91 protein-coding genes and 2 tRNA genes are annotated in these 107,920 nt (G+C 41.7%); 44 read left to right on the top strand and 49 right to left on the bottom strand.

Annotation, left to right across the window (positions count from 1 at the left end):
• The 3 genes from CRJ00_RS02140 to CRJ00_RS02150 form a co-directional block, all read left to right on the top strand.
• The coding region (locus tag CRJ00_RS02140) for a transposase (protein WP_144038068.1) at positions 1-265 on the top strand (265 nt) is incomplete at its 5' end.
• Positions 266-543: 278 nt separating this feature from the next.
• Positions 544-617, top strand: a tRNA-Asn gene (locus CRJ00_RS02145).
• Between the two features lie 61 nt (positions 618-678).
• Positions 679-1,599, top strand: a complete 921-nt coding sequence (locus tag CRJ00_RS02150; RefSeq protein ID WP_099365263.1) for a PfkB family carbohydrate kinase — start codon at positions 679-681, stop codon at positions 1,597-1,599.
• A 267-nt stretch (positions 1,600-1,866) separates the two neighbouring features.
• Here CRJ00_RS02150 and CRJ00_RS02155 read toward each other — a convergent pair whose 3' ends face one another.
• The 3 genes from CRJ00_RS02155 to murB all read right to left on the bottom strand — a co-directional run bounded on the left by CRJ00_RS02155 (position 1,867) and on the right by murB (position 5,268).
• The gene (locus tag CRJ00_RS02155; RefSeq protein WP_099365264.1) at positions 1,867-3,315 is read right to left on the bottom strand and encodes an IS1182 family transposase; all 1,449 of its coding nucleotides are present in this window, start codon (positions 3,313-3,315) and stop codon (positions 1,867-1,869) included.
• A 154-nt stretch (positions 3,316-3,469) separates the two neighbouring features.
• Entirely contained in the window at positions 3,470-3,985 is a 516-nt protein-coding gene (locus CRJ00_RS02160; RefSeq protein ID WP_099365265.1) for an RNA polymerase sigma factor, read from the bottom strand.
• A 266-nt stretch (positions 3,986-4,251) separates the two neighbouring features.
• A complete protein-coding gene (murB, locus tag CRJ00_RS02165) occupies positions 4,252-5,268 on the bottom strand; it encodes a UDP-N-acetylmuramate dehydrogenase (protein ID WP_099365266.1) in 1,017 nt (338 codons plus the stop codon).
• 100 nt (positions 5,269-5,368) lie between these two features.
• Here murB and CRJ00_RS02170 point away from each other — a divergent pair, with 100 nt between their 5' ends.
• The gene (locus CRJ00_RS02170; RefSeq protein ID WP_099365267.1) at positions 5,369-5,983 is read left to right on the top strand and encodes a TetR/AcrR family transcriptional regulator; all 615 of its coding nucleotides are present in this window, start codon (positions 5,369-5,371) and stop codon (positions 5,981-5,983) included.
• Here CRJ00_RS02170 and CRJ00_RS02175 read toward each other — a convergent pair.
• Positions 5,961-6,932 carry a YpdA family putative bacillithiol disulfide reductase gene (locus tag CRJ00_RS02175; protein ID WP_099365268.1) on the bottom strand — a complete coding sequence of 324 codons (972 nt, stop codon included), beginning with the start codon at positions 6,930-6,932 and terminating at the stop codon, positions 5,961-5,963. The two genes, CRJ00_RS02170 and CRJ00_RS02175, sit on opposite strands and share 23 nt — an antisense overlap.
• On the bottom strand, positions 6,925-9,114 hold the full coding sequence (locus CRJ00_RS02180) for an FUSC family protein (protein WP_099365269.1): 2,190 nt from the start codon (positions 9,112-9,114) through the stop codon (positions 6,925-6,927). The genes CRJ00_RS02175 and CRJ00_RS02180 overlap by 8 nt, the downstream gene beginning before the upstream one ends.
• Before the next feature lie 235 nt (positions 9,115-9,349).
• Here CRJ00_RS02180 and CRJ00_RS02185 point away from each other — a divergent pair, with 235 nt between their 5' ends.
• The 5 genes from CRJ00_RS02185 to CRJ00_RS02205 all read left to right on the top strand — a co-directional run bounded on the left by CRJ00_RS02185 (position 9,350) and on the right by CRJ00_RS02205 (position 14,764).
• On the top strand, positions 9,350-11,926 hold the full coding sequence (locus tag CRJ00_RS02185) for a phosphoenolpyruvate carboxylase (protein ID WP_099365270.1): 2,577 nt from the start codon (positions 9,350-9,352) through the stop codon (positions 11,924-11,926).
• A gap of 186 nt (positions 11,927-12,112) precedes the next feature.
• The gene (locus CRJ00_RS02190) at positions 12,113-12,634 is read left to right on the top strand and encodes a hypothetical protein (protein ID WP_257213665.1); all 522 of its coding nucleotides are present in this window, start codon (positions 12,113-12,115) and stop codon (positions 12,632-12,634) included.
• Positions 12,635-12,649: 15 nt separating this feature from the next.
• Positions 12,650-13,672 carry a Gfo/Idh/MocA family oxidoreductase gene (locus CRJ00_RS02195; protein ID WP_099365272.1) on the top strand — a complete coding sequence of 341 codons (1,023 nt, stop codon included), beginning with the start codon at positions 12,650-12,652 and terminating at the stop codon, positions 13,670-13,672.
• A 75-nt stretch (positions 13,673-13,747) separates the two neighbouring features.
• Positions 13,748-14,629 (top strand): Ppx/GppA phosphatase family protein, encoded by an 882-nt coding sequence (locus CRJ00_RS02200; protein ID WP_099365273.1) that lies wholly within the window; start codon positions 13,748-13,750, stop codon positions 14,627-14,629.
• A 51-nt stretch (positions 14,630-14,680) separates the two neighbouring features.
• Positions 14,681-14,764, top strand: a tRNA-Leu gene (locus tag CRJ00_RS02205).
• A gap of 26 nt (positions 14,765-14,790) precedes the next feature.
• Here CRJ00_RS02205 and CRJ00_RS02210 read toward each other — a convergent pair.
• From CRJ00_RS02210 to CRJ00_RS02245, 8 genes are all read right to left on the bottom strand, one after another.
• Positions 14,791-15,585, bottom strand: a complete 795-nt coding sequence (locus CRJ00_RS02210; protein WP_099365274.1) for a (Fe-S)-binding protein — start codon at positions 15,583-15,585, stop codon at positions 14,791-14,793.
• Between the two features lie 12 nt (positions 15,586-15,597).
• On the bottom strand, positions 15,598-16,890 hold the full coding sequence (locus tag CRJ00_RS02215; protein ID WP_099365275.1) for a (Fe-S)-binding protein: 1,293 nt from the start codon (positions 16,888-16,890) through the stop codon (positions 15,598-15,600).
• 156 nt (positions 16,891-17,046) lie between these two features.
• Positions 17,047-17,601 carry an OmpH family outer membrane protein gene (locus CRJ00_RS02220; RefSeq protein ID WP_099365276.1) on the bottom strand — a complete coding sequence of 185 codons (555 nt, stop codon included), beginning with the start codon at positions 17,599-17,601 and terminating at the stop codon, positions 17,047-17,049.
• A 90-nt stretch (positions 17,602-17,691) separates the two neighbouring features.
• Positions 17,692-18,225: an OmpH family outer membrane protein gene (locus tag CRJ00_RS02225; protein WP_099365344.1), complete on the bottom strand. Its 534-nt coding sequence runs from the start codon at positions 18,223-18,225 to the stop codon at positions 17,692-17,694.
• 64 nt (positions 18,226-18,289) lie between these two features.
• Positions 18,290-20,863 (bottom strand): outer membrane protein assembly factor BamA, encoded by a 2,574-nt coding sequence (gene bamA, locus CRJ00_RS02230; RefSeq protein WP_099365277.1) that lies wholly within the window; start codon positions 20,861-20,863, stop codon positions 18,290-18,292.
• Positions 20,864-20,983: 120 nt separating this feature from the next.
• Positions 20,984-21,721 (bottom strand): isoprenyl transferase, encoded by a 738-nt coding sequence (locus CRJ00_RS02235; RefSeq protein ID WP_099365278.1) that lies wholly within the window; start codon positions 21,719-21,721, stop codon positions 20,984-20,986.
• Between the two features lie 82 nt (positions 21,722-21,803).
• Positions 21,804-22,697, bottom strand: coding sequence for an NAD kinase (locus CRJ00_RS02240; RefSeq protein WP_306473094.1), 894 nt, complete (start codon positions 22,695-22,697; stop codon positions 21,804-21,806).
• Positions 22,698-22,740: 43 nt separating this feature from the next.
• Positions 22,741-23,403 (bottom strand): CBS domain-containing protein, encoded by a 663-nt coding sequence (locus tag CRJ00_RS02245; RefSeq protein WP_099365279.1) that lies wholly within the window; start codon positions 23,401-23,403, stop codon positions 22,741-22,743.
• A 175-nt stretch (positions 23,404-23,578) separates the two neighbouring features.
• On the opposite strand from CRJ00_RS02245, the gene CRJ00_RS02250 reads away from it, so the two are divergent.
• The 6 genes from CRJ00_RS02250 (at position 23,579) to CRJ00_RS02275 (ending at position 33,389) form a co-directional block, all read left to right on the top strand.
• On the top strand, positions 23,579-24,409 hold the full coding sequence (locus CRJ00_RS02250) for a 1-acyl-sn-glycerol-3-phosphate acyltransferase (RefSeq protein ID WP_099365280.1): 831 nt from the start codon (positions 23,579-23,581) through the stop codon (positions 24,407-24,409).
• A gap of 6 nt (positions 24,410-24,415) precedes the next feature.
• Positions 24,416-25,381, top strand: a complete 966-nt coding sequence (locus CRJ00_RS02255) for a GNAT family N-acetyltransferase (protein ID WP_099365281.1) — start codon at positions 24,416-24,418, stop codon at positions 25,379-25,381.
• A gap of 528 nt (positions 25,382-25,909) precedes the next feature.
• The gene (locus tag CRJ00_RS02260; protein ID WP_099365282.1) at positions 25,910-27,055 is read left to right on the top strand and encodes an Sb-PDE family phosphodiesterase; all 1,146 of its coding nucleotides are present in this window, start codon (positions 25,910-25,912) and stop codon (positions 27,053-27,055) included.
• A gap of 25 nt (positions 27,056-27,080) precedes the next feature.
• Positions 27,081-30,323 carry a SusC/RagA family TonB-linked outer membrane protein gene (locus CRJ00_RS02265; protein ID WP_099365283.1) on the top strand — a complete coding sequence of 1,081 codons (3,243 nt, stop codon included), beginning with the start codon at positions 27,081-27,083 and terminating at the stop codon, positions 30,321-30,323.
• Between the two features lie 10 nt (positions 30,324-30,333).
• Positions 30,334-31,854: a SusD/RagB family nutrient-binding outer membrane lipoprotein gene (locus tag CRJ00_RS02270; RefSeq protein WP_099365284.1), complete on the top strand. Its 1,521-nt coding sequence runs from the start codon at positions 30,334-30,336 to the stop codon at positions 31,852-31,854.
• Between the two features lie 2 nt (positions 31,855-31,856).
• On the top strand, positions 31,857-33,389 hold the full coding sequence (locus CRJ00_RS02275) for a DUF5689 domain-containing protein (RefSeq protein ID WP_257213666.1): 1,533 nt from the start codon (positions 31,857-31,859) through the stop codon (positions 33,387-33,389).
• Positions 33,390-33,460: 71 nt separating this feature from the next.
• Here CRJ00_RS02275 and CRJ00_RS02280 read toward each other — a convergent pair whose 3' ends face one another.
• Genes CRJ00_RS02280 through ubiE form a run of 4 tightly spaced genes read right to left on the bottom strand, consistent with a single transcriptional unit; the run spans position 33,461 to position 35,908 of the window.
• Positions 33,461-33,919 (bottom strand): GNAT family N-acetyltransferase, encoded by a 459-nt coding sequence (locus CRJ00_RS02280; protein ID WP_099365285.1) that lies wholly within the window; start codon positions 33,917-33,919, stop codon positions 33,461-33,463.
• Entirely contained in the window at positions 33,919-34,368 is a 450-nt protein-coding gene (locus CRJ00_RS02285) for a GatB/YqeY domain-containing protein (protein WP_099365286.1), read from the bottom strand. Before CRJ00_RS02285 ends, CRJ00_RS02280 begins: the two co-directional genes overlap by 1 nt.
• Positions 34,369-34,398: 30 nt before the next feature.
• Positions 34,399-35,163 carry an SDR family NAD(P)-dependent oxidoreductase gene (locus CRJ00_RS02290; protein ID WP_099365287.1) on the bottom strand — a complete coding sequence of 255 codons (765 nt, stop codon included), beginning with the start codon at positions 35,161-35,163 and terminating at the stop codon, positions 34,399-34,401.
• Between the two features lie 7 nt (positions 35,164-35,170).
• The gene (gene ubiE / locus CRJ00_RS02295) at positions 35,171-35,908 is read right to left on the bottom strand and encodes a bifunctional demethylmenaquinone methyltransferase/2-methoxy-6-polyprenyl-1,4-benzoquinol methylase UbiE (RefSeq protein WP_099365288.1); all 738 of its coding nucleotides are present in this window, start codon (positions 35,906-35,908) and stop codon (positions 35,171-35,173) included.
• A gap of 401 nt (positions 35,909-36,309) precedes the next feature.
• On the opposite strand from ubiE, the gene dnaB reads away from it, so the two are divergent.
• Positions 36,310-37,908 carry a replicative DNA helicase gene (dnaB, locus tag CRJ00_RS02300; RefSeq protein ID WP_099365289.1) on the top strand — a complete coding sequence of 533 codons (1,599 nt, stop codon included), beginning with the start codon at positions 36,310-36,312 and terminating at the stop codon, positions 37,906-37,908.
• Between the two features lie 342 nt (positions 37,909-38,250).
• Here the strand turns inward: dnaB and CRJ00_RS02305 are convergent, their stop codons facing one another.
• The 4 genes from CRJ00_RS02305 to CRJ00_RS02320 all read right to left on the bottom strand — a co-directional run bounded on the left by CRJ00_RS02305 (position 38,251) and on the right by CRJ00_RS02320 (position 41,644).
• Positions 38,251-38,934 carry an OmpA family protein gene (locus CRJ00_RS02305; protein WP_180268397.1) on the bottom strand — a complete coding sequence of 228 codons (684 nt, stop codon included), beginning with the start codon at positions 38,932-38,934 and terminating at the stop codon, positions 38,251-38,253.
• 123 nt (positions 38,935-39,057) lie between these two features.
• Positions 39,058-39,612 (bottom strand): hypothetical protein, encoded by a 555-nt coding sequence (locus CRJ00_RS02310; RefSeq protein WP_099365291.1) that lies wholly within the window; start codon positions 39,610-39,612, stop codon positions 39,058-39,060.
• Between the two features lie 188 nt (positions 39,613-39,800).
• On the bottom strand, positions 39,801-40,685 hold the full coding sequence (locus tag CRJ00_RS02315) for an Rpn family recombination-promoting nuclease/putative transposase (RefSeq protein ID WP_099365292.1): 885 nt from the start codon (positions 40,683-40,685) through the stop codon (positions 39,801-39,803).
• 233 nt (positions 40,686-40,918) lie between these two features.
• The gene (locus tag CRJ00_RS02320; RefSeq protein ID WP_099365293.1) at positions 40,919-41,644 is read right to left on the bottom strand and encodes a M15 family metallopeptidase; all 726 of its coding nucleotides are present in this window, start codon (positions 41,642-41,644) and stop codon (positions 40,919-40,921) included.
• Positions 41,645-42,020: 376 nt separating this feature from the next.
• On the opposite strand from CRJ00_RS02320, the gene CRJ00_RS02325 reads away from it, so the two are divergent.
• From CRJ00_RS02325 to CRJ00_RS19090, 6 genes are all read left to right on the top strand, one after another.
• Complete coding sequence (locus tag CRJ00_RS02325) at positions 42,021-44,297, top strand: ATP-dependent helicase (RefSeq protein WP_099365294.1); 2,277 nt, start codon at positions 42,021-42,023, stop codon at positions 44,295-44,297.
• Positions 44,298-44,342: 45 nt separating this feature from the next.
• Positions 44,343-45,083 carry a DUF4290 domain-containing protein gene (locus CRJ00_RS02330; protein WP_099365295.1) on the top strand — a complete coding sequence of 247 codons (741 nt, stop codon included), beginning with the start codon at positions 44,343-44,345 and terminating at the stop codon, positions 45,081-45,083.
• Positions 45,084-45,107: 24 nt separating this feature from the next.
• Entirely contained in the window at positions 45,108-46,433 is a 1,326-nt protein-coding gene (gene murA / locus CRJ00_RS02335) for a UDP-N-acetylglucosamine 1-carboxyvinyltransferase (protein ID WP_099365296.1), read from the top strand.
• A 125-nt stretch (positions 46,434-46,558) separates the two neighbouring features.
• Complete coding sequence (locus CRJ00_RS02340; RefSeq protein ID WP_099365297.1) at positions 46,559-47,194, top strand: YceI family protein; 636 nt, start codon at positions 46,559-46,561, stop codon at positions 47,192-47,194.
• A gap of 247 nt (positions 47,195-47,441) precedes the next feature.
• Entirely contained in the window at positions 47,442-47,915 is a 474-nt protein-coding gene (rlmH, locus tag CRJ00_RS02345; protein WP_099365298.1) for a 23S rRNA (pseudouridine(1915)-N(3))-methyltransferase RlmH, read from the top strand.
• 174 nt (positions 47,916-48,089) lie between these two features.
• A complete protein-coding gene (locus CRJ00_RS19090) occupies positions 48,090-48,221 on the top strand; it encodes a hypothetical protein (protein ID WP_257213667.1) in 132 nt (43 codons plus the stop codon).
• 497 nt (positions 48,222-48,718) lie between these two features.
• On the opposite strand, the gene CRJ00_RS02350 is transcribed toward CRJ00_RS19090, so the two are convergent.
• Both CRJ00_RS02350 and CRJ00_RS02355 read right to left on the bottom strand, forming a co-directional pair.
• Entirely contained in the window at positions 48,719-49,180 is a 462-nt protein-coding gene (locus tag CRJ00_RS02350; RefSeq protein WP_099365299.1) for an NUDIX domain-containing protein, read from the bottom strand.
• A gap of 24 nt (positions 49,181-49,204) precedes the next feature.
• Positions 49,205-49,942, bottom strand: a complete 738-nt coding sequence (locus CRJ00_RS02355) for a hypothetical protein (protein ID WP_099365300.1) — start codon at positions 49,940-49,942, stop codon at positions 49,205-49,207.
• Positions 49,943-50,084: 142 nt separating this feature from the next.
• Between CRJ00_RS02355 and CRJ00_RS02360 the strand changes: the two genes are divergently transcribed.
• Positions 50,085-52,502: an alpha-ketoacid dehydrogenase subunit alpha/beta gene (locus CRJ00_RS02360; protein ID WP_099365301.1), complete on the top strand. Its 2,418-nt coding sequence runs from the start codon at positions 50,085-50,087 to the stop codon at positions 52,500-52,502.
• A gap of 37 nt (positions 52,503-52,539) precedes the next feature.
• Here CRJ00_RS02360 and CRJ00_RS02365 read toward each other — a convergent pair whose 3' ends face one another.
• The 5 genes from CRJ00_RS02365 to CRJ00_RS02385 all read right to left on the bottom strand — a co-directional run bounded on the left by CRJ00_RS02365 (position 52,540) and on the right by CRJ00_RS02385 (position 57,835).
• The gene (locus CRJ00_RS02365) at positions 52,540-53,403 is read right to left on the bottom strand and encodes an ROK family protein (RefSeq protein ID WP_099365302.1); all 864 of its coding nucleotides are present in this window, start codon (positions 53,401-53,403) and stop codon (positions 52,540-52,542) included.
• Positions 53,393-54,490 carry a chorismate synthase gene (aroC, locus tag CRJ00_RS02370; RefSeq protein ID WP_099365303.1) on the bottom strand — a complete coding sequence of 366 codons (1,098 nt, stop codon included), beginning with the start codon at positions 54,488-54,490 and terminating at the stop codon, positions 53,393-53,395. The genes CRJ00_RS02365 and aroC overlap by 11 nt, the downstream gene beginning before the upstream one ends.
• A 117-nt stretch (positions 54,491-54,607) precedes the next feature.
• Entirely contained in the window at positions 54,608-55,861 is a 1,254-nt protein-coding gene (gene aroA / locus CRJ00_RS02375) for a 3-phosphoshikimate 1-carboxyvinyltransferase (RefSeq protein ID WP_099365304.1), read from the bottom strand.
• Complete coding sequence (locus tag CRJ00_RS02380; RefSeq protein WP_099365305.1) at positions 55,861-56,967, bottom strand: chorismate mutase; 1,107 nt, start codon at positions 56,965-56,967, stop codon at positions 55,861-55,863. The genes aroA and CRJ00_RS02380 overlap by 1 nt, the downstream gene beginning before the upstream one ends.
• 37 nt (positions 56,968-57,004) lie before the next feature.
• Positions 57,005-57,835, bottom strand: coding sequence for a prephenate dehydratase (locus tag CRJ00_RS02385; protein WP_099365306.1), 831 nt, complete (start codon positions 57,833-57,835; stop codon positions 57,005-57,007).
• A 630-nt stretch (positions 57,836-58,465) separates the two neighbouring features.
• Here CRJ00_RS02385 and CRJ00_RS02390 point away from each other — a divergent pair.
• From CRJ00_RS02390 to CRJ00_RS02405, 4 genes are all read left to right on the top strand, one after another.
• Positions 58,466-59,359 carry a hypothetical protein gene (locus CRJ00_RS02390; protein ID WP_099365307.1) on the top strand — a complete coding sequence of 298 codons (894 nt, stop codon included), beginning with the start codon at positions 58,466-58,468 and terminating at the stop codon, positions 59,357-59,359.
• 221 nt (positions 59,360-59,580) lie between these two features.
• On the top strand, positions 59,581-60,459 hold the full coding sequence (locus tag CRJ00_RS02395) for an EamA family transporter (protein ID WP_099365308.1): 879 nt from the start codon (positions 59,581-59,583) through the stop codon (positions 60,457-60,459).
• The gene (locus CRJ00_RS02400) at positions 60,456-61,073 is read left to right on the top strand and encodes an IMPACT family protein (protein WP_099365309.1); all 618 of its coding nucleotides are present in this window, start codon (positions 60,456-60,458) and stop codon (positions 61,071-61,073) included. The genes CRJ00_RS02395 and CRJ00_RS02400 overlap by 4 nt, the downstream gene beginning before the upstream one ends.
• Complete coding sequence (locus CRJ00_RS02405; protein ID WP_099365310.1) at positions 61,070-61,924, top strand: nucleoside phosphorylase; 855 nt, start codon at positions 61,070-61,072, stop codon at positions 61,922-61,924. The genes CRJ00_RS02400 and CRJ00_RS02405 overlap by 4 nt, the downstream gene beginning before the upstream one ends.
• Here CRJ00_RS02405 and rodA read toward each other — a convergent pair.
• The 13 genes from rodA to CRJ00_RS02470 form a co-directional block, all read right to left on the bottom strand.
• On the bottom strand, positions 61,919-63,184 hold the full coding sequence (rodA, locus tag CRJ00_RS02410) for a rod shape-determining protein RodA (protein ID WP_099365311.1): 1,266 nt from the start codon (positions 63,182-63,184) through the stop codon (positions 61,919-61,921). The two genes, CRJ00_RS02405 and rodA, sit on opposite strands and share 6 nt — an antisense overlap.
• 1 nt (position 63,185) lies before the next feature.
• Positions 63,186-65,159 (bottom strand): penicillin-binding protein 2, encoded by a 1,974-nt coding sequence (gene mrdA / locus CRJ00_RS02415; protein WP_099365312.1) that lies wholly within the window; start codon positions 65,157-65,159, stop codon positions 63,186-63,188.
• Between the two features lie 20 nt (positions 65,160-65,179).
• Positions 65,180-65,707 carry a rod shape-determining protein MreD gene (gene mreD, locus CRJ00_RS02420; RefSeq protein ID WP_099365313.1) on the bottom strand — a complete coding sequence of 176 codons (528 nt, stop codon included), beginning with the start codon at positions 65,705-65,707 and terminating at the stop codon, positions 65,180-65,182.
• On the bottom strand, positions 65,700-66,536 hold the full coding sequence (gene mreC / locus CRJ00_RS02425) for a rod shape-determining protein MreC (RefSeq protein ID WP_099365314.1): 837 nt from the start codon (positions 66,534-66,536) through the stop codon (positions 65,700-65,702). Before mreC ends, mreD begins: the two co-directional genes overlap by 8 nt.
• An 80-nt stretch (positions 66,537-66,616) precedes the next feature.
• Positions 66,617-67,639 (bottom strand): rod shape-determining protein, encoded by a 1,023-nt coding sequence (locus tag CRJ00_RS02430; protein WP_093098220.1) that lies wholly within the window; start codon positions 67,637-67,639, stop codon positions 66,617-66,619.
• Positions 67,640-67,789: 150 nt separating this feature from the next.
• Positions 67,790-69,457, bottom strand: coding sequence for a M1 family metallopeptidase (locus CRJ00_RS02435; protein ID WP_099365315.1), 1,668 nt, complete (start codon positions 69,455-69,457; stop codon positions 67,790-67,792).
• A 25-nt stretch (positions 69,458-69,482) separates the two neighbouring features.
• Positions 69,483-71,144, bottom strand: a complete 1,662-nt coding sequence (locus CRJ00_RS02440) for a DNA polymerase/3'-5' exonuclease PolX (protein WP_099365316.1) — start codon at positions 71,142-71,144, stop codon at positions 69,483-69,485.
• A gap of 62 nt (positions 71,145-71,206) precedes the next feature.
• Positions 71,207-71,461 (bottom strand): hypothetical protein, encoded by a 255-nt coding sequence (locus tag CRJ00_RS02445; RefSeq protein WP_144038069.1) that lies wholly within the window; start codon positions 71,459-71,461, stop codon positions 71,207-71,209.
• Between the two features lie 711 nt (positions 71,462-72,172).
• The gene (locus CRJ00_RS02450) at positions 72,173-73,489 is read right to left on the bottom strand and encodes an NAD(P)/FAD-dependent oxidoreductase (RefSeq protein ID WP_099365347.1); all 1,317 of its coding nucleotides are present in this window, start codon (positions 73,487-73,489) and stop codon (positions 72,173-72,175) included.
• Positions 73,490-73,674: 185 nt separating this feature from the next.
• On the bottom strand, positions 73,675-74,004 hold the full coding sequence (locus CRJ00_RS02455) for a 2Fe-2S iron-sulfur cluster-binding protein (protein ID WP_099365318.1): 330 nt from the start codon (positions 74,002-74,004) through the stop codon (positions 73,675-73,677).
• A gap of 3 nt (positions 74,005-74,007) precedes the next feature.
• Complete coding sequence (locus CRJ00_RS02460) at positions 74,008-75,012, bottom strand: NAD(P)/FAD-dependent oxidoreductase (RefSeq protein ID WP_099365319.1); 1,005 nt, start codon at positions 75,010-75,012, stop codon at positions 74,008-74,010.
• A gap of 2 nt (positions 75,013-75,014) precedes the next feature.
• A complete protein-coding gene (locus tag CRJ00_RS02465; protein ID WP_180268398.1) occupies positions 75,015-75,452 on the bottom strand; it encodes a MarR family winged helix-turn-helix transcriptional regulator in 438 nt (145 codons plus the stop codon).
• A 208-nt stretch (positions 75,453-75,660) separates the two neighbouring features.
• Positions 75,661-76,653, bottom strand: coding sequence for an acyl-ACP desaturase (locus tag CRJ00_RS02470; protein WP_099365320.1), 993 nt, complete (start codon positions 76,651-76,653; stop codon positions 75,661-75,663).
• Between the two features lie 167 nt (positions 76,654-76,820).
• On the opposite strand from CRJ00_RS02470, the gene CRJ00_RS02475 reads away from it, so the two are divergent.
• Positions 76,821-78,044, top strand: a complete 1,224-nt coding sequence (locus CRJ00_RS02475) for an aminotransferase class V-fold PLP-dependent enzyme (protein ID WP_257213668.1) — start codon at positions 76,821-76,823, stop codon at positions 78,042-78,044.
• Between the two features lie 38 nt (positions 78,045-78,082).
• Positions 78,083-78,505: a SufE family protein gene (locus CRJ00_RS02480; RefSeq protein WP_099365322.1), complete on the top strand. Its 423-nt coding sequence runs from the start codon at positions 78,083-78,085 to the stop codon at positions 78,503-78,505.
• Positions 78,506-78,523: 18 nt separating this feature from the next.
• On the opposite strand, the gene CRJ00_RS02485 is transcribed toward CRJ00_RS02480, so the two are convergent.
• Both CRJ00_RS02485 and murI read right to left on the bottom strand, forming a co-directional pair.
• Complete coding sequence (locus tag CRJ00_RS02485; RefSeq protein ID WP_099365323.1) at positions 78,524-79,294, bottom strand: carboxypeptidase-like regulatory domain-containing protein; 771 nt, start codon at positions 79,292-79,294, stop codon at positions 78,524-78,526.
• 471 nt (positions 79,295-79,765) lie between these two features.
• The gene (gene murI / locus CRJ00_RS02490) at positions 79,766-80,596 is read right to left on the bottom strand and encodes a glutamate racemase (RefSeq protein WP_099365324.1); all 831 of its coding nucleotides are present in this window, start codon (positions 80,594-80,596) and stop codon (positions 79,766-79,768) included.
• A gap of 224 nt (positions 80,597-80,820) precedes the next feature.
• On the opposite strand from murI, the gene CRJ00_RS02495 reads away from it, so the two are divergent.
• On the top strand, positions 80,821-81,900 hold the full coding sequence (locus CRJ00_RS02495) for a hypothetical protein (protein ID WP_099365325.1): 1,080 nt from the start codon (positions 80,821-80,823) through the stop codon (positions 81,898-81,900).
• Between the two features lie 85 nt (positions 81,901-81,985).
• On the opposite strand, the gene CRJ00_RS02500 is transcribed toward CRJ00_RS02495, so the two are convergent.
• Positions 81,986-83,404: a glycoside hydrolase family 125 protein gene (locus tag CRJ00_RS02500; RefSeq protein ID WP_099365326.1), complete on the bottom strand. Its 1,419-nt coding sequence runs from the start codon at positions 83,402-83,404 to the stop codon at positions 81,986-81,988.
• Between the two features lie 192 nt (positions 83,405-83,596).
• Here CRJ00_RS02500 and CRJ00_RS02505 point away from each other — a divergent pair, with 192 nt between their 5' ends.
• Positions 83,597-85,237: a gliding motility protein RemB gene (locus tag CRJ00_RS02505; protein ID WP_099365327.1), complete on the top strand. Its 1,641-nt coding sequence runs from the start codon at positions 83,597-83,599 to the stop codon at positions 85,235-85,237.
• A gap of 53 nt (positions 85,238-85,290) precedes the next feature.
• The gene (aroQ, locus tag CRJ00_RS02510) at positions 85,291-85,704 is read left to right on the top strand and encodes a type II 3-dehydroquinate dehydratase (RefSeq protein ID WP_099365328.1); all 414 of its coding nucleotides are present in this window, start codon (positions 85,291-85,293) and stop codon (positions 85,702-85,704) included.
• Here aroQ and CRJ00_RS02515 read toward each other — a convergent pair.
• Together CRJ00_RS02515 and lgt are read right to left on the bottom strand one after the other, a co-directional pair.
• Complete coding sequence (locus tag CRJ00_RS02515) at positions 85,701-86,897, bottom strand: multidrug effflux MFS transporter (RefSeq protein ID WP_099365329.1); 1,197 nt, start codon at positions 86,895-86,897, stop codon at positions 85,701-85,703. The two genes, aroQ and CRJ00_RS02515, sit on opposite strands and share 4 nt — an antisense overlap.
• A 44-nt stretch (positions 86,898-86,941) precedes the next feature.
• Positions 86,942-87,781 carry a prolipoprotein diacylglyceryl transferase gene (lgt, locus tag CRJ00_RS02520; protein WP_099365348.1) on the bottom strand — a complete coding sequence of 280 codons (840 nt, stop codon included), beginning with the start codon at positions 87,779-87,781 and terminating at the stop codon, positions 86,942-86,944.
• Between the two features lie 93 nt (positions 87,782-87,874).
• On the opposite strand from lgt, the gene CRJ00_RS02525 reads away from it, so the two are divergent.
• From CRJ00_RS02525 to CRJ00_RS02535, 3 genes are all read left to right on the top strand, one after another.
• The gene (locus CRJ00_RS02525) at positions 87,875-88,990 is read left to right on the top strand and encodes a M42 family metallopeptidase (protein ID WP_099365330.1); all 1,116 of its coding nucleotides are present in this window, start codon (positions 87,875-87,877) and stop codon (positions 88,988-88,990) included.
• A gap of 19 nt (positions 88,991-89,009) precedes the next feature.
• Complete coding sequence (locus CRJ00_RS02530) at positions 89,010-89,330, top strand: DUF3467 domain-containing protein (RefSeq protein WP_099365331.1); 321 nt, start codon at positions 89,010-89,012, stop codon at positions 89,328-89,330.
• A 246-nt stretch (positions 89,331-89,576) separates the two neighbouring features.
• Entirely contained in the window at positions 89,577-91,085 is a 1,509-nt protein-coding gene (locus CRJ00_RS02535; RefSeq protein ID WP_099365332.1) for a carbon-nitrogen hydrolase family protein, read from the top strand.
• 188 nt (positions 91,086-91,273) lie between these two features.
• On the opposite strand, the gene CRJ00_RS02540 is transcribed toward CRJ00_RS02535, so the two are convergent.
• On the bottom strand, positions 91,274-92,011 hold the full coding sequence (locus tag CRJ00_RS02540) for a 3-keto-disaccharide hydrolase (RefSeq protein ID WP_099365349.1): 738 nt from the start codon (positions 92,009-92,011) through the stop codon (positions 91,274-91,276).
• Positions 92,012-92,086: 75 nt separating this feature from the next.
• On the opposite strand from CRJ00_RS02540, the gene folB reads away from it, so the two are divergent.
• The 7 genes from folB (at position 92,087) to CRJ00_RS02575 (ending at position 100,091) form a co-directional block, all read left to right on the top strand.
• Positions 92,087-92,455, top strand: a complete 369-nt coding sequence (folB, locus tag CRJ00_RS02545) for a dihydroneopterin aldolase (protein ID WP_099365333.1) — start codon at positions 92,087-92,089, stop codon at positions 92,453-92,455.
• A gap of 244 nt (positions 92,456-92,699) precedes the next feature.
• Positions 92,700-93,143: an Hsp20/alpha crystallin family protein gene (locus CRJ00_RS02550; protein WP_099365334.1), complete on the top strand. Its 444-nt coding sequence runs from the start codon at positions 92,700-92,702 to the stop codon at positions 93,141-93,143.
• 206 nt (positions 93,144-93,349) lie between these two features.
• The gene (locus CRJ00_RS02555; protein WP_099365335.1) at positions 93,350-93,976 is read left to right on the top strand and encodes a TetR/AcrR family transcriptional regulator; all 627 of its coding nucleotides are present in this window, start codon (positions 93,350-93,352) and stop codon (positions 93,974-93,976) included.
• Between the two features lie 32 nt (positions 93,977-94,008).
• Complete coding sequence (locus CRJ00_RS02560) at positions 94,009-95,370, top strand: TolC family protein (RefSeq protein WP_099365336.1); 1,362 nt, start codon at positions 94,009-94,011, stop codon at positions 95,368-95,370.
• 5 nt (positions 95,371-95,375) lie between these two features.
• A complete protein-coding gene (locus CRJ00_RS02565) occupies positions 95,376-96,431 on the top strand; it encodes an efflux RND transporter periplasmic adaptor subunit (RefSeq protein ID WP_099365337.1) in 1,056 nt (351 codons plus the stop codon).
• A 15-nt stretch (positions 96,432-96,446) separates the two neighbouring features.
• The gene (locus CRJ00_RS02570) at positions 96,447-99,512 is read left to right on the top strand and encodes an efflux RND transporter permease subunit (protein WP_099365338.1); all 3,066 of its coding nucleotides are present in this window, start codon (positions 96,447-96,449) and stop codon (positions 99,510-99,512) included.
• 72 nt (positions 99,513-99,584) lie between these two features.
• Positions 99,585-100,091: a PepSY-like domain-containing protein gene (locus CRJ00_RS02575; protein WP_099365339.1), complete on the top strand. Its 507-nt coding sequence runs from the start codon at positions 99,585-99,587 to the stop codon at positions 100,089-100,091.
• A 432-nt stretch (positions 100,092-100,523) separates the two neighbouring features.
• On the opposite strand, the gene CRJ00_RS02580 is transcribed toward CRJ00_RS02575, so the two are convergent.
• Positions 100,524-103,139: a valine--tRNA ligase gene (locus CRJ00_RS02580; RefSeq protein WP_099365340.1), complete on the bottom strand. Its 2,616-nt coding sequence runs from the start codon at positions 103,137-103,139 to the stop codon at positions 100,524-100,526.
• A gap of 171 nt (positions 103,140-103,310) precedes the next feature.
• Here CRJ00_RS02580 and CRJ00_RS02585 point away from each other — a divergent pair, with 171 nt between their 5' ends.
• Both CRJ00_RS02585 and CRJ00_RS02590 read left to right on the top strand, forming a co-directional pair.
• Positions 103,311-105,188, top strand: a complete 1,878-nt coding sequence (locus CRJ00_RS02585; RefSeq protein ID WP_099365341.1) for an LTA synthase family protein — start codon at positions 103,311-103,313, stop codon at positions 105,186-105,188.
• Between the two features lies 1 nt (position 105,189).
• A complete protein-coding gene (locus tag CRJ00_RS02590) occupies positions 105,190-107,118 on the top strand; it encodes an LTA synthase family protein (RefSeq protein ID WP_099365342.1) in 1,929 nt (642 codons plus the stop codon).
• A gap of 8 nt (positions 107,119-107,126) precedes the next feature.
• Here CRJ00_RS02590 and CRJ00_RS02595 read toward each other — a convergent pair whose 3' ends face one another.
• Complete coding sequence (locus tag CRJ00_RS02595) at positions 107,127-107,717, bottom strand: hypothetical protein (protein WP_099365343.1); 591 nt, start codon at positions 107,715-107,717, stop codon at positions 107,127-107,129.
• Positions 107,718-107,920: the final 203 nt, after the last annotated feature.

The following is a 107,920-nucleotide window of genomic DNA, read 5'->3' on the forward strand; positions in this document are numbered from 1 at the left end:
CAACAAATGCAGGGACAAAAAGATAGCTTTTACAAAGCTAGGTCTGTGGCACAATCAGGTTGAGAATGCGGGCATTGCTTCCTTTGAGAGCGTGGCAAGATCCATTGCAGCACATCACCAATATATACTACACTACTTCGATAACAGAAGCACCAATGCCTCGGCAGAATCTTTCAATGCAAAACTCAAAGCTTTTAGGAGTGTCTTTCGTGGCGTAAGGGACACAACATTCTTCCTGTACAGAGTGATGAAATTATATGCTTAAAAATCTTTACCCCCCAAACTTTCGGTATGATCCCTTTAAGCTTGCTTAGACCACGATTATAGCCCAAATTCAAACATATTTTGAATCTCTAGGTTGCATGCCATCCGAAGAAAATGGATAATACAGGTAAAGATTGCTACAAACTTTAAAGATTGCTTCGTCGTACCTCCTCGCAATGACGCGAGAATCAAAAAATGTTTTACAAAAAATTTGCGAATTAAAATCTAAAATTCTATTTTTGTACCACTTTGAAGATGACAGCAGGTCATTAGAAAGATTCCTGAATAGCTCAGTTGGTTAGAGCATCTGACTGTTAATCAGAGGGTCGCTGGTTCGAGCCCAGCTTCAGGAGCAGAAAAACAAAGTAAGCCGGCCTCGATGCCGGCATTTTTTTTATTTAAAGATTTTTGTACATGAGTTTAGTTATTGTTGGTACCGTGGCTTTTGATGCTATTGAAACGCCATTTGGAAAAACAGATAAAATTGTTGGTGGAGCTGCTACATTCGCAGGATTGGCTGCTTCTTACCTTTATCCAAACGTGAAGTTGGTTTCGGTAATCGGAGAGGACTTCGGCGAGGAGAACTTGAGCATCATGACCTCCAAAGGGATCGATGTAGAAGGTGTAGAGATCATTCCAGGAGGAAAATCATTCTTCTGGTCCGGAAAGTACCACAATGATATGAACAGCAGGGATACCCTGATCACGGAATTGAATGTATTGGCCGATTTTGATCCTAAAGTACCTTCTTCTTACCAAGATTGCGAATACCTATTATTGGGTAATCTTACTCCATCGGTACAACTAGCGACCTTAGAGCGTTTAGAAAACAAACCTAAATTGGTGGTTCTAGATACGATGAACTTTTGGATGGACGTGGCCATGGATGGTCTTAAGGAAGTTCTTCAGAAGGTGGATGTATTGACGATCAATGATGCTGAAGCAAGACAATTGGCTGGAGAATATTCGTTGGTAAAGGCTGCGGATAAAATTTTGCAGATGGGACCAAAATACCTGATCATTAAAAAAGGCGAACACGGTGCGCTTTTATTTGGAGAAGGACAGGTGTTTTCAGCACCAGCTCTTCCATTAGCTGATGTGTTTGATCCTACAGGTGCAGGTGATTCGTTTGCCGGTGGCTTTATTGGCTATTTGGCAAAACTACAATCCCTGAACTTCACGAACATGAAAAATGCGATCATCTTTGGTTCGGCATTGGCCTCTTTCTGTGTAGAGAAATTTGGTACGGAACGTTTGCAGAACCTGACTAAACAAGAGATTTCAGATCGTATTCAACAATTCGTTCAGCTATCAAAATTTGAGATCAGCGAATAATTAGCTGTACCAAGAAATAACGGCCATTCCTAAACGGCCAAAAAAAATCCTCTATAAAAAATAGAGGGCACTGAAAAAGTCTCAACTTTTTAATGAGTCTTAAAAAAATGACTGAGTACAGTGTTTATCTTACTCGGTCATTTTTGTTTAAAGGATTTCTGGAAGTCTGTTTTTTAATGGCCTATTTATAGGTTTAGTCGACCATGACTGGCTATTTAGGTTTTCAGCAACCCATTTATGTTATTTTTGAGGCAATATTCCTCTTTTTTAGATCAATTTCAGGATTCTTTTCAAGTTTACMGTRAAGATGGCCATTGCACCCTGCATTTCCATGTTATGGATACCATAGGAATCGGCCCTKYCATAACCATGGACATTCTTGAGCTCACTATTCTTGGCCTCAATCTTATAYCTTTCCYTRGACTTKCTCCGGTAATGATCGGTTTGCTGGAAAGCCATCTGCTCTTTATGGAGKTCGGATTTAATGGTTATCGAATAGGTCTTTGTTTTTGAGCCTTCCTTGTAACATCCTTCTCTAAGAGGRCARACTTTACATTTYTCSACATCRAAGTAATATGTGTCTGCTTGATTTTTACAAATGTTCTTTTTGCCCTGACGAGCCTTTCTGATTGCTAGATGGCCTGCTGGACAGACAAACATTCCTGCGTCTTTGTTGTACTGAAAGTGATCTCCTTCTTTCCTATATCCTTGGCTGATTATCGGATTCAATTTAGCTATGATATCAATGTTCTGTTCCTTTGCCAACTGCAGGTTTTCCTTTCCCGAGTATGCAGTATCACCGATAATCGTATCCACTTCCATTCCATTCTGCCTACTGATCTCCAATAACCGGGGCAGTTCCGGACCATCACCTTTTTCGCCCGTAGTAACGACCGCTGCCGTGATGATGCGTTCCTCGGTCATTGCCAGATGTGTTTTATATCCAAAGAAACTACTGTCCACTGTTTTATGTCCAAGCCTGGCCTCATCATCTTTAGAGAGCAGATAGTATTCTTTTGTGTCCTCGATGGTTTCCTTCAACAGGTTCAGCTTTTCCTTTACAGCCGGTATTTCACTGATGGATTGATCCTGATCCAGCACTCTCCGTAATTCCCTGCAATAGGTAAGTTCTTGGTCCAGGTCGTTGGACTCGTTCTTTTGTGGTAGACGCCCTTTGTATTCCCCATCGATCTGATATATCGCTTTCCTCAACAGCTTGGAGCGTTCCTTGAGTACTTCCAATGCGGTATATGGGTTCGATCTGGAATGGGTATGTGTGGCATCTACGATGATGGACCTTGATTTTATAATACCCTTTTCAAGAGCGATCGTTACGGTCTTGTTGATCAACAGGTTCAATAGATCCATGTCCTTTAATCGTAGTTTACGGAATTTGGTGAGCGAACTTGGATTGATCACATCCTCCTCAGGGGTCATTTCGAGAAAGTATTTAAAGGACATATCATATCTGGAACGTTCAACGACATCAACATCTGAAACGGTGTAGATCGTCTTTAACAGAAGGTACTTGAACATCTTGACGGGGCTCTCTGCTGTACGGCCATTGGTCCGGCAATACTTCTCCAAAAGTTCGTCATGTATAAAACTGAACTCGATAAGATCGTTGATTTTGCGAAGTAGATTGTCTTTTGGAACAATGATATCGTACAATCCCGAATAGGAACTGAACTGTATTTTTTGTTGGGTAGAGAGCATCCTGATGTCCGTTAAAGCCTACTTTAAGATACGAAAAAAGGAGCAGAAAACTGTTGTTTTCCACTCCTTTTTTTGCCTAATTTAAAAGGGGACTTTTTCAGTGCCCTCTAAAAAATATAGAGGATTTTTTTGTCTTCAAGGTTTGTATATTTCTTTAATCCATTTCAACGTTATACGCTGCCAAGGATTTCTTCATTGATTTTCTAGCCACATGGATCCTGGTCTTCACAGTACCAATAGGGATTTTTAGATGATCTGAAATTTCATGGTATTTATATCCTTCGAAATACATGGTAAAAGGGATATAATATTCATCTGATAATTTAGATAAGGCGTAATTGATGTCCTCCATTACAAATTTGTTTTCGCCTTTGTTCTTGGTGGCAGATACCACCAGGTTGGTTTGAGAGATTTCCTCTTCTTTCGTGATAAAAGAGTTCGTTTTTACGACACGACGGTAATTGTTGATGAATGTGTTCTTCATAATAGTGTACAACCATCCACGTAGATTAGTTCCGTCTCTAAAGTTCTTAAAATACGTTACGGCTTTTAGTAGCGTATCTTGCACTAAATCGTTTGCATCCTCAGCATCTCTAGTAAAGTTTCTTGCGTAACTTCTTAGCGATTCGGAATGTTGGACGACAAGTGTGTTAAAATCGAGCTTGTTCATACGATTAGTAGTTTATATAGTTAAATGATGCGATTTGACAGGAATTCCTGTAACTAAACGAGTATGTTCGTGTCGTTTAGCTGTAAGGGTTATTGCAATAGTTGTGCGAGAAATTCCAGAAAGTGTGGAAATGTTGAGGATTTAGGGAGGGAAATTTCGTTTTAGGAAATCGCTTGTTTTACGATAATCGAGGTTTGAGGGCGCTCAGGATAGATTTGTTGAATTTTAATAAAAAAATATGTAATTACAGAAAATGTGGAAAACTTTTATAAGAGGTTGACTTCACGTTCCAATCTCACACCAAACCTGTTCAGTACATCGTCCACAATAGTAGACGATATTTGGAATATCTCATTTCCAGTGGCTTGCCCACAGTTCGTGATCACCAAAGCCTGATTTTTCCACACTTGCACTTCACCAACACGTTTTCCTTTCCAGCCACATTCCTCTATTAACCAACCTGCTGCCAACTTCTCGGCGTCCTCATTAATAGGATAATGTACGATCGTTGGAAATTGTTTTCTCAATTCTTCAAATTGTGCGGTTGGGATGATGGGGTTTTTGAAAAAACTTCCCGCGTTTCCTACAGTAGAAGGATCCGGAAGTTTTTCGACGCGTATATAGGATACCACCTCGGCCACATCCTTTATGGTTGGGGAAGTAATCCCTCTATTATTTAATTCGGCCTCAATCGCCCCATAACTGGTATTGATCGTTCCGAACAAAGCTAATTCGTAGGTTACACTACAGATAATGAATCGGCCTTTAAATTCTTTCTTGAAAATGCTGTCGCGGTACGAGAATTCGCATTCTGCATTATTGAAGGTTCTGAATTCTCCGGTTTGCGTATCGAATGCTCGGCAGGAATAAAAGATATGCATGAGCTCCTGTCCATAGGCTCCAATGTTCTGAATAGGAGAGGCTCCTACTGTTCCCGGAATGAGCGCCATGTTTTCCATACCTGGGAAATCATGTTCGATGCAGTACCAGACCAGATCGTTCCAAACTTCTCCAGCTTCGGCCGTAACGAATACCTTATCATTCTGAATGAAATGTTGCTTTCCTTTATTGCACATATGTACAATAAGTCCTTCATAATTCTTGGTGAACAACACATTGGATCCGCCACCTAATACAAAGAAAGGTTGATTGAAGTGTCCGGCCTCATAAAGGCTGGTCAGGGTAAGTTCATCTTCCACCTTGATGTATTGTTCGGCTAATGCTTCTATCCCAAACGTATTAAACTGCTTTAAGGAGGTGTTTTGCTGGATCTCGTTTTTCATTTTTTGACCGAATCTATTAAAAGTTCGAAAAATTTAGTTAACTTTAGTTAAAGACGTAAATATAGGCAAAGCCTAAATCAATAACTAATTTAAATTGCTAATGGCGAAGAGTGCGGATGCAAAAAGGACAAAGATTTTAGAGGCTGCAAAGAAGCGGTTTGCTCATTATGGTCTTGCCAAAACAACGATGGCAGAGATCGCGCAGGACCTGTCTTTCTCCAAAGCATTATTATATTATTATTTTCCGGATAAGAACAGTTTGTTTGCTGCCGTAATGGAGGCTACAATTGATGAATTATTGGAAATAAGCACCGCTAAGATCAAGTCAGCAAAAACCGTCCAACACGCCATCGATGCATTTCTAGAAACCCGTTTGCATATCATCAAAGAGAATTATAACGTGTTTGAATTTACCTATTCGCTACGCAATGATATGCCGCCTGATCTAGAATGTGCCATGCCGGCGATGTTTGAACGCGAGATTGAACAGGTAAGGTCCATCCTGGAAATGGGAGTGGAGAATGGGGAGCTAAAACCTATCGATGATTTGATGACGACCGCCAGGATCTTATTGATCTCCATGTTGGGCATGCGTTTAGGCATCCTGAAAGAATTCAAGAACCTGTTTTTTCCACCAACAAAGGAAGAGTTCGATTACATTCTGGATCTGCAACGAAAACTCTCCAAGATATTTATTGATGGCCTTCGCAAATAGCCTTCATGATCAGGCTGGCATGAATCCTTGAGTTTTCAATAAACCAAAGGTGGGTATTCAATCCTCCACAAACCACCCCTGCCAAGTACATCCCTTTGACGTTGGTTTGCATGGTTTCCGGATTATGGACCGGGATGCATGGTGCTATTTCCGGCACTTCAATGCCTAGTTTCAACAGAAAATTAAAGTTGGGTCTATATCCTGTCAGTGCTAACACAAAATCGTTTTCCAATATGATCTTTCCTTCAGGGGTTTCAATCTCGACTTCTTCTTCGGTGATAGCGGTTATGTTGGAATTGAAATAGGCTTTCACTTCGCCAAAAGCAATGCGGTTTTCGATATCGGGCCTTACCCAATATTTAACCCTCGGGCTGATTTCGGGCCCCCTTACCACCAAGGTAACCTCTGCTCCTTTACGGAAGGTCTCCAGGGCGGCATCTATCGAAGAATTGCTTGCTCCAACGACAACAACCTTCTGGTTGGCATAATAATGAGGGTCATCGTAATAATGGCGTACCTTCTCCAGTTCTTCTCCCGGTACATTCAGGTAAATGGGGATGTCGTAAAAACCGGTGGCAATAACCACATTTTTGGCTTGGTAATTCCCTTTGCTACTATTGACATGAAAAACTTGGTCTACCTTCCTTACACTTAAAACCTCTTCAAATAGCTTGCAGTTCAGGTCGAATTTTCGCTCCACCCGACGGTAATATTCCAGTGCTTCGGCACGCTTTGGTTTAGGATTCGTGGTAACAAATGGGGTATCTCCGATTTCTAACCTCTCGGAAGTAGAGAAAAAGGACATATTGATGGGATAATTGTACAGGGAATTGACCAGACAGCCTTTTTCAAGAATGATATGCTTGAGCTTGTTTTTCTTTGCTTCTATACCACAGGCAATTCCAATCGGTCCTGCCCCAATAATGAGGACATCATATATATTATCCATTTTTTGTTTCCAGTTTTTCAAGTTGAATGACGGATTCCTTTTCCATTACATCCACTGTAGATTTATATAAATCTGAGGAAATTTTATTTAAGAACTGTAATTGTTCGGTAATTAATTTAGATTCTTCCGGATCAAGCGTGTCATCTGTCAGCTCCGGAAAATCGCGTACAGGAGTAAATTCTTCCTCCTGCTCCACATGCAGGGTTTCAATGGATTTTTGGATATGGTTCAGAATCCTTTTGAGAATGGTCAAATGTTCCTTTGTATAATTCGTATCCGTTGCTTCCGTTAGTTGGATCAGCAAGGTTGCCCCGTAAGAAGATAAAATATGGTTGAGGATGACGAATCTGTTGACATCCTTCGTGCTTTTCTGCCGCCATTTAGGCTCGGAAAGCATGCGTTGGAAGGTGGACCCCATATTGGCAGAGGAGATGTAAACCTGTTTGCGAGCGAGTTTATAATCGGTCACGCCGATGGTTTCCCCCGAAAGGATACGGACCGCCTGGGCAAGATAATTGTAATTGGCGATCAATAACTGCCGCATGTTCGTTTTGATCTGGAAACTTTCCCAATTGGGGAAGATGATATAACTCGAAATAAAGGCGATCATCCCGCCTAGAAATGTGTCGAATATCCGTTCTTTGGCCATCACAAAGGTGTTGACACCGGTGAAGCTCAGCATGATCATCACATAAGGGGTCATGAAGAGTACCGCCATAATGTAATTTACCCGGAATAGGCTATAGGCTGTCAGGAAGAAAAAGATCAAGAGGATGAACCGTATGATCTCTGAATGTATGGTCATGAGGATGATAGCACCGATAATACCGCCGATCACGGTTCCCATCAATCGTTGCACATTCCTTTCCTTGGTCAATCCAAAACCAGGCTTTAAGATCACCATGATGGTCAAAAGAACCCAGAAGCTGCCCATCTGTCCGATGTTGAAGAAGTTCAGGTTAAGGATCAGGTAGGTGAGGGACATGACAATGCCCATCCGTAGGGCATGCCTAAAGATGGAAGAGTTCAGGGAAAGGTTACTCTTAAATTTCTTCCAATCAATATGCTCCGTCTGTATGAATTTATTGGCTTCTTCAATCTCCTGTTTATGGACATTGTTAGGCCTGATAATGCTGTAATTGTAAATATTCTGGATGAACGCCGTAATGTTACGGATACTGATCAGGATCTTTTTTAAAGGAATGGTATTGACCTGTTCCTTTTTATCCAACTGGTCTATTTTATATAAGATCCGATCAAAATCATTGGCAAAGCTGTATTTTGCTTTTGGCGCTTTATTGGCGTTGAGTTGATAGGCCAAGTGATCGAGTTCATTGGCAACCTTGATCAATAAAAGCCTGAATTCCTTCAGGATGCCCGTTTCGGAATACGACTTCCGGATCTGTTCATAATCATAATGGGTGGTCATGGACAGTTCGAAGAGGTCTACGATATCATTAAATGTCAAGGTCAGGAATCGACCAATTTTGGTAGTATCCTTTATCGATCGCTTGCTTTGGAAAAGAAGATCTCGAACGTTTTCCTGGTGCTCATGAACTTCCACCTGTTTATCGATCAGTTTGCGGTAATTCTCGTCGAAGTCGGTTTTAGGGTCGTAAAAGTTAGCTCGCAGTCGAATAAAATCGCCTACATGCCGGATGGATTCCGATAATTCCTGTTGGGCAAGCCGATAGGGGCGAACCTGCGTCATGGAAAAGCTGATCAGCATATACCATAGGCCACCGATGATGAAGTAAAGCAGAAATTCCAGCTCCTCGGTGATGTTCTTGACATCATCGATGTAGATCAGCATGATCAATACCCCCATGGAACCCACGGTAGCGGCCCGGGCATTGAAAACGGCGAACATGGAATAGAGAAAACAAAGAATGGCAATGAGGCCTGTCATGAGCCAGATATTGCTATTGACCAAGACCGTCAGGAATTGGGTGATCAAGCAGACGATAAAACTGGCAATCATCCCCGTGCGGCGATGGCTGGGCGCCCCAGGTGTATCGGAAAGGCCCACCAATAAAGCGCCTAAGGAGATATAAGTGCCTAGCATGAACTGCCCTAAAAGGGCGCAAATGATGACCGGAACGATGCAGCCAATGGTGATTCGAAGTCCATCTGCAAAGTATTGGCTGTAGAAAAAGTTACTGATCTCTTTTGTTTTTATCATGGCTTGTCACACAAAGATACGCAAGGCTTGTTTACTAAGGTAAAGGATTAAAGGTTATTTTTCTTAAAAATGGGCATTTTAAAGCATTAAAACCAATTTTAATGATAAAATCATAATAAAATTATTTAGTTAGTGTAAAAAATACAATTAGTACCTTAAAAATATATAAAAATCATATATTTGTTTTAATTATTATCCTATCGTTTGGGAATAAACAAGATACTTATTTTAAACTATGAGATTAAGTCAGAAAAAAGCAGCATTTCAGAATGAAGTCCTAACGCGGTTCGATTTATTCAAGAGTCTGTTTCTTACGCTTCCATTCCAACGTGTTCGACATACGGGAACCATATTACCTTTTTTCAATACCCATTGTGAGCAGGGTGTAGAACAACATCAGACACCCGAGACCATCATCGATAGTTTCTTCGGGCAGTATGAGCAGTATGTGCGGGAAGATGATCGATTGGATCTATTGTTCCGCATCGTGCAGTATATCGAAAGACAGGTGGTCTTATTTGATGCGGTGGAGGATTCGGCATTTAAGGCCGTAGGGAAAAGCGATGAAACGGGAGGATTGGATACTATTTTTGGTGCTGCCCAATCTAACCCGCAAACGCGTAAACAGATTGTGGAGCGGTTGAAGGAAATGTCGGTACGGTTGGTTTTGACGGCGCATCCGACCCAATTTTATCCTGGACCGGTGCTATCCATCATCAATGACTTGATCGAGGTTCTAAAAAAGAATGATATTCCTAAAATACACCTGTTGTTACAGCAGTTGGGAAAGACTCCATTCATCAATAAACAAAAGCCTACCCCTGTGGATGAGGCCATCAGTTTGGCTTGGTACCTGGAAAATGTATTCTATAAGGTAGCTTCTGATATTCAGGCAAGAATTGATGATGAACTGGAACTTTCTACGAAAGAATTGGATCACTTGATCGAGCTTGGCTTCTGGCCAGGAGGCGATCGTGACGGAAATCCGAATGTGACTTGGGAGAGTACCAAAAAGGTAGCTAACCTGTTGAGGACCATTCTTTTCAGGTGTTATTACCGAGATTTTAGGGTCGTAAAAAGGCGCATCACCTTCCGTGGGGTAGAATCCTACATGGAAAACCTACAGGAATTATTCTATGAGAACAGTTTCAACCCCGTTGATAAACCGGTGGATGAAACCGATAAAATATTGGATAACCTCGAAAATATCATCCGTGTTCTTCGCGAAGACCACGATGGCCTTTTTGTTGAAATCGTGGAAGATTTAAAACGTAAGGTACAGACCTTTGGCTGTTATTTCACCACCTTGGATATCCGTCAGGATAGCAGTATTCTGAGAAATACCTTTAATTGGTTGTTAGAGACCTATCCATCCGAAACCGGAATTCCTTTATCGGAGGTTGTCGATTCGGAGGAGGAAAAAGAAAAACAGATTACGCTTTCTGAAGCGGACCTGGATCTGGAAACAGCAGAAGATCCCTTGGTTCAGGATACCCTGCGAGTTATCCGCTTGATCAAGGATATCCAAAAATCGGGTAGTGAGCGTGCAGTTCAGCGGTTTATCATCAGTAATTGCCAGCAAGCCTCGGATATTTTAGGATTGATGCAGCTGTTTTTATGGCAGGGATGGAAGAAAGAGGATCTGACCATGGATTTTGTGCCTTTGTTCGAAACGGTAGATGATTTGAAACATGCCGCGGATGTGATGCGTAGGCTTTATTCGAATCCAGCTTATGCTGCCCATCTGAAGAAAAGAGGGAATAAGCAGACCATCATGTTGGGGTTTTCGGACAGTACGAAGGATGGGGGCTATTTGATGGCCAACTGGTCTATCTATAAAGCCAAGATCGAATTGACCGCCATTTCTCGTGAATACGATGTGGATTTGGTGTTCTTTGATGGTCGCGGTGGACCACCGGCACGTGGTGGTGGTAAAACCCAACGCTTCTATGCTTCGATGGGCAAAGAGATCGAGAATAACCATATTCAGGTAACCATTCAGGGGCAGACCATCAGTAGCCAATATGGTTCTTTGGATTCGGCAAGATACAATATCGAACAATTGATACAGGCTGGTCTGGTTTCAGATCTGCAACAAAAGGTGGGGGATACCCTGACACCAAAACAAAAGGATGTGATCGATCAGATGGCCGCAGAAAGTCATCGGAAGTTCTTGACCTTGCGCCATCATCCACAGTTCCTACAATACCTGGAAACATTGAGTCCATTGAAGGCTTTGTCTTCGATCAATATTTCCAGTAGGCCAGTGAAGCGGAATTCCGATCGGGAATTGCGGTTGGAAGATCTTAGGGCGATCAGCTTCGTGACTTCCTGGAGTCAACTAAAACAAAATATTCCTGGATTTTTCGGGGTAGGGACGGCTCTGCAATGGGCAGAGGACAATAACCTATGGTCCTATGTGAAGAACCTGTATGAAACTTCCGGTATGTTCAATACCGTGATCGATAATTGCATGATGTCGATGACCAAATCGAATTTCCACATCACCGCTTACATGAAGGATGACCCTCAGTTTGGTGGATTTTGGACTATGCTGAAAGAAGAATTCGATCTGACCAAAACCTATCTGCTAAAATTAACAGGAATGAAAGAGCTTATGGAGAATTATCCGGTAGAGCGGGCTTCTATTTTGGAAAGGGAGAAGATTATCCTTCCTTTATTGATTATCCAGCATTACGCTATCCGATTGCTTGATAAGCAGCAGGTTAAGGAAGAAAGGGCAGAAATCTACCGCAAATTAATCGGCAGAACCATTTATGGTGTGGTGAATGCAGGAAGAAATTTAGCGTAGATTGAATATGAATTAAACAGAAATAGGCATTAATAGGGATATTTTTATATTTTTGTGTGTTTTAAAAAATATAAAGCGATGAAATTAAATACATTATTTGTTGCGGCAGTTTTAGCAAGTACAACTTTATCTTCTTGCGTATTTGATACTGCAAGTGAAAATCAACTTAAATACACGCATACGACATTGGTAGATGGGGATGCATATGCATTTTTCAGATCCGTTGGAGCGATTGCGCCGTATGAGGTAGACTATGCGAAACATGTTGGTACGGTTGGAAATGCACAAGCGAAAGATGCAGCGAGCAAAGTATCCCAATTCTTTACAGAGATGCTTCCTCAAATGGACTCTTTGGCAACAAAATTCCATGTAGATTTCCCTATTTTAGGACAAGAGAAATATGCCACAGAAGCTGATCATGCAGCACATAGCGTAACCACTGCTACAGATTCTACCGCTGATTCTACCGCAGTCGCAGCAACAGCCCCAGCACCAGTAATGCATACGGCTCCTAGCCACGCTGCTTATACGGATGAAGCGTATTTACACCATGTTCAACATCAAGTAGGCTTGGTGAAGGAACAATTGAGAAGATTGTCTCGCAATACCAACAAAGAATTAAGAGATTTCGCTCAATCAAAAACAGAAGCTGTTGCTCAGTTGTTTACTGCTGTAGGTGGTAAAGAAGATGCCCACGCGCATCACTAAGCAAAAAACAGTTTAATGGTTAAAAAACAGATCGTTACAGGTATATTGTCGTATGGAATGTCCGGAAGGGTATTCCATGCGCCATTTATAGCTGTCAACCCCAACTTTGAATTTAGGGCAATCGTAGAACGCAGCCTTAAATCAGCCCAAGAGAAATATCCCGATGTCATCAGTTATGATTCCGTTCAGGAATTATTGGATGATCCGGAGATCGAATTGGTCATCATCAATACGCCAAATGATACGCATGTATCCTATGCGGAGCAGGCACTCCTGGCCGGTAAGCACGTATTGATCGAGAAACCATTCGCACCAACCTCCCAAGAAGCAGCCAAATTGTATAAATTGGCGGAAGAACAGGGAAAACACATCCTTCCATTTCATAATAGACGATTTGATAGCGATTTCCTTACGCTCAAGAATATCGTGGAAACCGGTCTGGTAGGCAAGCCTATCGAGCTGCATCTCCGTTTCGATCGCTATAAATCGCAGATCGGCGTGAAGTTGTTCAAAGAAACCAAAAGAGCTGCCTCGGGGATTCTTTATGATCTGGGATCGCATCTGTTGGATCAGGCCATATCGCTGTTCGGTAAGCCAAAATCCATGAGCAAATTAAAGGGAACCTATAGGGCAAATAGTGTGGTGGATGATTATGCCCATCTGATGCTGAACTATGGCTCTGGCGTAAATGTTTTCATCACGACCAGCCTATTGGTGGCCGACCCCCAAGCCGCCTTTGTGCTACATGGCACAAAAGGGAGCTATGTGAAATATAGAACGGATGTGCAGGAGACCCAACTTCTGGAAGGGTTAATGCCTGACCATGCAAGCTTCGGATTAGAGCCCTTAGGTAATGAAGGTGTACTGAGTATTGCCCTTCAGGATGATGTGATGGAAAGACAGCTTATAGCGCCTGTAAAAGGTGATTATGTGGCTGTTTTTGATGCGGTTTATGCCACCATACGCGAGGATGCTCCCTATTTTGTGAGCAAAGAACAGATTATCTGGCAATTAGAAATCTTAGAACCGACGAAATAATCGGCTATTTAATATTATATTAATATTAATTTAATCTAAGATTTTTAATATTGTTAAACTTTTCAAATACACACTGTGAGATACGCCGCTATTGATATCGGTTCAAACGCTGTTCGTTTGCTGATTGCCGATATAATTGAAAGAGAAAACGAAATCATATTTAACAAGAACACACTTCTACGAGTGCCATTACGATTGGGTGATGATGCATTCATCAATAAACACATTTCTGAAGGAAAATTTGAGAACATGGTGAAAACCATGTCGGCATTCCGCAATCTGATGGATGTGTACAAGGTCAGTGATTATATGGCCTGTGCGACTTCTGCGATGCGTGATGCGGATAATGGAAAGGACGTTGTTGAGGCCTGTAAAAAGGTGGGTATCGATATTGAGATCATCGATGGTTCGGTGGAAGCCCAAATCATATACAATGTGCACAACCAAACCAACATGGATAAGAACAAGGTTTATCTTTATATCGATGTGGGTGGTGGTAGTACCGAGATTTCGCTTTTTGCCAATGGTGATCTAGTGGCATCCCGTTCCTTCAATTTAGGTACTATCCGTATCCTGGATAACCAGGATGAACCGGAAACCTGGGACGACATGAAGTTATGGGTGAAGAATATTACCAAGAGTTATAAGAACATCTACGGGATTGGTTCTGGAGGTAATATCAATAAACTTTCGAGGATGGCCAATGAAAAGGCTGATAAGCCTATTTCCTATGCCAAATTGAAAGCCATGTATGTTTATCTGAGTTCGTATTCTTTGAAAGATAGGATCAATGTACTTGAATTGAAACAGGATAGGGCAGATGTGATTATCCCGGCTTCGGAGATCTTTTTAACGATCATGAAGGTGGGGCATCTGAAGAATATCATGGCGCCTAGGATCGGATTGGCGGATGGAATCATCCAGACCCTGATCAATAAAAATCTGAAGAAGGCTTAATCAAAATTCGTTGCAAATATCAAAATAAAGATTATTTTTGCGATGTGAAATGCCCAGGTGGCGAAATTGGTAGACGCACCATCTTGAGGGGGTGGCGCCTGAATGGGCGTGGCAGTTCGAATCTGCTCCTGGGCACCCCTTAAAATTCCTCTTATTCTTGTTTAAATTTTATTTACCTTTACGGTAATCTCTGCGATATCCAGTACCTGGATTTCCTGTTCCTTGTCTTTTACTTTCACCCCATCCCTCAACATCGTCATACAGAAAGGACAAGCTGCGGCAACAATGGAGGCCTTGCTTTCGATCACATCCTCAATACGCTCTACATTCACATCCTTATTGCCCTTTTCAGGTTCTTTAAACATCTGAGCACCGCCAGCTCCACAGCATAAACCAGTGGATTTACAGCGTTTAAGTTCCACCAGGTCGGCATCCAAAACCTCCAAGGCTTTCCTTGGTGCCTCATAGACATCATTTGCCCTGCCTAGATAACAAGGGTCATGGTAAGTGATTCGCTTGCCCTTGAATTCATTTCCATCGGCAGGTTTCAATTTCCCTTCATCGATCAAGGATTGGATCAATTGGGTGTGGTGGATCACTTCATAGTGGCCGCCTAAGCTCGGGTATTCATTCTTTATGGTATTGAAACAATGTGGGCAGGCGGTCACGATCTTTTTGATTTCATAACCATCCAATACCTGGATATTCATCATCGCCTGCATCTGGAACAGGAATTCATTTCCTGCCCGTTTTGCTGGATCTCCCGTACAGCTTTCTTCGGTGCCTAGGATGGCATATTTGATCCCTACATGTTGAAGGATCTTGCAGATGTCTTTGGTGATGCGCTGCGCACGCTCATCAAAACTACCGGCACATCCCACCCAAAACAATAGGTCTGGGCTTTCTCCTTTAGCTAGTAACTCGGCTACTGTTGGTATATGAAGTTCGTTTTCCATGTTTTTTCTTTTTTATTGATTTGCCCAATTTGCACGATCTGCCTGTGCATATTTCCAAGGCGCACCGTTGTTTTCCAGGTTGGAGAACATGTTGTTCACACTCGCTGGTGCCTGCGATTCTTCCATCACCGCATATTGACGAAGACCAATGATGATCTCTAAAGGGTTGATGTTGACCGGGCATTGCTCTACACATGCATTACAGCTTGTACAAGCCCATATCTCTTCTCTGCTGATGTGTGTATCCAATAGCGATTTCCCATCGTCTACAAACTCTCCGTTTTTATCTATGTTCAAGCCCACATCCGTTAAGCGATCGCGGGTATCCATCATGATCTTTCTTGGGGATAGTAACTTCCCGGTTATATTGGCCGGACAAGCTGCGGTACATCGCCCACATTCGGTACAGGTATAGGCATCCAACAGATTCTTCCAGGTAAGGTCCTGTACATCCTTCACCCCAAACCGGGTTGGTTCTCCGGTGGGTGGGGGTAGGGAAGGATCCAACATCACTTGAACCTCAGCCGTAACCGAAGGCATGTTCTCAAACTTGCCTTTAGGCTCCAGGTTGGAGAAATAGGTGTTCGGAAAGGCCAGTATAATATGTAAATGTTTTGAGATCGGTAAGTAATTCAAAAAGGCCAACACGCCGATGATGTGGAACCACCATGCTCCGCGTTCGATCCCAATCAATGTATTCACCTGATCGGGTAGCCAAGAAGCAATATATTGGGAAATCGGAAAGGATCCAACAGCATGATAATGGGCAGCACCCAATTGCTGAAGTTTATAATCAGCGGCATTCATAAGTAAGAAGGCAGCCATCAAAAGGATCTCCGCGGTCAGGATCAGGTTGGCATCTGTTTTCGGCCAATTGTCTAATTCAGATTGATTCAAACGCTTCAATTTAAGGATATTCCTGCGCACGGCAAATACCACACAGCCCATCAATACCAGGAAGGCTAAGATCTCAAAGGAAAAGATCAAGAAATCATAAAAACCACCCATAAAGGAAAGTACACGATGGGTACCGAATAGGCCATCGATTACGATCTCCAACATCTCAATGTTGATGATACAGAACCCTACATAGACAAACAGGTGAAGGATGGCTGGGATGGGCTTCTTGAACATTTTCTTCTGTCCGAAAGCCACCAGCAACATCACCTTCAATCGTTCCGAAGGACGATCGCTGCGATCGAGGGATTTTCCTAAACGAATATTGCGATATATTTTACTGGCGTTTTTATAGAACAGGATGATGCCTGCGATCAGAAGTACGCCAAAAATCAATTGACCGATCATAGTTTACAAATTAGGTAAAACAAATATAATCAATCCTTATATACTATGCAGGCATAATAAATTATTTAGACCGATTAAAAATAATTGTCTTAATGGGATAAGATAAATAAAAAAAGCCTCCCTAGGGAGGCTTTTATAATCTTTATAGATTTTTAATTATTTCTTTGGAGCTGCAGCTGCAGTTACACCTAATTTAGCTTGAACATCAGCTGTAAGGTCATCACCACCTGCTGAATAAACCACTGAACCAGATGCTAGATCCAGGATATAAGCATATCCTTTTTCTTTAGCTACTGCGTTGATAGCGGTCATGATCTTTGTTTGGATAGGAGCGAACAATTCAGCCTGTTTAGCTTCCATATCTTTTTCAGCTTGTTGTTGGCTTTCTTGGATCTTTCCTTCCATTTCGCGCATCTCCGTAGCGATCTTGTTCAATTCCACATCAACTGTTTCCTTGTTAGCTTCGCTTCTGTTTCTCGCTTTATCATTAAGATCTTTTTGTTTAGCTTGATACAAGGTAAACATATCTTGTAGTTCTTTGTCTTTGGTAGCACCAAGGCTTTGGATTTGTGTCTGCGCATTCTTGAAATCTGTAGTAGATTCCATAACTGTTCTAGAATTGATATGACCAACTTTTTGCTGTGCGCTTGCTGCGTTTGCTGCAAAAATAAGTCCTGATGCTAATACTACACTTTTCAATAAATTTTTCATGCTCATTCTGTTAGTCTTATAATTATATAAGTTTTTTCTGTTTTTTATATTTGTTAATTTTTTTAGATGCGCAAAATAATAAAAAAATCGTTAGTTGGCTAAACTTGGATTAGGTTTTAACCCCAATTTAACGATTACCTCATTGCTTTTATCCATTTTAGGGTTCGCGTAAAGGAAAGAAACCTCGCTACGACGGTCTAAAATGAAATCCAATTGCTGTGCAGTAGCGATATCCTGAATGGCTTTAGAAACCCTATCTTGGATAGGTTTCATCAAGGTTTCACGTTGTTTAACGATCTCACCATCGAATCCGAATTTACTGCGTTGTAATTCTTTAACCGCTTTCTCTTTGTTCACAATCTCATCTTCGCGACGTCTGCGCATATCTGCGTTCAACTTCTGTTGGTCGTTCTGATAAGCCTGGTACATGCGCTCAATCTCTTCGTATTGTTTATCCACTTCTTGTTGCCATTGTTGGGACAAGGCATCCACTTTCTTCTGTGCGCTTGCTACTTCAGGAATATGTTTCATGATATACTCCGAATCTACATAAGCAATTTTTTGTGCAAAGGAGATGCCCACCATCATGGTTAGCATCAAGGCCGTAGTTATAATTTTTTTCATTGACATATCAATATTTTTTTAATTCTACTTTTTAAGACAATTAAAATTATAAAAAGTTTAATTACTAAAATCCGCCCATGTTCTGGATGATACTGAACGTGAAGTTCTGTTTCCACTGGCTCGAAGGCAATCCAGGGATAGGATCCATCGCATGACCGTAGTCAATACCCAACATACCGAAGATCGGTAGGAAGATACGTGCTCCAACACCCACTGAACGACGAACCTTGAATGGATTCACTTCAGAGAATTTGTTCCAGGTATTACCTGCTTCAGCAAATGCCAACGCAAATACCGTTGCCTGATCGTTCAACAAGATTGGGTGGCGAAGTTCGATCTGGTATTTCGCATAGATCGGGCTACCAGAGCTTGCCGCCGTATATTGCATGTTCGAACCGGTAGAAGCTGGGATAATGTATCCATTGGCATAACCACGCATCGCGATGATCTCAGAACCTTGTAAGAAGTCGAAACCTTGCATACCATCACCCCCTAATTTGAAACGCTCAAATGGAGAGGTTGGTGTTTCATCACCGTAAGTACCTAGGTAACCAAATTGTGCTTGGGTTTTCAATACCAATTTACCTACGATTTTCGTGTACCATTGCGAATCGAATTTCCATTTATGGTATTCCGTCCATTTGTATTTTTCATTATCTGGAGCGGTTGCATAGTTGATGTTGTTCATCAAGGAATATGGAGGCGTCAATTGTACACTGAACTTCAGGTGTGAACCAGAAGTAGGGTAGATCGGTGCATCTACCGAGTTACGACTGATCTCTTGGGTAAAGTTGATGTTGTATGCTTCACCGTCAGAGAAGATGAAATATCCTCTATAGTTTTCCAAATAATAACGTTGGTAAGATAGGGAGCTATTGATCTGGAAGTAGTTGTCTGGCCATTGAAGACGCTTACCTAAGGTCGCTGTAACCCCGTGCATTTGAATTTTAGGGTTGTTCGCATAACCTTCGTAACGCTGCGTTTGCCAATTGTAATATTGTTGTTGTGAATTCGAAATGTAAGCACTCAATCCGAAATAGATAGGTTTCTTACCACCTAACCATGGCTCCGAGAAGGAGAAGCTATACGATTGATAACGCTTTCCGGAAGTCTGTCCACGGATACTTAATTTCTGACCATCTCCACGAGGAAGTGGTTTCCAAGCATCTTTCTTAAATAAGTTAGACGTCGAGAAGTTGTTGAAGGTAAGACCTAAGGTACCGATTACCTGTCCTGCACCATAACCACCGGATAGTTCCACCTGATCTGAAGGCTTCTCTGCAACCGAGAATTCGATGTCTGTTGTTCCTTCTTCAAAGTTCAGGTTGATAGGGGCAGGTTGAACTTTCTGCTCATCAAACATCCCCAATTGGGAGATCTCACGAACACTTCTTACCAATAATTCCCTTGAATATTTCTGACCTGGTTTAGTGTAGATCGAACGTAGAACCACACGGTCGTTCGTTACATCATTACCTTTCAAGATCACGTTGTTGATCGTGTACTGTTTACCTTCAGACATTTGGATCTCCAGGTCGATCGTATCGTTATAGATTCTTTTGATGATCGGTTGGATGTTGAAAGTCAGGTAACCATCGTTCTGATAGATAGCCGCAATATCATCCGAGTTACGGGTAGGACCCATCAACTTCGAGTTCAATTTTTCCTCACTGTAGATATCGCCTTTCTGAATACCTAAAAAGATGTTCAGAATGGAATCCTTGAACTTCGCGTTTCCGGACCAGCTGATGTTACCCACATAGTAACGAGGACCTTCGTAAAGATCAATATCGATTCCAACTTCATTGTTGTCATAACGGTATACGGAATCTCTGATGATTTCTGCATCACGGTATCCTTTATCCTGCATCTTAGCGATCAGTTTTTCTTTCGCTTCTTCGTATTTGTCTTCCTTGAATTTACCAGGACCAAATACACGGTACCACATTCTCGGTTTAACACCTTTAAGGTATTTTTGAAGCTGCTTATCCGTAAATTCTTCATTGCCTTCAAAATTCACATGATGAACCTTGATTTTCTTGTTTCTTTCGATATCCACCATCACAATTTCATTGTTCGGTTGGGTTGTATCTTTTGCGGTCTTGATCGTAATTTCCGGATATAGATAGGATTTCTCCCTCAAGAATTTCTCGATGGTCGTACGGGTGGTCAATAATAGGTTTTCATTGACAATTCGGCCAGCCGTAGTATTCAAACGCTTACGAACTTCTTCCGTTTGGGTCTTGCTCAAACCTTCAATATCCACACGTGTCAATCTTGGACGTTCCTTCACTCGGATTTCCAAAAAGATCGTCTCGTCCTGTATTTTTGTAGCATATAACTGAACATCCTCGAATAGGTTCTGATCCATCAGATCCTTGATCACATTAGCTGTCTGCTCAGAAGGTACCTCGATGTAATTACCTACGACCAATTTGGAAATGGTAATCAATACATCGCTCTCTAAGTATTGTGCTCCTGTAACAGTCACTCCTCCAATGACATAATTCTTAGGGTTATTATAGTCAATTTCATCGGGGTCATTGACGTTTATGGGATTACCACCAAGGATTTGGGCATGCGAGAAATTGCAAATTAAGATGGTCAGAAAAATAGAAATTTTTAGTATATGCTTCATCTACTTTTTATTATGTCTGCTAAAGTACAGCAAAGTCTTGTTAATTTTTGTTAAAAGAAATATTGCGGATTTCGGGGATTAACCCATCCAAAATCAAAATGTTGCAAAAGTAAGTATTTCTTACAATTGTTCACTAGTTTTCCCAAATCTTCTTTCGCGATTTTGATATAAATAAATACACTCGAAGAGATGTTCTCTGGAAAACTCCGGCCACATAATGGGTAGGAAGAATAATTCAGAATAAGCGATCTGCCAAAGCATGTAGTTACTGATACGTTCTTCACCGGATGTTCTGATCAGAATATCGGGATCCGGCATATCATAGGTATAAAGATGCTGGCTTATGGTTTCTTCATTAATATCCGAAGGATCAAGTTCATTGTTCTTCACCTTTTCTGCTATCCTTTTGGTGGCTTCCACAATCTCTTGTCTGGAACCATAGCTTAAGGCTAAAGTAAGGGTACAGCCTGTATTGTTCTTCGTCTGATCGATGGTACTTGCCAAGGTTACTTGACAATGATCTGGTAGGTCAGAAGTCTTTCCGATGGTATTTACCCGGATATTGTTCGCCTGGAAGGTAGGTAATTCCTGGTTGAGGGAATTCACTAAGAGTTCCATCAAGGCATTGACTTCAAATTCAGGTCGGTTCCAGTTTTCGGTGGAAAAAGCATATAAGGTGAGGTAGGAAACGCCGATTTCAACAGCAGCCTCCAAGGCCTCCCGAACAGCTGTAACACCGTTTTTGTGTCCAAATACACGCAGCTCACCCTGTTCCTTGGCCCATCGGCCATTGCCATCCATGATAATCGCAATATGCTTAGGAAGGTTAGTTTTGTCTATTTTATCTTTATAGTTCATTTGATTGTATACTGCGGTAAAGATACAGGTTTTCAGATAATCCTTTGATATTAAATAGTGTTAAATGAACTTTAAACCTTGATTAATAATTTCTGACGTCTATACCCCATAGTAATTTCTCCCGTAGGATACTGAAATACTGGTCATTCTGAAGCCTGATCAAGTTGATGTTGAAAGGCGCTTTGGAAATGGTTAAGGTTGTATTTGTCGATAGGGTATAACTTTTCGAATCGCAGCTCAAAATGTATTTTTCCGTGCGACTTTCGATTTCCAAGTGCAATTTCATGCTTTCACTGACGACGATAGGACGTACGTTCAGGTTGTGGGGAGAGATGGGGGTAATCACGAAGTTGCCGCTTCCCGGCATCAGGATCGGCCCGCCACAGCTTAAGGAATAGGCTGTGGAGCCGGTTGGTGTCGCAATGATCAATCCATCGGCCCAATAAGAGTTCAAGAGCTCATTATCCAATACCGCATTTACTGTGATCATAGCGGAAGAATCCGAACGAAATACCGTAATGTCATTTAGCGCAATATTATCTCCGGCCACAAGGGTTCCATCCGAGGTCTCTACCTGCAGCAGCCCGCGCTTTTGGATCTGGTATTGGTTTGCCAAGATTTGGTCTAATGCCTCTTCGATCTTGTTTTTTGAAATGTTGGCTAAGAATCCTAAACGACCGAAGTTAATCCCTGCGATCGGGATCCCGGAGTCCTTAATCAAGGTTGCTGCGGCCAGCATGGTTCCATCGCCACCAAGGCTCAGCATAAACGAAATATCTTTCGGGAGATCCTTATGAGATCTAAATTTTTTGAATTTGAAATCCACTTTGCATAGTTTCTTTAAAAAACTGTGGAAATCGTGGTAGATATATACCTGAACATTGCGTTCGCGGAGGTAACTGAACAGCTCAACAACGTAGCCGATAACCGATTGGTTAAATTCACGTCCATATACTGCGATGGCCAGTTCTTTCATGCTTTCTTTTAAAATTTAGTCAAAGATGGGAATTTCTGATAAATTATAGGTTCAAATAATTCATCAAAAGATTGTACCGTTCTTGTATATCGTTCTGGTCAGATCCATCATTAAAAGTTGCTTTCACTACATAATCATGTCGCCAGAGCGATGCCAAAACCGAAGAAATATTGGTTTTGTTGAGTTTGATGGTCAGTTCCACTTTGGAAGAGTCCTCCATCACCTTAACGCCAGTCTGCAGGATCTTACAATTCTCCGATTCGATGATATTGGCAATATGGGTCAAAGAATTGTCGCGCTCTTCCATTTCCAACACGATGATCGCCCCAATCTCCTGGTTGGATACGGTCTTGTTCAAGGCCAATAGCAGATCCTTTGGCGTGATCACCCCTACATATTGGTTGGTCTTGTTCATGATGGGCAACATATCAAACTGATAGGTTTCCAGGTATTGCAGGGCATCAAAAATATGCTGGTAATCGAAAAGATAAATAAATGGAAAAGTGAACTTGAGTTCCTTGATGGTTTTCAGGTCATCATCTACGTTCAAGAGGTCTTCTTCGGTGATGATCCCCAGGTATTCCTTGCCTTTAACAACAGGGAGTTGTTGGAGATGGAGCTCATTGACCTTATCCAGGGTAGCAGCTACCGTGTCGTTTGGATGGACCTCGGTGTAGAGCGTAGATATGTTTTCGCCTATATACATGAAACCGTTTTATATATTAAACCCTTATTTTGAGAAAACGTTTAATTAGGAGTTTAATGATTCGTTGATGCTAAGGTAACGAAAATATATATTTTGAAATAAAATAAAAAGATGTTTAATGGTACTTTAAAGGAAATGTGTAATTTTACCCTACTTTAAAAAGAGCGGTAATTATATGGACTTACTAGAGCAAGAGAAGTTTATAAAGATTCGAGAAGTCATTCATAAGAAAAGTCCAAAATTAGCGAAGTGGATACCCAAACCATTAATTAGTTACTTAGAGCGTGTTATACACGAAGATGAGATCAACTATATCATGACCAGGTATTACGATGACCTAGGCTTGGATTTTGTGGATTCTTTATTGAAGGAGCTGGATGTAGAGGTTCATCTGGAGGGTGTGGAGAACATTCCTTTGGAGGATAGTGTGATCTTTGCTTCCAACCACCCACTTGGTGGACTGGATGGCGTGGCTTTTATGCAGGCTATCGGAAAATACCGGAAGGATGTGAAATTCCTGGTGAATGATATCCTATTGAACATCCGCAACCTGGAGCCTTTGTTCGTGCCTGTTAATAAGGTAGGCAATCAGAGTAAGGCAGGAATCGCGGCCATTGAAACCGCCTATGCCTCCGACCATGCCCTGTTGGTTTTCCCGGCCGGATTGGTTTCACGGAAAATAAATGGCAAAATTGTTGACCTAGAATGGAAAAAAAGCTTTATCAATAAAGCAAAAAAATACAAAAAGGACATCGTTCCTGTCTACATTGAGGGTAGGAATTCTAATTTCTTCTATAATTTAGCGAGAATAAGAGCAAAACTAGGTTTAAAAGCTAACATTGAAATGTTATATTTACCTGATGAGTTGTTTTCCCAACGCGGGAAGAACATCAAAATCCGCATCGGTAAACGTATTCCATATACACATTTCGACCAAAGCAAAAACGAAAGAGCCTGGGCCGAAGATGTTAAACAGCAGGTTTATGCGATGGCCAACAGTAAATAATAATCTATGCAAGAAATAATTCAACCTGTTGATCGGGAATTAATTAAGAAAGAACTTACTAAAGAAGCTTTTGTCCGTTATACCAATAATGGCAACAATGAGGTTTATTTGGTAAACTATCATACGTCTCCGAATATCATGCGCGAGATTGGCCGACTGAGAGAGTTGAGTTTCCGCTCCGCGGGAGGTGGTACCGGGCAAGCACTGGATATTGATGAGAACGATATCAGTGAACATAACTACGACCAGCTGATCGCCTGGAACCCGGATGATGAAGAGATCATCGCGGGATACCGTGTGATCAAATGTGATAATGCCGTTTCAGAAGATGGGGAAGTCCATCTCTCCACAGCGCATTATTTTGATTTTTCAGAAGACTTTGTGAAAAACTATCTTCCCCAGACCTTGGAATTGGGAAGATCATGGGTACAACCCAAATACCAACCCGCAATTGATAACCGCAAAGGGATATTCTCTTTGGATAACCTTTGGGATGGGCTAGGGGCTGTGGTGCTGTTGAATCCAGATGTGAAGTATTTATTTGGAAAGGTGACCATGTACCCGCAATATAATGAGGAAGCCAGAGATCTGCTGATCTACTTCATGAACCATTATTTTCCGGATAAGGATAAATTAGTGACTCCATCTCCAGATTTGTTTTTGGGTTATAAGACTGATGTTTCCAAGTTTGAAGGCATTTTTGATGGCTTGGATTATAAAGAAGGGTATAAGGTGTTGAATACGCGTGTAAGAGAGTTGGGGGAGAATGTTCCACCTTTGATCAATACGTATATGAATTTGTCGCCAACCATGCGTGTTTTTGGTACCGCTAGGAACAATGAATTTGGCGAGGTGGAAGAGACTGGTATCATGATTACCTTGGATGATATTTATCCAGCGAAGAAGGAAAGGCATATGTCGACTTTTGAACGGGATAGGCATTTCGGCGAAAGACCGGTGAAGGCAAGGTAGATTTTCATTGCGAATCTATGTCATTGCTACCCTACGTTATTGCGAGGGCGTTCGTCATTGCGAGGGCGTTCGTCATTGCGAGGCACGAAGCAATCTTCCCGCATGTCATGCTGAGCGTAGTCGAAGCATCTGTTCGATAGTTCACGTACAGATCCTTCGACGCTGCTCTGGATGACAAAATCCAAAGATTGCTTCGTCGTTCCTCCTCGCAATGACGTGGATTTTTCTTTACAATTCCCTAAAATCCCCAAAAAAATACCCATAAGAAACCACAATTTTCAAAATTAATCCTTCCCCAATTCAACCTCCTTTCTCAAGAAAATAAATTAACTAAAATGCGTTATCATGCGGTTTTTGACACCTTCCGCGCACCTTTATTTTTCTTAAATATTTCCTATGCAACCTTTTCTTTGCTTTTCTTTCCTTATAAAACACCAAAATTCATGTTAATTCTTATCAAATACTAAACAATTTCTTAACATAAAATTTATATATTGACTGTAGTTTTGTTCAACATAATCTAAAACCATGAAGAAAACAGCAATACTAACCAGCCTATTATTATTAGGAACAACCAGTTTATTCAGTCAAACCAATCAAGGAGTAATCACTTTGGACGAATTCCGTTTGCCATCCAAACGCGATATCATCCATATTCCCAATGTCAACGGTTTCCAGGTTCTAAAATGCGATTTCCACATGCATACCGTATTTACAGACGGCCATGTATGGCCTAACGTACGCGTGCAGGAAGCTTGGAAAGAAGGTTTGGATGCCATTTCCATTACCGAACATATGGAATACCAACCCCATAAAGATGATGTGAACACCGACCATAACCGCTCACATGACCTTGCCGTGGAATTGGCTAAAGAAAACAACCTGGTCCTGATCAAAGGAACAGAAGTTACCCGTAATACGCCTCCAGGACACTTCAATGCGCTTTTCATTACTGATGCCAACAAGTTCATCGATGTTCGCGACGAGGATAAAGACCAAGAATCCATTGACCGCGTGATCAACGATGGTGCCTTTGTTTTCTGGAACCATCCGGGATGGAAGGACAAACAGATTCCGGGATCCTATGAATGGATTCCATTTGTAGAAAAACTCTACCAGGAAAAGAAAGTACATGGCATCGAAGTGGTGAACGGATTGGGCTTCCATTCCAAAGCGTTAGATTGGGCATTAGACAGAAACCTAACCATTATCGGAAATACCGATATGCATAACCTGATCGCCCATAGCTACGATCTGAACAAAGAAGGTGTACACCGCACAATGACCTTGATCATGAGCAAGGACCGCAGCGCTCAAGGTATCCGCGAAGCATTGAATAGCGGAAGGACTGTAGCTTGGTCAAGCAAATACTTATTTGGAAAAGAAGAACACGTAAAGGCTTTGTTCGATGCCTGTGTAGCGTTGAGCCCTGTTTTCCATAAAAAGACCAATAATAAAGGAGTAGTAACCAATTATTATGAGATCAAGAACAACAGTGATCTATATTTTGAGCTGGTATTAAAAGCAGGAAAAGGGACAAAAAAGATTGTACTTTACCCTGGATCTGCCCAAACATTAACTGCCGAAGCCAACCAACCTTCATTAACCTATGAGGTGGTTTCCACCTATATCCGAAGTGATAAACATTTGAACGTGGATATCCGCTTGAATTAAGAAAAACAAACAAAAACTGAAATTAATGAATCGATCGATCTTGAGGATTAGCCAAGGAAGCCTTATCCTATTGTTAGGGCTTTCCTGTATTTCGCAGGCATCAGGGCACGTCAAGTATGTGCCTTTGAAATCCTATGCTGCACAAGAATTGATCAATGTACGTATTACGGTACTTGATCAGAGTTCTGGGAACCCTTTAGAGGGCGTGAGTATTAGTGCAAACAACCGAGCAATTGGCCTAACTGGCAAAGACGGGGTGTTTAGTGGTTCTGTTGTAAAAGGGACGACATTGAGCCTAAGAATGATAGGTTATAACTCAACAACCGTAAAGGTGGACCAGGAAACCTATTCCATTAAGTTATCGGCTGTAGACGAATCGATCGAGGAAGTCGTAGTTACGGCTTTGGGGATTAAGCGTGATGAGCAAGCCCTAGGTTATTCCGCAACTTCCGTTAAAGGTGAGCAATTGACCGAAGCACTGTCCAATAACTGGATGGATGCCCTTTCCGGAAAAGTTGCCGGTGTGAACCTGATGCGGTCCAATGCAGGACCTGTTGGGACCACCAAGATCATCCTTCGTGGAGAAAACAACCTAACAGGAGAAAACGGTGCCCTGATAGTTGTCGATGGAGTCATCATGAATGGTGGTTCTGGCCGATCATCAGCTCTAGGTTCTGATGGAGCCTATGGAACAGGTTCTGATAACATGCCGGTAGATTATGGTAACGGTATGGACGACATCAACCCAGAGGATATCGAAAGCATTACGGTACTGAAAGGTCCCGGTGCAGCAGCACTTTATGGTTCCCGTGGAGCCAATGGTGCGGTCATCATTACCACTAAATCGGGGTCCGCTAAAGGAAAAGGAATTGGTATTACCGTTAATTCCAATGCTGCCTTTGAAAGCATGAACCGTTCCCCAGATCTACAATACGAATATGGTCAGGGTTTGGACGGGGCTGCGCATTACTCCTTCGGTTCTTCCGTGGATGGGAGTAGCACCAGTGGAACCAGTTCCGCTTATGGCCCTAAATTCGATGGTCAAGAATTTTTCCAATATGATCCCATATTACAAAAGGTAGGTCCTACAAGGACACCTTGGCGTGCCTATGATGGCAAAAATGGCGTAAATGGTTTCTTTGATGTTGGTAGAACCTTCACCAATACGGTATCTATCGACGGAAGTACCGACAAGACAACTGCCAGATTTTCCGCCACCAATACCCATAACAAATGGATCGTTCCGAATACCGGATATAAAAAGAATTCATTGGCACTGTCCGTGAGTTCCAAGATCACCGATAAACTGACCATCAATTCCAAAGTGAATTATACCAACCGCTGGTCAGACAATTTGCCGGGAACAGGTTATGGAAACCAATCCTTGATGTACTGGTATATTTTCTGGCAACCAAGCGCTGACCTGAATTGGTTGAGAAATTATTGGGTGAATGGTGAAGAAGATCGTAAAATTGCTTATCCATTCAGTACCTATCCAGAAAACCCATACGCGATCTCCTATGAGTTCATCAATTCCAACAACAGGCATACCATTACCGGGAATGCACAGGCCGTTTATCAGTTTTCCAAAGACCTGAAAGCCCATGTTCGCGCGGCAATGGATATGGGGATCGAGGATAGAAACCAGAATAGACCTTACGATGCCGGTTCTAAACTTCGGGAAGGATCATACCGTAGCCAATCTATTTTCTCGAAGGAAACCAATATCGATTTCTTGGTGACCTATAATAAAAAACTGAACGATGACTTTGATTTTTCAGTCAACTTAGGTGGTGCATCTGCCCGTATCGATTATGATCGGGATGAAATGACCTCTGATGGTTTGTTCTACCCAGGCGTTTACAACCACAACAATTCAAAATATGGGGTAAAAACCCGTCAGATCATCGAACGATCCCAAACCAACAGTTTATATGCTTTGGTAACTACCGGATATAAGGATTTTTTATTCCTGGATGCTACGTTCCGTAGGGACTGGGCAAGTACCTTGGCTACACGTTTGTATACCGATAAAGAATTAGGGTTCAATTATCCTTCTATCAACGGAAGTTTCGTGTTCTCTAAAATCTGGGATCTTCCAGAATTCATCAGCTTTGGTAAATTCCGTGCCTCTTATGCAGGTACCGGATCAGGTGTACAGAAACCTTTTCAAACAGAATTCAATTACGAAAATCCAAATTCCTTGTTGGGAGGGTCATTGGCTAATCCATCAACCCTGGCCAATCCGTTGATCAAGCCGCTTTCTACATCGTCGCTGGAATTCGGTACCGATATCCGCATGTTCAACAATAAAGTGAAATTGGATATTGCTTGGTATAAAGCAAATTCATCGAACCAACACCTTTACCGTTTCGTAGACCCTGCTTCGGGAGTAAGCCGCTTCTTGGTCAACTTTGGTGAAGTGGAAAACAAAGGTCTAGAAATCGCCTTGAACACTGATCAGATCAAAGCTAAAGACAATGGCTTTGGATGGTCATCCTATATTACCTATACCGGAAATAAAAACCTCATCAAACAGTTGACCGATAGCACCATCGTGCTTCAGCAGCGTTCAGTAGGATCTGGACAGATTGTAGGAATGGTCGGTGGAAGTTTGGGCGATCTTTATGGTATTGGCTATGAGCGTGCTCCTGATGGACAAGTCATCTATGATGAATCTACCGGATATGCGAAACTGACCAGTGAAATCCTGTATTTGGGAAATACCATTCCAAAAGGTAAAATGAGTTTCGGAAATAACTTCTCTTATAAAGGGTTGCGTATGAACCTCTTGTTCGATACCCAATGGGGAGCAGTTGGTCATTCCTTAACCCATTATAAATTAGCGGAGCAAGGAAAAACCAAAAATACCTTACCAGGACGCTACAGCAGTATCATCGGTAATGGGGTAATCCAGAATGCGGATGGTACCTACCGCCAAAATGATGTCATCGCCAAGAACGTTGATGAATATTATCGTTCTCATTTTGGGCAGGATAATGCCGAAGGAAGCACATTCCCTACCGATTTCATCAAATTTAGGGAAGCGCGTTTGGATTATAGCTTAAATAAGAACCTGGTTTCCCGTTTAGGCATTAATCGTGCGACCATTGGTGTTTATGGCCGTGATCTATTCATCTGGACCAAATGGCCGGCCTTCGATCCAGAATTCGGAACCTTAGATGGTGGGGATATCGTGAAAGGATTTGAGATTGCTCAATTCCCGTCAACCCGTACATTCGGATTCAACCTAATTGTTGGTTTCTAACTCGATTATCATGAAATTGAAAAATATACTATTTGGAAGTCTGTTAAGCATCTTAGCACTTTCATCTTGCGATAAAGGTTTTGTTGACCTGAATGTCGACCCGACCAAAACCACGGAAGCCTATCCGGAGCAGTTCATGGCAAATGCTTTGATCTCTTCCGTATCCGCCAATATGAACCGGAACAGGGGCTTCAACAATGAGTTGATGCAGGTCACTGTTTCCATTGGAGATGGGGAATTCAAAGTCTTCCGATACGACTTTAGAAGAAGTTGGTCAGATTACCTTTGGAGCAACCACTTCCTGAATCTATCCAATTACAAGGATATGTACAGCAAGGCGCAGAATGAGTTGACCTTTAATACGTCCTATCAAGGGATCTCCATGATCCTTCAGGCATGGACCAACTCCATTCTAACGGATACGTATGGTGATATCCCTTATACACAGGCTACCTTGGGAAGAGACTCCTTGTTGTTCGAACCAAAATTTGATGCCCAGAAGGATATCTATACCAATCTGTTGATGAAATTGGATTCGGCGAATAACCTGCTGAAAGCCAATACCGCAATTGATCCATTACAGGATCCGGTATATGCTGGATCTGTCGCCAATTGGCGTAAGTTTGGAAACTCCTTATTCCTGAGGTTATTGATGCGTGTTGCGCATAAAGCCGAGGTAAAAGATTATGCAGAAGCAAAAATCAAAGAGATTTTGGAAACCAATAAATCTAATTATCCCATCATTGCCAATAATGAGGAGTCTGCCATTCTTCGTTGGACGGGAGAAGGGGTTTATGTATCCCCATTTATGTCGACAAGGGTACAGGATTTTAGGGCAACTGCGATTGCCGAATATTTCATTGATTTCTTGCGTGATACGAATGATCCACGATTGAACATTCCTGACTATGGGAAAGCAGGTGTAAACCGTTGGGGAATTGCGCCTGTGTCCGGAAACTTCGTAGGTGTTCCAAGTGGATATGCCCAAGGTTCGGAGGATTATTCAAAAATGTCCTATTTCTATTCGGCAGATCAGATCGTAGGGGGATACAGCATGCAGCATGAACCTATGACCGGAATGATCATGAATTTTGCGGAGGTGGAATTCATCAAGGCAGAAGCCATGCTGAAAGGCTATATCACTGGAGATCCTAGCGTGCCTTTCTATTCTGGCGCTTCCAATTCCATTACCCTATGGGTACCGACATGGACCGGAAATATCGAGGAACATCTGGCGGCCTCTGATAAGGCTTGGGATGCTGCGGCAACTTTCGACGAGAAAATGGAAATGATCCATCAGCAAAAGTATTTTGCGTTGTTCTTAGTAGATCTTCAACAATGGTTCGAGTATAGAAGAACAGGACATCCAATATTGCCAAAAGGAGCAGGTTTGAAGAACAATGGCGAAATGCCGGCGCGTATGCAATATCCAGTCTACGTGCAATCTTCTAACCCAGTAAGTTATAGAGAAGCGGTTGCCAGACAAGGGGCAGATGAAATCAATACAAAAATGTGGTGGCAAAGGCCTTAATCATGAAGGAGATGAAAAATATTTTTAAAAAATTATTCGGATTTGCAGTGCTCGCAGGTAGCTTGGCAAGTTGTGCGGATACCAATTATCCAGGAGGGGAGGTGAGTCCTTATATCGGTATATATGATATCCGTAATTTATATAAAGGTTCAGCGATTGATCTGAACCTGGAAACCATGGAAGGCTCCAATAGCCTTTCGGCTGTGGTGATTTCGGATCACTCGGGTAATAACCTGCCTGAAGGCATGTTGTTCGTGCAGGATGCCAGAAGGTTAAGTTTATTAAGAGGAGTGGCTATTCCACTAGGAGATCTCGCTAAAGAATATAAACCGGGAGATTCTGTGATCATCAATCTCGATGGTACTGTTTTGGACCGTGTTGATGGACTCCTGCAGATCAAGAATGTGGACCAGAATCGCATCACTAAAGTGGCTTCAGATAGACCGGTTTATGCGACTTTAACCAATACCGCAAAGATTGCCGCGAAACCATATGATTTCGAAAGTACCTTGGTGGCCATTGTTAAGGGAGGTTATACTTACACTCCTGAGCCGGGTCAGGTGATTTCTGGCGATCAGACCATCAATGATGGATTTGGAACCATTACGGTTTCTACCGATGCGAATTCAACATTGGCGAACCTTCCGCAGTATAAAATGGCCAATTACTATGGTATCGTATTTACCAAACAGGAGCAGGACAGTGTTATTGCCTATCAGAAATTGCGTACGCAACGAGATTTAGTGGAATTGAAATCAGTATATAAGGTTCCGAAAGCTATTATTACCGGTTGGAACAATGATCCAAAAGGTTCCGATAATAACCATGAGTATATGCAGTTTATGGCGACTGAGGATATCGATTTTGCTAAAACGCCGTTCTCGGTAGTTACCACGAATAATGCCAATGCTTCCACCCCAGTGGGTTTCCCACAAAAGGGCTGGGCAACAGGTGGCATGCGGACCTATAAGATCAATCTGACCAAAGGAACAGCCAAGAAAGGGACCTTCTTCTATGTAGGTGGAACCAATGGATTGATCCTCAGTTCGGGATCCACCAGTATCAAACATGCCAACTGGATTGCTACACATAATTATGGCACGACCGATGGGCAAGGTTTCGGAACAAAGACCACCAACCTATTGGCCAATAGCGGAAATACCTATGGAATTGCGATTTTTGAAGGTACGGATGTAACGGAGAAATCGATCCCAGAGGATGTGATGTTTGTGGCTTCTGGAGGTAGTGTGGTTGGTAATGGTTTTGGATACCGTGTTGCCAATAATGACTTCTATGATATCATTAACCCGATCACGTTGAACGAACAGCCGTTCTATCGTTCTGGGTCGAATACCAATAATATACCTTATAACACACCTTCCGATGCGGGCTATTTCAATTATATGGGGGGAGAATATAACATGACCTTAGGTCGTTGGACCAAAGCACGTGTTAAATATGCGCCTTTATTGGAAAAGACTTCTGTATTGGAGGATATCGAAAATCCAGAATTTGCAACCAAACTGGTTTATTAACCATTTGGTTCCTGATTAGCATCATCGTTAATATTATACAAATAAAATGGGCTCCGAAAGGAGCCCGTTTTTTATGCTTGAATATGCTGGTAATAAGCCATCTCTAGATGTGGAATATCATCTTCGAGATACATATCACTCTCTGTCTTGAACCCCAATTCATTATAGAATTTTTCCAGGTATTGTTGACCGGAAATCCGGATCGGAAAATCAGGATAATCCTCCACCAAGCTTTGTATCGCTTGTTCCATCAATAATTTTCCATAATCCAATTTTCTGAATTCAGGATGGACCAGGACCCTTCCGATAGAAGAAGATCCAGGGTAGGAGTAATCTGGTGGGATCAATCGCGCATAGGCGACACATTTGTCATCCTTCACCGCAAATAGATGCTTGGCAAACTGATCCTTATCATCACAATCCCTATAGATACAAGTCTGTTCCAGTACAAAAACCTCCTGTCTTACCTGCAGGATTTTGTACAGTTCCAACGAACTCAGCTCTTCAAAGGATTTATTGAACCATTCCATTAGCTCAATAACGCTTTAACAACTTCTGAAATTGTTCTACCATCTGCTTTACCCGCCAATTTTTGATTGGCAGCACCCATCACCTTACCCATATCTTTTACCGACGTAGCGCCACTTTCTGCAATAACCCCTTTAACGATCTCTTCGATGGCTGCACGGTCCAATTGTTTTGGTAGATAAGCCTCAATCACTTCCTGTTCTTCCACTTCGATCTGATAAAGATCTTCACGGTTTTGCTGTTGATAGATTTCTGCAGATTCCTTACGTTGTTTCACCAATTTCTGAAGAACCTTGATTTCCGCTTCTTCGGTCATCTCCTCGCTATGGCCCTTTTCGGTTTTTGCCAACAAAATAGCTGCTTTAATGGCACGAAGTCCACGTAATTTTGCATTATCCTTAGCGATCATCGCCGCTTTAATATCTTGGTTTATTTGTGTTTCTAATGACATTCTATTATAAATTAAACGTATATGAATAGCTTAGTTGTTTCTGTTGATGATGGTGCCATTGGCCTGCACGGTCGGCATGACCAATAGATCATTGATATTAACATGTTTTGGTCTGGAAAGCACAAAAGATACAATCTCCGCAATATCCTGACCGTTCAACGGAGTCAGGCCATGGTAGACGGCCTTTGCTCTTTCCTTGTCGCCATGAAATCTTACTTCCGAAAATTCCGTTTCCACCATACCTGGATTGATGGCAGTTACCTTGATCCCTTTGCTCAGTAGGTCAATGCGCATTGCCTTATTCAAGGCATCCACAGCGTGTTTGGTTGCACAATACACATTGCCGTTCGGATAGACCTCCTTACCGGCAATGGATCCCAAATTGATGATGTGCGCATGTTCGCTCCCCTCCATCATAGGGACCACATATTTGGTCACGTATAGAAGTCCCTTTACATTGGTGTCGATCATCCTGTCCCAATCACCTATGTCTCCATCTTGAATCGGATCCAATCCTTGGCTCAGACCAGCATTATTGATCAAAACATCCACTTTGCGCCATTCTGCAGAGAGGTTCCCTAATGTGGTCTCCACTTCTTCGGCATTGCGGACATCCAATTTGAAGGTATGAACCTCACAATTCGGGTTCAATGTTTTGATTTTATTCGTTAATTCTTCCAGTTTTTCAATTCTCCTGGCGCATAATAGCAAGCGAAAGTTCTGCTCTTCCGCCAATTGCAATGCACAAGCTTCACCTATTCCTGAGCTTGCCCCTGTAATTAAAACTGTTCTCATTTATTTTTTAGTTATGACATTCGTAAATGGTACAGAAGCCAAAAGTCTGTGGTCTTACCCGACAGGATTTAAAGCCTACTGCTTTGGTGATGGCTGCAAACCGTTCGCCATCAGGAAATTTGGCTACCGATTCCGGCAGGTATTCATAAGCTCTATTGTCTTTAGAGATCATTTTCCCCATCGCTGGCGTGATCTTGTTGAAATAAAAATTAAATAGCTGCTTGATCGGGAAGGCGGTAGGATTGGAAAGCTCCAAAATAATTGCCTTTCCATCAGGTTTCAATACCCTGCGGATATCGCTCAGTCCCTGTTCCAGGTTTTCAAAGTTCCGAACCCCAAAAGCAACCGTCACAGCGTCAAAGGTCTGGTCTTCGAATGGTAGTGCCTCCGAATCGCCCAAACAAACCTCAAACTGATTTTCTAACCCTTTTTTCTTGATCTTTTCTTTCGCCACATCCAACATCCCTTGGGAAATATCCACCCCAATAATCTTTTTGGGATTCAGGATACGGATGGCTTCAATAGCAAAATCACCAGTTCCCGTGGCGACATCAAGCATCATCTGTGGGTTTAAACTTTTCAAAGATTTGATGGCTTTTTTGCGCCAGATGGTATCAATCCCCATCGTCATAAAACGGTTCAATAGATCATAAGTTTTCGAAATGTTGTTGAACATATCCGCTACTTGCTCTTTTTTTCCGCCCTCGGGATTGTATGGTTTTACTGTTGAAGCATCATTTGACATAGGGACAAAGATACAACAAAGTAAACAGAAATTATCCTTTATCTCCCGAGCTTTTTCCATAGTTTAGATAATCCAAAAAGCTTAACTCCCTGACTATGAATTTGAACTGCTTTTTAAGCCAACAAAGCCTTTCCGAGGCTTTCCTGCTAAAGGCTTATTAACAGTCTCCGATGTTATCCACATTGATTTAAATGGTTGATAATGAGTGTTGAAATAAAGTTATTAAGGTTTTATCCACATTTGATGTGGAATACTAAGGCTTGTAATTCAACTACTATTGCATGATTGTTGAAGCACCTATTTTAGCTGTTCATAACTTTGGTTATAGAGGTATTTTATTTTCCTTACATTTGTTACCCTATCATTGAAAACTTTTGAACAAGCCGTAGATAAATTGTAATATGTCTTTAGAAAACGAACACACAAATAGCCAGTCGGGTCAGTCGAACCGTCCGAACTTCAAGCAGAAACGGACGAGTGTGAACAACTTGATTAGTGGTTTGGGTAAGATACCTCCTCAAGCTTTGGATCTGGAAGAAGCAGTCCTTGGCGCACTCATGTTGGAAAAGAATGCATTGAGTGAGGTGATCGATATCCTAAAACCGGATTCGTTCTATAAAGAAGCACATCAACAGATCTTCCAGGCAATTTATAACCTGTTCCAAAAGACTTCGCCAATCGATCTACTGACCGTAATCGCTGAATTGCGCGGAATGGGCGCTTTGGAAATGGTTGGTGGAGCTTATTATATTACCCAATTGACGGATAGGGTAGTATCTGCAGCCAATATCGAATACCACGCACGTATCATCTCCCAAAAATATATCCAAAGAGAACTGATCAAGGTATCCACAGAAATCATCAACGCTTCGTATGACGAAACCAGTGATATCTTTGATCTATTGGATCATGCGGAGAAATCTTTGTTCGATATCGCGCAGAATAACTTAAGAAGGGATTCGCGGAAGATGGACGACATCATGCGTGAGGCTATCAATAACCTGGAGTTATTACGTGATCGGACGGATGGATTAACAGGTATTCCTTCCGGACTGACAGCGTTGGATCGGATGACCTCTGGTTGGCAACCATCGGATCTGGTGATTATTGCGGCTCGTCCGGCAATGGGTAAAACGGCCTTTGTATTATCTGTAGCACGGAATGCTGCGGTAGACCATCAGCGTGCCGTTGCGGTATTCTCCCTGGAGATGTCCTCGGTACAGTTGGTTAACCGTCTGATTGCCGGTGAAACGGAGATTGAACAGGAGAAATTGAAAAAAGGTAATCTGGCAGACCATGAATGGCAGCAACTGCATTCCAGAATCGGTCGATTGACAGAAGCACCTTTGATCATCGATGATACCCCTGCGCTGAACGTATTTGAATTCCGAGCAAAATGTAGACGTCTAAAAGCGCAATACGATATTCAGATGGTTATCGTCGATTACCTGCAGTTGATGCATGGTAAGGGCGATGGTAAAGGTGGAGGTGGTAACCGTGAGCAAGAGATCGGTAGTATTTCCCGCGCATTGAAATCTGTAGCAAAAGAGTTGAATATCCCGGTACTAGCCTTATCACAGTTAAGTCGTGCCGTAGAATCAAGACCTGGTAACAGTAAGCGTCCAATGCTTTCCGACTTACGTGAATCGGGATCTATCGAGCAGGATGCGGATATGGTGTTGTTCTTATATCGTCCGGAATATTATGGGTTGATGGAAGATGAAGAAGGTCGCTCGACGGTTGGGGTAGGTGAGGTTATTATTGCGAAGCACCGTAACGGTGAAACTGGTATTGTACCTTTACGCTTTGTGGGTAAATATGTGAAGTTCGTGGATCTGGAGGATGATTTCTCTGGTATGGGTGGCCCTGAAGGTGGAAGTTTCAACGACTTTGGCGGTGCAAGTAGTGCTATGCAGCCTTCCAGTGATTTCGGTGGATTTGGTGGGGGTATTACTATGCCATCGAGAATGAACGATATGCCGGATGATGCTCCGTTTTAGGGGTGTTTTTTGGTAGTATTTAGTAGTTAGTATTTAGTAGTTAGACTGTGTAGTTTGATGGGAGATGAGGGATTATAGATGATAGATGTGAGATTATAGATTTTTGATGGAGAGGGATTGGGTAAAGAATAAAAAATTAAGAAAAGAAGCCGTATCAGATTGGAATTTGATACGGCTTTTTTATGTTGTTGTAGTCTAGTTTCAAGTGTAGTGTAAGTGAGTTGTAAGTGAGTTGTAAGTGTGTTTTCGCACTTACATGGTGCTTGCAATATTCTTGGAAGATGCTTTCATGAATAATTAAAACCTAGCCTAATTTTGGGTAATAATGTTCAATAGGAATTGTTATTTGCTGATGCTCTGAGAGCCGACGAATTTGATGTCAACTCTTCTGTTTTTAGCACGGCCATCGGGATTGTCTTTTCCGTTGGGTAGTTCATTGTCAGCGATGGGGTCTTTTTCCCCTTTTCCGCTGGCTAGGAGCTTGTTTTTTACCCCGTTTTTTTCGAACCATTGTTTTACTGCTTCTGCACGTTGTAGGGACAATTTGTCGTTGTATTGGTCGTTCCCTTTTGAATCGGTATGCCCAATGATCTGAACGGCATCGGCATTTACTTTTTTCAGTTGATCAGCAACTTTTTTAAGTTCAGGCTCTGCCTCTGGTTTTATGGTCGCCTTATTAAAATCGAAAAGGTTGTCTGCTGCTAGGCGGATGCCGACATTCAAGTTGCTGGATGATGCTGTCAAACTGCTTCCTGAAGTAATCAAGGTTCCATCGGATGTGTTTGAGGATGAAGTGTTTCGGTTGTCCGTTGCTGAAGTAGTTTGGTTTTCGCTTTCTGAGGCGGTTTGGTTGCCTGATCTTGATGCAGAAAATGATCCAGTATCTGCACCAAACCCTTGCGATTCTGCTCTTAGTGTATCTACTGGCTCATTGTTTATGGGTGCATAAACTGTATCCTTATTGCCTTTTTGATTGCTGTTTTCAGCATTGCAACCCATAAGTAGCAATGCTGTGAACAGACTCATATTTATAAAAGTTATTCCTGAATTTCTCATATTCCAAATTTCTCTTATCTCATCTTTTCTGCAATTCCATCTTTTCTACAATTCTATCCTTTCTGAAATTTGCTTTCTGCAATTCTATATGGATTATTGGCGGGTGATAGGAAGTCCATCAAACGTTCCGTAATCTCCTAACGTTAAACTGATGGTTTTGCTTTCAGCAGGTGGAGCTGCAAATTTCAGGCTCATCAATACCATTTTATCCGATCCCAGATACCTCATTTTTTTGCCCTCTGAATTGGTTGGTGTAAGCATAACTTTTCCAGCATCATCTTTCAGTAAGCTGTTTTTCTTTGCCGTTGCATCATCGATGTAATAGATGTTATCTGCTGGGAAATTGATGTTGATTGCATTTTTCTCTGGATTGTCCAGCATCATTTCAACAGTCATGATGCTTCCCAACACATTGACCTTAGTGACATTAATAGTCCCGTCACTAACTTGTTTACTGCTAATTGCATTGGTTGTGGATGGTTGTGCCGGTTCTTCCACAACTCTTTCTTCCACAATTACGGGTGAAGCTGGTTGGTTAACCACAATAGTCGTGTCCTTATCTGTGTCCTGATCAGTTTTGGTAGTTGTCGTACATGCCGTGCATGCCAATAGGCCTAAACCTAATAAGATTTTTGTATTTGAGTTCATAGGTGGTTATTTATTTAACAATTTGTGTTCAACCTCAAATACTTCAATTACTGTACCAAGTTAGAGGATAGGGGGGGATAGGTGGTAGATGATAGATATTAGACAATAGACAATAGAATTTATTTGTCTAATTATTTTATTCCATCTGGGTTTTTGCTGTATTGATAATCTTTTATTTTTTTGAATTTCTAGCCCTTTTTGGATTTTATGATTTTATTGATCTCCACTTGAGAAAGGCCAGTTATTTTGGAGATTTTTTCAATGGGGTCACCATAATGATGAAGAAGTAAGACAAACTCTTGATTTCTTTCTGCTCTTCCTTTTAATTCTCCTTCTTCCAACCACGTGTCTTTCATTAATTGGGCATCCCTTTTACGTTTTAGTTCCCTGTCGTACATTTCCTGCTCCTTTCTGTTTAGATTTGTATATTTTGCTATTTTAAATAGTTTTTTAAAAATAGGATCCTGAAGTGGATCTGGGATTTTTTGCATGACCGACATATGTTTTAAAGCAAAAAGCCATTTCTCCAGATCTCCCTGTATTTCAGGTTCTTTCTTGGTAAAGTTAATCAATTCTAAGAAAATTATTTTGCTTTTTTCGAGATATATTGTTCCTGTTTCCATACTGCAATAGCAGAGCGGGTGGATATAATTTTGATCCTTGTTTTCTATTTCTAGCGGAAAGCTGTCCATGAGCACAATAGTGTAAATTTCCGAAATTTCGTAATTCCATTTTTTCTGCTTTCCGATTTGACCTTGTTCGGAAATGAGAATGGATTGATAATATAGTATTCGACTTAAGAAATTCCGCTGATTATACCGCTGTACCTCGATGATAATATGTTCCCCGTTCTGACCGATACAATGGAGATCAAAAAATACTTTCCCATGCTCTTTGGTTTTGCCAATTCGTTCTGAATTACATTCATGTATATCTAAGATAATTTTTCGTCCCTGAAAAACCACATTTAGGAAGTTGATCAATAGATCTTTGTTAGCTGATGTGCCGAATATTTTTTTAAAACCAAAATCCGATAAAGGTTCAATGTAGGTTGGTTTTATCTGTCGGCTCATTGTGTTAATTGTCTGTTATAAAGATAATTAACGTAGGGAAATTAATTGTTTCCTTCTTTTTATCAAATGGTTAAAAAAGGATTCGGATGAAAGGTAATAGATGATAGATAAGAGATGTTAGATTATAGATTATAGACGAGAGATAGCCGAAATTCGTCATTGCGAGGAACGAAGCAATCTTTGGACTAATCGAAAGATTGCTTCGTTCCTCGCAATGACGGGGTTAATGTTCGTTATTTAATAGGGAAATCAAAATATTTATCCTTGAAAGGTTCGTTTTTCAGAGTATAGTGCCACCATTCTTCATCAAGTGCTTTGAAGCCATGTTTTTCCATGAGAGTCCTTAATTTTTTGCGGTTGGCTTTTTGGGTTTCTGTTAAATGCCGGTAATTGTGATGGGATTTTTCTCCGAAATAATCGAATGGACTGCCCATATCTAGTTCTTTTTTGTCTTTGAGGGTGATCAGGGTGAGGTCGATGGTGCTGCCTCGGCTATGTCCTGATCTTTCAGCAATGTATCCCAATTTGAAAAGGTCTCTTTTATCCACTTCGGGATAGAAAGTAGCTTTCGCCAAGGTATCTTTGATGTCCTTAGCCCAACGTTTGAAATGGTCAACCGCTTGTTGAGGTCGATAAGCATCAAAGACTTTGATTCCTAAACCTTCTTTTTGGAGTTCTTTTTGCAATGCCTGAAGCGCTAATCCTGCTTCCAGGGTGGCATAGGCAACTTCACGTTTGTATCCATCCACCGGTCTACCCAGAAAATTATGGTTTCCATAATAGCGCAAGTCTATTTCTATTCCAGGTACGATTTTTTTCAGATCCACAAAGGTACCAGGCACTGGTTGTAAAACCGAACAAGAAGATAATATTAAGCAGAAAATCAGTAATATGCAGGAATTCAATAAAGTTCGAAAACAATGCTGGAGGTCTTTTTCTGTGGTCAATAATTTATTCATAGAATGGACTGTATTTCAGTTTTAATTGTATATAGAATTAAATGTATAAGGGTAGCTCTAATTTACGGAATGTTCTTGATAGATCTAAGGTCTTAGATAATAGATATTAGATAATAGACTTTTCCCGTCCTTGCGAGTTTTTTCGTCATTGCGAGGAACGAAGCAATCTTTCGATTAGTGTAAAGATTGCTTCGTCGTACCTCCTCGCAATGACGGGTCTATCGTCTATAATCTATCATCTAAAATCTATCGTCTATAATCTCTCATCTAACGTCTCTCATCTAACACCTCCCATCTATTGTCTACTCCATGTATTTTTCGTAATTTTGAGTCCCCATAAATAGAGGCAATAGATATTTAAACTTAGGAGCGAATTTTGGATTTTTTAGCAGGATTAAATCCTTCCCAGCGAGCGGCTGTCGAGCAGACTCAAGGTCCGGTGATGATTGTAGCAGGTGCAGGATCTGGAAAGACACGTGTGATAACCTATCGGGTGGCCCATTTGATTCAAAAGGGCGTTGATCCATTCAATATATTAGTATTAACCTTTACCAACAAGGCTGCGAAAGAGATGCGTGAGCGTATCATGAAGGTGGTTGGTCAAGAGGCGAAGAACATCTGGATGGGAACTTTCCACTCCGTTTTTGCCCGTATCCTACGGGTGGAGGCTGAACTGATCGGCTATCCCCGAAATTTTACCATTTACGATACAGACGATACCAAGAGCTTATTGCGCGCCATCTTGAAAGAGATGAACCTGGATGATAAACTGTACAATGTGAACCATGTATATGGTCGGATTTCATCAGCAAAGAATAACCTGATCTCTCCGCAGGAATATAATAAGAACGAAGCCATTATGGCGGAGGATATCGCCAATGGAAGGGGACAATTGGGACAGATCTACATGACCTATGCGCAACGTTGTTACCGCGCCGGGGCCATGGATTTTGACGATCTATTGTTCAAGACCAATGTGCTGTTGAACAAACATCCCGATGTGCTGTACAAATACCAGCATCAGTTCAAATACCTGATGGTGGATGAGTATCAGGATACTAACTTTTCCCAGTACCTGATCGTGAAAAGACTGGCAGCGGTGAACGAGAATATCTGTGTGGTAGGGGATGATGCGCAAAGTATCTATGCCTTCCGCGGTGCCAATATCCAGAACATCCTGAATTTCCAGAAGGATTATCCGGATGTGAAGGTCTATAAATTGGAGCAGAACTACCGTTCGACCAAGATGATCGTCAATGCAGCGAACAGCATCATCGCCAACAATAAGAATCAATTAGAAAAGAATGTATTCTCCGACAATGAGGATGGAGAAAAAATAAAAGTTACACGTGCTTTTTCGGATAATGAAGAAGGAAAGATTGTTGCTGAGGCCATTTTGCAGGAAAAATCGCTTAAGAGCTTAAACTTCAAGGATTTTGCAATCTTATATCGTACCAATGCGCAATCCAGGTCCATGGAGGAAGCCCTTCGTAAGCTGGGAGTTCCCTATAAACTATATGGTGGAACCTCCTTCTACCAACGTAAGGAAATCAAGGACCTAATCGGGTATTTCCGATTGACCTTTAACCCGAATGATGAAGAAGCCTTAAAACGGGTGATCAATTATCCTCGACGCGGAATCGGTGATACTACCGTAGACCGTATCATGGTGGCTGCAGACCAAAACCAACTTAGGCTTTGGGATGTGGTAGCCAATGCGCAGATGTTTTTGGACGGGAGGAGCGCAGGTTCAGTGACCAATTTTGGGATCATGATCCAAAGTTTCCAGGCAATGGCCAAAACCAATACGGCATTTGATACCGCCATGTATATTGCCCAACATTCCGGCATATTAAAGGATCTTTACGAGGATAAATCTGTTGAAGGCCTTGCTCGATACGAGAATATCCAGGAATTGCTGAACGGTATTAAGGAGTTTTCGGAGAGGGAGGACCTGGAGGAAAAAGGCCTGGATGTGTTCATGCAGGACATCGCTTTATTGACCAACGATGACAACGATAAGGATCCAAATGCAGATACGGTTTCTTTGATGACTATACATGCCTCTAAAGGATTGGAATTTCCGGTGGTATTCATCGTAGGACTGGAGGAGAATCTATTTCCATCGCAGTTGTCACTCAATTCCCGCTCGGAATTGGAAGAGGAACGCCGATTGTTCTATGTGGCAGTTACACGGGCAGAAAAGAAATTGCATCTTTCCTATGCCACCTCACGCTATCGTTGGGGAACCTTAAATAACTGTGAGCCAAGCAGATTCTTGGATGAATTGAACCCAAGTTGTTTGGATTTGGATTTCAAACCGCGAAGTTCTGCGGTTGGATCCGAGGATTTTCAATCAGAACGCGTATCTTGGCAGCGTAAAGAGACAGGCGATGTGTTTTCCAAACCGAAACCAAAGGTGGTGAAAACGACATCGATATTGCCGAAGGCACATAAACCTACCGAAGGTTTTGCGCCATCGGATACATCCAACCTGCAAGTAGGGATGGAAGTGGAGCATGAAAGATTTGGTTTTGGGAAGGTGATCAACCTGGAGGGAAATAAACCGGATATTAAAGCAACTATTTTTTTCAAAGAGTTGGGACAGAAGCAATTGTTGCTTAAATTTGCCAAACTGAGAATCGTGGAATAATCCAAGAGTAATAAAATAAATTACCTGTACGGTAAAACAATAAATATGATTTTTGACTATAACAGTACCAGACCTAAACTTATCCTAGCTGAATATGGTAGGAATGTGCAGAACATGGTCGATTACATCTGTACCTTAACAGATCGCGAAGAACGTAATCGCCTAGCACAAGTGGTCATTGATATGATGGGTGTTCTGAACCCGCATCTACGCGATGTATCGGATTTCAAACATAAACTATGGGACCATCTTTACATCATTTCTGATTTTAAGATCGATGTAGATTCGCCATACCCGATCCCGACCAAAGAAAATATCCACCACAAACCGGATTCCCTAAAATATCCGAACCATAATATCCGTTTCAAACATTATGGTTATACCGTGGAAGAGATGATCCGAAAAGCAAAAGCAGTTTCCAATGAAGAGGCTAGACAGAAAATGACTGTTGGCATCGCCAATTTCATGAAGATGGCCTACCTGACCTGGAACAAGGATTCCGTATCGGACGAACAGATCCTGAATGATCTTTCTATATTGTCCAACGGCGAACTGTCCCTACCAGCGGATACGGTATTGACCAAGGTTGATTTCAAAACGCCGCCTCCAGGGAACAGGATGAAGAGCACAGGCGGTAGTTCGAGTTCTGGTGCTAGCCAACAGAACAACAACCAACGCAAATACAACAACAATAATAATAACAATAACAACAACAATAAGAAGATGTCGAATTCCAAACGCCCGATGAACAATCCGGGTGGAAGGAAGAATAATTACCAAAAATAATTCATCGACTACGCTATATATCTTATGAATGCATTCGAAATTCATGGTGGAAAACCATTGAAAGGGGAGATTGTTCCTCAGGGCGCGAAAAATGAAGCCCTACAGATTATTTCAGCCGTATTATTGACGGAAGAAAAAATGACCATCAGCAACATCCCTGATATTAAGGATGTGAACAAATTGATCGACCTATTGGCTGCCTTAGGGGTGAAGGTCAATAGAGTAAATCAGGATACCTACGAATTCGAAGCCAGGGACATCAATATCGATTATTTCCAATCGGAAGAATTCAAACGCAAAGGTGGAAGCTTAAGAGGTTCCATCATGATCGTTGGTCCTTTGTTGGCGAGATTCGGTAAAGCTGCTATTCCTAAACCAGGAGGTGACAAGATCGGTCGCCGCCGTTTGGATACCCATTTCTTGGGATTCGAAAAATTAGGGGCTAAGTTTGTTTATGATGCAGAAAACCACTTTTTCAATGTAGATGCTACCCAGTTGAAAGGAACCTACATCCTATTGGATGAAGCATCTGTAACAGGTACGGCAAACATTGTCATGGCTGCAGTTTTGGCAAAAGGAACAACTACGATCTATAATGCTGCTTGCGAGCCTTACCTACAGCAATTGTGTAAGATGTTGAACCGCATGGGGGCAAAAATCTCCGGAATCGGTTCTAATCTATTGACCATTGAAGGGGTAGAGCGTTTAGGTGGTACGGAGCATAGAATGTTGCCGGATATGATCGAAATCGGTTCTTTCATTGGTCTAGCGGCAATGACTGGATCCGAGATCACGATCAAGGATGTGTGTTTCCAGGAATTGGGTATTATTCCAACGGTATTTTCCCGCTTAGGAATCAAATTTGAGCTTCGTGGCGACGATATATTCATTCCTGCACAGGATCATTACGAAATCGACACCTTTATTGATGGGTCGATCCTGACCATTTCTGATGCTCCATGGCCTGGTTTTACGCCAGATTTGTTGAGTATCTGTTTGGTAACCGCTATCCAGGCGAAAGGAAATGTATTGATCCACCAGAAGATGTTCGAAAGCCGTTTGTTCTTTGTGGATAAATTGATCGATATGGGTGCTCAGATCATTCTTTGTGATCCACACCGTGCAACCGTGATTGGATTGAACAAACAGACGAAATTACGTGGTATAGAAATGACCTCTCCGGATATTCGTGCCGGGGTTTCGCTATTGATCGCCGCATTGTCTGCTCAAGGAAAATCAACGATCTATAACATTGAACAGATCGAAAGAGGATACCAAAATATTGAAGAAAGGTTGAAAGCTTTAGGGGCGGATATCCGTCGTGTAGAAGCGCAACCTGCCGGACATTAATTATTTTTACATCGTAGTTTAAAAATACGATTGTCGTATTAATGTTAAAAAAAGTTCAAAGGGTTGCCCATATAAAAGGGCAACCCTATTTTTGTGCCATTAATTAAATGTTTCAACATATAAAAATGAGAAAAATCACATTATTATCAGCTATCGCTGCTCTTGTATTAGCATCTTGTGCTGGAAACCCTGAAGGTAAAAAAGCGGAAACCAAAGATTCAGTTGCCGTAGAAAACACTACTGCTGTTGCAGGATCGGTTTACAATGTAGACACTACTGCTTCTAAATTGGTTTGGAAAGGTACTAAAGTAACTGGTGCACACACAGGTACTGTAAACATCAAATCTGGATCGATCACTGTTGATGCTGGTAAATTAACTGGCGGAAACTTTGTATTGGACATGAACAGCATCAGCTCTACTGACTTGGAAGGTGAATACAAACAAAAATTGGATGGCCACTTGAAAGCTGATGATTTCTTCGCTGTAGCGACTCATCCGGAGGCTTCATTCACAATTACTGAGGTTAAAGCAGGTGCAACTGATCAAGATTTAGTGATTTCTGGAAACTTAGTGATCAAAGGAATCAGCAAAAACATCACTTTTGATGCAAAAGTAACAGAAGCAACAGAAACTGATGTTAAAGCAACAGCTAACTTCAATATTGAGCGTGCTCAATGGGGAGTGAACTATGCAGGTAAAGAAGATGATTTGATTTCTAAAGAGATCAACTTTGACGTTACTTTGGTAGCTAAAAAATAAATAGGCTTTTAAGGGATTTTGAAAGGTCGGCTTGTGCGCTTTTATTAATCCTGGTTAGGCTTTAGGAATATGAGGCAATCCTTTTCATAAAGGGTTGCCTTTTTTGTTTATTTTTGGGCTTGGGATGTGTAGGGAAGGGTTTGGGATGGATGGTGATGTGTTTGGAATGGTTGGTGATGTGTTTAGAATGGTTGTTGATGAGGTTGGATGGAAAGGGTGGAAATATATTTGATTTAATTTACTTGGAATGAAGATTACGTTGGTCTGTATTGGAAAGACAGATGATAGACATATTTTGGATGGAATTGATGTGTATACAAAGCGCTTGAAACATTATTGTAATTTTCAATTGCAGGTGATTCCGGATTTGAAGAATGTGAAGAACTTGAGCCAGGAACAGCAGAAGGAAAAGGAGGGAGCTTTGTTGTTGAAGAGCGTGAGCAACCAGGATTTCGTGATTTTATTGGATGAACGGGGGAAGGAATTGAGTTCTGTGGAGTTTTCGGCTTTTTTGGAGAAGCAGATGGTTTCCAGTGTGTCGAGTTTGGTGTTATTGATCGGCGGGCCATATGGGTTTTCGGAGGAGGTATACAAAAGAGGGAATTATAAGCTTTCTTTGTCACGGATGACCTTTTCGCACCAGATGATCAGGATGTTTTTTGTGGAGCAGTTGTATCGGGCTTATACGATCATGAGGGGGGAGCCATATCATCATGAGTAGATAGGTTGAAGGATTTTATTGAGGGGGATTGCTGGGTTTTGAGGAGAGAGATGGTAATTTTTGCATAAGGGGAATGTTGGTTGTTGGTAATTTTTGAAGAAATTTTATGTAAATTAGGGTTTGGTTGCATCTAATAATTAAATCATTCAAGAATTAAATAAGAAAGGGAGTGTTATGGATTTAGATAAATTTAAAAGAGATTATAAGTATAAGAGTCAAGAAGGGGCACATGGTGGTGATGTCAATAAATGGATAATAATTATTGGTGGTGCTGTGGTAGTGGCTTTGGCTTATTTTTTTAGGTAGGAGTTTTTTTAAGTAAGAGTTCTTTTTAAGTAATAGTTCTTTCGGCTAGGACTCTCGTCCTATTTGTTATCTCGTTTTACTATCTCGTCATTGCGACATTATCGTCATTGAAACTTTATCGTCATTGCGAGGAACGAAGCAATCTTTCGACTTAAATAAAGATTGCTTCGTTCCTCGCAATGACGATTTTTTTTGATGGTTTTTTTTCTTTTAAAGATAATTCATCATCATAAAAAACAGCCTATCCTAATAATTAACAATTGTACAACAATAAACAACCCCAATAAACAACATAACTACACCTCAAAAAACTCCAAAAAAATAAGGCGATACGGGGAGTATCGCCTTAAAATCACACTAACTATTAATAAAACCCTATAGAACTAGGTGTTTTCAAAACATAAATCTTGAATTTGGATTCTCATCTCATCTCCAAGACCTACTGTAAAAGTAAAAACCTTTTGTTATAATATCAAATAAAAGTTGCAACATTTATATTATAATTTGATTTTATCTGCAACTTTTAAAAATTCTAACCAAGCAACTTGATCCGTTTTAAACGTAAAATCTTTCGCCTGTAATACCTTTAAAGGAATCAAACGAAAGGATTGTAATTTACCTTCAATAGACTCCTCCCGAAAATCAAAAACTTCTGTCCTGATCTTCAGATCCACTACATTCAAACACTTCACCTGGTAGTAAATGGAAATTATCTGGCTCTCGTTAAAGCTCGATTTCTCCCAAAAATCGGTTGTATAGATGTGTCTCACCACTTCTATTTCCATCCCCGTCTCTTCCTGATACTCTCTTTTAAGGGCGTCTAACAGACCTTCCCCATATTCTAGTCCTCCACCAGGAAACTTCGTAAATGAAACGTTTTCGGTGCGCTCATCACTGATCAATACCTCTCCACGCTCATTCACCAGGATGCCATACACCCGGACATTGAATAAATACATAATATTATTAAATTTTTATTTGGACTATAGGGGTTGAAAACCCGATTCAACCGCTTCCGAATCTAATCCAACCAATGAATAATGTTTTGGTAGAAACCAGGAAATGGTATTCATCGACTGCTGATATTCCCGCTCATTCGCAAAGTTCTTTGGCGTAAGATTCAGCACCAGGTCCTGCGAAACTTTTTCTTCATCGGTATAATTCCTAGCGATCAACATGACCATCGGATTTCGAACGCCTGAATATTGTAGGAATTCACTCATATGTCGCCTCACATAGGCAGGTAGGATCTCCTCGGATGGTTGACCAACAAGGATCTCCTCATCGCTTCCGATTGCAAAATCACCCGTGTTCTTGGAAAATAGGCTCTCATCGGTGTAATATTCGCCATTCAATTCCAGGTTCAACAGATCCCCATAACTGAACATCCAATCCGGCTGCTCCTTATGGGTATTGATCGCCACCCCAAATCCGCTTTTTAATAAGGTCGAAAGTTTATTTTTTATCACATAGGCATGGAAATTCTCCCCATTGGCCACCGTTTTTAGGTTAAAGTAGGGGAAGCCCTCCGTACTCATAATGATCTCAGGTTCGGCTACCTGTAAATTCGCTTCGGAAATATTTTCAATAAAGGCTGCAATCCATTTCCCATCCCGTTCGGGCAAAGGGATCTCTAATAGGTTGTTGACAGCAATGGTTTTCTCTAGATCACCAAAATTTCCTGCGCCGTTGCTAGCATCAAAAAAATGGATATTACTCATGTTAAAATAAAAATACGGCTAAAAGTAGTGAATAAAGTCCTAATGTTAAGTGATTAATTCAAATTACATGGGATTAAACCTCTCTTCGGATTAAGATATACAGGTTTATTTTATTACTTTTGTTAAAACAGGAAACACTTTAATGTCAGATTTAAACGCGACAAGACCAGTGCAATTTAATTCAGAGAAAATTAGTTATGAGGAATTCCGCCAGGTCCTTATAGACGATTATAAACTAGCCGTTCAAAGCCGTATCGTAAGTTTGTTGGGAAGGAAAGAAGTGCTGACCGGAAAAGCAAAGTTTGGGATTTTTGGCGACGGAAAAGAATTAGCACAAATTGCTTTATCCAAGGTTTTCAAACCTGGAGATTGGCGTTCTGGGTATTACCGGGATCAAACCTTAGCATTTGCCTTAGGCATCAGCAGTATCTATCATTTCTTTTCCCAATTATATTCCAATCCCGATCTTTCCGCTGATACTTCCTCCGGAGGTAGGCAGATGGTGGCCCATTTCTCCACGAAATTATTGGATGAGGATGGCGAATGGTTGGATCAGACCGCTCAGGTCAACTCCTTTTCGGATGTATCTACTACAGGTGGGCAGATGGCCAGGATTCTCGGCCTCGGCTTAGCCTCTAAACTATATCGTAACAATCCAGGGCTTTCTCACAGTGAAAAGTTTACCAAAGATGGTCAGGAAGTAATCTTCTGTACCATTGGAAATGCATCTACCTCGGAAGGTGTGTTCTGGGAGACGGTGAATGCCGCTGGGGTAAAACAGATTCCTGTCGTGATCTCCATTTGGGATGATGGCTATGGGATTTCGGTGCCTAATGAAATTCAAACAACCAAAGGGGATATTTCCAACGTGTTGAGGGGATTTCAGGAGGATGAGTCAGGACAAGGCTATCAGATCTTTAAGGTCAAAGGATGGGATTATGCCGGGCTTTGTGAGGTGTACGAAAAAGCTGCAGAATATGCTCGTGAGCATTGCAAACCATGTTTGGTGCATGTATATGAAATGACCCAACCTCAGGGACACTCTTCCTCGGGTTCGCATGAAAGATATAAATCTCCCGAACGCTTGACTTGGGAGACCGATTTTGACTGTAATGACCGCATGCGGGAATGGATGTTGAGTTCGGGTATTGCTGATGAAGAGGAATTAAAACAGATTGAATCAGAGGCCAAGGATTTTGTTCGGCAAGAACAGAAACGTGCCTGGTCAGATTATAAAAAGACCTTACAGGTTGATCTTACGGAAGCCGTTGAGTTGCTTAAGGGGATCAATCACCACGCAGTGGAAATTCCGTTGAAAACTTTATTGTCCATTACAGAGCCTTCTCTAAAGGAGGTTTATGTCAATGTTAGAAGGGTGATCAGGGAGCTACGCGGGGTGGAAGTTGCTGGAAAAGAAGAGTTATTGGCTTGGTACAAAAAAAGTCAGGAGCTTAATAATTTCCGCTTCAACGATAAGTTGTATTCTTCTACGCAGCATTCTCCGCTAAAGGTGGAGGAGATTCCTGCAAACTATGATGCAGATGCGGCTATTGTAGATGGTAGGGAAGTACTGAATGCCTGCTTCCGAGCTAATTTTGATAAGGATGCTCGTTTATTGGCATTTGGAGAAGATGTAGGGAAAATTGGAGATGTGAACCAAGGTTTTGCTGGACTACAGGAGGAATTTGGTGAACAACGTATATTTGATACTGGAATTCGGGAGACTGCCATTATTGGGAAGGGTATTGGGCTTGCGGTACGTGGTTTCAGACCGATTGCTGAGATCCAATACCTCGATTATCTGATCTACGCATTTCCTGTATTGAGTGATGATCTGGCAAGCTTGAGCTATCGGACTAAAGGTCAGCAGAAGGCGCCTTTGATCGTGAGAACGAGGGGGCACCGTTTAGAAGGCATCTGGCATTCGGGTTCTCCGATGTCAGTTTTATTGGGCGGGCTTCGCGGAGTGCATATCTGTGTACCAAGGAACATGACGCAAGCTGCTGGTATGTACAATACCTTATTAAAAGGGGATGAACCAGCATTGGTCATCGAATGCTTGAATGGGTACCGTTTGAAAGAAAAAATGCCTGCAAATATTGGTGATTTCACCGTGCCGATCGGCAAGGCAGAGCTGTTAAGGGAAGGATCTGATATCACTGTTGTTTCCTATGGCTCTACGCTAAGGATCGTTCAAGAGGCTGCATTGGAATTGGATAAGGTCGGAATTTCGATTGAAATTATCGACGCACAATGTCTACAACCTTTTGATAGGGAAGCTATTTCAGCAAAATCATTGGAGAAGACCAATAGATTATTGGTTGTCGATGAGGATTTTCCAGGAGGGGCATCAGCGTTCATTACCCATGAGATTTTAGAAAAACAAGGTGGTTATTACTTCCTAGATGCTAAACCTAGGACTTTGACTGCTAAAGCACATAGACCGCCATACGGATCAGATGGTGATTACTTCACCAAACCTGCTGTAGATGATGTGGTAGAAACTGCTTATCAGATCATGTCTGAAAGCAATCCAAAAAAATATCCTCCTTTGTTCTAAGGAGGATATTTTCCGATTTAAGATTTAATTACCTGATTTATTGTTCTTCGTTTGAAAATAGGGAAGCAGCACCAATAATGGCCGCATGTTCCTGGTATTTGCCTATGGAGATGTCCAAACCTTCCAAAAGGGATTTATCTTTAAAAATAAGATCCCATGCCTTTACGATATTTCCGCCAATAATCAAATGCTTACATTGATGCTTTTGGCTAAAGAAATGAAGGAAGCTGGCTAGGTTTTGACTATATTCTTTTAATAATTGATCAACTTCTGCGCCTATGTTGTTCTCCAGAATCTCACGCAACCCTTTTTCTGATTTTCCGCTCAATTCCTCAAATCTTTTGGTGAACCAACGGGTTACCAAATATTCTTCATAGATGGAATCCTGATAGGCTGTGTTCCATAGATCCGCATCGAATGCCTTTTCGCCATTCCGCCAAACAGCCGATCCCAATCCTGTTCCTAGAGTTACCCCCAGGACACAATCTTTATGTTCCAGTCTACCTCCGAAAACTTCACCCTGTAAAAATGCCGCAGCATCGTTGATGTAACGAATATGGAGGTTTTCATCTCCGATTCCCTCAATAATAGGGTCTGTTACCGGAACTTTATAAATGCTATCGTATTTTGCCTGCCCCTTCATCAGTGGGATTCCCTTTTCATAATCAAAGGGACCGGGTGCTGCAATGCCGATTTGGGTCACTTGGGATTCCATTTTGGCCAAGCAGTTTTTCATGTTGGAGGTCCATTCTTGAAAAATCGATTTAGCATTTTGCAGCGAATTAACATGCGAACGCGTGATAGTTTTTTCAATAATTGTCCATGTCGACCTGTCGACAATAGCAGATGTAATATGTGAACCCCCGATATCGCAGGATAGAATATAGTCGCTAATAGGCATTATTTAAATAAGCATTATGTTTCAATAGGTGATCTGCAATCACCAATGCCGCCATCGCTTCCACGATGATCACAGCACGAGGTACCACGCAAGGATCATGACGTCCCTTGCCAGAGATTGTAGCCTCTTGGCCTTCCTCATTTATTGTTGCTTGATCACGCATGATGGTTGCCACAGGTTTAAATGCAGTTTTAAAGGTAATATCCATGCCGTTGGAAATGCCGCCTTGGATACCACCAGAAAAATTGGTTAATGTTTTTACTTTAGCATCTTCGTTGACAAATATATCATTATGTTCTGAACCTTTCATAAAGGAACCTTCAAAACCTGAACCATATTCAAAACCATGCACTGCATTGATCCCCATCATTGCCTTGGCAAGATCGGCATGCAGTTTGTCGAATACCGGCTCCCCTAAACCCACTGGTACATTGCGGATTATGGTTGAGATTCTTCCGCCAACGGTATCCCCATTTTTACGGATGCCATCGATGAATTCTGCCATTTCAGCTGCTGTTGCAGGGTCTGCGCAGCGAACAATATTTGCCTCTCTGGTCTCCAATAGCGCAGAAAGATTTGTAACATCGATATTTGGCGCTTCAATATGGCCAACACCAGAAACATGTGCGAATACTTCGATACCATGTTTCTTTAAAAATAGTTTTGCAATAGCTCCAGCGGCTACCCGAGCAGCTGTTTCGCGAGCAGATGAACGACCACCACCACGATAATCACGGATACCATATTTTTGTTGGTAAGTGTAATCGGCATGTGAAGGTCTGAATTTATCTTGGATATGCGAGTAATCTTTAGAGCGTTGATCCTCGTTGGGAATCACTATAGCAATCGGCGTTCCGGTAGATTTTCCTTCGAAAACTCCCGAAAGGATCTGTGCAGTATCGCTTTCCTTCCGTTGGGTAGTAATTTTAGATTGGCCTGGCCTGCGTTTATCCAATTCCGATTGGATAAATTCCTCATCGATGTCGATTAATGATGGACAACCATCAATAATTACCCCGATAGCCTTCCCGTGAGATTCACCAAAAGTGGTAATCTTAAAAATATCGCCAAAAGAATTTCCTGCCATAATGCTATAATGCCCGTAAATATATGAAAAATGATGTTAAATAATTTAGCCTATTAAATAAATAGCTTATTCTATAAAAATTGATTAGATCTTTGATCCTGATTCTTTAAAGATTGATTAGTCGTTGATCTCGAAACCTTGAGCCTTTAAATGCTTCCAGAATTCCGGATAGGATTTTTCTACCACCATCGGTTCTTCGATGATCACCTCCGGAAATACCATGGCTAATGGTGCAAATGCCATCGCCATTCTATGGTCTTCATAGGTGCCAAAGGTTACTGTTTCAGGGGTAAATACAGCAGACGTTTTCAGGTGATAATCTTGTTGATCTTCCTCCAGCTGAGCGCCAAATTTGGCAATCTCTGTCTGTAAAGCCAAGATGCGGTCTGTTTCTTTGATTTTTAAAGTTTCCAGGCCTGTAAAAGTAACATCCTTTTTCAAAGCAGCAGCAACTACAACAACAGTTTGCGCCAAATCGGGACATTCCTTAAAATCAAAATATGTCTTTTCAGAATCAAGCGTGGTTTTCCTTAAATGCAGACCATCCTGCTCAAAACTGGACGACACACCGAAATGGCTCATGATCTCTACGATTGCCATATCACCTTGAAGGCTGTGTTCTTTTAGTCCAGGAAGTACGATATGCCCATTTTCGGATAAAGCCACGATGGCATACCAATAGGAGGCAGCGCTCCAATCAGGCTCCACATAGATGGTGGTTTCTTGGTAATCCTGCTTAGCAATATGGATCTGGTTTTCTGTAAACGAATAGTCAATCCCACATTCCTTCAACATTTCCAAGGTCATAGTCACATATGGTCTCGAGGTCAGCTCCCCTTGGATATCTATTGTTAAACCTTTTTTGAGATTAGCAGCAATCAATAATAAGGATGAGATATATTGGCTGCTCACATTGCCTTGGATACTGATCTTTTCTTTTCCTTGGATCATTCCCCCTTCAATTTTTAAGGGCGGAAAGCCACTCTTTTTTTGATAATGGATGTCAGCGCCCAAATCTTTCAAGGCATCAACCAAGATTCCGATCGGACGAAGTTGCATACGTTCAGTTCCAGTTAAGATAAAGTTTCCTTTTATCAGGTTCAGGTAGGAGGTAAGAAACCTCATCGCTGTACCAGCAGGGCCAATATCGATCAACGTTTCGTTGGAAGAAGATGCATTGGAAGCCAAGGTCAGAGCAGCATTCAAAGTTACTGTGTCAGCAGCTTCTGAAAGGTTTTCAACCTTCACCAAGCCCTTGCTCAATGCTTGGATAATAAGAGCACGGTTGCTCTCTGACTTTGAGCCAGTAAGTTGAACCGTGCCTTTTATATTTTTGGATGGGTGTTTTACAACAATGCTTTCCGCAGTCATTAGGCCTCCGTCACAGTTTTTGTGTTCATCACCTCATTTTGCTTACGGATAGATTCGTTGTGCAATAACTCCAGGTATTTCACGGTGAATTCCTCGCTCAGGTTCAATGCTTTTGCCAATTGAACACGTTTCTGAACAATCTCATCCCAACGGTTCACCTGAAGGATCGTTACGTTGTTATCTCTTTTAACTTCACCGATCTTCTCTGCAATCTTCATACGGTCGCCGATCTGTTTGATCAAAAGGTCATCGATCTTATCGATCTGCTTACGTAATTCAGCCAATTTATCCTCGAAAATAGGGTTGTTTGATTCCGGTTTACGAACAGAAAGATTGTCCAATAGTTCAGCTAATCCTGCAGGCGTAACCTGTTGTTTGGCATCAGTCCAAGCTACCGAAGGATCGATATGTGATTCAATGATCAATCCTTGCATATCCATGTCCATCGCTTTTTGGGTCACGTAAGGAATCAGCTCACGGTTACCACAGATATGGCTAGGGTCGTTGATGATCGGAAGATCAGGAGCAATCGTTTTTAATTGGATGGCAAGATCCCACATCGGTTCATTACGGAAAGCTGTTTTCTCGTAAGAAGAGAATCCACGGTGGATAGCTGCCAATTTTTTGATACCTGCTCTGTTCACACGCTCAAGCGCACCGATCCAAAGAGACAAATCAGGATTTACCGGGTTTTTAACCAATACAGGAACATCTACACCTTGAAGCGCATCAGCGATTTCCTGAACAGTGAATGGGTTTGCCGTCGAACGGGCACCGATCCAAAGTACATCTACGCCAGCTGCCAAGGCTTCTTCCACGTGTTTTGCTGTAGCAACTTCAGTAGCCGTTAACAATCCGGTTTCTTCTTTAGCACGTTTCAACCATTCCAAACCGATGCTTCCGATACCTTCGAATTCTCCTGGACGCGTACGTGGTTTCCAGATTCCGGCACGTAATACATTCACTTTTCCAGTGTTGGCCAACAAATGTGCAGTGGATACCAATTGCTCTTCTGTCTCTGCACTACATGGTCCCGCGATGATTAATGGTTTATCCCCTGTGTCTAACCAAGATTTTAAAGGAAGGATGTCTAATGAATGTTTCATTGTATGTTGTCTTTAATTTTTACGTATTTAATTAGATTTAGATTTTTTCGTTTTTCACATATTCACCCATGATACTGAAGTTCACGGTATGTTTTAGGACCTTGCGGATGGCAGCATCATAATCCGACTGCTTTTTCCATTCCACATCCACATAAAAGTCGTATTCGTTCCTACGTCCTACAACTGGCATGGATTGGATCTTACTCAAGTTTACATTCTGCTCTGCAAAACATTGCAACACAGAGGCCAAGGCGCCAATCGCATGAGAAGTCTGGAAAGAAATAGATGCTTTGTTTGCATTTTTCTGTTCCTCCAAGTCGTTGGATAGAATCAAGAAACGGGTGGAGTTTTTCTTATTGGTTTCTATCCTTTTTTCCAGGATCTGTAAACCGTATAGTTTTGCAGCAGCTTCAGAAGCGATCGCTGCGGTGTTTGTCAACTTATCATCCAATATTTTTTTAGCACATGCAGCGGTATCCATTCCCTCTTTTATCGTCCATTCAGGATGCTCGGAAAGGAATTCATCACATTGGCGGATAGCGATAGGGTGGGACTCTACATAATGTATATCAGAAAGCTTAACCCCTGGAAGCGCCAATAAATGTTGCTGAATGTTCAGATGGACCTCACCAATAATATGGAATCGGTAATCCCTCAGGAGGTTGTAGTTTGGCAGGATGCTACCTGCAATCGAGTTTTCAATCGCCATTACCACGTAGTCTGCTTTTCCTTGTTTCAACATTTCGCAAGTCTGTTTGAAAGAGGTACATTCCAATGTTTCGATCTCCGTACCGAAATACTTGTATGCTGCTTCTTCGTGAAAGGATGCTTTAACTCCTTGGATGGCTATTCTTGTTTTCTCGCTCATTTTAAATTTTACTGTGTTGTTTATTGTTGAATGCTTTACCGGATGCCCAAAAAAAAGGTCCCAAACTTTACATTTGGGACCTCATATATCGCTTCCGATACCATATACTAGTCCCTGCTCTTATCATAAAAATAAAAGAACCAAAAGTTTGTATATGTGTATTGTTTGTGCATTCCCGTTTAATTTGAGTCAAATATAGAGCTAATCTGCATAACTGCAAAATATTTTTTTAAAATAATTGATTTTTAGTCAAAAAATATGGATAAAAAACATGAAAAAACTAATGGAAAATATGATTAAAAATCATGTATAAATTAATGCAAATTGCAGTCTAAAAATTGAATAAAAAATAAGATAAAAAAATATAAATATTTAAATATAAGATATTTAAGACTATTTTACAATATTTTATATTGAAATAATTGATAAATATTTGAGTGTAATTTTGTCAAAAAAAAACATTAAAATTTAATTAAAAAAACGAAAAATAATCAAAATATAATCATAAAAATAATCTAAATATGATGATTATATAATGAAAATATCCTCAGAATTATCGCCTATTTTTCATTTGAAAAAATCGTTTATGCAATTTATTAGTGTTTATCATCTTAAAATAAACAAATTGAAATGATGAAGAACATCAAATTTGGATTGATAATTTTGGTGATTTTAATTTTCGCCAATTTTTTACTTCCTCCTCATCAGCTGCATCTATTTAATTCAAATGAGGTTAATAAGGTTGAAATTGATAAAAAACGAAATACATTATTGGATACCTCCAATGAGAAGGGAAAACAGAATCTTAATAGTAAACAATCATTAGAGAATTCCCGCAATTCATATCTGCCAGAAAGAATTAATTTAGGAGGAAGAGTTAATAGGTTAAATATTTTGAAATCAACTATTTTAGAGAAATACAAACCTGATGATCCATCCAAATACCATGAATTCTTTAAAGGAAATTACCAGATATATTATGATGATAAAAATATGGTGGTCCTATTGATGTATTATAACTATCCGTTGATTATCATTGAAAAAAGTATCTACGACCCTAAATTCAAAAAGGTTTTAATAGATGGGATGTGGCAACCTCTGAATAAAATTGGTTTTTTATCTAATGGTAAGATTTTATTTACCCCAAATAAAAAAAATGGAGAGTTTGGTGAGGAGGGATTTTCAAAAGACATATACACCATACGTGGTGGAAAGTTAATCGAGGATCTAGGTCTAGGGTTTAAACAATACTATAGAACGATTGACCTGGATGAATTAAATCAGATTAAGAAACGATATGGCGACCATAAAATATACCTATCCGATTTTGATTCCATCCCTAAACCAAGACTTGAACCATTCGAAAAATTGATTAATAATCAAATAAAGACTCGGCTATTCCCAATATTTGAAAAATGGGTACCATCTTATAGGAATCAATCGTTAATCTTAAATTCTGATATTTTAATCGATACATTAGGTAGGATAAGATTTATGAAAGTAGGTTTAAAGCATGCAATTTAAACAAATGTAATTCGAAATGAAATACTTGATCGCATTCATCAAGAAATGAAAAACATCGAAGATTTATTTTTGGATGAGATACACTTCCAACCTGTCAAAAATGGAAACAGAAAAGGGACCTATTTCTTGAAACATAACATTAGCTATAAACCCAACCCCCCAACTGATAAATAAATAATTAGGATAAGCTTATATTTGCGGAGTCAAAATACATTATCCGTATGATCTATGTACTTTTAAGTGTACTCTGTTCCGTAACAGTTGCCGTTATCATCAAATTGGCGAAACAAAAAGGCGTCAATTACTTGCAGCTTCTGGTCTGGAACTATCCGATGGCACTCTTATTAACCTATTTGGTTTTAAAACCGGCAATCATCCCTTGGCAAAAAGAACTGCCTTGGCGTTTATACCTTCCATTAGGCTTCTTATTACCCGCCATCTTCATTTGCATTGCCATGTCCATTCGCTATGGCGGAATTGTAAAAACAGAGGTCGCCCAACGTTTATCCCTTTTCATCCCCTTAATAGCCGCATTTTTATGGATGGGAGAGGAGGTCGTACCAACCAAATTGATCGGGATTTCAGTCGGTATATTAGCCATTATCTTCTCCATCGGATGGAACAAAAAAGATAGCAGCCAAACAAGTAACACCGAAAACAACTCCACAGATAATACCTGGATATTCCCTTTACTCGTCTTTTTCGGAATGGGAATCATTGATATCCTTTTCAAGCAAGTCGCCCAATCAGCAGAAATCACCTACATGTCCTCCCTTTGGATCGTATTTGTCCTAGCCTTGGGCTTTGCCATACTCTTTCTAACCTACCTGCTCCTTATTAAGAAACAAGCCTTGGATCTAAGATCCATAGCCTATGGCTTAATACTCGGGATGTTCAACTTTGGCAATATCGTATTCTATATGAAGGCACATCGCGCCTTGCCAGACAACCCATCCATCGTATTTACGGGCATGAATATCGGGGTAATCTCCGTAGGCGCTTTGGTTGGTGTCCTTCTTTTCCGTGAGAAACTTAGCAATTCCAATAAAATTGGGGTATTTTTGGCTTTAATTTCCGTTTTATTAATTGCATTTCTGTGAGTTTATTTGAAGATACCTATCGGACCATTGAATCGCCCTCGGAAGGGATTTTCCGCGACAAGGGCTCCAAGTTCATTGCCTATGCCTATCCCTTCAAGGATGAATCCAGCCTGAAGGATATCATTGCCGATCTGAAAAGCCAGCACCCCAAAGCCAGGCATCATTGCTATGCCTATCGATTAACCCCCGACCGCAATGTCTTTCGCATCAACGACGATGGCGAACCTTCCGGTACAGCCGGAAGACCAATCCTGAACGTCCTGCTTTCCCAGGACATCACCAATGTGCTCGTGGTTGTTGTACGCTATTTTGGCGGATCCCTATTGGGTGTACCCGGTTTGATCAATGCCTACAAAACCGCTACCCAGGAAGCACTCCAGGTAGCAAACATTATAGAACTCACCGTAAATGATGTCTACGAAGTCCAATTTGATTATGTTCAGATGAACGATGTCATGCGGATCATGAAAGATGCAGATTTACAGGTATTAAACCAAGAATTTGATTTGAATTGCAAATTGCAGTTTGAAATTCGTAAATTACAAGTGAACGAAGTCCTGGGGAAACTTGAAAAAGTAGCGGACTTAAAAATCACTTACTTACGAACGATATGATTAACGATTCTGAATTAATTCTTAATGCAGATGGCAGTATCTACCATCTTAACCTAAAACCAGAAGACATTGCCGATACCATCATCTTTGTAGGAGATCCCGACAGGGTGCCCGAAGTATCCAAATATTTTGATGATATCGAAATCCGAAAGGGAAAAAGGGAATTCATTACCCATACCGGCCATGTGAATGGTAAGCGATTGACCGTTATCTCCACCGGCATTGGAACAGATAATATCGATATCGTTTTGAATGAACTGGATGCCCTATTGAACTTTGATTTTGAAACCAGGAACCTGAAATCGGAGATTAAATCACTGGACATTATCCGGATCGGAACATCCGGCTCCATACAAGGAAATATTGCCATGGGTACCATCTTGGCCAGCGAATATGCCATTGGTTTTGATACCCTCATGCAGTATTATCAAAAGCCATATAACAGCAAGGAATTAGAAATCCAAGAGGCTGTCATCGAAAAATTCCATGACCTTAGCTTCAAACCATATGTGGCTCATGCCTCCGAAAGGCTCTTGAAGAAATTTGCGCATGATATTCCAAAGGGAGTAACCATGACCGCACCGGGATTTTATGGGCCACAAGGAAGGAACTTGCGTTCGCAAAATACCTATCCCCATCTCATCAAACAGGCCAATACCTTCAAGGTCAATGGCTATCAAATTACCAATCTGGAGATGGAAACAGCGGGAATATATGCACTCAGCAATATGTTAGGACATCATGCAATCTCCATTAACGCCATCCTAGCCAGTCGGGTAAATGAAACCTTCGCCAGCAATCCCAAGGAGATTGTGGACAAAGCTATCCGAATGGTACTCGATAGGTTATAGCCCTTTTCTCGACGAGTCAAATCGTAAAAGAATAAACAATAAAATGGTGAATGACCATAGGGAAGAACCTCCATAGCTGATGAATGGTAATGGGATTCCGATTACAGGTACCAAACCTATGGTCATTCCTAGATTGATAAAGAAGTGGAAAAATAGGATAGAAGCCACCCCATAGGCATATATTCGGGCAAAGGCAGTCCTTTGCCTTTCAGCAATGTTTACTATGCGTAATAGTAGTGCCACATAGATCGAAATCAAGATAACCGAGCCCACAAAACCCCATTCTTCACCCACAGTACAAAAGATGAAATCGGTACTTTGCTCCGGAACAAAATTGTATTTCGTTTGGGTTCCTTGAAGATAGCCTTTACCAAAAAGTTGACCCGATCCAATTGCAATCTTCGATTGGTTTAGGTTATAGCCTTCCCCACGTAGATCCTCAATCTTCCCTAAAATAACATCAATACGGTTTCTTTGATGGGGTTTCAAGATCTGATTGTAGGCAAAATCTACACTGAGGATATAGATGGATGAAAAAGCAAAAAATAAGGCTATATTGATTATATTCTTTCGCTTTTTACGCATCATAAAAGCAAAGAAACCACATATGAGGGCAATTATACCAATGAGAATCCATTGGTTGATCAATAAAGCCAGAACAAACAGCAGAATGGCCAATCCCCCGATAATCAAAACCGAAGAACCGATATAACCCTCCCTATAAAAAACAAAGATCAAGGAAAAGAAAACCAAGGCCGAGCCGGTATCTTTCTGTAGCATAACCAAAGCGATCGGAAGAAATACAATTGCCGCACCAATCATCAAGGTCTTCATGTTGGGCGTTTTATTGGTTTGATTGCTGAGGTAATAGGCCAACAATAAACAGGTCGCCAACTTTCCGAATTCAGAAGGTTGTAACCTGAAGCTTCCCAATGGTATCCATGATTGATTTCCACCAACACTTCGTCCAACTACCAAGGTCGCTATGAGGAGCAATATCACCAGGATATAGATAATAGGAGCCGAAGAGATAAAGAACCGGGAATCAATAATTAAAATACAGATTCCGATGATCAGGGCAGTAAAAATATAGATGGATTGTTTTCCGTAATTCGTAGCCAAATTGAACAACCCTGGATTTTCTGCATCATAAACCGCCGCATGGATGTTGAACCATCCGATCAAGCATAGGGTCATCCATAGACCAATGGTAATCCAGTCAATCCGCCCAAAGAAACTCTTATTCTGTAAATTATTCATCTTACCTTCTTACCTGACTATGGTGTACTAAAATTGCCGATTCCTTCTTCTTTGGTTCAATGGCCGTGGTTCTTAATTTTATGCTGTCCTTTTTATTCTTCGTACTATCTTTTTTCAGTTTGGGATCTTCTTTTTCTACCTTAACTTTTGGTTTCGGTAGGAGGTTTCCATTGTAGATCCTGTCCTGAATATATTTCGGTAAGGTAATGGTATCCTTCAGGTATTTCTCCACCAGCATACTGGCAATAGGCGCCGCCCAGGTACCACCATATCCCGCGTTCTCTACGAATACGGCAATAGCAATCTTAGGGTTCTCCCGAGGGGCAAAGGCAAAGAATACCGCATGGTTCTCCCCATGAGGGTTCTGTACCGTACCGGTCTTTCCACACATCTCTATGCCTGCGATCCGAGATGCAGCACCAGTACCACCTTGATTGACCGCCTGGCTCATTCCCTCGATAACCGGTTCGTAGTATTTGGCATCCACACCTGCAAAGATCTTCTCTGTAAATTCTTCCTTCACGATCTGTTTTTCTCCGATGCCTTTGATCAGGTGCGGGCGATAGTAAAATCCACGATTGGCCACAATGGCCATCACGTTCGCCATCTGAAGTGGGGTAATTCCCAAGGCATCCTGCCCGATGGAAAGGGAAATGTTATACCCAGATTTCCACTTGTCGCTTCCATAGCGCTTGCTATAAAAATTGGAAGTAGGAACCAAACCTGTTTTTTCTCCTGGTAGATCGATCCCTAATTTACCGCCAAGACCAAATTTCAAAAGACCATCACGCCAAAGGTCATAAGCCTTATAACTGGCCATTCCTCGACCATCGATCATCTTGGCATATACATAACCATAATACGTATTACAGGACATCTTGATGGATTTCACCAATCCTGTTGCTCCATCCACGTGGGTACAGCGCATGATCGCACGTCCACCACCATAACGGTAGCCTCCAGGACAATAAAATACCGTCTGTTCATTGATCACGCCCGCCTGTTGCGCTGTAAGGGCTGCCACGACCTTGAAGACAGATCCAGGGGGATAGGATGCTTGTATCGGCCGGATAAACATCGGGTTGTTCGGGTCCTCCAATAATTTCATGTAATTATTTCCGCGTTCCCTGCCCACCATCAAATTAGGGTTATAACCCGGACTACTGACGAAGGTCAGGATTTCTCCAGTGGAAGGTTCGATAGCGACTACCGAGCCTAGTTTGTTCTTCATCATTTTCTCGGCCAAGACCTGCAGTTCCTTGTCCAGGGAAGAAACCAAGCCTTCTCCAGAAACAGCCGTAGTATCGTATTTACCGTCCATGAAAACCCCTTGTGGCCTGTTAAGGGCATCAACCATTCTATTCTTTACGCCACGTTTCCCACGTAACAAATCTTCATATGCACGTTCAACGCCCGATGCCCCGATATAATCTCCCGAACGATAGAAACCATTGGATTTTTTAATGTCATTTTCGTTTACCTCTTGGATATAACCCAAAAACTGCGGAGCTATGCTGTCTGGATAGTGCCTTACCGTTCTTTTCTGAACATAAAATCCTCGAAATTTATAGCGTTGTTCTTCAAAAGGAGCAAAAATCTGTATTGGTACCTGCTTCATAAAGGCAGATTGGCGATATGGCGACTCCGCTCTCGCTTTTTTCATGCGTTTATTGAAATCGGCTGTATCGATCTGCAAAAGTTCACAGAATAGGAGGGTGTCTATATCCTTAACCTCTCTTGGGGTCACCATAAGATCAAATACCATTTCGTTCTCCACCAACATCTTTCCGTTCCTATCTAAGATTACCCCGCGTGCAGGATAGATAATCTCCTTCCGCATCACATTATTGTTCGCCGAAAGTAAATACCGATCATCGATGATCTGTATATAGAACAATCTAATTACAATAACCAATGCAATGGCTATAAAAATCCCCTGAATAACGAACTTACGATTGAAGAAACTATTGTTCATGAAATGAACCCTTTACTATGTTAATTGCCTAATAATCTTGATTTCCGCCTATAAACCAGCAAGCTGATCAGCATGATTAACAAGATAGTGAAAATACTGCTCAGTAGAATGCTCAACAGCGTACTTAAGTAATTAGAAAAACTAAAATACTCCACATGGAAGAGTACGATATGATGTACCACGGTACCTATTGCGATGTATGATAAGAACCATTTGGATCCCATGTTGCCCAAGGCAGGCGTTTCAAAGGAATTCTGTGCATCCACGTCCAGGGTGATCTTATGGAAAAAGATCCTGAACCAGGCCAAAGCAACACAAGCTGCCGCATGAACTCCGATGGAATCGTAAAAAGCATCTACTGTTAATCCAGTGGCGAAGGCCAACAAGAATAGTATAAAATTAGGAATATTGATCGGTAATAAAAAGATTATCAAGATATAAGGAAAGGGGGTTGCCAGGTTATAGTAACCCACATTCTTGAACAAGACCACCTGCAGAGCGATCAAGGCCACAAACCGAAACAGATTAAATAATACCACACTACCCATTGTTATCCTCCGTTTGAGTTTCTAACAAATTTTTCTCGTTCTCCAAAAGGTCCTTCACTACATAGACATGGTTCAGGTTACTGAAATTGGTGCGCAGCCTGATCTTCACATCCAAGAAACTCTCACCCGATACAATCCCTGTTTCTTCCACCGTACCGATCTCGATCCCTTTCGGGAACAAAGAAAATCCGGAGGTATAGATCTTCATGCCTTTTTGCACTTTCACATGGTTCGGAATATCCCTTACCAGGGCAAATCTAGGATCCACATTGTTTCCCCAAGCCAGCGAACCGAACACATTGGTGGTGTCCAAGGTCACGGAAACCCGGGTGTCTGGATGCAATAAGGATTGGATCGTGCTGAAATGAGGAGATACATTCAATACTACACCAACAACACCATTGGACGTGATAACGCCCAAGCCTTTTTCCACACCTTCGGACGATCCCTTATTGATGGTGATGAAATTGCTCTTTTGATGTATACTGTTGTTCACCACCTCGGCGATGGTAAACCGATAACGGTTTTCTTCGATGGAATCAGCGATTTGGACAGAGTCCAAGGTATCGGCAAGAATGAATTTCTGTAATTGCTGTCTTAATTCAGCGTTCTCCTGTGCCAGGTTTTTGTTCGTCTCTTCCAATGCCAAATAGCTTTTCCAAGAGTTTAATTTATCGTAGAAAGAACCTACGACCACATTGGAGGAATTGACGAAGGCAGAACGTTGGTACCGGTTGTTTTGGACAACCAATAAAAGAGATACGGTAAAGAACAACACAAACCAAAAAAAGGCATTGTATCTTACCAAGAAAAGCCAAAGGTTTTTCATTCTAAATCTCTTTTAATAGGTACGCGATATAACGTGCTGAGAGACATTATATCGCGTACGGAATAAGTATTGTTCATTAATTACTGCATCAAGAACTTGAAACGTCCAATGTTCTTCAATGCGATCCCTGTTCCGCGTACAACCGCACGGAGTGGGTCTTCAGCAACGTGAACAGGTAATTTTGTTTTTGCTTGGATACGTTTGTCCAATCCTCTCAATAAAGCACCACCTCCAGTTAGGTAGATACCTGTTTGGTAAATATCAGCTGATAATTCCGGAGGAGTGATCTCTAAGGCTTTAAGGATAGCTTCTTCGATCTTGGAGATGGATTTATCCAAACAATGTGCAATCTCGGTATAGGATACGGTAATCTGCTTAGGAATACCGGTCATCAAATCACGTCCTTGAACAGCAAAATCTTCTGGTGGATCGGTCAGCTCCGGAAGAGCAGCACCCACTTCGATCTTGATCTTCTCTGCTGTACGGTCTCCGATCATGATGTTATGTTGACGACGGATGTACTGAACGATGTCCGAGTCAAAATTATCTCCTGCTACACGGATGGATTGGTCGCAGACGATACCCGATAAGGCGATAACCGCAATCTCGGTCGTACCACCACCGATATCGATGATCATGTTCCCTACAGGCTCTTCTACATCAATCCCGATACCTACAGCAGCTGCCATAGGTTCATGGATCAAGTAGACCTCTTTTGCTCCTGCAATCTCTGCAGAGTCGCGTACAGCACGTTTTTCCACCTCGGTGATACCAGAAGGAATACAAACTACCATACGTAAAGATGGGAAGAACCAGGATTTTCCTTTATTGATCAGTTTGACCATGCCTCGGATCAGGTGTTCTGCAGCTGTGAAATCCGCAATTACCCCATCGCGCAATGGTCTTACTGTTTTAATATTATCGTGTGTCTTACCCTCCATCTGCATGGCCTGCCGACCGATGGCAATTACCTTATTTGTCGTGCGGTCAAATGCTACGATAGATGGCTCGTCAACTACTACTTTGTCATTGTGAATGATCAGGGTGTTAGCTGTACCCAAGTCTATTGCAACTTCTTGCGTAAACCAATTAAAAAGCCCCATTTATTTGTGAAAGTATATTGTAAAATTTAAATGCAAACCTAATGAAAAAAAATGGTTTTTATATAAAGCCGCTTCCATAAAAATGTTCATTTTACGAAGAACTTTTTTATTTTTTCGATATCTGGTATTGCTAACGAAATCCACTGTCAATTATTGTGTGGTCACCCCGATATAATAATTGAAGGTATCCGCTTTTATGGTCTCCGTGGTCAGCCCTTCAAAACGGTGCGTGGACCATTTCGTAGTCGGTTTTATCAATACCTTTTTACCATCCTTATCGAAGATGTGTACCGGCATATGGAAGTTGTCGACCTCTGAATTCCAGCGGATTATAAAGGATCCTGGGCGACTAGCATTTCTGATCTCCAGCGTAGGGATGCTTTTTCGTTGCACATACTGTTCAAAGACTTTGCTCAGGTCTATGCCACTGTGTTCGGTCATGTATTTCAAGATATCGTTGTAATCCACGGTCTGGTGGTAGAAGGTCTTGTTCATGCCCCTCAAAATCGCTCGCCATTTCTCGTCATCATCGATCATCGTGCGGATCATATTGTGTAACACACCGCCTTTGTTGTACATGTCACCAGATCCTTCCTTATTCACATGGTATGGACCTTGAATAGGTGTTTGATTGGTAATCCCTCTTCGGTTACCATTGACGTATGCCTGGCTGGCTTCTTTGCCATAGTAATAATCGATGAACAGGGCCTCCGAATAATTGGTGAAGCTTTCATGAATCCACATATCGGCCAGATCCTTTGCGGTGATGTTATTGCCGAACCATTCATGACCGGATTCATGCACCACGATGAAATCCCATTTCAATCCCCAACCTGTGCCTGATCCGTCGCCACCCAGGTAGCCATTCTTATATTTGTTACCATAGGCGATCGCACTTTGATGTTCCATACCCAAATGGGCGGTCTCTACCAGTTTATAGCCATCTTCATAGAATGGGTAGGGCCCAAACCAATGTTCAAATGCCTTTAAGGTTTCTTTGGCGTTCTTCTTCAGAAAATCGATCTTGTCCGCATTCTCTTTCAGCACATAATAATCCAGGTCCAGTTTCCCTTTTTCACCAGTATATACTTCCTTGAAATGAGCATAGTCACCAATGTTCAATGCCACATTGTAATTATTGATCGGGTTATCCACTTTCCAATGGTACTTGGTGTAATTTCCTTTCAGTTTTTCGGTTTTAACAAGCCTTCCGTTGGAAACATTCATGACACCATTAGGTACTGCTACAGAGATCATCATGCCGTTTACCTCATCCGATTGATGATCTTTGTTTGGCCACCATACACTCGCGCCAAGCCCCTGAACAGCGGTAGCGACCCAAGGTTTGCCCTTGCTGTCTTTCTTCCAGTCAAACCCACCATCCCAAGGCGCTCTGGTGGCTTGTATCGGGTTCCCGGAGTAGAAAACGGTAAACGAATCTTCCGTCCCTTTTTCCAGGTAGTTTGGGAATGTGACAAATACCGCATTGTATTCCCTCGTAAAAGGCAGTTCCTTCCCTTTATAAACGACTTTATCTACGGAGAGGTTATCGAACAGGTCGAACTGAAGTTTATTGAATCGATCTACTACCTTGAACTGGAATTCATTGCTGCCGCTGATGAATTTATTGTCTATATCCACCTTGATGTCCAAGTGGTAGTATTGGATATCATAGCAGGTTCTCAAAGGTGTCAATTCGCCTCGTAGGGAATCTGCCTTGGTATAGATTTCTTTGGCTTTCATCAATTGGGCATGTCCGGTCTGTGTGCCGGCCATCAGCATCAATCCCAATAAAAAAGATTTTCCGTTTAACTTCATGATCGATATGAGGGTATTATTTTGGTTATTTCTTGTTGTTGGTAAAATAAGAAGATATTTCTGATAAACTAAATGCGTTCAAACATTTTTCTTTGGTCAGGCCGCCTTTACGTGCCACATAAACGCCAAATTCCATATCCAAATGTCCTTCTTTTCGGTGCGCATCGGGATTGATGGAAAGGAGTACGCCTTTTTCCAAGGCATATTGCTGCCAGCGCCAATCAAGATCCAAGCGTAATGGATTGGCATTGATCTCAATGACGACCTGATTTGCGGCACAGGCATCGATCACTTTTTTATAGTCGATGGGGTATCCGGCGCGAGATAATAATAACCTTCCCGTCGGATGTCCAAGTATCGTGGTATAAGGGTTTTCAATAGCTTTGATTAACCTGTTGGTTGCTTTTTCTTCCTCCATTTTCAGGTTGCCGTGAATCGATGCTACCACAAAATCGAATTTGGATAGGATCTCGGCTGGATAATCCAAGGAGCCATCGCCCAAAATATCCGACTCGATCCCTTTGAATATTTTGAAAGGAGCTAGCTCCTGGTTCAATTGATCGATCTCTCGCCATTGTTCTTCCACACGTTCAATAGAAAGCCCATTGGCATAAACTGCTGTTCGGGAGTGGTCGCAAATACCCAGGTATTCCAGCCCCAGCTCGTTTTTGCAATAGTTGGCCATATCTGCCAAGCTATGCACACCATCGGAATAGGTGGAGTGGTTATGGAGACTTCCTTTCAGATCTTGATAGGTAATGAGGGTAGGTAGGCTATTGGTTTTCGCCAATTCGATTTCCTGATTCCCTTCGCGTAGTTCGGGTTCTATATAAGCTAATCCCAAGGATTGGTAGATTTCCTCTTCTGTTGGCAAGGATTTTAGCTTGCCAAGGTTTTCCAATTGCTGGATATGTTGGGGAGAACCGGTGGTCAAGAGAAGGTCCTTGGCGAAATCGGAAGCAGGAGTAGGGATGACCTCAAAGGCAAACCCATTCTCTTCCCGGAAGCTGATCCTGCCGCTTTCCTGGTTTACATCCATTTCAAATTCCAGCGATTTAACCAGATGAAGGGCTTCTTCGGATGTTCCTGCGCACAGGATTTGTACCTGCTGTAAAACTTCCATCTTTCGGCGGTAATCTCCTGTAAACGAGAGTTTATTGCTTGTTTTTTCTTGAAGGTTTTTGATTAGGTTTTCCGCAAAAGGCATTACCCTTGCGTAGAGGAACCAACCTTGGTTGGCAATGGAAAACTCAATGGATTTCTTGATGTCTTCTTGGGTTTTTAACCCGAACCCCTTGGCTTCTATTAAACGGTTTTCATTGCAGGCATAATATAGCTCGCCCACGGATTCGATCTCTAAATCCTTCCAGATGATCTGGATTTTCTTTGGACCGAGTCCCTTGATTTTTAACATTTCGATGATGCCCTCCGGGGTTTTCTCGATCAGTTTCTCTAATTCTGGGAAGGTGCCTGTAGTTAATACTTGTAGGATTTTCTCCGCGGTACTTTTCCCGATATTGGGTTGCTCGCTCAGTTCTTCCAGGTTGGAAGTGCTGGCTGCAAAAGGTAATTTATCTACTCGGAAGGAGGCGTTCGCCATAGCTTTGGTACGAAAGGAATTCTCATTGTGAAGCTCCATGAGTTGTCCACATAATTTGAAGACTTTAGCTATGTCTTTATTTGTCATGTTTGTTTTTGTTTAATGAGGGTTGTTTTGTTTAATGGGGATAGTAAATATGCGAAGATAATCTATCTTTTGATAATAAACCTCATTAAGAAAAACGTAATGTTGAAAATGATGATATTCCATATGAAGGATAGGGGAAGAAATTGATAGGATTCTCCAATACCATTTGTGGAGTGGAAGTTTTTGTAGGTTAGGAAGGTGAATGGAAATCCAAATGCCATTTCATTATGGAATAGGAGGTTGTAAATAGGACTGAAGATCAGTATGCCTAATAGGATGGCAATGATGATTAAGTATGTTTGTGTGTGGTTTTTCATACTTAGGGTATTTTGGTTAAAAAGTACGTGGTTATTTTGTATTTGGTTATTAATCATATAAATATATTGAAAATATCCTGAAAGTATAGGAAACCTTCGCCGTCATTGCGATGGGCCATCGTCATTGCGAGGTACGAAGCAATCTTTACACATGTAACAGTTGTCCATGTCATGGTGAGCGGAGTCGAACCATCTGTTCGTTTGCTAGTGTACAGATCCTTCGACTGCGCTCAGGATGACAAAGACTGCGCTCAGGATGACAAAGTCCAAAGATTGCTTAGTCGTGCCTCCTCGCAATGACGGAGGCGCTCGCAATGACGGAGAAACCTCCTCGCCATGAAAAGTATACCTCCTCCCAATAACTAAAAACTAACAAAAACAAAAAAAATCCTGAGGTGGGGAACCTCAGGATTTTACCAAACCAATTATTAACCTAAATTATGAAATTTTTACTCTTTTGCTTTTCTTTAATACATAAACGCAAAGCATATGCCTATCGTATATCTTCCCCTCCATATTAACAAATTTTAACAAAACTTCCTTCGCACTGAAAGCATGTTCTAAGTGCCCTGTAAGTGAGGTGTAAGTGCTAAAAGATACTTAAACCCCACTTACATCCCACTGACAATATACGTACATACCGAACCAAAAAGAGGCCGTATCTAACTCGAAAGTTTTAATACGGCCTCTTTAACCTTTATCTAGTTTGTTTTAATACGCTTTATTTTCAGCTTCTACTTTTGGTTCTGGCTTTGGTCTTTCATACTTATGAATAATCAACCTGATACCCGAGTTCTTCGTTAAAAATTTGATGGTCCAGTTCACAAAAGTCACCACCCTGTTCCTAAATCCAAAGATAGATACCAAATGCACGAACATCCAGGTCATCCAGGCCAGAAAGCCTTTCATATGTAAGCTTCCCATATCCACAACCGCACGATTTCTTCCAACCGTAGCCATGGATCCCTTATCAAAATACTTAAAACCCTTACTTTCCTGTTTATTGAGCGCATTCATGATATGCACTGCCACATATTTACCCTGTTGTTGCGCCACAGGAGCAACTCCTGGCAATCCACGAGGGTTCTCCTCCGTGATCATAGCAGAAACATCACCAATCGCATACACATCTTCCAACCCTTCAACTCGGCATTGCTCATCAATACGGATTCGGTTTCCACGTTCAATGATTTCCGGACTTAAGCCTTCTGGCATCTGTCCCATAACTCCCGCGCCCCAGATCACTGTCTTAGTAGGAATCTGTTCGCCGGAAGATAGGGTTACTGTATTGCCATCATAGCCTGTAACTACCGTATTCAAGGTCACTTTCACACCCAATTCATTCAGATAACGCTCCGCATCACGGGATGATTTTTCCGAAAGGGCGCCCAAAATCTTTCCTGTACCCTCTACCAGATAGACCTTCATCTCATAGGTAGATAGTTCTGGGTAATCCTTTTTCAGCATATGCTGTTGGTATTCTGCAATCGCACCAGAAAGTTCAACCCCCGTTGGTCCGCCACCCACAACCACAAAATTCAAATAACGCTCTCTATCGGAGGTATTCTTCCGAAGGACAGCCTCTTCCAGATTCTGGATCATGTAGGAACGTATATTCAAGGCTTCCACAATACTCTTCATCGGAAGGGAGTATTTTTCCACTTCCTTGTTGCCAAAGAAATTGCTGGTAGCTCCTGTTGCGATCACCAAGTAATCGTAATCGTAGTCGCCTACCGATGTATGGACTATTTTTTCAGCGGTATTGATCTGTTGGACCTCGGCCAATCGAAAACGAAAATTCTGTTGGTTCTTGAACATTTTCCGAAGTGGAAAAGAGATGGAATCCGATGCTAGGGTTCCAGTTGCCACTTGGTACATCAAAGGTTGAAAAGTATGGTAATTGTTTCTGTCGATCAATAATACTTCAACTTCCTTGTTCTTCAGTCGGCGGGCAACTTCCACCCCTCCGAAGCCAGCACCTATAACGACAACTCTTGGAAAGTTTCTCTCAGAACGATTTAGCAACATCATATGTTTCTTTAAAAGAATTTTAAAATAAGGTACAAATATCTGACATTTTATTGCATTATCTATTAAATAATTGCATTAATTTTAGATTATGCCCCCTTTTCTTAATTAAACAATCTCCTATCTTATTTGTTCTCAAGGACTTAATTCCAACTAACTAAGTGTAAAAAGTACACTTATAATTTTTATTGCAAACTGCCCCTGATCTTAATATGCAGACCTTCATTTTCCGGATGCAATCGAATCTGGCATGCCAATCGGCTTTGCGAATCCGCATCAGGAAGGGTGTCGAGCATGTCCAGTTCCTGATCTTCAGGTTCTGAAAGGTTTTCTGCACCGGCCAATACTTCTACATGGCAGGTAGCGCAGAGTGCCATTCCTCCACAGGTCGCTAGGATATCGTATTCCGAAGCCTTCAGGATTTCCATCAGGCTCAGGTTAACGTCGGTAGGTACTTGCACCTCTTGGGTACTGCCATCGCGGTCTTCTACTTTTATGGTGATGATATCTTCCATGTTCTAAAATGCGTTTACTCCATTTACGGTGGTGTATTTAAAACTCAACTTCTGATCCGGATATACATATTTGAAGGCGCTTTGTGCCATCAAGGCAGCTTCATGGTACCCACAAAGGATCAGTTTCAATTTTCCGGGATAGGTATTGATATCGCCTATCGCAAAGATGCGTTCAATATTGGTGGAATAATCGAAGGTGTTTACTTCGATCGCGTTCTTGTCGATCTGCAATCCCCAATCTGCAATAGGTCCCAGTTTCGGGCTAAGGCCATATAGTGGGATAAAATGATCGGTATCCAACTGGATAGCCTCCTTGTTCTTATTGATCAAGGAAATGCTTTCCATATGGCCATTCCCGTTCAGACTTTGCAGGTTATGGGACAGTAGCAGGTTGATCTTTCCTTCCTGCGCCAAGTGGTATACTTTTTCCGCAGAATCTGGAGCCCCTCTAAAACTGTCGCTCCGGTGTACCAAGGTGACTTCTTTGGCTACATCACTCAAGAAAATAGTCCAGTCCAAGGCCGAATCACCCCCTCCAGCGATCACAATACGTTGGTCACGGAATCTTTCCGGATCCCTAACCATGTAGTGTACCTGTTTTCCTTCATAGTTTTCCAGGTTCAGGATCTCCGGCTTACGGGGCTCAAAACAGCCCAATCCACCAGCGATCACCACTACCTGACAGTGGATTTGGGTTCCTTCAGATCCCAGCACGATATAGCTTCCATCATCTTGTTTCTGAAGCGCATCAACGCGTTCCCCCAAACTGAAGGTAGGGTGGAAGGGCTCGATCTGTTTCAACTGATTGTCGATCAGCTCCTGTGCGGTAATGCTCGGATATCCAGGGATATCGTAAATGGGTTTATGGGGGTAGATCTCGGAAAGTTGTCCGCCGATCTGTGGCAAGGCATCGATTAGATGGCAACGCATCTTTAATAATCCAGCTTCAAAGACAGCGAATAGACCAACGGGTCCAGCTCCGATAATGCATATATCTGTTGTTATCATAGCTATGTTGTTTCTAGATTTGAATAGATCTTGTTTAATATTCTGGTAAAATGTTGGAAGTCCTCATCTGTTAGGTTCTCCCAGGCTTTCATACGGAATTCCTTCACGAGCGGTGCAAGTTTTTCGACTTGTTCATTGCCCGTTTGGGTCAATTGAATATGCAGGCTACGACGATCATTGGGATTTTCCACCCGCATGACCAATCCTTTTTTCAGCAATAGATCAATGATCCTGGTCATGGTCGGCTGATCCTTACCACATTCATCTGCAATCTCTTTATGGGTAAGGTCTTTCGCTACGTAAAGCGTTTTGATGACCGTCCATTGATCTACCGTTAGATCAATCCCATGGCTGGAAAAGGAGGTCTGGGCATACTGTTTTACCCTCCTGGCTGTCCGATCCAAGATGAATGAATATTGATTGAATTTTTCCTTTAGCATAACAATTATTAGTATGACAAGTAAATGTACGGAATGTTTAAATAGGATTGTTGTTTTTAGGTGGATATTAATGGGGTTTTTGGAAATTTCAACGATGGAATGACAAATTAAAACCCCCTAAAGATTTTTAAGGGGTTAGGGGTTATTTTTATTAAAAACCCGCCAATTTATTTGGCGGGTTATATTTTCTATAATTAAATTAAAAAACTTAATAGATCCACTTAAAGTTATACTCTTTTTCTGGAATCTTGATTCGATCTGCCAATCGCAATAAACGATCAGGTAATTTCATGAGGTAATCCCTTGCTTTTTCGCCTTTTTCGTTCAAACCGCCTACTTGATCAATCTTCCATTCCGCGATAAGTTCTTTAAGGATATCCACGTAATCCACCGCAGTATAAACTCCTAAGCGTTGTGCCGCATCGGAGAAATGCGCAAAGGCATCTCCTTGTGGCTCTCCTGATTCACGTAGAAAATGCGCTGGCATCACGATCTTCTTTTTCATCATGTCTTCAAAAGCCAACATCACCTCGCTAGGATCCACCACCAGGGCATGGGAAATAAAGGACATATAAGCCTTGGCATGTCTTGCCTCATCTGCTGCAATAACACCACACATTTTAGCCAATAATTTATCTCCTGATTTTTTGGATAAACCTGCAACCCTTCTATGGGAAACATTCGTTGCTAATTCCTGAAAGGAAGTATAGATAAAGTTCCGGTAAGGATCGGCCCCTGTACCGATATCAAAACCATCTTTGATCAGGTACTGTAAGGAGATTTCGAATTGACGCATGTCAATACGACCGGAAAGGTAAAGATACTTGTTCAATAGATCACCATGGCGGTTCTCTTCCGCTGTCCAAGCACGAACCCATCTCATCCAGCCGCCTTGCTCGTTCTTGTCAACGTCATCAACCATAGTCAACCAAGATTCATAGGTCGGAAGCGCCTCTTCAGTCACTGTATCGCCGATTAAGACCGCGACAAGGTCGTAGGGAAGTTCTTTCGCACTTTCCTGCAGATCGCGTACTTCCTCAAAAAAAGTATCACGTGAAGAGTCCGGAAGAAAGTCGGCAGGTTGCCACATGTCTTCCACAGGTTTCAGGTAATCCGCCATTTCATTCAACATGAATGGTTCCAGATATGTCATCACCTCTTTCCTAGAGCCTTCTGGTATGTTCAAAGGTTGTTCTTGCATAATTAAACAAAGGTAATTAAACTTAATTTAATATATATCTAAATTTTGTTAATTGGATTTTGTTTTAAAGATGTTCAAATATTTTATTACGTTCATTTAACGGAATGTCTGCTCGATTGTTTTTAATATATATTAACTTTGTAGAACTTTTATCAAAACTGGAAAAATTGAACAATTTAGATATACAGGCGATACGCGCAGACTTTCCGATATTGAAACGTGAGGTGAATGGAAAGCCTTTGGTATACCTCGATAATGGAGCAACTACCCAAAAACCCCAAGCTGTAATCGACGCCATCATGGCTTATTATACCGATATGAACAGTAATGTGCACCGTGGTGTGCACTATCTGAGCCAAATATCGACCGATGCCTTTGAGGTTACCCGTCGTAAGGTTCAGGAGTTCATTCATGCGGAGCATGATTATGAGGTCATCATTACCAAAGGAACTACGGATAGCATCAACCTTGTTGCGACCTGTTATGGGCAAGAATTTGTGCATGAAGGGGATGAGATCATCATTTCGGCGATGGAGCATCATTCGAACATCGTGCCTTGGCAGATGTTGTGTGAGACTAAGAAGGCGGTTTTGAAGGTTATCCCGATGAACGAGGCTGGGGAATTGGATATGGACGCTTATGCTGCTTTGTTGAATGATAAAACTAAATTGGTTTCTGTAAACTATGTCTCCAATGCCTTAGGTACCATCAACCCGATCAGGGAAATTATCCGTTTGGCTCATGCTAAAAATGTACCGGTTCTGTTGGATGCTGCACAAGCTGTACAGCATCTGAAAATTGATGTTCAGGAATTGGATGTGGACTTCTTGGTCTTTTCTGGACATAAAATGTACGGACCGACCGGAGTAGGGGTGTTGTATGGTAAAGAAAAATGGTTGAACGCCATGCCGCCTTACCAAGGTGGTGGTGATATGATCAAAGACGTTAGTTTTGAGAAGACCACCTATAATGAATTGCCTTTTAAATTTGAGGCTGGAACGCCAAATATCGAAGCTGGAATTACCTTGAATGCAGCGATTGATTATATCAATTCCCTCGGATTGGACAATATCAAAGCTTATGAAGACGAATTGTTGGCCTATGCAACGGAGCGTCTGCAGGAAGTGGAAGGGATTCGCTTTATCGGAACTGCCAAAGAGAAATCCTCGGTGATCTCCTTCGTGGTAGATGGCACCCATCCTTATGATATTGGGGTGATCTTAGATAAATTGGGAATTGCTGTTCGGACAGGGCATCACTGTGCTCAACCGGTCATGGAGCAGTATGGTATTCCTGGTACGGTTAGGGCAAGTTTGGCGGTGTATAATACAAAAGAAGAGATAGATGCATTGGTTGCTGGCGTGAAACGCGCAGTTGCCATGTTGGTTTAAGCCTTTTCAGGGAGTTAAACCGAAATTAAATATAGATAATGACAATAAACGAAATACAGGACGAATTAATCGAGGATTTTGGTTTCTATTCCGATTGGATGGAGAAATATGAATATATTATTCAGTTGGGTAAAGAGCTTCCTTTGATTGATGAAGCCAATAAACAGGAACAATACATCATTAAAGGCTGCCAATCCAAGGTTTGGTTATTTCCAGAGATGAAGGAGGGTAAACTGTGGTTTACGGCGGATAGCGATGCGGTGATCACCAAAGGTTTGGTGAGTTTGATGGTCAAAGTGCTTTCCGGTCATACACCAAAGGAAATTGCGGATGCAGACCTTTATTTTATTGAACAGATCGGATTGAAGGAGCATTTGTCACCTACCAGAGCGAATGGCTTGTTGGCGATGGTGAAACAGATGAAATTATATGCATTGGCCTTACAGGCTAAGGTTTCTTAGTTTTAATGGGACTACAGGCTAAGGTTTCTTAGCTCCTGGATTCTCCTTCTGAAATTCTTTAAAACTTTTTTCAATATATACCCGAAGTTCGTATTCAGACATTTCAATTAATGCGGAGTAGGGACGACGGTATATATTCTGAAAAATCTGGAGCCTATCTCCAGTTAATCCAGTTATTTCTGTGATCAATTTCTTCGAGAAGACAAAATCTGCATTTTGGATATCCCGTTCCAACTCTTCCAATTGCTCTTCTTTTGATTTTTTAGGTTCTTTTTCTTTTTTGAACATGGAAATTACAGAGAGGACGTTGATGCTGAATAATTGGGCGGTACTACCATTGGCGAGAAATCCTGGCCTTGGCCCACCAGAAAGATCTACGCGATCTCCAAATATCTGCCTTAATTTTGATTTCTTTTTTTGCTCAATGAAAATGGGTTTTACTTTTGGTTGATCACTTCCGACCACTTTTCGCTCGATTACAATTTCTTCAATTTCCGTCACGATTTCTTCTAATGCAATCTGGATATTAGACCTGTAAATCCCATTTTTGTAGATAAATCGCTGGGTTCTATAACCTTTTAAGGAAAAGGTTAGACTGTCGTCGCGACCGTAAACCTGGATGGAGAATTTGCCTTGAGGGTCAGTGACTGTTTTGTTCTCTGCACTTTCCACTTTTACGCCTGATAATGGTTTTTTACTAGCCAAATCCCGGATTTGACCGGTGATTGTCTGCGCGGATATTGGAATGAGGAAGCCAAAAAAGAAAATAAAGGTTATGAAAAATCTCATTAGGTACTAATTAGATGACCTAAATTAAGGATTATTGGAGGAGAATAGTTTTTGATTAACTTATTTTAACAGAGGAGGTTTACTTTTAATAAGAGGAGGTTTTCCCTTTGATAACGAGGAGGTTTTCCCTTTGATTGCGAGGAGGTTTTCCCTTTGATAACGAGGAGACTTTGCCCGTCATTGCGAGGAGGTACGAGGAAGCAATCTTCCCGCATGTCATGGTGAGCGGAGTCGAACCATCTGTTCGTATGTAACCGTATAGATCCTTCGACTACGCTCAGGATGAAAAGGGTTCAAAGATTGCTTCGTTCCTCGCAATGACGGCTATCCTCGCAATGACGGCTGGCCTCGAAATGACGCACAGTTCCTCGCATTGACGGCCAGATTCACAATGACACTTAACTTTTGCAATGACGTAAAGTTCTCTGAATAATGGAATCGAAAATGATTTAATTAAAAATGATTCAATTACTAAACCACCTTAATCACCTCCGATTCAATCTTTCTTCCAAAAAATAGCTCTGCTTTCAGGTTAAAATCCACAGGATCATCCGTTGTATAAAATTTCAACTCCCCAGATTTACTGCATTTTTCTTCCACTTCCGGATGCCTTTTCAAATAATCTACTAAACTTTCTGCTACCAACTCACCCTGGGAAATAATATTGATTCCCTTAGGTACGAACTGTTCAATAATAGGAAGCAACAATGGATAATGCGTACAGGCCAACAAAATAGTATCCATATCCGGCGACATGGCTAGTAACTCCTTCAGATCTTCCTGAACAAAAAACTGAGAACCCTCACTATCCATCTCGTTATTCTCCACAATGGGAACCCATAAAGGACAAGCATGCTGAAAAACCTCGATTTCCGGATGGAACTTATTGATCTCGATAACATAGGATCCGGAATTTACGGTACCCTGGGTTGCCAAGATCCCTACTTTATTCGTGTTTGTAAATTGGTCAACCACTTCTGATGTAGGTCGGATAACACCCAGAACTTTCTTGCCCGGAGGTAGATCGTTCTGCTGAATGCTTCTTAAAGCTTTAGCTGATGCCGTATTACATGCCAATATCACCAGGTTACAGCCTTCATCAAACAATTTGAACACACATTGTTTGGTGAATTCATAGACAGTTTCAAAAGATCGGGTACCATAAGGTACACGGGCATTATCTCCCAGATAGATATAATCATACTGAGGTAGGGCTTTATAGATTTCCTTAAATACAGTCAACCCACCGTATCCAGAATCAAATATGCCGATAGGGCCTGCGTGATAATTTGTGTTCTCCATGTTGTATTACTATGCAAAGATGACTTTTCTTAGCTTAATTACCATAATGTAGCCAATCATTTTTAAAATTCCCTGTTAAAATATGAAGTAGATACTTTGTATTTACCCTCATTTCCCTGTTTAAATGCTAATGAGCATGATTTATATAATTCCTATAGCCAACCCTTCCATACCGTGTTAGACTGGTTCTTTTTTTGTGTGCCAATTAGCAAGAAATAAAAATTATGAAAAGATTAGATTTAAAAAGCGCCGTATTGGCATTGAGCATGTTGATGATTATTTCTTCCTGTAGTAAGAAAGAGGTGGAACCCGTAACTCCTGATCCAGGAAATCCGGAAGTTCCCATAGATCCACCGACAACACCAACACCCAAGCCCCTTACGTTTTTCTATGCGGGTTATAAATATAATGCAGATTTCAAGACTGCAGATCGGAACGCGATCTTGAGCATTAACGATTCCCTGATCAATCTTTCGCCAAATACACGGTCTGATGCCTTGGCGATTGCAGCAGTGAACACTAAGGAAGCCCATGTAACAGGCTACCAAATGGCTGCAGGAGGAAAAAAACGAGTTGCTTATTGGAAGAATAACAGGATTTCCTATTTAACTGCTGCCGGAAATTTTAATAGTGGGACTTCGATCAATGTAATTGGTTCAAAAGTATATGTTGGAGGAACGAAAGACCATTCAGGCTACTATGGATTATTTCTGTGGACAAATGGCGTAGAATCCAGAAAGGCTTGTTGTCTTGCCTCATCCACTTTGACCTCCATTACGGAATCGAACGGTAAACCAGTATTGGCAGGTCGTTTCAATAGTAATGCCCACATGTTCAAAGATGGTTATGCGATTGCGCTTGCTGGTCCAAATACCTATGCCGATTATGTCCATGCAATTGGTTCGGATATCTATGTGATCGGAAAAGAAAACTTTGCTAAGGACGGCGATGCGGCCATGGTTTGGAAAAACGATGTGCAGGTTTTCAAAATGCTATTGGGTGGTTCTGCTACGGATGTTATTGGTACGATGTCTGGTCAGGATTATTATTATGTAGCCAATTTTTACAACAACAATAAGGGTACAGCAGTAGTCTATAAAAACAGAACAAAACTCTATCAATTGAATCCTAACCAAAGTCTTGCAGCGACGGCGATTCAGGTTGTTGCTGGGAAAGTGTATGTACTAGGGAATTATTTGAACGGTACGAAATCCACTGCTGTCCTATGGACGAATGGACAACCTAAGGTACTTTTTGCAGAATCAAAAAAGATCTACCTGAATGATTTTGTGATAAGAAATTAGTGAAAATAATTAACGGGGATACTTTGCATGGGTTTTCAAGCAAAGTAGCCCCGTTAAATTATAGCTCAGCTTTAGCTGAAAAAACTTAGCTCAACAATTGAGGTTTTTCCTTGTATAATTTCCATAGCAACTCACCAAACAGCGTATTTGTCCACGCAAACCAATGTCTTGTAAATTTCTTAGGATCATCTTTATGGAAGGACTCATGCATAAATCCAGTTCCACCATGTGTTTTCTTCAAGGTCTGAACACAGGTTCGGATCTCTTCATCATTCGAAGAAGTGAAAGCACGCATGATAATGGACATCGGCCAGATCATATCACGACCGATATGCGGTCCGCCGATTCCTTCTGCAAATTTCCCCTTAAAGAAGAAGGGGTTTTTGTCCGATAGTATATACGCTCTTGTGCGTTGGTATACCTCATCATTCTTATCCACTGCCCCCAAATATGGTAAAGCCAATAAACTAGGTACATTAGCGTCATCCATCATCAGGTAACTTCCGAAGCCATCCACCTCAAATGCATATACCCGCCCATGCGTAGGGTGGTCGATGATACCATATTTCTTCACGGCAGCATCCACTTCATTGGCCAAAGCTTCCATTTTAGTCGCCAAATCGGTATTGTTCTTTACTTTCCTTAAAATCTCTGCCGATTGCCTCAAACTGGTAACCGCAAAAAGATTTGAAGGGATCAGGAATGGGAAAATACTGCAGTCATCCGAAGGACGGAAACTGGAAACGATCAAACCAACAGGATTGACGGGATAGCCATAACCATCTACCTGAAGGGTATCTGAACCTCGAGAGGTTGTCCGTTCAAAACGATAGGGGCCGAGATTCTCCTTCCGTTGTTGTTCGATAAAAGTCTGCAAGGTTTTTTCCTGTGCTTGCACCCATACCTCATCAAATGGGGTATTATCATTGGTTTCCTTCCAATAATGATAGGCCAATCTAATAGGATAGCAGAGCGAATCTATTTCCCATTTACGTTCATGCAGGCCGGGTTTCATGTCGGTATGATCCTTGAACCATTCTCCTTTTTTGGTCGGATCATTATAGAAAGCATTGGCGTAAGGGTCTATATTAATGCATTCCGATTGCTTATTGATCAATCCCAGGATCAGATCCTTCAATTTCGGGTCTTTTTTCATGAATTGCAGATAAGGCCAAACCTGCGCACTACTATCACGCAACCACATGGCATCGATGTCTCCGGTGATTACATAAGTTCTCTTGCGGTTGTCCTTGGTTTCATCATAGATGGTGGTATCCAAGGTATTCGGCAAACAATTGTTGAACATCCAGCCTAATTCCTTATCGGCAACATTCTTCTGGAATTTCTTGATCATATCTTCGATCGGCTTACTTCGGAAATGACGGTCTTTTTCCGCCACCCGCACCACCGGAAAATCGGCTGGTAGCGCGGCAAAGCTGAATTTACTAGCCAGCATACCGGCGCCTAACGCGGCCGAATTTTGTAGAAAAGTTCTTCGCTTCATATTTAGTTTATAGGGGTTTCACGATGATTTATTACCGCAATATACAAATTGTACGGTAAAATAGGAAGTTTGAATTAACGTTTTAGCTACTTATTGAACTTAAAATAGGGGAAGCTTAATTATTAAAAGTAACTTGCGGGATATTTAGGAATAGAATTTGATAGAATAGCGCAAATAAACGGAAATTTATTTATGAAACAGTCATTAACCTATGTGTTTGCTGGATTGTTGGGCATGGCCTATTTCAATACCTCGCAGGCACAAGTAAAAAATCATCCATACTCGTACCAACATTACCAAAAATACGACGAAGAGTTATATTCCGTAGATACCCGATACCATACATCTTCCAAGCCTTATTTGTTCAAAGGCCGATTATTGGAGAAAATGGATTCCATTCAATCCCTGCATCCGGTCAATTCGGATAATTGGTTCATGCGTAAGGTCTTCAATGAACATTTGATAGAGGTCGAAAAAGATGACCATACTTTTTACCTGGATGTTCTACCGGATTTTATGATCGGTAAGGAATTGATCAATGCCGATAAAAGAACAACCTGGTTGAATACCCGCGGTATACAAGCTGGAGTAAACATTAAGGATAAATTTACCTTTTATGGTAATTTCTTTGAAAACCAAGCCGTATTCCCGCATTATATCGATGAGTATGTGCAGAAATCCATGGTCGTACCTGGCCAAGCAGCTTCAAAGAACCACCTCGGCAAGGAAAAAGATTGGATGTATGCAACAGCCAACCTGACCTATGATTTCAGCGATTACCTGCAGGCGACATTAGCCTATGATAAGAACTTCATCGGTGATGGTTACCGTTCCGTGTTATTATCCGACTTTTCCTCCAATTATGCTCATCTGAAATTAACCGGTAAAGTAGGTAATGTGCAATATACTTCCATTTGGGCGTATATGAACGACCCTCGCAACCCAAGGATTGATTCCATGAACTCCGGAAACCGTTATGGTGATGGCATCAAATGGGGAGCATTTCAATATTTAGATTATAACGTGACCAACCGTTTATCCATTGGTTTTTTCCAATCGGTGGTCTGGGCGAATAAAACACAGGCTGGAAAAAGAGGTTTTGATTTCAATTACCTGAATCCGGTCATGTTCATTAGAGCCGTAGAAAACTCCAACCGATCCTCACCAGATAAAATGTTCCTAGGGCTGAATGCCAAATACAAGGTGCTTAATAATGCAACCGTATATGGACAGTTCTTATTGGGTGAATTCACTGCTAAGGAATTCTTTGCCAATAATGGCTATGTACATAATAAATGGGGTGCTCAGTTAGGAGCTAAAGCTTTCAACATCTTTGGCGTACAGAACCTGAATATCTTGGGTGAATACAATATGGTTCGTCCTTATACCTACCAGCACTTTGTATCCATCTCCAATTATTCCAACAGGGGAGAACCATTGGCACACCCTCGGGGTGCTAACTTCCGTGAGCTCCTTGGTTTAGTGAACTATTCTTGGAACCGTTTCGATTTCTCTGCCCAAGGCTTATATAGCCGTTACGGTACAGACCCAGCAGACGGCATGGGTGGTTTTGTAAATTATGGTGGAGATATCTTCCAGAGCTATCAAACCGCACCAAATACCTATGGTAACAAGATCGGTCAAGGTATACAGAACGATCTGTTCTATGCGGATATGAAAGTTGCCTATGTATTGAACCCGAAATATAATCTTCGTTTTGAAGTGGGCTATACCCAACGATACAATAGAATCGAAGGGGCAGCAACACAGAAATCAGGCGTGATCAATGTAGGTCTACGTTCTAGTTTCCGTAACTTCTATGGAGATATGTAGGGATTATAGTATCTTTAGCGCTTAACATTATCTTTAGAGCATATCTTCAATTCATGAAAAAAATATTAATACTCAATGGTCCAAACCTAAACTTGTTAGGTGTCCGTGAAAAAGGTATTTATGGCGATCAATCTTTTGAATCCTATCTGGAGGAATTAAAAGCGAAGTTTCCAGGTTTGGACCTGAGCTATTTTCAGAGTAATTCCGAAGGTGCGATCATCGATAAATTACACGAAATCGGATTTAGTTTTGATGGGGTGGTGTTGAATGCAGGAGCTTATACGCATACTTCTGTAGCGATAGCCGATGCCATTGCAGCCATTACTACGCCGGTCATTGAGGTGCATATTTCCAATGTACATCAACGCGAAACATTCCGCCATCATTCTTACCTTTCCAAGAACTGTAAAGGTATAATCGTTGGTTTCGGATTGGATGGATACCGATTGGCCTTAGCAAGTTTCTAGGCCAATTCTGTATTTGTTTTCACAAACCTTCTTACAAATAGGTGCAATACCAAGGAAGCCACGGCCCCAAATGCCATCACCGATAGCATGGGCCAGGCTGTACTGTTATGCAATAGGCTCACCACTGCCGAAGCCAATGCGCCGATAGCCATCTGAATACATCCCAATAGTGCCGATGCACTGCCCGCTAATCCTTTGAATGGGGATAACGCGATGGCAGAGGTGTTCGGAAAGATAAACCCATACCCGAACAGAAACAAAAAGATCAGGATCAATAAGGTCGGAAAGTTCAGCAGATTTAGGCTTAAAGCGATGACCATACAAATACCGATACAAGCCTGCCAGATATTAGCGATCAAAGAAATCCTCGCAGAGCTGTGTTTTTTCAATAACCAACGGTTGATCTGGGTGGCAATGATCATGGCCGAAGCAATGAACGCAAAGGCCAATCCATATTGGCTTTTGGTCAGTCCGAACAAGGTTTGCATGATGAAGGAAGAGCCTGCTAAATAAGCGTATGTTCCTGCGGAGGATATGGATCCGATCAAACAATAGGAGATAAACGTATTATTGGAAAGGACCTGCCAAAAGTTGGAAAGGATGGATTTTGGTTTGAGGGACAGCTCTTTGTTCCCGGCATAACTTTCCGGTAAAAGGAACTTGGTACCCAATAAGATCACTGCCGCCAAAATGGTCAGGAATATAAAGATATAATGCCAATCCAAGTGTTGAAGCATAAAAGCACCTATGCTGGGTGCTAGGATAGGCGATACCCCGATCACCAACATTAATAAACTGAATACCCGTGCTGCTTCTCTGCTGGAATAATAGTCCGTAACCATCGCTCTGGCGCCAACCATCCCCCCGCAAGAACCCAATGCCTGCAGAAAACGTAATAAGATCAAGTGATTGATGTCTCGGGTAAAGGCACATAGAATGGATGCGACTACGTAAATACCTAAACCCACCAATAAAGGCTTTTTCCGACCGTACTTATCCAATAAAGGGCCATAAATCATCTGCCCGAATGCAATTCCGATAAAAAAGGAGGTCAGGGATAATTGTACATTTTCTACATTGGTATTAAAATCTTGCGCAATGATATCGAATGCCGGCAGGTAAAGATCGATGGAAAAAGGACCTATTGCAGATAGAAGCCCTAGAATCAATAATGTTGTTTTTCTGTTTTTCAAGGTGTAATGAGCTAAAAAAGCCCTGCCTAATGGCAGGGCGAAGATTATCTTTTATTCTGAACTTTTTGCGGTTCTTTTGGCGTTCTCCATAAAAAGTAGAACCCTAGTAGGATGAATGGAATACTTAACCATTGTCCCATGTTCAAGGCCATGCCTGCTTCAAAATCCACTTGGTCCAGTTTCACAAATTCAATCACAAAACGGGCGGTGAACAAAAGAATCAACATCAGGCCGAATAGTTTACCAGGTTTTGGATGGATGTTTTTCTTATAGATGCCCCATAGGATCAAGAAACTGATCACGTAAGCAATCGCTTCGTATAATTGCGCCGGATGACGTGGAATATTATCCTCATGGCCAAAAACAACTGCCCAAGGAAGGTCGGTTGGATTTCCGATCATTTCTGAATTGAAGAAGTTCCCCAAACGGATAAACGCACAGGCCACAGGGATAACCAAGGATAGGCGGTCGGCCACCCACATGAAATTCGTTTTACTCTTACGGGCGAATAACCACATGGCGGTCAAAATCCCTACGGCACCACCATGACTTGCCAAACCTGTAAAACCGGTCAATTGCCAAGAGCCGTTCACTTTTTGCATGGGAATGAAGATCTCAATGAAATGATCCTTAAAATATGCCCAATCGTAAAAGAAACAGTGTCCTAAACGAGCACCAACCAAAGTACCTATAAAGATATAGATGGTCAATTGATCTAACAGGTCCTGGGATTTTCCTTCACGTTTGAAAACATTCAGCATCAGAAAGTAGGATGCCACAAAAGCCAGCAACCAACAAAGCGAGTAATAACGTACGCCAAAGCTTCCTATGCTAAATATTTCGGGTTTAGGCTCCCAATGGATAAAACTTAACAGGTCAATCATGTTGAATAATAATATGCGGTAAAGATAAGGTTTCGGATTTATTTTTGCGAAAATTAAGGAAATACTTATTTTGTGCAGCATAAACGAATACAAATGGCAAAAAAGAAAGTATTAGAGGAAGAAAGACCAAGTGTGGTAACCGCCGAATCACTTCAGTTTTTTGAAAAATATATCAATAATCCTTCCCCAACAGGTTTCGAATGGGCTGGACAACGTATGTGGTTAGATTACCTGAAACCTTATGTGGATGAAACCTACATTGATAATTACGGTACTGCAGTGGGGATCATCAATCCGAAGGCAACCTATAAAGTGGTCATCGAGGCGCATGCGGATGAGATTTCCTGGTTTGTCAATTACATTTCCAAGGATGGTTTGATCTATGTGATCCGAAATGGTGGTTCCGACCATCAGATTGCTCCATCCAAAAGAGTGAACATCCATACCGATAAGGGCATTGTAAAAGCAGTCTTCGGCTGGCCGGCTATCCATACCCGTTCGGGTGAAAAAGAAGAATCTCCTTCTTTGAAGAACATCTTCCTGGATTGCGGATGTACTTCCAAGGAAGAGGTGGAAGAATTGGGTATTCATGTGGGTTGTGTGATTACTTATGAGGATGAATTCATGGTATTGAACGATCGTTACTATGTAGGTCGTGCGATGGATAACCGTGCTGGCGGTTTTATGATCGCGGAGGTAGCCCGTTTATTGAAGGAGAACAAGAAGAAATTGCCTTTCGGATTGTACATTGTAAATTCCGTTCAGGAAGAGATCGGGCTTCGTGGTGCGGAGATGATCTCCCAATACATCAAGCCGAATGTGGCGATCGTAACGGATGTTACGCATGATACCAATACCCCAATGATCAATAAGATAACACAAGGCGATCTTGCCTGTGGGAAAGGACCGGTGGTTTCCTATGCACCGGCAGTGCAGATCAACCTGAACAGGCAACTGATCGAGGTAGCTCAGCAAAATAATATCCCTATACAGCGCCAAGCGTCCTCCAGATGGACAGGAACGGATACCGATGCCTTTGCCTATTCCAATGGAGGGGTACCTTCTGCGCTGATTTCCTTACCTTTGCGCTACATGCATACCACGGTGGAGATGATCCACAAGGAAGACGTGGACAATGTCATCCGATTGATTTATGAAATGGTACTTTCCATTAAAAAGGATCAGGATTTTAGAACATTCAGCAAATAATTATTAACGATTTATAAACATGGATAACAACAATCAGAACTTACCCGAAAACCCAGAGATCAGTATTGAACTAACCGAGGAGATGGCAGAAGGGGTATATTCAAATCTGGCGATCATTACGCATTCGAATACAGAATTTGTATTGGATTTTATACGTTTGATGCCGGGAGTTCCTAAGGCTAAGGTAAAATCTCGGGTGATTTTGACACCAGAGCATGCCAAACAATTATTGAATGCATTGCAGGAAAATATACAACGTTTCGAAGGGCAGAATGGACCGATCAATTCCAAGGATTTTCCATTCCCATTGAACTTTGGAGGACCTAAAGGCGAAGCATAAGCAACCTTCTTGGTTCGCCCTGAAAGTATGGTGAAAGTATACCTAAAGTATGTTTTTCGTATGTTAGGTATACTAAATCATGCTTTAAGTATGCTTAGACCTTGATTTTACCCCGAAAACATAGGTTTAGCATACATTTCGATCAATATTCTGAAAAGCAGAATTATTAGCTGTTGTTTGGTTTTTTGGAATAGGATTTGTTTTAGAATAGTATTGCCGTTTTCAGGCATTGAAAGCAAATAATATATGGATATTAAAGTAAGGAACCTTAGTAAGAAAGATTACAAGGATTTAAAGAACTCTATGACCGAGGCATACCAAGGGTTAGGGGATGTGTGGACAAAAGAGAATATTGTTGATCTGGTGGATATTTTTCCGGATGGACAGATTGCGGTGGAAGTGGATGGAAAAGTGGTGGCCTGTGCCTTATCCATTCTTTTGGATTCGCAAAAAACCAATATATACGATAAATACTACGCGATAATCGATGATGGTACCTTTGAGAAACACGATAATGAAGGGGATACCCTTTACGGGATCGAGGTATTTGTGCATCCGGAATTCCGTTCGTTACGTTTAGGCCGTCGATTGTACGATGCGCGTAAGGAATTATGTGAGGCGATGAACCTTCAACGGATCATTGCGGGTGGTCGTATCCCGAATTACCATAACTATGCGGATAGCATGACCCCGCGTACCTATATCGAAAAGGTAAAACGCAAAGAGATCTATGATCCGACCTTGACCTTCCAGTTGTCGAATGATTTCCACGTGAAGAAGATTTTGAAGAATTATCTTCCGGAGGATTCGGAATCCATGGAGGTGGCTACCTTATTGGAATGGAATAACATTTACTATGAACCTTTGTCCAAATCGTTTTCGGCCTCTAAGCAGACGATACGTTTAGGATTGGTGCAGTGGCAGATGCGTTCTTTTAAGGATCTACAGGAGTTTTATGATCAGGTAGAGTTTTTCGTGGATACGGTGAGTGATTATAACACGGATTTCATCATGTTTCCGGAGTTTTTCAATACGCCGTTGATGAGTCCTTACAATGAGCTTCCGGAGCGTTTGGCGATGGAGAAATTGGCAGAGCATACCAAGGAGATCATTGAGCGGATCCAGCAGTTTGCGGTTTCGTATAATGTGAACATCATTGCGGGATCCATGCCGATCATGGAGCGCGGAAAGTTGTATAATATTTCATACCTGTGCCATAGGAACGGTAGTTTGGATTCGTACAAGAAGATCCATATTACACCGAATGAGTTTAAGTATTATGGTTTGGTAGGTGGAAGTGAGGTAAAGGTGTTTGATACGGATTGTGGTAAGGTGGGTTTATTGATCTGTTATGATGTGGAATTTCCGGAGGTGAGCAGGATCTTGGCGGATCAAGGGATGCAGATTTTGTTTGTGCCTTATATGACAGATACGCAGAATGGATATATTCGGGTGAGGTCCTGTGCGCAGGCTAGGGCGATTGAGAATGAGTGTTATGTGGCGATAGCGGGATCTGTGGGGAATTTGCCAAGGGTAAATAATATGGATATTCAATATTCACAATCGGCTGTTTTTACGCCTTCTGATTTTGCGTTTCCGAATAATGCGATCAAGGCGGAAGCAACACCGAATACGGAGATGGTGTTGATTGCGGATGTGGATTTGTCAGCGCTGAAGGATTTGCATGAGTATGGGACGGTGAAGATCTTGCAGGATAGAAGGAAGGATTTGTATTCTGTTAATTTGTTGAAGTAGGCTCAGCGTCATTGCGAGGAGTTTTTTGCGTCATTGCGAGGAGGTACGACGAAGCAATCTTTGGACTTTGTCTCGTTGCGTGCTCAGCATGACATGCGGGAAGATTGCTTCGTTCCTCGCAATGACGTAGGGCCTCGCAATGACAGGATTCAAAGATTGCTTCGTTCCTCGCAATGAGGAGGGGCCCATCACTTCAATTCTCTTATCCAAATATTCCTAAAGGAAACCAAATCCCCATGATCCTGTAAAGCAATTGGCCCCCTTCCATGGGCAACCATTTTTGGCATTCCAATATACTCCGTTGTTCCCTGCAGCTCCGTGTTATTCTGCACCACAACCCCATTATGCAAAACAGTAACCATCCCCCGCTTAATCAATCTCCCATTTTCATTAAACCTTGGCGCCGAATAAATAATATCATAACTATGCCAACCATTTTCCGGTTTCCTGACTTCCACCAATGGCGCACTCTGCTTATATAAACTTCCAGCCTGCCCATTCACATAGGTCTTATTATCATCATTATCCAATACCTGCACCTCATACTTCCCCTGCAGGAATACCCCAGAATTACCCCTTCCCTGACCTTCACCCTTTATCACCTCCGGACTCCGCCATTCCACATGCAATTGAAAATCCTCAAAATCCCTTTTGGTCCTAATCCCTCCGGTCTGCGGTTTTACCGTCAGCACACCATTCGATATAGTCCAAGCCGCAGGCGATTTCCCATCTTTCTCACTTACCCATTCCCCCAGATCCTTCCCATCAAATAAAATTATCGCATCACTGGGCGCTTTATTGGCAAATGTTTTTACAACAGGAGGTACAGGGCTATAAAACTCCGTATCCTGTGGTTGGAATTTTGTTTGGGCCTGGCAGATCCCCGCCATTCCTAACATCGAAATGATTAACGTTTGTTTGAGCATAGGTTTTAGATTTATTTGTGTTAATATAAGAATATTGATTAATTTTAAACTATCCATCATTAAAACTTTACAGAAATGGCCCAAATCATCCAGCAAGTTTCCCTAGAAGAAGTTCGATTTTATTCTCCCATTGGATTTTACGAAGAAGAACAGATTTTAGGAAATGAGTTCTTTGTTACGGTCTCTGTAAGTTTCCCTTTTAAAAACCCCGACTCGGAAGTCCTCGAGAACACCATCAATTACGAGGAAATCTATCGGATATTGGTAGAAGTGATGAGTCCACGCCGTAAACTCTTGGAGTCCGCAGCAGAAGATATCCTTAATAAATTGGTAGAAACCTATTCTTCTGTACAAAAGATAGATGTTCGGATCCGAAAGTCCAATCCTCCTTTCGGTGGTGATCTAGCGAATTCCGTTGTTTCCCTGCATTACAGCAAAGATTAGTTGATTCTCCTACATTACAGCAAAGATTAATTGATTCTCCTGCATTACAGCAAAGGTTATCATCCTAATCCCTACGGCTTAATCTCCCTTAAAATGTCATTTTGTCTTTTATTGCAAAACAATATCTGTCAATTTGTCCTTTAAATAATGAAAATTACACTTGGTACGTTCATTGAACAAGAGCTAGTGTATTTGAATTAAAAAAAATAAAAACATTACATTATTAATAAGGAGGAATTAAAACATGGCATTAATTAAATTACCTGGAAAATCGTACAATACAGACGCTGTAAACCCATTCGTTAACAACGTATTCGACAACCTATTCAATGATTCATTCATCAGTGATCGTTTGGTTACCCGCGTTCCTGCGGTAAACATCACCGAATCACCAGAGGCATTCCAAATTGAACTGGCGGCTCCTGGGTTGAAAAAAGAAGATTTTAAAATCAACGTAGATAAGAATATCATCAGTATTTCCGTTGAGAAGAAAGAGGAGAAAGTAGAAGATGGAAAAACCTATAGCAAAAAAGAATTTAACTATACTTCATTCTCCCGTTCATTTACCTTACCAGAGGTAGTGGATTATGCGAATATCGATGCATCTTACGAAGATGGCGTATTGGCAATCAAAATTGGTAAAAAAGAAGAAGCAATTGTTGCTAAAAGACTTATAGAGGTGAAGTAAGATTAGTTGTGGTTAGTTGATGAAGGGTAGCTTAGGCTACCCTTTTTTGTTACAATTAAATTCCCTCCTAATTCGGTAATCAAACCGCTTTTTACCCCTATAATCAGTCATTTTTTTTCAGTTTTTAATTTTTTTTAAAAAAAATGACTAATTCTTCTTAAAAACTTAACGGTGTTAAGTAGTTTTGTTCTGTATTCACTAACTCCATGAAAAAACAGAAACAAAAAGAAGATTTAAAGGTCTTGATCCTTGAAGCAGCAAAAAAATTGTTTGTGCAGCAAGGATATGAATCAACCTCCATCCGTAAGATCGCCCAAGAGATTGGTTTCAGTCCGACCACGATCTACCTCTATTATAAAGATAAAAATGATTTGATCTATGCACTGCATCAAGTGGGTTTCACCATGATGCGTGACCGTTTTATGCCCTTGGGAGTCGTGGAAGATCCATTTGAACGGTTAAAGGCCGTTGGTAAGAATTATATTGAATTTGCCTTGGATAATCCTGAATATTATGAAGTTATGTTCATGATGAAAGAACCCATGGATTTCTTGGACCAGCAATGTGGTAGTGAACAATGGCAGGAGGGAGAACGCGTACTGGAATTTCTTAAAATGACCGTTGCCCAATGCCAACAGCAGGGTTATTTCAAAGGAATGACGGTAGAAGCGGTCACCATGCAGGCCTGGGCGGCGGTCCACGGACTGGTTACCCTACATGTTACCCAGCATCTGGAAAAGATCATTGATGTGGTGGGCTTTGAAGAAGGCGTAAAGGACATGATGTATGCTTCCTTTGAGGCTTTTGTTCAAATGATGGGAAGCACGAAATAAAAAATTTGATCACTTACTTAACACTGTTAATAATGAAAACATGTTTTAAATGCTTAATTCTTTGCCTCTTTTTAGTGGGGATTTCGGGCAGTGGTAATGCCCAGAATCCTATATTGGATAGGTATGTGAAATTGGGATTGGATAGTAACCTCACTTTGGTTTCCAAGAACCTTTCCCTCAAAAAGGCCATGAATGGTTTGGAAGCTGCTAGGACGATGTATTTACCCAACATCTCTTTCGAATTAACCTATACACATGCGGATGGTGGTCGTTCCATTGACCTACCAGTTGGGGATATGTTAAACCCGGTGTATACCACGCTGAATCAATTGACGCAAAGCCAGGCTTTCCCTCAGATCGAAAACCAACAGATTAATTTCTTGCCCCAACCTTATTACGATGCCAAGGTGAGGACTTCCGTGCCGATCATCAATACGGATATCAAACATAACCGACAAATACGGGAAACGATGGTGAAGATAAACAAGCAGGAGCTTGAACAATATAAAAGGGAATTGGTGAAGGATATAAAAATAGCTTATTTCAATTACCTCAGCGCCCTAGAAGCGAAAGCTATTTATGAGAATGCGGCAAGCTTGGCTAAAGAGGGAAGAAGGGTAAACCAGAAATTATTGGATGCGGGGAAAGGACTTCCGGCCTATGTGGTTCGAGCTGATGCGGAGATTGCCCAACAGGAGGCAAAGATCGCCGAAGCGGAGCAGCAGGTTAAAAATGCGCAATATTATTTCAATGCCTTATTGAATCGAGATGCCGAAGCGCCAATAACGGAAAGTGATGGGAAATCGGAGGCGGTTCAGACTATGGGTCAGCCCCTTCAAGTGGATATTTCTGCCCGGGAGGAATTAAAGTCCCTACAGGATAATATCCAGATCCAGGAGACCATGTTGGATATGAATAAACAGGTGTACATCCCGAAATTGAATGCTTTTCTTGACCTGGGTTCCCAGGCCGAAGGAATGAAAATAAGTAGTCAGTCGCAATATTATATGGTCGGTGCACAGTTGAGCTTTCCGATTTTTGCCGGAAACCGGAATAAGCTGAAAATCCAGGAAAGCCAGATCGCTGTTGCCGAAGCCCGGAACCAATTGGTACAGGCGAAGCAGCAATTGGAATTAGTGGCGCGGATGTCGCAGAATGAAATGCTGGCCATGCAAAAGAATTATGAGAGCTCCAAGGTACAGCTGGAAGCTGCCGCCACCTATCAACGATTGATCCTTCGGGGTTTCCAGGAAGGAGTAAATACCTATATCGAGACCATCGATGCCCGCTCGCAGTACACAAATGCCCAATTGGCAAATAATATTGCCGCTTTTAAGCTCTTATCGGCTCTGGCAAAATTTGAACGTGAAAATGCTTCTTACCCTTTAAACTAAACGATATGAAAACCTTATATACAGCTCTTATAGCAAGTACAAGTTTGATGCTTTTTGTGGGATGTGGACCTTCGGAACGGAAATCCGCATTACCCGTACAGGATACCATTCCCGTTAAATTAATCAGTTTACAGGCCTCCGGTGGGGTCAATGAAATTGAAGCAACGGGCGTTTTCAGCACCGATGATGAAACCATTCTGGGTTTTAAGAATGGCGGGGTGATCTCGCGTATTCTGGTGAAAGAAGGAGATCCGGTCCGGAAAGGGCAGTTATTGGCCTCCGTCCATAGCTCGGAGGTGGATGCACGTGCAGGTCAGGTTAACCTGTCGGTCGAGAAGGCAAGGCGAGATTATGAACGCGCCAGCAAATTATACCGTGATAGCGTCGCTACGTTGGAGCAATTACAGAACGCCAAAACAGCGTTGGATGTAGCCTTGCAGGATGTGAAATCGGTGGGTTTCAATCAACAATATTCCAATATCTATTCACCCGTTTCGGGCTATGTACTGTCAAAGCTGGCGAATGATGGGCAGGTTGTAGGTCCTGGAACACCGGTTTTACAGGTCAATGGCGCAAGCAATGCTAATTGGAAACTGAAGGTAGGCGTAGGAGATCAGCAATGGGCGCAGATCAAGATCGGGGATCAAGCAAAGATCAGTACCGATGCGATGCCCAATGACACCTTGGCGGCGGTGGTTTCCAAGAAATCGGAAGGATTGGATCCGCAATCCGGTACTTTCACCATCTTCTTGGAGCTGCGGGAAAAGCCAGCCTATAAATTGGCATCGGGGATATTTGGCCGTTCGGTTATTCAATCTGTTCAGCCTTCCAAAGAACCTTATTGGAGGATTCCATACAGCGCCCTACTGGATGCCGATGGGCAGGACGGCTATGTGTTTGTCACCTTTGATGGTAAAAAAGCAAAAAAGCAGCCAGTGAAAATCGCCAGAATGGAAAAGGATGAAGTGCTGATCAGTTCTGGCCTTGAGGGAGCTCAAGGATTGATCGTTGCTGGGAGTGCATATCTTCAGGATGGATCACCTATCCAAATTCGTAAATAATCAAAAGCAAAGATCATGAGTTTAATAAAATATCCGATTCGGAATTATCAATTCACCCTGATCATGGTTCTGATGATTATGGTGGTTGCGGTGAGTTCGATCCTGACCATGCCCCGTGCAGAGGACCCGGACATGAAAGCGGTTAGTTTTCCCATAATTGTTATCCATCCGGGAACCAATCCAAAGGATATGGAGCAATTGATTGTAAAACCTTTGGAAACGCGGTTCTATTCCTTGGACAATGTTAAGAATATCAAAACTTCGATTAGCAATTCTGTAGCTTCCTTTTTTGTGGAGTTTGAGTACGGGGAGGGCTATGATGAAAAGTACCAAGAATTGGTGCGGGAGTTGAATGCCGCTCGGCCAAGTCTGCCGGACAATATTTACAGTATGGAGGTGATGAAGATCGATCCTACGAATGTAAGTGTGGTGCAGATGGCTTTGATATCCGAGAGTGCCTCCCTCAGCAAAATGAAGGAATTATCCGACAAGCTGAAGCAGGAACTCGAGAAGGTGAAGGCCTTAAAAAATGTGGAAGTTTCCGGATTAGCCGATCAACAGGTTCGAATCGATATCGATCAGGCTAAATTAGCGGAATTAAAGATCCCTTTGAACCGCGTGATTCAGGCGGTGCAGACGGAGAACCAGAATATTCCAGCCGGAAGTATAAAGGCCGGCACGCAAACCTATAGCGTAAAAACATCGGGAAATTACCAGGCTATAGAAGATATTTCCAACACGATCATTGCGAGTAATGGCGGTAAGAATATCATGCTTCGGGAGGTGGCAAATGTATATCCGACCTTCGCGAGCGCTAGCCATAAGACCCGTTTGAATGGGTTCCATTGTTTATTGATCAATGCGGCCCAGAAGGAGGGGATGAACATTTCCGACACCCAAAAAGAATATTTGGCTGTTCTGGCAAAATTTAAGGAGAGCCTACCGAAAGATGTGGATCTGCAGTTGAATTTTGATCAGGCCGAGAATGTGAATAAACGGCTGAGCGGCTTGGGGATTGATTTTGCCATTGCCATCACCTTGGTGTTGATCACCTTGCTACCTTTAGGCATTAGGGCATCAGCAGTGGTTATGATTGCTATCCCGCTTTCTTTGGGGCTTGGGGTTATTGCCATGAATTCCTTTGGCTATTCCCTCAACCAATTGAGTATTGTAGGATTTGTTGTAGCCTTGGGTCTGGTGGTGGATGATAGTATTGTGGTGGTGGAAAATATTGAACGATGGATGCGGGAAGGGTATAGCCGATTTGAAGCCTCCATCAAAGGGACCGAGCAGATTGCTTTGGCGGTTGTTGGCTGTACGGTGACCTTGGTGATTGCATTTATGCCATTGGTGTTCATGCCGGAAATGGCGGGGGAATTTATTCGGAGTATGCCTATTGCCGTGATTTCATCGGTGGTGGGCTCCATGTTGATCGCGTTATTGGTGGTGCCTTTCTTGGCGAGTAAACTTTTGAAACCGCATGAACATGAGGGAGGAAATGCTATCCTAAGGGGGATGCAGAACATTATCCATAAAAGCTACGGGGTTTTCCTGGACAAAGCCTTGAAGCATCCGGGACGCACAACCTTGATTGCTTTGGCGATTTTTCTGGGATCTTTGGCGCTGATTCCGGTGGTAGGCTTTAGCCTCTTTCCGCCTTCGGAGAAGCCGCAGTTCATGATCCACATCAATACGACCTTGCAGGCAAACATACAGCAAACGGATAGTATAACCAAGCAAATCGAGGCGGAATTGAAGCGGATCCCTTCGGTCAAGTATTTTACGAGTAACGTAGGGAAGGGGAATCCGCGGGTGTATTACAACATGCAACAAGGGAGTGAGGATCAGGCCTATGCGGATATTTTTGTTCAATTGCATGAGGATGTAAAGTATAAGGAAAAATTGGCGCTGATTGAATCTTTTCGGGCGAAATGGACACCTTATCTGGATGCTAAGATCGAGGTGAGGGATTTCGAACAGGGGGTGCCGGTAATTTCTCCGGTGGAGGTAAGGATATTTGGGGAAAACCTGGATACGCTTCAGGCCTTATCCTATCGGGTAGAGGAATTGTTGAAGAATACCGCGGGTTCGGAATATGTCAATAACCCGATCAAAAACAATAAAACGGATATTAGGGTTGATATCAATAAAGAGAAGGCGATGGCTTTAGGTGTGCCAACTTCTTCTATCGACCAGACCATCCGTATTGCATTGGCGGGGTATTCGGTTGGAACTTATACGGATCCTAATTCGGATGATAATGAGTATGATATTCTAGTGACCGTGCCTCGGGGTAAGGAAGCTGATTTAAGTACATTGGAGCAGGTTTTTGTGGATAATGTAGCGGGTACTTCCATTCCTTTATCGCAGTTGGCAAGCTTTAGCTTTGAAGTTTCCCCGGCCAATATTTACCATCAGGATAAGATTCGGATGGTCGCCGTGAATTCTTTTGTTGCAAAAGGGTTTGGAAATGATGAGGTGATCAACGATGTGATCAAGCAGATGGATGAGTTTCCTTTTCCAGCTGGATACAGCTATGAAATGGGGGGCGAGGTGGAAAGCCGGGAAATGGCCTTCGGAGGATTTGGGACCATCATTATGATTACCGTTTTTATGTTTATTGCGGTGTTGATATTGGAATTCAAAACGTTTAAAAGTACCTTGATTGTCTTGTCGGTGATTCCTTTGGGAATTGTTGGGGCGGTAATAGCCTTGTTGGTTACTGGAAATACCTTGTCTTTTGTGGCTACGATCGGAATAGTTGCCTTGGCCGGGATAGAGGTGAAGAATACCATTCTTTTGGTTGATTTTACCAATCAGTTGCGAAGGGAAGGGGTGGAGTTGAACGAGGCGATCGAAAAGGCAGGGGAGTTAAGGTTTTTGCCTATCATCCTGACATCGCTTACGGCTATTGGTGGATTGTTGCCCATTGCATGGTCTTCAAATCCGTTGATTTCTCCATTGGCTATTGTGATGATTGGTGGTTTGATCAGTTCGACATTATTATCGCGGGTAGTGACTCCGGTGGTGTATAAATTGATTCCACCAAAGATTGATGTAGAATCGGAGAAAACAATTTAGGGGTTACTGTGTTCTATGGATAAGAAATCTTATTCTATGTTAAAGAATAAGAGGTAATTAAAGAAAAAAAAGATGAAGTTACTTAGTGTTTTAGGATTCGCATTATTGATGATATCCTGTAATAATCAGAATAGACAAGAGACAGTTACTACTACAGATCCGGCGGGTAATGTGGAAACAAAACCTGTAAACAGCAATGCTGCTGCAATGGATAACGGAGAGATTCCAGACGCGGCTAAAAAATTCATTGAGGAGCATTTTGGGACAACAGCTATTAGCAAAACCGAAAAGAAAGGGGTAGCTGATGCAGATGGTACTTTATATGAGGTTAAGTTGGCCGATGGAACAGAATTGGATTTTGATGCGGATGGTAATTGGATGGAGATTAGCGTAGAGGATCAGAAGAATGTTCCTTTATCTGCAATACCGACAGCTATTCAGGATTATTTAAAGACTAATCATGGAAATGTAGCTGTTCATATGATTGATAAGGAACCTACTGGTTATGAATTGGAATTGGCGAATGATGTGGATCTTTATTTTGATTTGAATGGGAAGTTTGTTCGGGAAGAGAAGTAGGTTTTTGGAGGGACAAGAAATTAGATTGTTGAAAGATTTTAGATTGTTGAAAGAATAAAAATTGGATAAGAATAATAGAAATAGCCTCAGTGTTTTGCTGAGGCTATTTTTTTGTTTGCATGTAATTGTTAAACTCTGCGTCATTGCGAGGAGGTACGAGGAAGCAATCTTTGGACTTTGTCACTCTGATCAGTCTTTGTCATTCTGATCAGTCTTTGTCATCCTGATCGGTCTTTGTCATCCTGAGCGTAGTCGAAGGATCTGTACGGGTACTATATTTAGATGCTTCGACTTCGCTCAGCATGACATAGTTGAAAGATTGCTTCGTTCCTCGCAATGACGCAGACCTCGCTCACGAGCTCACGCATTGACGGGGTTTAATAACTACCCCGCACTACCTCACACTACCTCACACTACCTCACTACCTCACACTACCCCAAACTCGCCAAACTCTCTTCCAAGATCTTGATCTTCGCTATCGCGTCATCTTTCTTATTCTGCTCGTTCTGAACAATCTCAGGCTTCGCATTCTGAACAAATCGCTCATTAGAAAGCTTCTTCTCCACAGAAACCAAGAACCCTTTCAAGTACTCAATTTCCTTTCCGATCCGTTCCTTTTCCGCATCCACATCAATATTATTCTCCAGAGCAATATAACACTCATCCTTTCCCGCCAAGAAGCTTACCGCTCCAGTAACCTTCTCCTTCACAAAAGTCAGCTCCTCAATATTCGCTAACTTCTTAATACTATCCTGGTACTTACTATAATCGATATTACTCGCATTGATCGCTAATGGAAGAGCCACTTTCGGCGATATCCCCTTAGAATTCCGGATATTCCTCACCTCTGAAATAATCTGTTGAACCGTAGCAAACTCCTTGATCTGCTCCTCATCAAATCCCTGAGGTTCCGGGAACTCCGCAACAATAATACAATCCTTTTCTTCTCTAATTCCAAAGATCTCATCATGCCACAATTCCTCTGTTAAGAAAGGCATGAACGGATGTGCCAACTTAAGCACTTTTTGGAATAATCCTAATGCCGTATCCAAAGTCTCCCTTTCGATCGGCGATTGATAAGCCGGTTTGATCAGCTCCAAATACCAAGCACAGAAATCATCCCAGATCAATTTATAGGTTGCCATTAAGGCATCTGATAATCTATAGTTTGCAAAATGCTCATTAATCTCAACCAAGGCCTGGTTAAACCTGTTTTCAAACCAAGCAGCAGACATTTTCTGCGCCTTAGTCGCAGGAGCATCCACAACTTCCCATCCTTTTACCAAACGGAACGCATTCCAAATCTTATTGGCAAAATTCCTTCCTTGCTCACAATAGGACACATCAAACATCAAGTCATTTCCTGCAGGAGAGGACAACAACATACCTACGCGAACCCCATCGGTACCATACTGCTCCATCAATTCGATCGGATCAGGTGAGTTACCTAAGGATTTGGACATCTTCCTACCCAATTTATCCCTTACGATACCCGTTAGATACACATTTCTGAAAGGAGGTTTCTGCGTATAATCATGGCCCATAATGATCATTCTCGCCACCCAGAAGAATAAGATTTCAGGCGCGGTTACCAAATCATTGGTTGGGTAATAATATTGGAATTCCGGATTCTTTGGATTACGGACACCATCAAAAACCGATAATGGCCATAAGCCCGATGAAAACCAAGTATCCAATACATCATCTTCCTGCCGGATACCAACCGAAGTTTTTCCCTGTTGCTCGAATTCAGCAATTGCTTCTGCTTCGGTTTTAGCCACAACGAACTCATTTTTCTCATTGAACCATGCGGGGATACGTTGTCCCCACCATAACTGACGGGAGATACACCAATCCTTCACATTTTCCATCCAATGTTTATAGGAAGCAAAGAATTTCTCTGGAATCAATTTAATGGTTCCATCTTCCACATATTCTAGGGCAGGCTTGGAGAGCTCGTCCATTTTCAGGAACCACTGCATGGAAAGCTTTGGTTCGATGGCCGCATCTGTACGTTCCGAAAATCCTACCTGTGATTTGTAATCTTCAATTTTTTCAATCTGACCTGCTTCTTCCAACAGTACAGCCACTTTCTTACGGGCAGCAAAACGATCTTCACCGATCAGGATCTCTGCCTTTTCATTCAAAGTACCATCATCGTTCAAAATATCGATAACTGGCAGATTATGTTTTTGACCCAATTCATAGTCATTCAGATCATGGGCAGGTGTAACCTTTAAACATCCTGTACCAAATTCCATTTCTACATATTCATCCTGGATGATCGGAATTTCACGATTAATCAATGGAACCAATACGGATTTCCCTTGAAGATGGGTATAACGCTCATCGTTCGGGTTGATACAAATAGCCGTATCGGCCATAATCGTTTCAGGACGTGTGGTCGCAATGATCACATATTCCTTACTATCCTTGATGTTATAGCGGATATAATACAATTTCTGGTTCACTTCCTTGCGGATAACTTCCTCATCAGAAAGGGCTGTTTTTCCTTGCGGATCCCAGTTTACCATTCGTACGCCACGATAGATATAGCCTTCCTTGTAGAACTTGATGAAAGTATCCAAAACCGCCTCAGAAAGTTCGGGATCCATGGTGAATTTGGTTCTTTCCCAATCACAGGATGCACCTAACTTCTCCAATTGTTTCAGGATGATGCCACCATACTTCTCTTTCCATTCCCAAGCATATTTCAAGAACTCCTCCCTGGAGATGGATTTCTTATCGATGCCTTTCTCTTTCAACATAGCGACGACTTTAGCCTCTGTAGCGATGGATGCATGGTCAGTTCCAGGTACCCAGCAGGCATTTTTACCTTGCATGCGGGCACGACGGATCAACACATCCTGGATCGTATTATTCAACATGTGGCCCATATGCAATACTCCAGTCACATTCGGTGGAGGCATCACAATTGTATAAGGCTCACGATCGTCTGGTACCGAACGGAAAAATCCATTCGACATCCAGTAAGAATACCACTTCTCTTCGGCTTCTTTGGGACTGTAGGTCTTTGCTATGCTCATTACGTATTAAATAGATTCTAAAAGGATACAAAAATACGCAATAATCGCCGCTTTTCACATGCCTGAGGTATAATTTAATGCATGGAAAGCCTTCCAATTGTAAATTATTGTTAAGAAAGTGTTAGCTAAAGATTATTAAGTGTATTTTTGGCGGTCAAAATAGCAAGACTCATGCAAAGACTTGTCCATGAATTCAATATTTTACTGCGGTATTTTGCCTTTTGGTTAATCATCTGTTTTATCGACAGGGCGGTATTTATTGCTTCATTTTCGGAGAAGATCGGAGAAGGTGGGTTCATGGATGTATTGGAGATTTATTGGCATGGACTATCCCTAGATTTTTCCGTAGCGGCGTACATCTGCGCTATTCCCTTTCTTTTATATTTCCTTTCCTATTTTATTCCCAAGATGAGATGGGGGCTGAAGCCATTACATGTATATACCATGTTGGTCTTAATTCTCTTTTTCCTGACCATGTTTATCAACGTGAATATCTACCGAGAGTGGGGGGATAAGATTTCGAAGCGTGCTGTTGATGCCGTTCTGGAAGATGCCATGGGCGCTTTAGCTTCTGCAGAATCGACGCCAATATTCATTCCGATAATGGGGGTAATTCTTGGGGTAGGACTTTCTTATTGGTTATATACAACGCTGTTCAAGAACTTGCGCTATCGTAATTTCCATAAACCAACCGCTGTTGTGTTGCTGTTTGTTCTTATAGCTGGATTGTTGTTCACTTTTATCCGCGGTGGATATGGTAGAGCACCACTAAACCCTAGCAGGGCCTATTTTTCTTCCGAAGCATTCTATAACCATGCTGCGGTGAATACCCAATATGCCTTGTTGAAAGAATATTTCAGCAGCAATAGAAGAAACCATTCTCCTTATCTCTATTTTGAACCGGAGGAAAGAAAGGAAATATTAAAACCTGTTTTTACCCAAGATCAAGATTCCAGTTTACAGATCTTGACCAATACCCGGCCAAACATTGTTTTATTGGTTCTGGAAAGCTTTACAGCAGATCTGGTTGAATCGCTTGGCGGGGAAAAAGGGGTAAGCCCTAAACTGGAAAAGATAATGCAGCAGGGGGTATCCTTCCAGCATATCTACGCCACTTCCGATCGCTCTGACAAAGGTATCATTGGTATATTCAGTGCTTTTCCGGGACAAGGGCCAGAAAGTATCATCAAATACATCGACAAGCATGAGAACCTCCCGGGAATGGGGCAGGAATTGGATAGCTTAGGTTATCGGTCAGCTTTTTACCATGGTGGGCAATCCGAATTCTACAATATGAAATCCTTTATGTTGGCACATGGGGTGGAAGAGGTTATTGATAACCATAACTTCAATCCTTTGGAAGAACGATCCTCTTGGGGAGTTTATGACCATGTGGTTTTCAAACGGATGTTGAAAGATATCCAAAAAGAAAAACAACCATTTTTCTATAGCTTGTTCACTTTGAACAACCATGAGCCATTCACCTTAAACAACGGCTATAAATTTGGTGATAAATCCAATGCCGACAAATTTCGGAGTACGGCTTATTATACCGATTCCGTTATCATGGACTTCTTGGAACAGGCCAAAAAAACAGCCTGGTATAAAAACACCTTGTTTGTACTGGTCGCTGATCATGGACACCGTTTACCGAGTGAAAAATTTGATATTTCCCACCCCAACAGGTTCCATATTCCGATGGTTTTCTTTGGAGAGGTGATCAAACCTGCCTTTAGAGGGTTAAAGGTGGATAAAATAGGCAATCAAAATGACCTGGTGGCCACACTGTTCAAGCAATTAGGGATACCTGCAGATCGGTACAGATGGAGCCGAGATCTCCTGGATCCCCAAACGCCTTCTATCGCCTTCTACAATTCCAAAAATTCCTTTGGAATCATTCAGCAGGATCAGGAGATTTCCTACGATCATGTAGGAAACTCCATCAATTATATGAAAAACAAAGACTATCCAAAGGCCAAAACCGATAGTCTATTGAATATTGCAAAAGCATATTACCAAGAAGTCTACCAAGACTTTATGAATTATTAACATGATTAAGTTAAACAGCTGGTTTGGACCCTATATCGCTATTAGCCTTCGGATTCTAGCGATGCTTATTATTTATGCCGTTTTACGGTTGGGATTTTACTGGATCAACCTCAGCCAATTTCCTGGGATAAGTACCAGTGAGCTGATGTACATGATGTTTGGGGGGATCCGTTTTGATATTGTGGCGCTTTTCTACATCAATATCCTTTATATTTTGATGTTCGCCTTGCCCATTCCGTTCAAATACCATCCAAAATATCAAAAGATTGGCAAATGGCTTTTTGTAGTCAGCAATTCCATCGGGATTGGATTGAACCTTATCGATTATGCCTATTACCCTTTTACCCTGAAGAGGACAACAGGGACTGTTTTTAGCCAATTCGCTAACGAAGATAACCTTTTGAGGCTCACCATAGATTTTCTGATCGATTACTGGTACCTGCTGATCGTTTTTGTCCTGATCGCCTGGTTGTTGGCGAAAGGGTATGACCTGATCAAATTACAGCGTCCCAAAAAACTGGCTTGGCCATTCTATGCGGTTCAAACGGTAGGTCTACTGCTGGTTGCTTTTTTCTTTATTGGAGGCGTTAGGGGAGGATGGGCGCACAGTACACGACCAATTACCTTGAGTAATGCCGGAGACTATGTCAAATCTCCGGAGGAGATGAACATTGTGCTCAACACCCCTTTTTCCGTTCTGAAAACCCTTAAAGCAGTGACCTATAAGGAGAAAAATTATTTTTCCGAAAAAGACCTGGAAAACATTTATCCAGTTATCCATCAGCCCAAAGATTCCAGCAACTTCAATAAGCTGAATGTGGTTTTCCTGATCCTGGAAAGTTTTGGAAAGGAGCATATTGGTTTTTATAATAAACAATTGGATGGAGGAAACTATAAAGGCTATACCCCCTTTTTGGATTCCTTGATTACCCAGTCGTATACCTTTAACCGTTCCTATGCCAATGGTCGCAAATCCATCGATGCACTACCTTCCGTTATTACAGGAATCCCTTCCATCGGAGAACCATTTGTACTCTCCATCTATTCGGGCAATAAAACAACCAGCATCGCCAAACTTTTAGGCGATAAAGGCTATGAAACCGCTTTCTTCCATGGTGCACCAAACGGTAGCATGGGTTTTTCCGCATATATGCAATTGGCGGGTATCAAAAAGTATTTCGGAAAAACGGAATACAACAACGATGCAGATTTTGATGGGATCTGGGGTATTTGGGATGAACCCTTTATGCAGTACATGGCCAATGAAATGGATAACCTAAAAGAACCTTTCTTCAGCAGTTTCTTTTCCCTATCCTCTCACCATCCCTTTAAAGTCCCTGAACAGTACGAAGGGAAATTTCCGAAAGGAACCTTGGCCCTCCATGAACCGATCGGCTATGCAGATTATTCCCTGAAAAGTTTCTTTGAAACAGCAAAAACAAAACCTTGGTACAACAATACCCTGTTTGTGATCTGTGCTGACCATGCCAGTATGAGTTTTTTCGATGAATACCATACTTTACCCAATTCATTTTCCATTCCTATCATCTTTTATTATCCAGGAGGAGAGCTGAAAGGAATGTCGGATAAATTGGTGCAACAGATCGATATCATGCCTACCGTATTAAATTACCTAGGCTATGACCAGCCCTATTTTTCCTTTGGGTTTGATGCCTTTGTACCGGACACCAACAATTTCCTTATCAGTAACATTGGCGGTGGCTCCTATAATATTTTCAAAGGCGATTATTTCATGACCTATGACAATGATGAGGTAAAATCCTTATACAACCTGCGCCAGGATGCTTTATTGAAGAAGAACTTATTGGGTAAGGAAGCAGCCGTACAGGAAGATATGAAGATTACGGTCCAGGCATTCATCCAACAATACAATTACCGGATGATCCATAATAAACTAACCGCCAAATAGGGGAAAAATTACCAATCCTTTCCAAATCGATACCGTAGGGTAAACTGTTGCTGGTTATCAAAGAAACCATCCGAAATATGGAAGGAAGCAGAAAACTTTCCTTCTATTCTGTCCGTTTGGAAAGGGATCCAACCCAGATCCAGGCGGTTATAGGTATCGCGATGGTAGAAAGGATCTCCTTGAGGTAGGTTCACCGCTTTCCCCAGGTAGAGACTATTCGCCAGGAAAAACCGCTTATAGCCCAGGTAAAGATTAGCTATAAAACCCGGTGATTTCTGCATGTCATACACCGATCTTACGCGGTCGAATCCATAGGTAGCTCCAGCATCCAAAGTCAAGGAATCTAACAGCGTTTTGTCACTCAGATCCAGTCCTAATCTTAACATCACCACCGCATTATCCTGGATATGTTCATCAATACTATCGTTGGATGTCAAGGCATTATGGTATAAGATTCCTTCATTCTGAACATAGAAAATACCTGTCTGGTATTTTCCGGATATCCCTGCAATAGAAACATAGTTCCTCATCAGGATGTCTATAGCCCTTAAAAAGACGTCGTTCGCCTTAAAAGTAATGTCTTTTAAATAATTTAGCATGGTGTTATTAATAGTGCAAATATGATAATTTTTTTGGTTGTACCATATGTTACACCATGAAAAAAGGCTAAGAATACATTTGAGGGCACTGAAAAAGTCTCAACTTTTTAATGAGATTTAAAGAAATGACTGAGTACAAGATTTATCTTACTCGGTCATTTTTGTTCTAAGGATTTCTGAAAATTTGTTTTTTAATGGTTTTA

The organism is Sphingobacterium sp. 1.A.4 (genome assembly GCF_002734245.1).
GTDB classification, from domain to species: Bacteria; Bacteroidota; Bacteroidia; order Sphingobacteriales; family Sphingobacteriaceae; genus Sphingobacterium; species Sphingobacterium tenebrionis.

Excerpts from the sequence above, each read along its gene's own strand:
- CRJ00_RS02150 (WP_099365263.1), top strand. The coding sequence starts at position 679 with ATGAGTTTAGTTATTGTTGGTACCGTGGCTTTTGATGCTATTGAAACG.
- CRJ00_RS02160 (WP_099365265.1), bottom strand. The coding sequence starts at position 3,985 with ATGAACAAGCTCGATTTTAACACACTTGTCGTCCAACATTCCGAATCG.
- murB (WP_099365266.1), bottom strand. The coding sequence starts at position 5,268 with ATGAAAAACGAGATCCAGCAAAACACCTCCTTAAAGCAGTTTAATACG.
- CRJ00_RS02170 (WP_099365267.1), top strand. The coding sequence starts at position 5,369 with ATGGCGAAGAGTGCGGATGCAAAAAGGACAAAGATTTTAGAGGCTGCA.
- CRJ00_RS02175 (WP_099365268.1), bottom strand. The coding sequence starts at position 6,932 with ATGGATAATATATATGATGTCCTCATTATTGGGGCAGGACCGATTGGA.
- CRJ00_RS02180 (WP_099365269.1), bottom strand. The coding sequence starts at position 9,114 with ATGATAAAAACAAAAGAGATCAGTAACTTTTTCTACAGCCAATACTTT.
- CRJ00_RS02185 (WP_099365270.1), top strand. The coding sequence starts at position 9,350 with ATGAGATTAAGTCAGAAAAAAGCAGCATTTCAGAATGAAGTCCTAACG.
- CRJ00_RS02195 (WP_099365272.1), top strand. The coding sequence starts at position 12,650 with ATGGTTAAAAAACAGATCGTTACAGGTATATTGTCGTATGGAATGTCC.
- CRJ00_RS02210 (WP_099365274.1), bottom strand. The coding sequence starts at position 15,585 with ATGGAAAACGAACTTCATATACCAACAGTAGCCGAGTTACTAGCTAAA.
- CRJ00_RS02215 (WP_099365275.1), bottom strand. The coding sequence starts at position 16,890 with ATGATCGGTCAATTGATTTTTGGCGTACTTCTGATCGCAGGCATCATC.
- CRJ00_RS02220 (WP_099365276.1), bottom strand. The coding sequence starts at position 17,601 with ATGAAAAATTTATTGAAAAGTGTAGTATTAGCATCAGGACTTATTTTT.
- CRJ00_RS02225 (WP_099365344.1), bottom strand. The coding sequence starts at position 18,225 with ATGAAAAAAATTATAACTACGGCCTTGATGCTAACCATGATGGTGGGC.
- bamA (WP_099365277.1), bottom strand. The coding sequence starts at position 20,863 with ATGAAGCATATACTAAAAATTTCTATTTTTCTGACCATCTTAATTTGC.
- CRJ00_RS02235 (WP_099365278.1), bottom strand. The coding sequence starts at position 21,721 with ATGAACTATAAAGATAAAATAGACAAAACTAACCTTCCTAAGCATATT.
- CRJ00_RS02240 (WP_306473094.1), bottom strand. The coding sequence starts at position 22,697 with ATGAAAGAACTGGCCATCGCAGTATATGGACGTGAATTTAACCAATCG.
- CRJ00_RS02245 (WP_099365279.1), bottom strand. The coding sequence starts at position 23,403 with ATGTATATAGGCGAAAACATATCTACGCTCTACACCGAGGTCCATCCA.
- CRJ00_RS02250 (WP_099365280.1), top strand. The coding sequence starts at position 23,579 with ATGGACTTACTAGAGCAAGAGAAGTTTATAAAGATTCGAGAAGTCATT.
- CRJ00_RS02255 (WP_099365281.1), top strand. The coding sequence starts at position 24,416 with ATGCAAGAAATAATTCAACCTGTTGATCGGGAATTAATTAAGAAAGAA.
- CRJ00_RS02260 (WP_099365282.1), top strand. The coding sequence starts at position 25,910 with ATGAAGAAAACAGCAATACTAACCAGCCTATTATTATTAGGAACAACC.
- CRJ00_RS02265 (WP_099365283.1), top strand. The coding sequence starts at position 27,081 with ATGAATCGATCGATCTTGAGGATTAGCCAAGGAAGCCTTATCCTATTG.
- CRJ00_RS02270 (WP_099365284.1), top strand. The coding sequence starts at position 30,334 with ATGAAATTGAAAAATATACTATTTGGAAGTCTGTTAAGCATCTTAGCA.
- CRJ00_RS02275 (WP_257213666.1), top strand. The coding sequence starts at position 31,857 with ATGAAGGAGATGAAAAATATTTTTAAAAAATTATTCGGATTTGCAGTG.
- CRJ00_RS02280 (WP_099365285.1), bottom strand. The coding sequence starts at position 33,919 with ATGGAATGGTTCAATAAATCCTTTGAAGAGCTGAGTTCGTTGGAACTG.
- CRJ00_RS02285 (WP_099365286.1), bottom strand. The coding sequence starts at position 34,368 with ATGTCATTAGAAACACAAATAAACCAAGATATTAAAGCGGCGATGATC.
- CRJ00_RS02290 (WP_099365287.1), bottom strand. The coding sequence starts at position 35,163 with ATGAGAACAGTTTTAATTACAGGGGCAAGCTCAGGAATAGGTGAAGCT.
- ubiE (WP_099365288.1), bottom strand. The coding sequence starts at position 35,908 with ATGTCAAATGATGCTTCAACAGTAAAACCATACAATCCCGAGGGCGGA.
- dnaB (WP_099365289.1), top strand. The coding sequence starts at position 36,310 with ATGTCTTTAGAAAACGAACACACAAATAGCCAGTCGGGTCAGTCGAAC.
- CRJ00_RS02305 (WP_180268397.1), bottom strand. The coding sequence starts at position 38,934 with ATGAGTCTGTTCACAGCATTGCTACTTATGGGTTGCAATGCTGAAAAC.
- CRJ00_RS02310 (WP_099365291.1), bottom strand. The coding sequence starts at position 39,612 with ATGAACTCAAATACAAAAATCTTATTAGGTTTAGGCCTATTGGCATGC.
- CRJ00_RS02315 (WP_099365292.1), bottom strand. The coding sequence starts at position 40,685 with ATGAGCCGACAGATAAAACCAACCTACATTGAACCTTTATCGGATTTT.
- CRJ00_RS02320 (WP_099365293.1), bottom strand. The coding sequence starts at position 41,644 with ATGAATAAATTATTGACCACAGAAAAAGACCTCCAGCATTGTTTTCGA.
- CRJ00_RS02330 (WP_099365295.1), top strand. The coding sequence starts at position 44,343 with ATGATTTTTGACTATAACAGTACCAGACCTAAACTTATCCTAGCTGAA.
- murA (WP_099365296.1), top strand. The coding sequence starts at position 45,108 with ATGAATGCATTCGAAATTCATGGTGGAAAACCATTGAAAGGGGAGATT.
- CRJ00_RS02340 (WP_099365297.1), top strand. The coding sequence starts at position 46,559 with ATGAGAAAAATCACATTATTATCAGCTATCGCTGCTCTTGTATTAGCA.
- rlmH (WP_099365298.1), top strand. The coding sequence starts at position 47,442 with ATGAAGATTACGTTGGTCTGTATTGGAAAGACAGATGATAGACATATT.
- CRJ00_RS19090 (WP_257213667.1), top strand. The coding sequence starts at position 48,090 with ATGGATTTAGATAAATTTAAAAGAGATTATAAGTATAAGAGTCAAGAA.
- CRJ00_RS02350 (WP_099365299.1), bottom strand. The coding sequence starts at position 49,180 with ATGTATTTATTCAATGTCCGGGTGTATGGCATCCTGGTGAATGAGCGT.
- CRJ00_RS02355 (WP_099365300.1), bottom strand. The coding sequence starts at position 49,942 with ATGAGTAATATCCATTTTTTTGATGCTAGCAACGGCGCAGGAAATTTT.
- CRJ00_RS02360 (WP_099365301.1), top strand. The coding sequence starts at position 50,085 with ATGTCAGATTTAAACGCGACAAGACCAGTGCAATTTAATTCAGAGAAA.
- CRJ00_RS02365 (WP_099365302.1), bottom strand. The coding sequence starts at position 53,403 with ATGCCTATTAGCGACTATATTCTATCCTGCGATATCGGGGGTTCACAT.
- aroC (WP_099365303.1), bottom strand. The coding sequence starts at position 54,490 with ATGGCAGGAAATTCTTTTGGCGATATTTTTAAGATTACCACTTTTGGT.
- aroA (WP_099365304.1), bottom strand. The coding sequence starts at position 55,861 with ATGACTGCGGAAAGCATTGTTGTAAAACACCCATCCAAAAATATAAAA.
- CRJ00_RS02380 (WP_099365305.1), bottom strand. The coding sequence starts at position 56,967 with ATGAAACATTCATTAGACATCCTTCCTTTAAAATCTTGGTTAGACACA.
- CRJ00_RS02385 (WP_099365306.1), bottom strand. The coding sequence starts at position 57,835 with ATGAGCGAGAAAACAAGAATAGCCATCCAAGGAGTTAAAGCATCCTTT.
- CRJ00_RS02390 (WP_099365307.1), top strand. The coding sequence starts at position 58,466 with ATGATGAAGAACATCAAATTTGGATTGATAATTTTGGTGATTTTAATT.
- CRJ00_RS02395 (WP_099365308.1), top strand. The coding sequence starts at position 59,581 with ATGATCTATGTACTTTTAAGTGTACTCTGTTCCGTAACAGTTGCCGTT.
- CRJ00_RS02405 (WP_099365310.1), top strand. The coding sequence starts at position 61,070 with ATGATTAACGATTCTGAATTAATTCTTAATGCAGATGGCAGTATCTAC.
- rodA (WP_099365311.1), bottom strand. The coding sequence starts at position 63,184 with ATGAATAATTTACAGAATAAGAGTTTCTTTGGGCGGATTGACTGGATT.
- mrdA (WP_099365312.1), bottom strand. The coding sequence starts at position 65,159 with ATGAACAATAGTTTCTTCAATCGTAAGTTCGTTATTCAGGGGATTTTT.
- mreD (WP_099365313.1), bottom strand. The coding sequence starts at position 65,707 with ATGGGTAGTGTGGTATTATTTAATCTGTTTCGGTTTGTGGCCTTGATC.
- mreC (WP_099365314.1), bottom strand. The coding sequence starts at position 66,536 with ATGAAAAACCTTTGGCTTTTCTTGGTAAGATACAATGCCTTTTTTTGG.
- CRJ00_RS02430 (WP_093098220.1), bottom strand. The coding sequence starts at position 67,639 with ATGGGGCTTTTTAATTGGTTTACGCAAGAAGTTGCAATAGACTTGGGT.
- CRJ00_RS02435 (WP_099365315.1), bottom strand. The coding sequence starts at position 69,457 with ATGAAGTTAAACGGAAAATCTTTTTTATTGGGATTGATGCTGATGGCC.
- CRJ00_RS02440 (WP_099365316.1), bottom strand. The coding sequence starts at position 71,144 with ATGACAAATAAAGACATAGCTAAAGTCTTCAAATTATGTGGACAACTC.
- CRJ00_RS02445 (WP_144038069.1), bottom strand. The coding sequence starts at position 71,461 with ATGAAAAACCACACACAAACATACTTAATCATCATTGCCATCCTATTA.
- CRJ00_RS02450 (WP_099365347.1), bottom strand. The coding sequence starts at position 73,489 with ATGTTGCTAAATCGTTCTGAGAGAAACTTTCCAAGAGTTGTCGTTATA.
- CRJ00_RS02455 (WP_099365318.1), bottom strand. The coding sequence starts at position 74,004 with ATGGAAGATATCATCACCATAAAAGTAGAAGACCGCGATGGCAGTACC.
- CRJ00_RS02460 (WP_099365319.1), bottom strand. The coding sequence starts at position 75,012 with ATGATAACAACAGATATATGCATTATCGGAGCTGGACCCGTTGGTCTA.
- CRJ00_RS02465 (WP_180268398.1), bottom strand. The coding sequence starts at position 75,452 with ATGCTAAAGGAAAAATTCAATCAATATTCATTCATCTTGGATCGGACA.
- CRJ00_RS02470 (WP_099365320.1), bottom strand. The coding sequence starts at position 76,653 with ATGCAAGAACAACCTTTGAACATACCAGAAGGCTCTAGGAAAGAGGTG.
- CRJ00_RS02480 (WP_099365322.1), top strand. The coding sequence starts at position 78,083 with ATGACAATAAACGAAATACAGGACGAATTAATCGAGGATTTTGGTTTC.
- CRJ00_RS02485 (WP_099365323.1), bottom strand. The coding sequence starts at position 79,294 with ATGAGATTTTTCATAACCTTTATTTTCTTTTTTGGCTTCCTCATTCCA.
- murI (WP_099365324.1), bottom strand. The coding sequence starts at position 80,596 with ATGGAGAACACAAATTATCACGCAGGCCCTATCGGCATATTTGATTCT.
- CRJ00_RS02495 (WP_099365325.1), top strand. The coding sequence starts at position 80,821 with ATGAAAAGATTAGATTTAAAAAGCGCCGTATTGGCATTGAGCATGTTG.
- CRJ00_RS02500 (WP_099365326.1), bottom strand. The coding sequence starts at position 83,404 with ATGAAGCGAAGAACTTTTCTACAAAATTCGGCCGCGTTAGGCGCCGGT.
- CRJ00_RS02505 (WP_099365327.1), top strand. The coding sequence starts at position 83,597 with ATGAAACAGTCATTAACCTATGTGTTTGCTGGATTGTTGGGCATGGCC.
- aroQ (WP_099365328.1), top strand. The coding sequence starts at position 85,291 with ATGAAAAAAATATTAATACTCAATGGTCCAAACCTAAACTTGTTAGGT.
- lgt (WP_099365348.1), bottom strand. The coding sequence starts at position 87,781 with ATGATTGACCTGTTAAGTTTTATCCATTGGGAGCCTAAACCCGAAATA.
- CRJ00_RS02525 (WP_099365330.1), top strand. The coding sequence starts at position 87,875 with ATGGCAAAAAAGAAAGTATTAGAGGAAGAAAGACCAAGTGTGGTAACC.
- CRJ00_RS02530 (WP_099365331.1), top strand. The coding sequence starts at position 89,010 with ATGGATAACAACAATCAGAACTTACCCGAAAACCCAGAGATCAGTATT.
- CRJ00_RS02535 (WP_099365332.1), top strand. The coding sequence starts at position 89,577 with ATGGATATTAAAGTAAGGAACCTTAGTAAGAAAGATTACAAGGATTTA.
- CRJ00_RS02540 (WP_099365349.1), bottom strand. The coding sequence starts at position 92,011 with ATGCTCAAACAAACGTTAATCATTTCGATGTTAGGAATGGCGGGGATC.
- folB (WP_099365333.1), top strand. The coding sequence starts at position 92,087 with ATGGCCCAAATCATCCAGCAAGTTTCCCTAGAAGAAGTTCGATTTTAT.
- CRJ00_RS02550 (WP_099365334.1), top strand. The coding sequence starts at position 92,700 with ATGGCATTAATTAAATTACCTGGAAAATCGTACAATACAGACGCTGTA.
- CRJ00_RS02555 (WP_099365335.1), top strand. The coding sequence starts at position 93,350 with ATGAAAAAACAGAAACAAAAAGAAGATTTAAAGGTCTTGATCCTTGAA.
- CRJ00_RS02560 (WP_099365336.1), top strand. The coding sequence starts at position 94,009 with ATGAAAACATGTTTTAAATGCTTAATTCTTTGCCTCTTTTTAGTGGGG.
- CRJ00_RS02565 (WP_099365337.1), top strand. The coding sequence starts at position 95,376 with ATGAAAACCTTATATACAGCTCTTATAGCAAGTACAAGTTTGATGCTT.
- CRJ00_RS02570 (WP_099365338.1), top strand. The coding sequence starts at position 96,447 with ATGAGTTTAATAAAATATCCGATTCGGAATTATCAATTCACCCTGATC.
- CRJ00_RS02575 (WP_099365339.1), top strand. The coding sequence starts at position 99,585 with ATGAAGTTACTTAGTGTTTTAGGATTCGCATTATTGATGATATCCTGT.
- CRJ00_RS02580 (WP_099365340.1), bottom strand. The coding sequence starts at position 103,139 with ATGAGCATAGCAAAGACCTACAGTCCCAAAGAAGCCGAAGAGAAGTGG.
- CRJ00_RS02585 (WP_099365341.1), top strand. The coding sequence starts at position 103,311 with ATGCAAAGACTTGTCCATGAATTCAATATTTTACTGCGGTATTTTGCC.
- CRJ00_RS02590 (WP_099365342.1), top strand. The coding sequence starts at position 105,190 with ATGATTAAGTTAAACAGCTGGTTTGGACCCTATATCGCTATTAGCCTT.
- CRJ00_RS02595 (WP_099365343.1), bottom strand. The coding sequence starts at position 107,717 with ATGCTAAATTATTTAAAAGACATTACTTTTAAGGCGAACGACGTCTTT.